Here is a 113,086-nt window from a genome sequence, read left to right as displayed (position 1 = left end):
AAGGCAAATGTGCGGAAGGTAACAAGATCATAACGGCGCCGGGGAGCCGTCCTCACGTGTACGGGGGTGTGGCGAATGCGTGAACCGCAACAGGACCGAAGCCGGCTGACGCGCCAGCGGCTGCTGGAGGCGACCATCGACTGCCTGGCAGAGCAGGGCTGGGCCGCGACGACGGTCGGGGTGGTCGCGACGCGCGCGGGTGTCTCCCGTGGCGCAGCCCAGCATCATTTCCCGACCCGTGAGGACCTGATCACGGCCGCACTCGAGTTCATGTTCGACAGTCGGATGGAGGCCGCCCGCCTGGAGGCCACCGGTCTGCCCGCCGGGCCGGGCCGCACCGAGGCGATCGTCACGCGCCTCGTCGAGTACTACACCGGCACCCTGTTCAAGGCGGCCCTGCAGGTGTGGACGGCCGCCGCCTCGGACCCCGCACTGCGGGAACGGGTGCTGCCGCTGGAGGAGAAGTTCGGCCGGGTCGCGCACCGGACGGCGGTCGCCATGCTCGGGGTGGAGGAGGGCGACGTCATCGCGCACCGGTGGGTTCAGCTCACCCTGGACCTGGCGCGCGGACTCGGCCTTGCGGACGTGCTCACCGACGACTCCAGGAGACGGGCCGAACTGATCAAGCAGTGGGCCTCGGACCTGGACTCGGTCCTGCATCGCCGGCGGTCGGACGACCCGGAGCCGGCGGCCCTGTCGTGACGCGGTGTGGAGCGTTACCACCGATCGGCTCGCTTTGACCTGACGGCGCGCCGCCGGGTATCGTTGTGGGTCGTGCCCGGCCTGCCCGGGTCGATTTGTGTGCCTAGCAAGGTAAGGCCGCGCGCGCGTTCTTCACGGAGACGAGCATTCGGCTGCCTGTGTGGGGGTATGCGACACGCCCGACCTCGGGGTCGAGGGACGGGTGAGGAGCAGCGATTTCTTGCTCCAACTGCTAGATCCCTAATTACACAACGGCCAGGCCTGCTCAGCGCAGGCCGGTCGACAGAAGAAAGCCGGTATATGCCAACCATCAACCAGCTGGTCCGAAAGGGGCGCCGCGACAAGGTCGCGAAGCTCAAGACCGCTGCCCTGAAGGGAAGCCCGCAGCGTCGTGGTGTGTGCACCCGCGTGTACACCACCACCCCGAAGAAGCCGAACTCCGCGCTCCGTAAGGTCGCGCGTGTCCGCCTGACCAGCTCGGTCGAGGTCACGGCGTACATCCCCGGTGAGGGCCACAACCTGCAGGAGCACTCGATGGTGCTCGTCCGCGGCGGTCGTGTGAAGGACCTCCCGGGTGTTCGCTACAAGATCATCCGCGGCTCCCTCGACACCCAGGGTGTCAAGGGTCGCAAGCAGGCACGCAGCCGCTACGGCGCCAAGAAGGAGAAGAGCTAATGCCACGTAAGGGCCCCGCTCCCAAGCGCCCGCTGATCAACGACCCCGTCTACGGGTCGCCGCTGGTCACGCAGCTCGTGAACAAGATCCTGCTGGACGGCAAGAAGTCCACCGCCGAGCGCATCGTCTACGAAGCCCTCGAGCAGGCGCGTGAGAAGACCGGCACCGATCCGGTCGTCACCCTCAAGCGCGCGCTGGACAACGTCAAGCCCGCCCTCGAGGTGCGCAGCCGCCGTGTCGGTGGCGCCACCTACCAGGTGCCGGTCGAGGTCCGCCCCGGCCGCTCCACCACGCTGGCCCTGCGCTGGCTGGTGACCTTCTCGCGTGCACGTCGTGAGAAGACCATGGTCGAGCGTCTCGCCAACGAGCTCATGGATGCCAGCAATGGCCTCGGTGCAGCCGTGAAGCGTCGCGAGGACACCCACAAGATGGCTGAGGCCAACAAGGCGTTCGCGCACTACCGCTGGTGATCTGGCGCCGGGGCGGCACTTCATGTGCCGCACCGGCGTTGCCACTATGTGTCGGTTCCTCACGGGCCGGCAGACAACACAAAAGACGTGGTCCGCGAGGGACCGACATCTGCTACGAGCGGGGAAGAATCCTGTGGCACAGGAAGTGCTGACCGACCTGAACAAGGTCCGCAACATCGGCATCATGGCGCACATCGATGCCGGCAAGACCACCACCACCGAGCGCATCCTGTTCTACACCGGTGTCAACTACAAGATCGGTGAGACGCACGACGGTGCGTCGACGACGGACTGGATGGAGCAGGAGAAGGAACGCGGCATCACGATCACGTCTGCCGCCGTGACCTGCTTCTGGAACAACAACCAGATCAACATCATCGACACCCCGGGCCACGTCGACTTCACGGTCGAGGTCGAGCGCTCGCTGCGCGTGCTCGATGGCGCCGTCGCCGTCTTCGACGGCAAGGAGGGCGTCGAGCCCCAGTCCGAGCAGGTCTGGCGTCAGGCCGCCAAGTACGACGTTCCGCGCATCTGTTTCGTCAACAAGATGGACAAGATGGGCGCGGACTTCTACTTCACGGTCCAGACCATCATCGATCGCCTCGGCGCGAAGCCGCTGGTTCTGCAGCTGCCGATCGGTGCCGAGGACGACTTCGACGGTGTCGTCGACCTGGTCGAGATGCGCGCCATCACCTGGCGTGGCGTGGTGCCGACCGGCGCCGAGCCGACCATCGAGGAGATCCCCGCGGATCTGGCCGACAAGGCCGCCGAGTACCGCGAGAAGCTGCTCGAGACCGTTGCCGAGTCCGACGAAGCTCTCATGGAGAAGTACTTCGGCGGCGAGGAGCTCACGGTCGAGGAGATCAAGGGCGCCATCCGCAAGATGACGGTCAACTCCGAGCTGTACCCGGTGCTGTGTGGCTCCGCGTTCAAGAACAAGGGCGTTCAGCCCATGCTCGACGCGGTCATCGACTACCTCCCGACTCCGCTGGACATCGGCGAGGTCGAGGGCCACGCGCTGAACAACGACGAGGAAATCCTCACGCGCAAGCCGAGCAAGGAAGAGCCGTTCTCGGCCCTGGCCTTCAAGATCGCGGCGCACCCGTTCTTCGGCAAGCTGACCTTCGTTCGCGTCTACTCCGGCCGGATCGATCCGGGCGCCCAGGTGCTCAACGCCACCAAGGGCAAGAAGGAGCGCATCGGAAAGCTCTTCCAGATGCACGCCAACAAGGAGAACCCGGTCGACGAGGCCGTGGCCGGCCACATCTACGCGATGATCGGTCTGAAGGACACCACCACCGGTGACACCCTCTGCGATCAGGCCAACCCGATCGTGCTCGAGTCGATGAGCTTCCCGGACCCGGTCATCCAGGTCTCGATCGAGCCCAAGACCAAGTCCGACCAGGAGAAGCTGGGCACCGCGATCCAGAAGCTGGCCGAAGAGGACCCGACCTTCTCCGTCGAGCTCGACGAGGAGACCGGCCAGACCGTCATCGGCGGCATGGGCGAGCTCCACCTCGACATCCTCGTCGACCGCATGCGTCGCGAGTTCAAGGTCGAGGCCAACGTCGGCAAGCCGCAGGTCGCGTACCGCGAGACCATCACCAAGGCGGTCGAGAAGCACGAGTTCACCCACAAGAAGCAGACCGGTGGTTCGGGTCAGTTCGCAAAGGTGATCATCGCGCTCGAGCCGTACATCGGCGAGGAGGGCGAGCCGTACACCTTCGAGAACAAGGTCTCCGGTGGCCGCGTTCCGCGTGAGTACATCCCCTCCGTGGACGCCGGTGCGCAGGACGCCATGCAGTACGGCGTGCTCGCCGGCTACCCGCTGGTGAACATGAAGCTGACGCTGCTCGACGGTGCCTACCACGACGTCGACTCGTCCGAAATGGCCTTCAAGGTTGCCGGTTCTCAGGCACTGAAGGAAGCCGCCCGCAAGGCCGGTCCGGTCATCCTCGAGCCGCTCATGGCTGTCGAGGTGACCACGCCCGAAGAGTACATGGGCGATGTGATCGGCGACCTGAACTCCCGCCGTGGCCAGATCCAGGCCATGGAGGAACGCAGTGGTGCCCGTGTCGTGAAGGCGCTGGTTCCGCTCTCGGAGATGTTCGGCTACATCGGTGACCTGCGGTCGAAGACCCAGGGCCGAGCGAACTTCTCCATGGTGTTTGACTCCTACGCAGAGGTTCCCGCGAACGTCTCGAAGGAAATCATCGCCAAGGCGACCGGCGAGTAATACCGGCTGGGAGCAAGACCGCTGGCGAGTTTTCACCAGCTGAGCACGACCGAATAACAACCAACCGCACTGCTGCATACCGCAAGCAAGACAACAGGAGGCCATCAAGTGGCGAAGGCGAAGTTCGAGCGGACGAAGCCGCACGTCAACATCGGGACCATCGGTCACGTTGACCACGGCAAGACCACGCTGACCGCAGCGATCACCAAGGTCCTGCACGACAAGTTCCCGGATCTGAACGAGGCCTCGGCCTTCGACCAGATCGACAAGGCGCCTGAGGAGAAGGCTCGTGGTATCACGATCAACATCTCCCACGTCGAGTACCAGACGGAGAAGCGCCACTACGCGCACGTCGACGCCCCGGGCCACGCCGACTACATCAAGAACATGATCACGGGTGCGGCGCAGATGGACGGCGCCATCCTCGTGGTTGCGGCCACCGACGGCCCGATGCCGCAGACCCGCGAGCACGTGCTCCTCGCCCGCCAGGTCGGTGTTCCCTACATCCTGGTCGCGCTCAACAAGTCCGACATGGTCGACGACGAGGAAATCCTCGAGCTCGTCGAGATGGAGGTCCGCGAGCTGCTGTCGTCGCAGGAGTTCGACGGCGACAACGCGCCCGTCGTGAAGGTCTCGGCGCTCAAGGCGCTCGAGGGCGACGCCAAGTGGGGCGAGAGCGTTCTCGAGCTCATGCAGGCCGTCGACGACTCGATCCCGGACCCCGTCCGTGAGACCGACAAGCCGTTCCTCATGCCCGTCGAGGACGTCTTCACCATCACCGGTCGTGGCACCGTTGTGACCGGTCGTATCGAGCGTGGCGTCATCAACGTGAACGAGGAGGTGGAGATCGTCGGCATCAAGGAGACCTCCACCAAGACCACCGTCACGGGCATCGAGATGTTCCGCAAGCTGCTCGACTCCGGCCAGGCGGGCGACAACGTCGGTCTGCTGGTTCGTGGCATCAAGCGCGAAGATGTCGAGCGTGGCCAGGTCGTCGTGAAGCCGGGCACCACCACCCCGCACACCGAGTTCGAGGGCAACGCCTACATCCTGTCCAAGGACGAGGGCGGCCGCCACACGCCGTTCTTCAACAACTACCGCCCGCAGTTCTACTTCCGTACCACGGACGTGACGGGCGTCGTGACCCTGCCCGAGGGCACCGAGATGGTCATGCCCGGTGACAACACCGAGATGTCCGTCAAGCTGATCCAGCCGGTCGCCATGGACGAGGGCCTGCGGTTCGCCATCCGTGAGGGTGGACGTACCGTCGGCGCCGGTCGCGTCACCAAGATCATCAAGTGATCTAGCTTCACCAGATGATCTAGCAGTACCCAAGCCGAATGGCGCTCACTCCCTCGGGAGTGGGCGCCATTCGGCGTTTCGGGGGAGTTGCGCGGTGCCCAGGGGGCGGTTGTCGATACCCGGATGCGCACAATGACCCGAGAACCGCCCCGTGGGTGGTGAGCCATGCATGATGGATGCCGTGGCGGATGCAATTGTCATCGGCAGGGAGCACGGCGAGCACATCGTGATCGAGCTCGTTCGACGCATGCATCCGGACGCTACGGACTACTGGGACGGCAACTGAGTCGTGTCGCCGATTGCGATTCGTGTTGGCGGGTTCACGGGCAGCGTGGTTGCTGCACTTCGTACGGACGAACTCGAGCGGTTCCGCGACGAGCTCCAGCGTCTGTACCGGGACCTCTGCCCGTCATCGCTGCGCTGGAATGATGCCTGGACGAGTATCCGGTGCGTGGCCGGCCTTAGTCGGTGCATGTCGCCGGTGTATCACTGTCGTCCCCGCCCTGTGCCCGCCACAACGGACGAACCGTCGGATCAACCCGGCTGGTCGGCGCGATCGAGGTGCAGCAGTACCTGCGTGGCGACCGGCGCATCGGGCAGTGCCGCGGCCATCGACCTGGCCAGGGCCTCCGCATCGCGGGTGAACTCGGCGAGGTCCACCGCCGGATCGGCGATCACCGTGACGCGCAGGGTCTGCAGCCCGCGATCGTCGACGGCCGCGGCCCGAACGGAACGGACCCCCTGCAGGGTGGACAGCTCCGAGGCCAGCCCGACGGACATCGGCCCGAGGTCGACCGACAGGTCGGAGTCGCCGAGAACGTCGCCGATCTGCACGGTCGAGGTCCGGCCACGCCGAAGGTTGATCACCAACAGCGTCACCCCGGCCACGAGGCCGGCGACGCAGGCGACGCCGAGGAGGGTCGGCCACCAGTCCCGCGTGGGGATCGCCTCGTACTCGGCCCGGTCGAACCGCCGCCAGAGCTCCTGCGCTGCGTCGAGCTCCATGTTCCAGGTCAGGGCCAGGGCGCCGGCCGCTACCAGGGCGAGGCCGACCCCGAGCGCGATCGACCGGTCGACGATCGAGGTGCGGCGCCTCACGGCCGGACCCTTCCGACCTTGATCCGCAGGGGCCGGGGCGCGGCGAGCGTGGCGAGGCCGGGCTCCACCACCTCGCGTATCGCCGACTCGAGCGCGGGCGCCGTGACCTCACCGTCCGGGGTGATGTGGACGGTGGTCCGCTTGCCGTCGACGATGGTCTGAACGGAACGGACGCCGGCGACCGTGCGTGCGCGAGCGCTGCACATCCTCGCGACATCGGTCGGGCGCACCCACACCACGGCCGAGCCCGCGTCGCCGAGCGGCAGGTGGGTGCGGATTCGCGGCTTCACCGCCACGAAGATCAGCGCCAGCCCGGCGAACACGGCCGCGACCGCCGCGGGCAGCATCCATGGCTGCCAGTGCAGGCGGGCGGACCACTCGATCGAGTTGCGTAGCCACGCGGCGGGCGCGATGACCTCGTGGGCGATCAGGAACTCGCGCCCGGTGAGCACCGCCAGCACCAGCAGGGCCCCGGCCACCAGCAGTGCCACCGGGGCGGCCGCGGGCCGGGTGAGCGGCGCCCGGGACGGCACCAGCCGCGCAGGCGGGGTGCCGGGCGCCGCGAGTTGCTGGCAGTCGACCTCGGCGCCGTCCTGCGCCGAAGCGGGCACCGCCGCGGCGACGACCACGTGCAGTCGGTCCATGGGCAGGCCGGTGAGCGCGGCGATGCGGTCGCCCACCTCGCGGTGCACCTCACGGGACAGCACGGCGATCGGGCAGGGCCAGGCCACCGCGATGTACAGCGTCACGGCCACCGACTCGGTGCCCATGCAGACCTCGGCACGCGGCAGATCGCGGCCGGTGAGCCGGGACAGGCCACCGCTCTGACGGACCACCCCCGGCACCTGGAGGGCCGCGGCGACGGCGATGCGGGAGATCGCGCGGTCCTTGATGACCAGCTGGCCCCTGGTGCCGCGTTCGTGGTCCAGGTCGGCGTCCTCGCCGAGTTGGGCGGTCGCTCCGCCGGTGTCGCTGCTGCTCTCAGCCACGGCCCCGGCTCCGCAACAGCGCGCCCAGGTCGACGTGGCCGTCGCGGTGGGCACCGATCGCCATGCCGAGGCCGCCCAACAGCAGTGCGAACACGAAACCACTGAAACCGCCGAGGATTCCGGCGATCGCGAGCAGCAGACCGGCGATCAGACCGACGACCGTGCTGTTCATGGCGCTGTCCTCTCCGTGAGTACGTCTTCGACGGTGACGTCGACCGGGACGTCGAGCATCGGGGCGAGCGCCGTGCGGACGCGTTCGGCCGTCTCGACGACGTTCGCCGGGTAGGCGACGCTGATGTGGACGGCGCAGCTTTCCTCGCCGAGCGCCACACCGAGCACCCGACGGCCCGGAAGGTATGTCGCGACCTCGCCGAACATGCCGCCGTGCAGACCGGCGACCCCGGGGACCGCGAGCACGACGTCGGCGATCAGCTCGGCGGGCTGGACCTCCGGGTCGCTGCGCAGGCTCCGCTCCTGTGCTGCCGGGTCGCTGCGCAGGCTCCGCTCCTGTGCTGCCGGGTCGCTGCGCAGGCTCCGCTCCTGTGTCACTGGACTCTCGGTCTGCCGTCGGTCTCGCCCGCCTGCTCGTTCTCGTCGAACAGAACGACGTCGTAGACGGTGATGTTGACCTCGGTCACCTCGAGGCCGGTCATCCGCTCCACGGCCGCGATGACGTTGCGCCGGATACCCGCCGCCAGCTCGTGCAGCGCGACGCCGTATTCGGCGACGATGCCGATGTCGATGGCGGCCTGCTTCTCGCCGACCTCCACGGCGACGCCCTGACCGTGGTTGACCCGGGCGCCGGGGATCCGGTCGCGGAGCGCGCCGACGACCCGGGCGGTGCCGCCGCCGACATCGAAGACACCGCTGATCTCGCGCGTGGCGATGCCTGCGATCTTCGCGACGACCGCGTCGGCGATGATCGTGCGCCCCTGCGAGCTCACCAGTTCGGTGGTGGCGGAGCCGTACTGCACCGGGGCGATGCCCCTGTTCGGGTCGGTGGTCACGTACCCAACTCTAGTGAGTGCGGGCGCACCGCGACGCCCGTGCGCCGATTCACCTAACGTGGAGCAGTCCACCGCACCGTCGACGAAGGATGTAACCCGATGGCACGAGTTCCGGGCACGCCGGACCCCGCGCGGGCCACCTCGCCCGCTGACGCGGCCGGATCCCGGCCGCGGGGAGCGCGCACCGCGGGAACTGCGCTGCTCGCCGTGGCCGCCGTGGTCTTGGCCACCGCGTGCGGAGTCATGCTCTGGCAACACCGTTCGGCGACGGAGCAGCAGTCCGAACGGGAGACGTATCTGCGAGTCGCCCGGGAGGGTGCGCTGAACCTGACCACGATCGACCACAACAACGCCGAGGCCGACGTGCAGCGGGTGCTCGACGGCGCGACGGGCGAGTTCTACGACGATTTCGAGCGGCGGTCGCAGGGTTTCATCACGGTGGTGCGGGAGGCAGAGGTGACCACGGTCGGTGAGTCCGCCGCCGCGGGCATCGAAACGGAGGCAGCGGATTCCGCCACGGTTCTGGTCCAGGTCACCTCGCGGGTGAGCAACGGGACCGGGGCGCAGGACCAGCAGCGGGTCCAGCGGCTCCGGGTGACCGTCGATGGGGAACGGTCGAAGATCTCGAGGGTGGAGTACCTGTCGTGAGCGCGCCGCGAAGGCTGATGGTCGGAATGACCGCGGGGGTCCTGGTGCTGGCGGCGCTGGCCGGGTTCCTGTACTTCGCCCAGTACCGGCCGGACCAGCGGGTGGACGATCGGGCCAGGGTCGAGGTCCAGCAGGCCGCGGCGGACGGTGCGAAGGCACTGCTGACCTACACACCGGAGACGGTTTTCGCGGACATGGTCGCCGCGCGCGAGCTGCTGACCGGGGAGTTCAAGGATTATCACGACCGGCTCGCGCAGGGGGTGATCGTGCCCGCGGCGACGGACAAGAAGATCACCGCGACCGCCACGGTCACCGCGACCGGGCTGACCTCCCTGACCGACGACAGCGCCGAGGTGCTGGTGTTCCTCGACCAGTCGACGACGTCCGCGGCGGAGCAGGCTCCGGTCGACACGACCGTCGGTGCCGAGGTGACGCTGCAGAAGGTGGACGGTCGCTGGCTGATCTCCGAGTTCGACGCACGGTGATCGGCGCACGAGATCCCGACCCCGACAACAACTCTGGAGGATGAGGAAGATGACCGAATCAGGACGGAGCGTGCTGCTCACCGGCGGCACCGGCGGGCTCGGGGTCGCGGTGACGAGGCGGCTGCTCGCGGACGGGTGGCGCGTGGTGGTTCCGTGGATCGCGGAGAAGGAACTCGAGCGCCTGGACCCGCACCCGCGGCTCACCCTCAGCCGCGCCGATCTCTTCGATCCGGCCGGTGTCGCCGAGGTGGCCACCCTGGCGGGTGGGGACGAGCGGGCGCCGCTGCGCGCGGTGGTGAATCTGGTCGGCGGCTTCGCCAGTGGCGCGCGGGTCCACGAGAGTCCGATCGAGGACTTCGAGGCCATGCTGCGGCTGAACCTGCGCCCGCTCTATCTGTCCACCCAGGCGGCGCTGCCGTTCCTGATCGAGGCGGGCGGCGGGTCGGTGGTCGCGATGTCCACCAAGGCGGCCTTCGCGCCCTTCTCGGGTGCGTCGGGCTACGTCACCTCCAAGGCCGCGGTCTGGGCCTTCATCAGCGCCCTTGCCGTCGAGTACCGCGCCGAGGGCATCCGGGCGAACGCGGTGTTGCCCTCGGTGATCGACACCCCCGGCAACAGGGCGAGTCAGCCGGAGTCGAGTCGTCAGGGCTGGGTCTCGCCCGACGCGATCGCGGAGGTCATCGCGTTCCTGGTGGGAGATTCCTCGGCCGCCATCACCGGCGCTCAGGTCCCGGTTCCCGGGGTCGGCTGACGCCCGGGTACCGGCGCGGCTCCCGATCGGCACGGGTGAGGGTGTGGCTTTCCCCCGTCCCTTAGGGCACGCTATCTAGAACACGTGTCAGTTTGGTATGAAGTGTGCGTGGCCCACGTGGGCGCACAACGATCCATCGGGTGAGAGGTTGAGCGGGATGAGCGTTGGACGGGTCGTCGTCGTCGGTGCCGGGCTGGCCGGTCTACGGACCGCGGAGGAGCTGCGGCGGGCGGGCTTCGACGGCGAACTGACGCTGATCGGCGCCGAACCGCACCTGCCCTACGACCGGCCCCCGCTGTCCAAGGAGGTCGTCCGCGGCGAGCGGGACGACGTCACCCTCAAGCCGGCCGAGTTCTTCGAGGAGCAGCGCATCGACCTGCGCCTGGGTGCTGCGGTCACCGCTGTCGACACCGGCACCCGCACGGTGACCCTCGCCGATGGATCGACCGTGGACTACGACCAGCTCGTGATCGCGACCGGGCTCGTCCCGCGCCGGATCCCCGGGCTGGCCGAGCTCGAAGGCGTGCACGTGCTGCGCTCGTTCGAGGACGCGATGGGCCTGCGCTCGGAGCTCGCCCCCGGCAAGACCGCCCTTGTCGTCGGTGCCGGCTTCATCGGGTGCGAACTCGCTGCCAGCATGCGCGCCTGCGGCATGAACGTGATCCTGGTCGAACCGCAGCCGGCCCCACTGGCCTCCGTTCTCGGCGAGCGGATCGGTGGCCTCGTGGCGAGGCTGCACCGCGAGGAGGGGGTCGACCTGCGTACGGGGGTCGGCCTCACCGCCCTGCTCGGGGAGGGCCGGGTCACCGGTGCCGTGCTCGGTGACGGTACCGAGGTCGCCGCCGACCTCGTGGTCATCGGCATCGGGTCTGTCCCGGTCACCGAGCTCCTGGACGGGTCGGGCGTGCAGGTCGCCGAGCCGCGCGCGGGCGGCGGGGTGCTCGCCGACGAGTGCGGCCGGACCAGCGACCCGAACGTGTGGGCGGTCGGTGACGTCGCCGCCTGGCGCCATCCCGAGGGCCATCGGCGGGTCGAACACTGGACCAATGCGGGCGACCAGGCCAAGGCGCTGGCGCTCGCGCTGGTCGGTGCCGAGGCGCCCGCGGGTCCCGGCCAGGTCCCGTACTTCTGGAGCGACCAGTACGACATCAAGATCCAGGCGCTCGGCGAGCCGTCCGCCACGGACACCGTGCACCTGGTCCGCGACGACGGCCGCAAGTTCCTCGCGTACTACGAGCGCGACGGCGTTCTCGTCGCCGTGGTCGGCGGCGGGCTCGCGGGAGCCGTGATGAAGACCAGGGCGAAGATCGCGAACGGCGTGCCGATCACCGAGGTGCTCGAGGCTGCGGGCGTCTAACGTGAATGCATGGTCCACGACCAGCGGGCGCTGCCGGAGCTGACGGATCTGACCGCCGCGCACTGGACGTCGGGTGCGTCCGGGCGATTGTCGGTGCGGCGGTGCGTGCACTGCCTGCGGTGGTCGTTCCCTCCGTCGCGGTGCTGCAGGCACTGCTGGTCCACGGACTTCACCATCGAGCAGGTCACCGGAAAGGGCGTGCTGCTCACCTGGACCGAGGTGCATGACCAGGCGTGGAGCCCGCGGAGCGACCCGGGAGGGCAGGAGCGGAGCCCGCGGAGCGACCCGGGAGTGCAGCCCCGCCCCTACTTCGTCGCGGTGGTCGAACTCGAGGAGGGCATCCGGCTGCTGCTGGGCCTGACCGGGGTGGAGCCGGGCGCCCTGCGGGTGGACACGCCGATCCGGCTGTACTTCGAGCACATCGGCGGCGACATCTGGCTTCCGCTGGCCGAGGTCGAGGAGCTGGAGCTGCCGGAGGACCGGCTCGAGGCCGTGTCGTGATCACGCGAGGGGCGGTGGTCAGTGGAATCGGGCGGGTGCCACGCGGTCCGGAGGTCGCCGATGTTGGTGTCGCCGCCCTGGCCGCGCGCGGCGCGCTGGCCGATGCGGGCCTGACCGGTGGCGCCGTGGATGGCCTCGTCGCCTGCGGACTGCCGGATGCTGCCGATCTCGGCGACGCTCTCGGCCTGGAACTCTCCTGGCGCACAGTGGAAACCGATCGACTCGGGGTGCTCGCGGCGGTGTCGGCCGCGGTGGCGGCGGTGATCTCCGGCCTGGCCACCCATGTGCTGTGTATCGAGGCGAGCGACTCGCCGGCGCCCGCGCGGACCGCCGCAGGGCGTTTCCCCGGCCGGTCGTCGGTGTCCGGGTGGGCACAGTGGCACGCACCTTACGGGGCCGGAACGGAGCTGGTGACGACCGCACTCGCGGCGCGCAGCTACATCGAGGCGTTCGGGCTGACCCGGGTCGAGTTGGCCCAGATCGCGCTGACCGCAGGCCGAAACGGTGGGCGGGGCATCGGGCTTCGGGAGTACCTCGACGCCCCGATGCTGGCCGACCCGCTCTGTGTGCACGATCGCGCGCTCCCCGCGGGAGGGGCGACGGCCGTGCTGATCAGCCCGGGCGACATGGCGGAGGATCTGCCCGGCCCCGCGGTCACGGTCGAGGCCGTCGCGTCGGCACGGAGCGCCAGCCCGCTCTGGGAACAGCGCGCCGACCTGACGGGAATGGCTATCCACGATGCGGGCGAAAGGCTTTGGGAAGGCACTGAGCTCGGCCCCGGGGATGTGGATGTCGCGCTGTTCGAGGACGAGTTCAGCTTCCTGGCGCTGATGTGGCTGGAGGCGCTCGGGTTCTGTGCGCCGGGGACGGCGGGCGCGTTCGTCGCCGGGGGGCAGCGGATCTCGCGAGCCGGCGCGTTGCCGCTCAACCCGCACGGCGGCCAACTGGGCCTGGGGCGGTCGGCCGCGCTGGAGCTGGTCGCGGAGGCGGTGTCCCAGCTGCGTGGCGAGTCGAGTGCCCAGCTCGACGGCCCGCCCGAGGTGGCCGTCGTCGGCATCGGCGGCGCGACCGTCGCCGGCTGCATGCTGCTGGTGCGTTGACGCGAGAAGAGCTGCTAGGAAAGGAAATCCGCGAGGATCGTGGTCAGCTGACCCGGTTCGTTGCCGGGCAGGCTGTGGTGACTGCTGTCCGGCAGGACCTCGATCCGGATGTCCGTGAGGGTTCCGTGTGCCGCCGCGGCCACCCGGTCGGTATCGATCGCCCGCGAATCCTCTGCGAGCGCAACGAGGGTCGGGACACGCAGCTCGCCGAGCGCGGTCCTGGACGGCTGCTTTGGGAGTACGACCCGCGGCCGAGGGGACCCCGCGGCGCCGAGCGCGTAAACGGTCAGCCAGTCCGGGTCGACCGCCCGTCCGCGCGTCTCCCAGTCGATGAATCGCCGGACCCGGCTCTCGTTGGGGCGCAGCAACATCGGGAGCGATCGCAGCACATAGCCGACCCGCAGTCCGGAGAAGCAGTTCGTCGGGTCCACCAGGGCCAGCCGGTCCACCGCGTCGGGGCGGCTGAGCGCGTAGGCGAGGGCCATCCACGCGCCGTAGGAGTGTCCGATCAGCGAGGCCCGCGGCAGGCCGAGTTCGGCCCGCACGGTATCGAGCCACGTGATCAGGTCCGCGGGGGTGCGCGGCCTCCGGTCGCCGGGGACGCTGCGTCCGGCGTCCCCGATCAGGTCCGGGGCGTATACCCGGTGCGTCCGGCCGAGCGCGGTCGCGACCGCGGACCAGGCGGTCGAGGTGGCGCCGCCGCCGTGGAGCAGCAGAACCGGCGGCGCGCCGGTCGGCCCGCAGGCGTGTACGCGGGTGACGCCGAATTCGGATGTGGTCTCCAGGACCGTCACCTCGTGCCAGCGGGCGAGGACCGCGTCGTAGGCGGCGTCGAACCGGCTTTTCGTGCGGATCTGCGTGTCGTCGTCCATGGACCGCCCCCGGATTCCCTCGGCATCAGATAATCTCGATGATAGAGATAATTGTTCATCGAGAGATACGAATCAAGGAGTTGATCGTGGGTCCAGGGCAGTGAGCGCGACCGATGACCCCGGCGCGGCACTGCAGCTCGTGCACGAGCTGCGCAGGCTGACCGTCGAGCTGGATCGGTTCGGTGCCGCGTTCGCGAGCCGCAACGGCCTGCACGCGACCGACCTCCGCGCGCTCATCGCGCTGCTCGACGCAGATCGGGCCGGGATCGCCGCGACGCCGGGCTGGCTGGGCGGGCAGCTGGGCCTGGGCTCGGCGGCGACCACCGCCCTGCTCGACCGACTGGAACGGGCGGGCCACATCGGCCGGACGCCGGACCCCGGTGACCGCCGCCGGGTGCTGCTGCGGGTGCAGGAGCAGGCCAAGTACCTGGGCTGGTCGTTCTTCGGGCCGTTGATCGGCCGGATGATCGCCTCGATCGGTGAGTTCGACGAGGCGGAGCTGGCCGCGGTGACGCGGTTCCTGGCCGCGATGAACGAGGCGGTCGGGTCCGCCGACGGGGGCGATGGTGGGCGTTGACTTCCGCTCCGTCGGCGGTGAAGGCTCGGGTGCATGGAACGGTTGCGAGGCCGCGTCGCCCTGGTGACGGGGGCGTCGGGCGGGCTCGGCCCCGTGCTCGTCCGCGCGCTTGCGGGCGAGGGCATGGACGTCGTGGTCTCCGGTCGGCGCGTGGACGCCCTCGCCGCCACGGCGGCGGACGCGCGGGCGCTCGGCGTCCGCGCGGAGTCCGTGCCCGCCGACCTCGCCGACCTCGGGGCGGTCGGGTCCCTCCTCACTCGCGCCGAGGAAGCCCTCGGGCCGATCGACGTTCTGGTCAACAACGCGGGCGTCGAGAACGTCGCCGCCTTCACCGACCTCACCCAGGCGGAGCTGACGGCGATGGTCGACGTCAACCTGACGGCCCCGATGCTGCTCACCCGCCACGTGCTGCCGGGCATGCTGCGCCGCGGGCGCGGGCACGTGGTGTTCGTCAGCTCGATGGCGGGCAAGGTCGGACCGGCGTTCTGCGAGCCCTACTCCGCGACCAAGGCCGCGCTGATCGGGCTCACCCAGTCGCTGCGGGCCGAGTACGGGCAGTCGCCGGTCGGCTTCTCCGTCGTGTGCCCCGGATTCATCGCCGGGGACGGCATGTACCAGCGGATGGTCGAGCGCGGGTTTCGGTCCAACCGCGTGATCGGCGAGACCACGACCACGACGGTGGCGAACAGGGTGGTGACGGCGATCCGGCGCGACCTGCCCGAGGTCATCGAGAGCGGGGCGCCGGTCCGGCCATTGCTGTCCGTGGCCGCGATGGCACCGCGCCTGGGCGAGCGCATCGTCGCGTGGACCGGTGTCAACGCGATGTTCCGGCGCCTGAGCGAGGACCGCGGCAGGGGCGGCTGACGCGGGTCGGTGGGATCGGCGGACGGACCGGAGAGGGCGTCGGGATAGATTTGTCGGGTGATTGTTGCGCTCATCGACTCCGGCCTGGGGCTGCTGCCGACGTCGGCCTGGCTGCGGCGCCTGCGTCCCGACCTGGATCTGCTGCTCTCACTCGACCCGGACGGCGCACACTGGGGGCCCAAGCCAGAGCAGTGGGTGATCGACCGGGTGCTCGGGGCCGCCGAGCACGCGGTGGACCTGGGTGCCGAGGTCGTCGTGTTGCCGTGCAACACGGCCAGCGTGACCGCGCTCGACCATGTCCGGGCACGGCTGGGTGATGCGGTCCCCGTGATCGGGACCGTGCCCGCGATCAAGCCCGCGGCCGCGGCCAGTCGGTCGGTCGCGATCTGGGCCACCGCGGCCACCACCGCCAGTCGATACCAGGCGGACCTGATCGAGCGGTTCGCCAACGGCACCGCCGTGGTCGGGGTCGCGTGTCACGGGCTGGCCGAGGCGATCGACCTGGGCGACACCGACCTGGCCAAGCGTGCCATCGCGGACGCCGTCGCACGCACCCCGGCCGACTGTGACGGCGTGGTGCTCGGCTGCACCCACTACCCGCTGATGGCACAGGAGATCGCGGACCAGTTGCCCGCTGGCGTCACCCTGTTCGACAGCGCGGAGGCGGTCGCCGCCCAGACGATCCGGCGCATCGACGCGCTCGGCACGGACGCGGGCGGAAGCGGCACGGTGTCGGTGCTGCTCAGTGGGCGACCGGGTGCGCTGCCCGCCGGCGCCGCGGCGTTCGAGGCCGGCCGCCTGCTCGGCTAGTTCGCGGCCGCGCCGCCCGCGCGTCAGGGCGTGCTGAGCTGTGCGAGTCCCGCGGCCACCACCCGGGCGACGCCGCCCAGGTCCTCTCGGTGCTCGAGTGAGCCGTCGAGGTCGCGGAGCCGGTCGATGCTGGCGACGGAGAACATCGCGGCAACCCAGGTGGTCGCGCAGGAATCGAGCACCCGCGCGGACACCGCGACCGGTGAGCTGGCCCGCAGCACCTCGACCGTCGCGTCGTGCAGGTACTTGCGAAAACGTCGCAGGTGCGCGCGGACGGCGGGGTGGGTCTCCGCCTCGCGCCAGATGATCACCCGCATCACCGAGGAGTGGTGGTCCCTGAGGTTGAGCGCGGCCTCGAGGTTGACCAACGTCGACTCCGGTTCGCCGGTGACCACCAGACCGGCGACGTCGGCCAGCGGTTCCGCGGGCAGGCGCTCGGCGATGAGCGTGGTGAGGATCGCCGACTTGGTCGGGAAATAGTAGAAGACCAGGCCCTTCGGTACGCCCGCCTTCTTCGCGATGGCCGCCGTCGAGGTCGCGTCGAAACCCGACTCGGCGATGAGCTCCTCGGCGGCATCGAGGATCAACTCCCTCGCGTCACCGTCCACGCTGGCCGTCCGGCGCTGGCGCGGACCTGGCATTCGGTTGCCTCCAAACGGGTCTCGCCAGACGAGGTCGTCCGACCGCGCCCGGATATCCGATGACCGGGGCGAGGCAGTCGGCGCTCGCCCCAGCTCGGGGATTGTCGTTTCGATTGTGTCAGTGATCGACGATCTGTCAGTGATGTGTCGCCAATCCGCCGCCGTGCCCGATGTGCAGCCTCGAACCCTCCGGCATCGCGGCCATCGCCGTGAGAACCGTCAGCACTCCGCCGATCCATGAGGTCCAGGCGGCGCCTGCCATGTCGGCGAAGCCCATCACCCACGGAGAGAGGAACATCAGCACGCCGAGAACGCCCATCGCCCACGGGAGCGCCGGCATCTCTGCCGACATCATGTGCGCCAACCCGGCGACCGCCACCAGTGCACCCAGCACGATCATCGACCACATCGCGGCGTCGTTCGTGTCCATCCACAGCGGGGATAGCGCGACGACCACGCCGATCACCACGGCGGCCCAATCCTGCCACCGAGCCATTGATGCCTTCATTTCCTGCCTCCTCGAAGAGGGAACCCGCTACCTCAGGTATAACCCTGATTGACCGGCCGATCAATAGCGCTGTCGGACCGGTTCGGATTCGCTCGGCCCGGCCTTCTGGCAGGGTCGGGTCATGGATGATGCAGCGACGGTGACCAGGGCGTTGGCGCAGGTGGCGAGCCCGGCCGACGCCGCGGGACTGCAGCGGTTCTTCAAGACCGGCCCGGGGGAGTACGGCGAGGGCGACGTGTTCATCGGCGTCCGGGTGCCGGCAACCCGAAAGGTGGCGAAGCGGTTCGCGGACCTGCCGCTGCCCGAGGTCGACGCGCTGCTCGACAGCGCGGTGCACGAGCACCGCCTGGCCGCGCTGGTGATTCTGGGCGGCCGGTTCACGAGGGCCTCGAAGCCGCGGACGCGGGACGATGCCGAGCGCGAGCGGATCGCCGACTTCTATCTGGCCGCGGTGCTGCGCGGCCGGGTGAACAACTGGGACCTCGTCGACAGTTCCGCGGAGATCGTGCTCGGCGGCTGGCTGTTCGACCGCCCGCGGGACCTGGTCTATGAGCTCGGCGCCGACCCCGACCTGTGGCGGCGCAGGGTGGCGCTCCTGACCACGTTCGGCTTCATCCGCCGCGGAGACGCCACCACGACGCTCGACCTGGCGGCCCGGCTCCTCGACGACCGCCGCGACCTCACGCAGAAGGCACTCGGCTGGATGCTGCGTGAGGTCGGCAAACGGGTGGACCGGGCGCTGCTGACGGGATTCCTCGACGACCACGCCGCCGGGATGGGCGCGACCGCACTCAGCTACGCCACCGAGCACCTGGACGCGGACGCCCGGGCGCGATACAGGCGGCTACGCCGCCCGTGAGCGCTCGACGAGTGTGGGGACTCGGTCAACGCGCACGGGCGGCGCCAGCCGCCTAGAACTCGATCTTGAGGCTGTCGGTGACCGGTCGCGCCTGGCAACCCAGGATGTAGCCCGCGGCGATGTCCTCGGGGTCGAGGATCTCGCTGTTCTCCATCTCGACCTTGCCCTCGAGGACGGTGCAGGCGCAGGACCCGCACTCGCCCTCCTGGCAGGAGTAGGGCACGTCCAGGCCCTTGGCCAGCATGATGTCGACCAGGGTCTGCTTGCGGGGCCAGGTCAGCTCGTGGGTCTCGCCGTCCAGGGTGACCGCGACGCTCGCGGCATCCGCGGCCTCCTCCTCGGTGACCTCTTCGAGCTCGACGTCCTGGAAGGGGTCGCCGGCCAGCGAGTTGAACACCTCGGCGTGCACCGAGGTGCGCGGGACGCCCGCCTCGGCGAGCGCCTTGTGCACGGTGTCCATGAACGGCCCGGGGCCGCACATGAAGGACTCGTAGCCGCCGAACGGCTTGGCGAGGGTGGCGAACTGGTCGGGCGTCGGCAGTCCCTGCAGGGTTTCGAGCCAGTGCACGATCGTCAGGCGGGTCGGGTACTGGGCGGCGAGGGTGCGCAGCTCGTCGGCGAAGATGACCGACTTCTCGTCGCGGTTGGCGTAGATCAGCACCACCTTGCCGGTGCCCTCGGTCAGCGCGGACTTGAGGATCGAGATCACCGGGGTGATCCCGCTGCCCGCGCCCCACAACAGGAAGTCGTGGTCGAGCGACTTGGGGGTGAACACGCCCGAGGGCGGCAGCACCTCGATGGTGTCCCCGGCCTTGACGTTGTCGCAGAGCCAGTTGGAGCCGTACCCATCGACGGTCCGCTTGACCGTGACCTTCGGCTCGGAGTCGCTGAACGGGGAGCTGGCCAGCGAGTAGCAGCGGGCCACGGACCCGGTCTGGTCGCTGGGAATGCGCAGCGTGAGGAACTGGCCGGGCTTGTAGTCGAACTTGCCGCGATGCTCGTCCGGGACCGCGAACACCAGCGACCGGGCGTCGGAGGTCTCCTCGACGACCCCGGACACGGTGAGGACAACCGACCTGGAGCTGTGCGGCATGTCAACGGTGGTCATTGCGTCGGATCCTCTCGGGGGTGCATCAAAAGTTGGAACGTGTTCTAGTTTCGAATGTAGCAGGAAATCATGCAACCAGGTGGATCGTAAATTGCAGAGGGGCGATCCCGATAATCGGGATGAGGCAGCTCAGGGATGGTCGGCCGAGCCACCCCGGGGCGGCGATCGGGCTGGTCAGTCGCATCCGGCCACGGAGGCGCCGAGCCCGTGCGAGAGGACCTCGCTGCCGGCCCGGAGCAGATCCGGTAGCTCCAGGGTGTCGTCGGTGAGCCACTGCTCATAGGCGGAGAGCGCGATGCCGAGGACCATCCAGCCGATCGTGCGCGGCAGGTGGTCGCCGGGTCGGCAGTCCATCCGGTCCGCCACGTAGTCGGCGATCACGCCACGCCAGCCGTCGTACATCACCATCGAATACGCCTGCAGCGCCGGGGCTTGCAGGATGATCTCCATCCGCTTGCGATGCAGTGCTGCCACCGCGGGAGGGAAGCTGTTGAACTCGAGCAGGGCCGAGGCGAGCCCCTCGGCCAGCGGGATGTCGCGGGGGAGTTCGGCGAGCTGTTCGCGCATGTTCGCCAGGTGCAGGTCGAAGTCGCCCCACGGCACCGCGTTCTTGGAGGGGAAGTAGCGGAAGAAGGTGCGCCTGGCGATGCCGGCGGCCTCCGCGATCTGATCGACGCTGGTCTCCTCGAAACCGTGCTCGGCGAACAGTTCGATGCCGATATTGCTGATCCGATCGCGCGTCGTCGACGGTCGACGACCGATGCGACCTGCGGGTTTACTGCCGGCCTGCGTCAATTTCCCCTCCGGACCTTTCATTGTGCACTCGATGCCATTAGTGTGGTGAGCCGAGTCACAGCGAACAGATCGCCGTGACTGACGCCAACCCTGACATAGGAGGTATGTAGATGTCCGAGCATCGCGAAAGCGTCGTCGCCGGGACCGAGCTCGTCGAGGAGGCCTTGGTGGAAGAGGTCTCGATCGACGGCATGTGCGGCGTGTACTGACCGTGGATCTCGACACCGGGTGGAAGCTTCACCCGCAGGTGGCGCTGCGCCCCGAACCTTTCGGGGCGTTGCTCTACCACTTCGGGACCAGGAAGCTCTCGTTCCTGAAGAACCGCACCATCGTCGAGATCGTGCGGGCCCTGCCCGACCATCCCGACGCCAGGACGGCCATCCGCGCGGCGGGTATCGCCGAGGCGCAGGTGGACACCTACGCCCGGGCGCTCGCGACCTTGGCCGATTCGAAGATGATCGTGCCCGGGACGACCGCGGCCTGAGCCCGCCCGATCCGCCACCCCACACCTCGAGGACACAGCCCATGACCTCCATGCTCGATCGCCCGGCCCCGGTCGGTCGGCTCGTCGACCAGTTCGAACTCGGACTCGACGCGCCCATCTGCCTCACCTGGGAGCTCACCTACGCCTGCAATCTCTCCTGCGTGCACTGCCTGTCGTCGTCCGGCAGGCGGGACCCGCGCGAGCTGAGCACCGAGCAGTGCAAGTCCATCATCGACGAACTGCAGCGGATGCAGGTGTTCTACGTGAACATCGGCGGCGGCGAGCCGACCGTCCGCTCGGACTTCTGGGAGCTCGTGGACTACGCCACCGAGCACCAGGTCGGCGTCAAGTTCTCCACCAACGGTGTGAAGATCGACAAGAAGGTCGCCGCGCGACTCGCGGCCAGCGACTACGTCGACGTGCAGATCTCCATCGACGGTGCCACCGCCGAGGTCAACGACGCGGTCCGCGGCCCCGGATCGTTCGCGATGGCGGTCCGCGCGCTCGAGAACCTCGCCGAGGCGGGTTTCAAGGACGCCAAGATCTCCGTCGTCGTCACCCGCCACAACGTCGGCCAGCTCGACGAGTTCAAGGCGCTCGCCGACAAGTACGGTGCGACGCTGCGGATCACGCGACTGCGCCCGTCCGGTCGCGGCGCCGATGTCTGGGACGAGCTGCACCCCACGCAGCCGCAGCAGCGCGAGCTGTACAACTGGCTGGTCGCGAACGGCGAGGGGGTCCTGACCGGCGACTCGTTCTTCCACCTGTCCGCCTACGGCGATGCGCTGCCGGGCCTGAACCTGTGTGGTGCCGGGCGTGTGGTGTGCCTGATCGACCCGGTCGGCGACGTGTACGCCTGCCCGTTCGCGATCCACGAGCAGTTCCTGGCGGGGAACATCGTGGCCGACGGCGGCTTCCAGCACGTGTGGCAGCACTCGGACCTGTTCGCCGAGCTGCGTTCCCCGCAGACCGGCGGCGCGTGCAGCAAGTGCGACCACTACGACTCCTGCCGCGGCGGCTGCATGGCGGCCAAGTTCTTCACCGGTCTGCCGATGGACGGCCCCGACCCCGAGTGCGTGCAGGGTTACGGCGAGACCGCCCTCGCGGGCACCCGCGGCGAGATCCCCAAGTCCAGCGTCGACCACTCCCGTACCGGGAACCGCCGCACCCCCCGCGCGCCCGTCCCCCTGCAGCTGATGGTGCGCCCGCCGGCCAAGGTCTGCGACGAGAACCCGCTTGCGGGAATGAAATAGACGAGACGTGTTCACCTCAGTAGAGAAGGTTCAGTGATGGCCAAGAATGCCTGGTTCGAAACCGTTGCCGAGGCGCAGCGGCGGGCCAAGAAGCGGCTGCCGAAGTCGGTGTACGGCGCGTTGATCGCCGGTTCGGAGCAGGGCCTGACCCTCGACGACAACACCTCCGCCTTCGGTGAGCTCGGTTTCGCCCCGCACGTCGCGGGACTGTCGGACAAGCGCGACCTGTCGACCACCGTGATGGGCCAGCCGATCTCGATGCCGGTGCTGATCTCGCCGACCGGCGTGCAGGCCGTGCACCCCGACGGCGAGGTCGCGGTCGCCAGGGCCGCCGCCGCCCGCGGCATCGCGATGGGGCTGAGCTCGTTCGCGAGCAAGTCGATCGAAGAGGTGACGGCGGCCAACCCGCAGACCTTCTTCCAGATGTACTGGGTCGGCAGCCGGGAGGTGCTGCTGCAGCGCATGGAGCGGGCGCGCGCGGCCGGGGCGACCGGGCTGATCATGACCCTGGACTGGTCCTTCTCGCACGGACGCGACTGGGGCAGCCCGGCGATCCCGGAGAAGATGGACCTCAAGGCCATGGTCCGGTTCGCGCCCGAGGCGATCACCCGGCCGAAGTGGTTGTGGGAGTTCGCGAAGACCGGCCGGGTGCCGGACCTGACCACCCCGAACCTGGCCGCGCCCGGCGAGCAGGCCCCGACCTTCTTCGGCGCGTACGGCGAGTGGATGGGCACGCCGCTCCCGTCGTGGGAGGACGTCGCGTGGCTGCGCGAGCAGTGGGGCGGGCCGTTCATGCTCAAGGGCGTCATGCGGGTCGACGACGCCAAGCGCGCGGTCGACGCGGGCGTCACCGCGATCTCGGTGTCGAACCACGGCGGCAACAACCTCGACGGCACCCCGGCACCGATCCGGGCGCTGCCCGCGATCGCGGAGGCGGTCGGAAGCGAGATCGAGGTGCTGCTCGACGGTGGCATCCGGCGCGGCAGCGACGTCGTCAAGGCGGTCGCCCTCGGTGCCCGCGCGGTGATGATCGGCCGTGGCTACCTGTGGGGCCTGTCGGCCAATGGCCAGGCGGGTGTCGAGAACGTGCTCGACATCCTCCGCGGTGGAATCGATTCCGCGCTACTGGGTCTCGGGCATTCGTCCGTGCAGGACCTGACCGCCGCGGACATCGTGATCCCGCCGGGATTCGCCCGCCCGCTCGGCCTCTGAGCCAGGTGTAGGCGTCGCAGGTCGTGGCGCAGCGGTTGACCGAACGACTCACCCTGGCCGGGCGCACCGCCCGGTCCAGGGTGCTGTTCGGACCCCACGAGACGAACCTGGGCAGCGACCGCTCCCTGTCCGAGCGTCACGTCGCGTATTACGAGCGGCGCGCGCGGGGCGGCACGGGCATCCTCGTGACCGAGGTCGCCTCGGTACACGCCGACGACTGGCCGTACGAGCGGGCACCGCTGGCCGCGCAGTGCGAGGCGGGCTGGCGCGATATCGCGGCCGCGTGTCGCCCGCACGGGACGCTGGTACTGGCCGGGCTCGGCCATACCGGCCTGCAGGGCTCGAGCGCGTACTCGCAGTCGGCGCTGTGGGCCCCCTCGCGCGTCGCGGACGTCGTCACCCGCGAGCTGCCGATGGAGATGGAGCTGGCCGAGATCGACTCGCTCATCGACGGATTCCGGTCCGCGGCCGCGGCGGCCCGTGCCGCCGGCCTGGACGGAGTCGAGCTCGATGCGGGCCCGCGGTCGCTGTTGCGGCAGTTCCACTCGGGTCTGACCAACCTGCGCGGCGACCGGTACGGCGCGGACCGGCTCCGGCTCACCCGCGAGGTGATCGACGCCGTCCGCGGCGAACTCGGTGGCGACCGGGTGCTGTCGCTGCGACTGAGCTGCGACGAGCTCGCGCCCTGGGCGGGGATCACGCCGGAGATCGCCGCGGGGCACGCCGGTGAACTGGCGGAGTCGCTCGATCTGCTCGTGGTCGTCCGTGGCGGTCCGATGTCGGCCCAGGCGTACCGGCCGGACTCACACACGGCCCCGGTGTTCAACGTGAAACTGTGCTCGATGATCCGCGACGCGGTCGCCGGTGCGGTGCCGGTCGTGTTGCAGGGCAGCGTGATCGAGTGGGGGCAGGCCGAGCGCGCGCTCGACGAGGGCGTCGCCGACGCGGTGGAGATGACCCGTGCGCAGATCGCCGATCCGGACCTCGTCGTCACGGCCCGCCCCGGCGGCGGGCCCCGGCGGCCGGCTCAGGCCGCACCGCGGCCATGCGTGCTCTGCAACCAGACCTGTCAGGTCCGTGACCCGCGGAACCCCATCGTCACCTGCGTCGGGAATCCGTCGGCGGGACACGAGAGCATCGATCCCGACGAGACGCTGCCGGCGCGGGAGCCGCGCGACGTCCTGGTCGTCGGGGGCGGGCCCGCCGGGCTCGAGGCCGCGCGGGTGCTGGCGATGCGCGGGCACCGGGTCACCCTCGCCGAGCGTGGTCCCCGGCTCGGCGGCATGCTGCGGGTGGCCGCGGTCGGCTCGGGCCGCGACTCGCTCGCGAACCTGGTGGACTGGCAGGAGTCCGAATGCCGCCGGCTGGGCGTCCGGGTCGAGACCGGCCGCGCCGTGGATTCCGGGGAGATCGACGCGGCGATGTCGTCCGGTGGGGTGGTGATCGTGGCGACCGGAAGCGTGGCCGGACCCTGGCCCGGAGACCGGCACGACGGCACCGAGATCGTGGGTGCCCCAGAGGTACTGGCCGGACATCCGTTGCCGGACGGCCCGATCCTGGTCTTCGACCCGGTCGGAGGTCCGGTCGGCATCGCGGTCGCGGAAAGGCTCGCGGCCCGCGGGCACGAGGTGTCCATCGCGACACCGGACCAGGTTGTCGGCGTCCAGCTCGGCATGACCGGCGACCTCTCGTCCGCCGATGTCCGGCTGCAGCGGGCGGGCATCACGCGCCATCTGAGCGTGACCGTGCGCGCGATCGGGGCGGACGGTGTCGTACTGGAGAACGTCTACACCGGCGAGCGGCGGGCGCAGGCCGCGGCCGCCCTGATCGACTGCTCGCATCGGATCCCCGACGAGTCCCTCTTCCTGCAACGGCCCACCGCGATCCGCATCGGGGACTGTGTGGCGCCGCGGACGGCCGCCGAGGCGATCCGGGAGGGCCGGGCGGCCGCGGTCGCGATCTCGTCCGGGGCGGTCGCGATCTCGTCCGGGGTGCGGCCATGACCTACCGGCACCTGCTCACCCCGCTGGCGCTGGGCCGGCTGACCCTGCGCAACCGGGTGGTGTTCTCGGCGCACCTGACCAACAGTGCACGCGGAGGGCTCCCCACCGAACAGCACGTCGCCTACTACGAGGCGCGCGCCAAGGGCGGTGCGGGCCTGATCATCACCGAGGAACACAGCACGCACCCGTCCGACTGGCCGTACGAGAAGCTGATCCAGGGGTACCGACCCGAGGTCGTTCCGCACTATCGGAAGATCACCGACGCGGTCCACGCCCACGGCGCGGTGATCCTGGCCCAGCTCAATCACAACGGCGGGCAGGGCTCCGGGATGTACTCGCGGCAACCGGTCCTGGCGCCGAGTCCCGTGCCGGACCCACTCTTCCGGGAGGTCCCGAAGGCCGTCGACGCGGCCGAGATCCGGGAGCTCGTCGCGGGCTTCGCGGCGGTCGCCGGGCACTGCAGGCTCGGCGGCTTCGACGGGGTCGAGGTCCAGTGTTCGCAGGCCTCGATCGTGCGGGCCTTCCTCTCGCCCGACACCAACCGGCGCACCGACCGGTATGGCGGAGCCCTGGCGAACCGGGCGCGCTTCCTGCTCGAGGTCGTCGAATCGGTACGCGCGGCGCTCGGACCCGAACCCGTGCTGGGCGTGCGGCTGACGGGGGAGGAGCTGATCGAGAACGGCATCCACCTGGAGGAGGCGGTGGAGGTCGCCGCGATGGTCGAGGCCTGCGGGCACGTCGACTACATCAACACCTCGATCGGCATGGCCACGCAGACCCTGCACCTGATCGAGGGATCGATGGCGGTCCCGCGCGGGTACGCGTTGTTCATCCCGAGCGCGATCCGCAAGCGGGTGGCGCTGCCGGTGATCGGGGTCGGGCGGTTCACGGACCCCGAGCACGCGGATCGCGCGATCGAGGAGGGCCACTGCGACCTGATCGGAGTCGTTCGAGGCCAGATCGCGGATCCCGATTTCGCCGCCAAGGCCGCGGACGGTCGCCCCGAACAGATCCGGACCTGTCTGTCCTGCAATCAGGAGTGCATCGGCCGGGTCGGATTGGGGCGCTGGCTCGGCTGCATCGAGAACCCCAGGGCCGGAAGAGAATCGGTTCCACTGCCGATGCCGCGACGGCCCGGTCTGCGCGTGTGCGTGGTGGGCGCCGGACCGGCGGGCCTGCAGGCCGCGTCCACCGCCGCGCAGCGCGGTCACCGGGTGACGCTGTTCGAGCGGGCGGACCGCACCGGCGGCCAGGTCCGGGTCGCCGCCGGTGTGACGGGCCGGGTCGAGTTCGGGGAGTTGGTCGCGAATCTCGAGGCGGAGTGCGTGCGGTACGGGGTGGAGATCAGGACCGGTGTCGACGTGGATGCGGACCTGCTGCGGTCGTGGGCGCCCGACGCGGTCGTCGTCGCGACCGGGGCCCGGCCCCTCCGGCCGCGATGGGCGGGGGAGTCGACCAGGGTGGTGGACGTGCGGGACGTGCTCGAGGGCCGGGCCGAACCCGACGGCCGGGTGCTCGTGATCGACGAGCTGGGCTTCCACCAGGCGACGTCCGTCGCCGAACTGCTCGCCGACCGCGGCTGCTCGGTGACCGTCGCGACCAACGGCATGATCGTCGGCCAGGACCTGGGCATCACGCTCGACATGGAGGGCTGGCAGAGCCGGGCGTACCGCAAGGGCATCGCCCAGCGCACCGACCTGGTGCCGATGGGCGCCGTCGCGGTGCCGGGGCCTGCGGTGCGGGTCGCGTTGCTGCACCATCCGACCGGGGCCACCACCGAGCCGGAGTTCGACTGGGTGGTGTGCGCGGTGCACCAGCAGCCCGAGGACGGGCTCTGGAAGCAGTTGTCCGGCAGCGAGTTCGCGGTGCACAGGGTGGGCGACGCGGTGACCCCGCGGCGCGCGGACGCGGCGGTGACCGAGGGCCACCGGGCGGCCGTGGCGCTCTGAACGCCTAGAGGCCGGTGGCGCGGTCGCCGGGGAGCAGGCGTTGGGGCAATTGTTCGAACGCCCAGCCCGTCGGGTCGCGTCGGGTGAGCAGCCAGATCACGTCGAACCGGTCCTCGGGCCACGGGTCGGGCGGCGTCGAATCGACCTCGCCCAGTGCGTCGACGATCTCGGGGAGGTACTCGCGCTGCCAGGAGATCAGGATCGGGCCCGGCGTGCGCAGCACCCGTTTCGCGAGGGCCTCGACCTCCGATCGCCCGATGTCGGTGTCCACCTCGACTCCGAGTTTGTCGGCCAGCGGCGAGATGGTCTGCAGCGAACGCTTGCTGCCGTCCTTCTTGCTCGGTGTGGAGGCGAACAGGGACCGAGGGCGCTCCAGTCCGGCGGGTGGCTCGCCTCGTCCTTGGCCATGGGGCCATCCTTCCCTTCGGCCGCTCAGTCTGTCTGATGGTTGCCGTCATCCACGGCCGCGGCGGACTGGAGCAGACCCCAGGAGAACTGCGCCTCGCAGGCTGTGCCGTCCGGAGTTGCGAACGCGGCGGCCGCATGGCTGGCGACGGAACCGGCGGACATGCGGTAGCGGACGGGGGAGCAGGTCGATTCCAGGTCGTCGATGACCAGCTGCCAGGGCCGAAGATCGGCCGCCGAGGTGATGGCGGGCGCCGCCTGGTCGGACATTCTGGCCAGCCGCTCGTCGACGACGTCCCCACCCGGCCCGAAGGTGACCTGGAACTGCAGGCCGGGCCACAGCGGCATCGGCCAGGCCTCGACGGCCAGCTCGCCGATCGCGGGAACCCGGCGCGAGCTCACCACTGCAGGCTTGCCCAATGCGAGTCGATACCGCGACGCGCCGCCGGGGAAGCCGCCCCGCAGGCCGCGCTGCCACTGGGCGTGCGCCGCGCGCAGGTCGGCGGCGCTCTTGCCGAGATTCTTGAGGGCGGCCCCGACCAGCGTCGGCTGATGGTCGTGCATTCGGCGCAGCAGCATCAGCTCGAAGTTCACGGTGCCGAAGCCTCGCAGCGGCATTCGGTCCTGTCCCACATGCCGATCGTAGGCCGCCGATTCCGTTGGCCCGCGGATCCTCGACCACCAGGCGGGGTAGGGGTGAGTGATTCCCCTCCGAGGGGGGACGAATTCCGGCCAGGTGAGGATCAGGATATTGAGTGCCACACCAACATCCCCTCGCCACCTGGGAGTACCCCCATGCACGAGAACGAGCTCCACGCCAAACCGGACACCACCGATGTGGATGTCCTGATCGTCGGTGCGGGCGTGTCCGGGGTGAGCGTGTTGATCAAGCTGGCCGAACGCGGCGTCACCAATGCCCTGATCCTGGACAAGGCCGAGCGAATCGGTGGCACATGGGTGGCCAATGACTACCCGGGTCTGCGCTGCGACGTGCCGAGCGAGCTGTACTCGCTGGGTTTCGCACCCAATCCGGGCTGGGCCCGTACGTACTCGTCGCAGGACGAGATCCGCGACTACATCGAGTCGGTGGCACACTCGTTCGGCGTCGTCGACCGCATCCGACTCCGGACGGAGATGGTGAGCGCGGTCTGGGACGAGCCTGCCCGTCGGTGGCGAATCACCACCGCCGACGGCACCGAGATCACGGCGAAGGTCTTCGTTCCCGCTGCCGGCATCATCGGGGAGGCGAAGATGCCGCGGCTTCCCGGCCAAGAGACGTTCCGCGGCACCGTCTTTCATTCCGGAAATTGGAATCATGAGCACGACCTCACCGGTGAGCGGGTCGCGGTGGTCGGCGCGGGAGCCTCGGCGATTCAGTTCCTGCCCGCGATCCAGCCCGCGGTCGGCAAGCTCTACAGTTTCCAGCGCGCGCCGTCGTGGGTGCTGTCGAAGCCCGACTTCGCCATGCCGCGACTCGTGTCCCGTGTCTTCACACGATTTCCGTTCGTGCAGAGGATGATTCGCGAGGCCGGGTTCCGCGGGTTGGAGGTGATGTATCCGCTCATGCTGCACCCCCGGTTGTTGACCACGATCGTGCGGCCGATGCAGCGATCGAACATGCGACGCGCCATCGAGGACCCGGAACTGCGCCGCAGGCTCATGCCTGACCACCCGTTCGCCTGCAAGCGACCGATGTTGTCGAACGACTGGTATCCGGCCCTCGCGAAGCCCAACGTCCAGGTGGTGTTCCAGGGGGTGGAGCGACTGACCGAACGCGGACTGGTCACGACAGACGGCAGCGAGTACGAGGTCGACACCGTCATCTTCGGAACCGGATACACCGCAGGCGATCTTGCGGTCACCCACATCATCAGGAACGGTGCAGGCGCGACGATCAACGAGGTGTGGAACGGGAGCCCGCGGTCCTACCTCGGCCTGGCCGTGCACGGCTTCCCGAACATGTTCATGATGCTGGCCCCCAACTCGCAATGCCACGTCCAGTCCGTCATGTGGACTTCGGAGCTCCAGGCGGGCTACGTGGCGAGGGCGGTCAAGGCGCTGCTCGACGGGCGGGTGGACCGCTTCGAGGTGAAGAAGTCGGTGCACGACGGTTTCGTTGCCGCGATCGACAAGCGGCTGGAGCGAATGCCGAGTCAGCCGAAGTACTGCACGACCTACTTCTCCGATTCGACCGGGCGCAATCACGTCGTCTGGCCCGAATGGGCCTTCAAGATCAAGCGGGTGCTCAGTCGCTTCGCGATCACCGACTACGACATCGGAGCGACGACATGACGGCAACCGGAGCCACGACGGGTCGTGGAGCGCCGCTCATCATCGACGCCGCAGCCGGAACCAACGGTCGCGCGCGGGCGAGCGATCCCGTCATCAGGGTCGAGGATCTGGCCTGGGTCGAGATGGAGAAGCCGGACCTCGACGCAGCGGAGCGGTTCACGCACGCTTTCGGATTCGCCACCGCTGTCCGCACGCCGCAGGAGTTGCACCTGCGCGGAACGTTGCCGGGTCCTGCGTGCCTGATCATCCGACGAGGAAGGAGGGCTCGGTTTGTTGCCCCGGTGTACCGCGCCTCGAGTCGAACGGACCTCGAACGCCTCGCACGCGCGCTGGACGGCGCCGTGCGGCCGCTCGCCGGTCCGGGCGGCGGATACGGAATCGACGTGCACGATCCGTCCGGCTCGCTGGTCCGAGTGGTCGCGGAGGTGGAGGAGTTGCCGGCCCTTGCCGAGCAGCAGGCCCTGACACTCAACGTGGGCACCCGGGCGGACCGCATCAACGCCGTCCAGCGCCCGCCCCACGAGGCCGCCCGGGTGCAGCGTCTCGGCCACGTCGAGCTCGAGACCACGAGGTTCCGGCGGACACTGGACTGGTACCTCGAGAACCTCGGGCTCATCGTCAGCGACTACCTCTTCCTCCGTGGCCAGCGGGATCGGGGCCCCGTCATGGCGTTCGCCCGCTGTGACCGTGGTCGCATTGCCACCGACCATCACACCCTCGCGTTGTATCTCGGTCCGCGCGAGCGCCTGGCCCACACCGCCTATCAAGTGTCTGACCTGGATGCGATCGCGATGGGCGCCGGATATCTCGCCGGGAGCGGCGGTGCGCACGTCTGGGGGATCGGTCGACACGTCGAAGGGAGCGCAGTCTTCAACTTCTGGCGGGATCCGGACGGCTTCCTGTTCGAGCACTATTCCGACGGCGACAGGTTCGACGACACGGTCCGACCCGACTGGGCCCCGATGCAGGCCAGTCGTCTGACCCAATGGGGTCCGCCGCCAACCGCCGGCTACCTGGGTTCGCGCCCATCGTTGAGTCTGTTTCGTGCCGTGCTGGCGGCCCTGCGCGAGAAGGACAACGACATCGACCTGCGCAGGCTCCTCGGCCTGGCGCGGGTAACCATCTCGTAGGTGCGGCCTAACCTTGGGGCATGCCCGAATCCCTTGCCGTCACAACCTGGCCGGAGATCGCCGCGGCCGTCCCGGCCGTCGCGGTGCCGGTCGGCTCGCTCGAGCAGCACGGACCGCACCTCCCGCTGGACACCGACACCCGGATCGCGGTCGCGGTGGCGCGGTCGCTGCCCGGCATGACGGTCGCGCCCGCCATCGCCTACGGGGCCAGCGGGGAGCACGAGGGGTTCGCGGGAACCGTCTCCCTCGGTGCGTCCGCGCTCGAGGCCGTGGTCGTCGAATACGGGCGTTCGGCGTGTCGCTGGTCCCCGCGCGTGTTGCTGGTGAACGGGCACGGCGGCAACGCACCCACCCTCGCCAAGGCGGTCGCGCTGCTGCGTTACGAGGGCCGGGACGTCGCCTGGCTGCCCTGTGCGGTGCCCGGTGCCGATGCTCACGCGGGGCACACAGAAACGTCCCTGCTGCTGCACCTTTCGCCAGGTGACGTGCGAATGGACCGCGCGGAACCGGGTGCCACCCAGCCGATCGGTGAGCTGATGGACCGGCTCCGGGCCGGCGGGATCGCGTCCGTGAGTGCGAACGGGGTGCTGGGCGACCCGACCGGGGCGAGTGCCATCGAGGGTGAACGGATGTTCGAGCAGATGCGGGCGCGTTGTGTTGCCGCCGTGTTGCGATGGCAACCGGATGGCAAAGGCATGTTGCGGTGAGAGCAGATCCGAATACGATCACCTGATGCGCCAAGCTCGACTGCCCGACGGGTTCGGGGTGAGAATCGATCCGAAGGTGCGCACATACTCGGGCGGACGGGTGCTGATCGGCGGTTCCCCGACCCGGATGCTCAAGCTCGCACCGACGGCGGCGGCGATGATCGGCGACGGCTACCTGAAGGTCGTCGACACCCAGTCCGCACAGGTCGCCCGGCACCTGCTCGATTCCGGGGTCGCGAATCCCCGGCCGATGAGTTCGCCGTCCCATCAGGACGTCACGGTCGTCATCCCGCTCCACAACAACATCGCCGGACTCAATCGGCTGCTGCCCGCACTGCGCGGGCTCTCGGTCATCGTCGTCGACGACGGCTCCGACGAGCCTGTGACGACTCCGCCGTGCTGCGACGGGCGGGCGGAGGTACGGATTCTCCGGCACGAGACGGCCCTCGGCCCCGCTGCCGCACGCAACACCGGAATGGCCGCTGCGACAACGGAGTACGTCGCCTTCCTGGATTCCGACGTGGTACCCAGGCTCGGTTGGCTCGAGGCGATGCTGGGCCACTTCAGCGACCCGGCCGTCGCGATGGCCGCGCCTCGGATCGTCGCGCTCGAACCGGAGGCGGGTGCGATCGCCCGCTACGAACATGCCCGATCCTCCCTCGATCTGGGCCGTAAGGAGGGCGCGGTGCGGGCGGGTAGCCCGGTCTCCTACGTGCCGAGTGCGGCCATGCTGGTGCGCAGGCGCGCACTCGAGGAGTGCGGCGGCTTCGATGCGGAGATGCATGTGGCCGAGGATGTCGATCTGTGCTGGCGGCTGCACGCGGCCGGCTGGCGATTGCGCTACGAGCCGATCGCCAATGTTGCCCACGATCACCGCGTCTCGTTTCGGAAGTGGTTCGGCCGCAAGCTCTTCTATGGAACGGGTGCGGCTCCGCTTGCGCTTCGGCACGAGGGTCTGGTGCCGCCGGTCGCGATGTCGCCGTGGACCCTGCTCGCCGTCGTGCTCGCCGCCACCTGTACCCGGCTCGGCCTGGCCGGGTCCCTGGTCGCCCAGATCGTCACCGTCATCCGACTCCGCCGGACGTTCCGGGAGCTCGACCAGCCGACCAGGATCTCGGTTGTCCTCGCCGCGCAGGGCTTTGCGGGCGGAGCCTGGCAGCTCGCGTCCGCGATGTGCAGGCACTATTGGCCGGTGACGCTGCTGGCCGCCCTGCTGTCGCCACGCGTCCGTCGGGCCTGGCTGGCGGTGGCCGTGGCCGAGGGTCTCGCGGACTGGTTCACACATCGGGAGCCGGGCGGGCTGGGACCGTTGCGGCACACCGTGTTCAAGCGGATGGATGACATCGCCTACGGCACCGGTCTCTGGCGTGGGGCGATGGCCGAGCGCAGTCTCGCCGCGCTGAAGCCCCGGCTGCGGGGCTGAACGATGGCGGCCCCCGATCCGGTGGCCGATGTGATCGTGGTGGGCGGTGGGTCCAGCGGATGCGTCGTGGCCTCGCGGCTGAGCGCGAACCCCGATCGCACGGTACTGTTGATCGAGGCCGGCGTCGGATCGGGCGGTCCCGGCCCGCTCGGGCTGCTGCCGATCGGTCCGGGCAGCGACATCGTCTCCCGCTACCCGGTCGAGTTGCGGCCGGGACGGCAGGCGACCATCGCCCGTGGCCGGGTGCTCGGTGGCTCCGGGGCGGTCAACGGTGGTTACTTCATCCGGGGGACCCCCTCGGACTTCGCGAGCTGGCCGGTGGCGTGGTCGTATTCCGAAGTGCTGCCGTACTTTCGGAAGCTCGAGACCGACCTGTCGGGTGACCGGCGCTGGCACGGGGTCGACGGTCCGATGCCGGTGACGCGTATCGGTCGCGATCGCATGCACCCTGTCAGCGCCGCGTTCCTCGAGGCCTGCGCGACCGAGGGGTTCGGGTACTCCGCGGACCTCAACGATCCGAACGCGGAGGGTGCGGGTCCGGTGCCGCTCAATGCCTCGGCGGGGCGCCGGATCAGCACCGCATCGGCGTACCTGGAGCCGATTCTCGACCGGCCGAACCTGTTGGTGCGGACCGGCGTGGTGGCCCGCCGGGTGGAGTTCGACGGCGTCCGTGCGGTCGGTGTAGAGGCGGAGATCGCGGGCGTGCGGCGCCTTTTGCGGGCCCGTCAGGTGGTGCTGTGCGGGGGTGCGATCGGTACGGCCCACCTACTCATGCACTCCGGAATCGGTTCGGCGCAGCACCTTTCGGATCTGGGGCTGCCGGTGATCGCGGATCGCCCCGGTGTGGGACGCGACTTCGGTGACCATCCCGAGGTGACGCTCGAGTACCGGCCTCACCGCGGCGTTCCGAGGGACCCACACACCGCGGTCCTGGAAGCGGTGCTGGAGGCGGACGGCATCGAGATCCGCCCGTACACGGCGCCGTTCTCGGAGATCATCCCCGGCGCGGACGACACGGCCGCACGCGTCGGGGTGGCGCTGATGCGCCCGGACAGCAGGGGGCAGCTCACCCTGCGGTCCTCCGATCCTCGGGATCCGCCGGTCGTGCGGTACCGGTACCTGGCGTCCGCCGCCGACCGCGCGGCGATGCGGGCCGGCCTCGATCTGGCGCGGGGGCTGCTGGCCTCGGCGGCGTTCGGGAGGGTGGCCGAGGTGGCGGACGGCGCGCGGTCGTCCATCGGGACGTTCGAGAACCTCGGCACCTCGCTGCACCTGTCCGGAACCTGCCGGATGGGGTCGGAGTCCGACCACGGCGCCGTCGTCGACGAGCGGTGCCGGGTGATCGGCGTGGACGCGGTGACGGTGGCCGACACATCGGTGATGCCGGCGGTGACCTCGCGCGGCCCGCACGCGACCGCGGTGATGATCGCCGAACGGGTGTCCGCGCTGATCGACGGCGACACAGGGCCCGCTCGCGGCGCCCCGGGAAGCGGCGGAGTGTGACCGGCGTTACAGTTGGTGGGACGTCACGGAGGAACTCGATTGACCAGAGCAACGCACGGCAACCCCTGGATTGCCGTACGGCCGGGCGATGATGTCGCGCAGTTGGCGCGATTGATGTCGTCTGCCCATCGATCCTTCGTCGACGGCGGGACCGGGGAGGCCGCCGACCCGGTCCGGTCCGTGGTCCTCGATTCGTGGCTGCGCAGCCGCAACAAGGGCGTGAATCCCGACGGGGTCGGTGACGGTGTCGATCTCGACGGGATCGAACTGGAGCGGTACCGCTCCGCGCACCCGATGGCCTTGATCCGACCCGTGGTGCGCAAGCTCCTGGTCGACGACGCGGCCGACACCGGTCTGCTCGTCGCGATCAGCGACGCGGAGGGACGCCTGCTCTGGGTGGAGGGCGACACCCAGGCGAAGGACCGTGCGCTGGCGATGAATTTCGTCGAGGGCGCCGATTGGAGCGAGGACCGCGTCGGCACCAACGCCCCGGGCACCGCGCTCGCCCTCGACCACTGCGTCCAGATCTTCGAGGCCGAGCATTTCAGCCGCACGGTGCACGACTGGAGTTGCTCCGCGGCGCCCGTACACGACCCGATGAGCGGCCAGATCCTCGGTGCCATCGACATCACCGGCGGTCCGCGGGTCGCGGTGCCCGAGGTGCTCTCGCTGATCAGGGCCACCGTCGCGGCCGCCGAGTCCGAGCTCCGCCTGCACCTGCTGAACTCGCCCCGGCTGCTCGGCGACGCCTCCCCGCGGCTTCAGGTCCTCGGATCCGAGCGGCCGACGCTCGTGCGGGACGGTGACCGGGTGAGCCTCTCTCAGCGGCACGCCGAGATCCTGCTGCTGCTGGCCGAGCACCCGGAGGGCCTGGGCTCCGATCACCTCGCGGTGCTGCTCGACGAGTCGGAACTGGACTCGGTGACGATCCGGGCGGAGATGTCGCGCCTGCGCAAGGTGTTCGGCGCCGACGGCCTCGGATCCCGCCCCTATCGGTTGCTGACGGACCTCGGTTCGGACGTCGACGAGGTGCGCCGCGCGCTCGACCGCGGCGACGCGGCCGCCGCGCTGCGGGCCTATCGCGGCCCGGTGCTGCCGGGCTCGGTCGCGCCCGGGGTCGAGGACATCAGGAACGACCTGCGCGGCCGCATGCGTGCGGCGTTGCTGCGGGCGGGGGACCAGGGCCTGCTGGCGAAGTGGACGAGCACGGTCGAGGGCCGCGAGGACACCGGCGCCTGGGCCGCCTACCTGTCCTCGATGGACCGCCGATCGCCGATGTATGACCAGGTCAAGTCGAGGATCGAGATGCTCGACCGGCGGCTGGGCGTCTGATCTCGCGCGACGCAACGTTGTTGCAACCCCCGGGCTCCTAGTGTTCTGAATCACACCCCACGGCGACACTCGCGTCGTCGGCAGGGGAGAGACAGCACACCACGAGGAGCCTTCGATGACCGTGTACGCCCGTCCGGGTTCACCCGATTCCGTCATGTCCTTCCAGTCCCGCTACGACAACTGGATCGGTGGACAGTGGGTGCCGCCCGTCAAGGGGCAGTACTTCGAGAACCCGACCCCGGTCACCGGTCAGCCGTTCTGCGAGATCGCCCGCGGCACCGCCGAGGACATCGAGCTCGCCCTCGACGCCGCGCACGCCGCCGCCCCCGCCTGGGGCAAGACCTCGGTCGCCGAGCGCGCCGTGATCCTCAACAAGATCGCGGACCGGATGGAGCAGAACCTCGAGGCCATCGCCCTCGCCGAGTCCTGGGACAACGGCAAGCCGATCCGCGAGACCCTGAACGCCGACATCCCGCTCGCCATCGACCACTTCCGCTACTTCGCGGGTGCCATCCGGGCACAGGAGGGTTCGCTCTCGGAGATCAACTCCGACACCGTCGCCTATCACTTCCACGAGCCGCTCGGGGTGGTCGGTCAGATCATCCCGTGGAACTTCCCGATCCTGATGGCGGTGTGGAAGCTGGCGCCCGCGCTGGCCGCGGGCAATGCGGTCGTGCTCAAGCCCGCCGAGCAGACCCCCGCCTCGATCCTGTTCCTGATGAGCGTGATCGGCGACCTGCTGCCCGCAGGTGTCGTGAACGTCGTCAACGGCTTCGGCACCGAGGCGGGCAAGCCGCTCGCCTCGAGCCCGCGGATCAAGAAGATCGCCTTCACCGGCGAGACCACCACCGGCCGGCTGATCATGCAGTACGCGTCTCAGAACCTGATCCCGGTCACCCTGGAACTCGGCGGCAAGAGCCCGAACATCTTCTTCTCCGATGTGCTCGCCGCCAACGACGACTATCAGGACAAGGCGCTCGAGGGCTTCACCATGTTCGCGCTCAACCAGGGCGAGGTGTGCACCTGCCCGTCCCGCGCGCTCATCCAGGGCGAGATCTTCGACGAGTTCCTCGCGATGGCGGCCGTCCGCACCAAGGCGGTGCGGCAGGGCGACCCGCTCGACACCGAGACCATGATCGGTGCGCAGGCCAGCAACGACCAGCTGGAAAAGATCCTGTCCTACATCGAGATCGGCAAGGCCGAGGGCGCCCAGCTGGTGACCGGTGGTGAGCGCGCCGAGCTCGGTGGCGACCTGTCCGGCGGCTTCTACGTGCAGCCGACGGTGTTCACCGGCAACAACAAGATGCGGATCTTCCAGGAGGAGATCTTCGGGCCGGTGGTGTCGGTGACGTCCTTCAAGGACTACGACGAGGCCATCGAGATCGCCAACGACACCCTGTACGGCCTCGGCGCCGGTGTCTGGTCCCGCGACGGTGGGGTGGCCTACCGCGCCGGTCGCGACATCCAGGCCGGCCGGGTGTGGACGAACACGTATCACCAGTACCCCGCGCACGCGGCGTTCGGCGGCTACAAGCAGTCCGGCATCGGGCGCGAAAACCACCACATGATGCTCGACCACTACCAGCAGACCAAGAACCTCTTGGTCAGCTACGCCCCGAAGGCACAGGGCTTCTTCTGAGCCAGAGGCTCAGGGCTTCTCCTGACCTGAGTCCCCCCGATCCACGGCGCCCGCCAATGCCCCCCTGCGGCGGGCGCCGTGACCATGGCGCGGCGCCCGCTCATCCCCCCGAGGCGGGCGCCGTGTCTCCACTTCTCGCCGAACGGAGTTCTCCATGGCCGACCCGATGACGATGCCGGGACGGATCGTCGCGACCGCGGCGGCGATGGATCTGCTCCGACGCCTAGGCGGTATGCACGGCCCCCTGATGATGCACCAGTCCGGCGGGTGCTGCGACGGCTCGGCGCCGATGTGTTATCCCGCAGGCGAATTCATCGTCGGCGACCGTGACGTCCTGGTCGGGCTGCTCGACCTGCGGCTCGGTGTCGGCGAGGTGTCCGGTTCCCTTCCCGACGGTGATGACGCTGTACCCGTGTGGATCTCGGGATCGCAGTTCGAGGCCTGGCAACACACACAGTTGGTGCTGGACGTGGTCCCCGGTCGAGGTTCGGGCTTCAGTCTCGAGGCGCCGGAGGGAGTGCGCTTCCTGAGCCGGGCCCGCGCGTTCTCGCCCGAGGAGAACGTCGCGCTCGCCCAGACCGAACCGGTCACCGGGCAGAGCTGGGAGGAAGGGCGGCGGCCCGAGCTGCCCGCCGAACCCCAGGTGGTCGCCGAGGCCGCCGATGCCTGCCCCGTCCCGGGCCGACCGGGGAACTGATCAGTTGTAACCGCGTGGACATCAATCCCTGACGTAGAGCTTCGACACTGTGCGCAGCCCCGCCGCCCTGGTGGCGCCGCCGGTGTCGTGTGATCATTCACTAGGAGAAGGAGGTCGCCATGGCGATCACCACCAAGAAGGCCTCACACGAGGACTTCCACAACGAGGACAGCGAATACCTCGCGAAGCGCACGCTCAAGTCGGGCTCCGCCGGGTGGTTGCTGCTGGCCGGGCTGGGCGTGAGCTACGTGATCTCCGGTGACTACGCCGGGTGGAACAACGGGCTGGCCGAGGGCGGCTTCGGCGGTCTGCTCATCGCGGGCGTCGTCATCGCGGGCATGTACCTGGCGATGGTGCTCGGCATGGCCGAGATGTCCTCCGCGTTGCCCGCCGCGGGCGGCGGTTACACCTTTGCCCGCCGGGCGCTCGGACCCTGGGGTGGATTCGCCACCGGCACAGCAATTCTCATCGAGTACGCGATCGCGCCCGCCGCGATCGCCACCTTCATCGGCGGCTACGTCGAGTCACTGAACCTGTTCGGGATCACCGACGGCTGGTGGGTCTATCTCGCGGTCTACGCCATCTTCATCGGAATCCACCTGACCGGCGCGGGTGAGGCACTGAAGGCGATGTTCGTGATCACCGCGATCGCGCTGGTCGGCCTGATCGTGTTCGCGGTGTCCGCGTGGGGCCTGTTCGACGCGAGCAACCTGACCGATATCGCGGCGGACCCCGGCGCGGCAGGCAGTTCCAGCTTCCTGCCCTTCGGTTGGTTCGGGATCTGGGCCGCGGTGCCGTTCGCCATCTGGTTCTTCCTGGCGGTCGAGGGTGTTCCGCTCGCTGCGGAGGAGGCCCGCGAGCCCGAGAAGAACGTGCCGAAGGGCATCATCATCAGCATGCTGCTCCTGATCATCACCGGGGCATCCGTTCTCTTCCTCGCCACCGGCGCGCTCGGAGCCGAGGCCCTGTCGACCTCGGGCAATCCGCTGGTGCAGGCGCTCGGCGACGGCGGAGCGGCGAAGGCCGTCAACTACATCGGCCTGGCGGGCCTGGTCGCGAGCTTCTTCTCGATCATGTACGCGTACTCCCGCCAGACCTTCGCGCTCTCGCGCGCCGGGTACCTGCCGACCAGGCTCTCGGTGACCAACTCCCGCAAGGCCCCGACGCTCGCGCTGATCGTCCCCGGTGTCATCGGCTTCATCCTCTCGCTCACCGGCGAGGGCGCGATGCTGCTCAACATGGCGGTGCTGGGCGCGGCGGTCAGCTACGTGCTGATGATGATCAGCCACATCGTGCTCCGTAAGCGCGAACCCGGCATGCCGCGCCCGTACCGCACCCCGGGTGGCATCGTCACCACGTCCTTCGCGCTGGTGATCGCCATCGCGGCGGTGATCGCCACCTTCCTGGTCGATCCGACGGCGGCGATGTGGACCGTGGTCGCGTTCGGCGCCTTCATGGCCTACTTCGGCTTCTACAGCCGGCACCACCTGGTGGCCAACTCGCCCGATGAGGAGTTCGCGATTCTCGCCAAGGCGGAAGAAGAATTGGAATGACGCGCTACAGCCAGCAGATCGGCGGCACCAGCCACACCTTCGACGGGCTCGTCGAGCTGATGGCGAAGGCGACCCCGCTGCGCAGCGGCGACGAGCTCGCCGGATGCGCGGCGTCCTCGGATGCCGAGCGCGCGGCCGCGCAGTGGGCACTCGCCGATGTCCAGCTCGAGACGTTCCTGCACGAATTGCTGGTGCCGTACGAGACCGACGAGGTCACCAGGCTGATCATCGACTCGCACGATCGCGCTGCGTTCCAGGCGATCTCGCACCTGACGGTCGGTGGTCTGCGGGACTGGCTGCTGGAGGTGGCCGCGGGTGACGACGCGGCCGCCACCCTGCGGTCGGTCGTGCCAGGTCTGACGCCGGAGATGGTGGCGGCGGTCAGCAAGATCATGCGGAACCAGGACCTCATCGCGGTGGCACGGGCGGCCGTGGTCACCGCGGGTTTCCGGACCACGGTCGGGCTGCCCGGCAGGCTGAGCACCCGGCTGCAGCCCAACCATCCGACCGACGACCCGCGCGGCATCGCGGCCGCCACGCTGGACGGGCTGCTGCTCGGCTGCGGAGACGCGGTGATCGGGATCAACCCGGCGACCGACTCTCCACACGCCACCTCCGATCTGCTCCACCTGCTCGACGAGATCCGGCAGCGGTTCGAGATCCCCACCCAGTCCTGCGTGCTCTCCCACGTCACCACCACGATGGACCTGATCGAGGCGGGCGTCCCGGTGGACCTGGTGTTCCAGTCCATCGCGGGCACCGAGGGTGCGAACGCGAGTTTCGGTGTCACCGTGCCGCTGTTGCGGGAGGCCAACGCCGCGGGCCGCTCGCTCGGGAGGGGCACCGTCGGCAACAACGTCATGTACCTGGAGACCGGCCAGGGCTCGGCGCTGAGCGCGGGCGCCCACCTCGGCACCGGCGGCCGTCCCGTGGACCAGCAGACGCTGGAGACGCGCGCGTACGCGGTGGCCCGCGACCTCGAACCGCTCCTGGTCAACACGGTGGTCGGCTTCATCGGTCCGGAGTACCTGTACGACGGCAAGCAGATCATCAGGGCCGGGCTGGAGGACCACTTCTGCGGGAAGCTGCTCGGGCTGCCGATGGGCGTCGACGTCTGCTACACCAACCACGCCGAGGCCGATCAGGACGACATGGACACCCTGCTCACCCTCCTGGGGGCGGCGGGGGCGGCGTTCGTCATCGCGGTCCCAGGAGCGGACGACGTGATGCTCGGCTACCAGAGCCTGAGCTTCCATGATGCGCTGTATGTCCGGCAGGTGCTGGGGCTGCGTCCGGCCCCGGAGTTCGAGGCCTGGCTGCACCGGCTCGGCATGACCGACGCGGCGGGCCGGGTGCTTCCGGTGGATGCGGCGGCCTCACCGCTGCGCGCCCTGACGGGGGCGCTGTGAACCTCGAGAAGCGTACGGGCACGGCACGGGCCGACGCGGATCCACAGGACTTCTGGGAGGAGCTGCGGCTCAGCACGCAGTCGCGGATCGGGCTCGGCCGGGCCGGGGACTCGCTGCCCACCGACCGGGTGCTCGAGTTCCGCGCCGCGCATGCCGCGGCCCGCGATGCGGTGCACCTACCGTTGGACGCCGACGCGCTGTCCCGACAGGTCGAGGCGCTGGGGCTCGGCAGCCCCGCCCTGGTGACGAGCCGGGCAGGCAACCGCGCCGAGTACCTGCGCAGGCCCGACCTCGGCCGGCTGCCCGCCGATCTGGCGGGTGTCCCACGCAGCGGAGCGGACCTGGGATTCGTTCTCGGGGATGGTCTTTCGCCCCGCGCGCTGATGGATCACGGTGCCGCGCTGCTGGGGGCGCTGGCCGAAGAGCTCTCGGACAGGTATTCGCTCGCGCCGCCGGTGATCGCGACGGAGGCGCGGGTGGCGCTCGGAGACCACATCGCCGAGGCGATGGGTGTACGGACCCTGATCGTGTTGATCGGGGAGCGGCCGGGATTGTCGGTGGCGGACAGCCTCGGCATCTACCTGACGCATCTACCCCGTCCCGGTCGCACCGATGCCGACCGGAACTGCGTCTCCAACATCCACCCGCCGGAGGGACTCGGCTACGCCCAGGCCGCAAAGGTGGTGGCGGGCTTGGTGTCCGGCGCCCGAAAGCTGGGACGCTCAGGAGTCGACCTCAAGGACACCTCGCGCTCCGACGCGCTGTCCTCCGGAGAGATCCTGACCCTCGACTGACCCGCTCGGCCGCCCGCCGAGATTCTTCTCCCACATCGCCACATGTGTGTCGGTGTGCTCCCGCGCGCCCACACACCTCACGAAAGAGGTTTCATGGTGAAGTCGATCCCCACCCGAACTGTCTGGATGTGTGCCCTGTCCGGTGCACTCTTGCTGACGGCATCGTGTTCGTCGAGTGGCGATGATGCCGCAGCCGCCACCCCAGACGTCGCGGTGAGCAGCTGTGGCGCCCTCGATCCGGCGCTGGAATGGTACGGCGACAACCGGCAGCGATTGGACCGGATGATCGCGGAGAAGGGCACCTGTGGCGTCGACGGTGATGTCGCCGACGGCGCCCCGCTCGCGCTGTTCGACTGGGACAACACCGTGGTCAAGAACGACATCGGCAGCGCGACCGCGTACTGGATGATCAAGAACGACAAGATCCTTCAGCCCGAGGGCGCGGATTGGGCGACGACGAGCCGATTCCTGACCCCGGATGCGGTCGCGGCACTCGGGGCGGCGTGCGGCGCCGAGATGGCGCCGGGCTCGCCGCTGCCGACCGGCTCCGATCTCGACTGTGCCGACGAGATGGTTGCCGTGCTGGACGACGAGACCACGTCGGGGAAGCCGGCCTTCGCCGGGTACGACCATCGGCGGACGAAGCCCGCGTACGCCTGGGCGGCCGCGCTGATGGGTGGGCATTCGGTCGACGAGGTGACGGAGTACGCCCGGGCGGCCAGAGCGGAGAACCTCGCCGCACCCGAGGGTGCCGCACAGACCGTGGGAACCACCGAGGTCGACGGGTACGTGAGGTATTACCCGCAGATCGTCGACCTCGTGAAGGTACTGCGTACCAACGGTTTCGATGTTCGCATCATCTCCGCATCGGCGGAACCCGTGGTGCGGGTGTGGTCGGAGGAGCTGGGCCTGGCGCCCGAACGGGCGATGGGTGTCCGTCCGGTCGTCGAGAACGGTGTCCTCACGAGGCACCTCGTGGGCTGCGGCGGCGTGGCCGACGGCGACGACTCGGTCATCCCGTACATCGACGGCAAACGGTGCCAGGTCAACGAGGTCGTGTTCGGGGTGAGCGGCCCCGCGGCGTTCGATCAGTTGCCCGCGGACCGGCGCCAGGTGTTCGCGGCCGGCGACTCCGTCACCGACGTGACGTTCCTCGGTGACGCCACCGGTGCGCGCCTGGTGATCAACCGCAACAACGCCGAGCTCATGTGCAATGCCTACGACAACAGCGACGATCGGTGGCTGGTCAATCCGATGTTCCTCGATCCGAAGAACCGGGCGGAGGAGCCCTACCCGTGCTCGACCAAGGCCTACACCGCCGCCGACGGTGGCAAGGGAGCGGTCCACCGGGTCGACGGGTCGGTGATCGGGGACCAGGTCGACTCCGTCTACTGACGTGTGAACGCCGCGAGTGGGGTTGGTTCGGTGAACCAACCCCACTCGCGGCGGTCAGGCCGCCGCGGCGGCGCTCTGTGCCGCGAGCTTCCGGAGCCCGGCGGGGTAGAGGCGTTTGCCTGCGACAAGGGCGACGATCGCGAGGACGTACACCAGGGGCGACAGTTGCAGGGCCTCGAGCAGGCCGAGACGATCGGCAAGGATGCCGATGACGAACGGACCCAATGCCAGGCCGAGGACATTATTGGCGACGGTGAGGGTGCCGAGCGCGGACGACCGCACCGACGGGTGGGTCAGGCTGGCCACCATGGCCGCGGAGGGGCCCGAGGATCCCGCGGCGAAGAAGGCGCCGATCCCCAGCAGGACCAGTTGCGGCGCCCCGGTGTCCAGGCGAAGTCCCAGTCCCAGAGCGAGGAGCGAGATCAGGCAGAAGGCGATCGCGCTCGACCACTTTCCGGCCGGGTCGTTCCTGCTCACCCGGTCAGTGATGATGCCGCACACGATCATGCCGGTTCCGACGAGCAACACGAACACCGATGCGATCGCGCCCGCCTTGTCGGGGGCCATGCCGTAGTACCGGTTGAAGAAGCTGGGGGTCCAGGAGAGCAGGACCGCGGCGGTGAACATCTGCAGACCGCCTCCCAGATACGCGCACCACACCGCGGGGTTGGTGAACAGGCTCGACACCGGGACCCGAATGGTGCTCCCGGTGCTTCCCACCGTTTCGACGTCCTGGTCGGCGGCGTGCTCCGCCAAGCGGCGTTCGGTGACGAGGGCCCGGAACAGGGCGACGAGCAGGAGGCCGAGCACCGCCATCGCGGCGAAGGACCAGCGCCAGCTCAGATGCACGGCGATGACACCGCCGAGCGACACACCGACGACGGAGCCGAAGGAACCCCCGGCCATGAAGGCGCCGCTCAGCGTCGAGTGCACGCGGGGCGCGAAAACACCGAGCACAACGGCGATCCCGACGCTGCCGTAGGCGGCTTCGCCGACACCGACGAGGAAGCGGGCGGCCAGCATCTGCTCGTAGTTGGACGCGATCGCGCACAGGAGCGTCGCGACGCTCCACAGCGTGGCCATCAGCACCAGGCTCTTCACCCGGCCCCATCGGTCGGCCAGGAGTGAGAGCGGGAGCGTCAGCAGGCCGACCATCAGCGCGACGATGCTGGTGAGCGAGGCGAGCTGGGAATCCGACAGGGCCCAGTCGGCTTTGAGGAACGGGAAAACCGCGCTGAGGACCTGCCGCGACATGTAGTCGGACAACAGCAAGGCGAAGGTGAGGGCGAAGACGAGCCAGGGGTAGTACGAGGAGCGCCGGGTGCGGCGGTCGGCGGTCGTCGGGGAACTCGGCGGCTCGACGGCTGCGATCTCGAGTTCGGGGGTGGTGGATGTCAGTCCCATGGATGCTCCTGGGGTGCGGCTGGTGGGGGAAGGTGTGGGAGCGGCGCTCAGGGTGTCGCGCGCCGGGACTCGTACGCCTCGAGTTCCTCCGCGAGGATCGGCACGCCGAGATTGCAGGCGTGGATCCCGAGGACGCTCACCATCTCGAGAACGGTGAGGATCTCCTCCCTGGACACACCGAGCTCGAGGGCCGCCCGGATGTGCCGGCGAACGCCAGGCGCGTACAGGTGGGTGGCGGCGGCATCGATGGCGATGCTCAGCAGTTCGACGAACTCGGGTGTGAACACCCCGCGCCGCACGGGCGTGGCGTTCATCGCCATGAACTGCTCGGTCCACTCCGGGTCCCACTGGGACAAGGTGTCCCACAGTGGATTCCAGCTTCCGTCGTGCTTCATTCGGTCGAGCGTCGGGGTGGGTGTCGGCTCAGCGGTCATGGCGGCTCGTTTCACGGAGAACGAATCGGGTGTGATGTGGGCGATGGCCCGGCCCGATAGTGGCCTGCATCACGTTACGTCGCCCGTGAGCCGAATAATTGCCCGTGTGGGACAGGATTCTTTGCATTTCGGGACATTGTCCCGGGTGGGGCCGCATGTGGACGCGGTCGCGACCTAACCCTCGGTTTGTTTGCGCCACTCGCGGGGGCTCATGCCGAACTGCTGATGGAACCACCGGGAGAAGCTGCTCGGTGTCGAGAAGGCGAGCAGCTCGGAGATCTCCGTGAACGAGTAGCGCCGGCCTGCGACCATGCGTTTCGCGAGTTCGGCGCGGGTGGAGTCGACGACCGAGGTGAATGTCTCGCCCGACTTCGCGAGGTGCCGATGCACAGTTCGGCGGTCGACGCCGAGGCTGCGGGCGACCTGCTCGATCGAGCAGCGTCCGCTCGGCAGCAGGAGTTCGACGAGCTCGCGAACGCGTTTGGTGAGCGTGGGTTCCTCCGGCGTGGTGAGCGTGTCGAGGAGTTGTTGTGCATAGGACCGCAGCAGCGGGTCGGACAGCCTGTTCGGTTCGTCCAGATCGCCTGTGTAGGTGATGATTCCGGAGAACTCGCTGTTGAAGTGCAGTGGCGCGTCGAAGACCTGGCGGTGCGTCGAATCGTCGGCGGGCCGGTCGTGTTCGAAGCTGACGGACACCGGATGCCACCGATCGCCCAGTAGGTGTCGCAGCAGCTGGTGGGTCACCGCGACCGCCAGCTCGACGGACTGCCGGACCGGGACGGGGTCCCCGGGATCGATGCTGATGCGGATCGTGGCCAGGCCGTCGCGCTCGGACAGCCGGATGTGCAGCGACTCGTTGTAGGTGTGCTGGTACCGGATCAGCATCCGGAGTGCGCTTCGGGCGTCCGGCTCGTCCCGGATGCTCACGCTCAGGGGGCCGAGGGTGGACAGGCGCCGCCGCTCGGCCAGCTTCAGGGCGAAGTCCTGGCGACCCGATGCCGCCGCGGACAACTCCAGGAGGCGCGCGACCGAGGACGCGGGCACCCAGCGGTCCTGCAGGTCCAGGCCGGCCGGGTCGAGGCCGACGCTCCTGAGCAGCTGCACCGGATCGAGCGAGAGGGTGCGGCTCAGTTCGATGTAGCCGGTCAGCGCGGCATATCGAGCGAGGGGCTTTGCCATTCGCATCACCTTCCGTCGCGTGTGTCCCGCTCGGCGCCTCGGTTCAGGTGTCCCGAACGGGAAACAAATATGTCCCCTGAGGATAAGTGTGAACCCCATCGCATGGCTACCGTTGTGTCAGCTGAATCACACCGGATGCGCGATCGCTTCCGGTGGCGGACCCCGCGAAGGGCACATCGGACCGCTCCGCCGGCAGCGCAGCGACATGGCCGCCCAGGGGTGGAACCACGATCAAGGAGAAGGCAATGGCAAAGGCGATCCGCTTCTACGAAACCGGTGGCCCGGAGGTCCTGCGATGGGAATCCGTGGAGGTCGGCGACCCGGGTCCGGGTGAGGTCCGGGTCCGCCACGGAGCGGTCGGCCTGAACTTCGCCGACACCTACTTCCGTACGGGCATGTATCCCGCACCCCTGCCCGCGGGCATGGGTGTCGAGGGTGCCGGCGTCGTGGAGGCGGTCGGTGCCGGGGTCACCGATTTCCGGGAGGGTGACCGCGTCACCTACACCGGGAGCCCGCTCGGTGCGTACAGCACCGAGCGCGTGATGCCCGCCGCACACCTCATCGCACTTCCGGACGGGATCGAGTTCGAGACCGCGGCCGCGATGACCATGCGGGGCCTCACCACCTCGTACCTGCTCCGCCGGATCCATCCCCTCCAGGCCGGCGACACGGTGTTGCTGCACGCGGCCGCGGGTGGCGTCGGGCTGATCTTCTGCCAGTGGGCGAAGTTGCTGGGCATCAACGTGATCGGCACGGTGTCGACCGACGAGAAGGCGGCGGTCGCGCGCGCTCACGGGTGCGGAGAGGTCATCGTCTACACGAGGGAGAACGTCGCCGAGCGGGTGCGCGAGCTCACCGGCGGGGCGGGCGTGCCGGTGGTCTACGACAGCATCGGGGCGTCCACGTTCCAGACCTCGATCGACTCGCTCGCCCGGCGGGGCCTGCTGGTGGCCTTCGGCACCGCATCCGGCCCGATCCCGCCGATCGATGCCATGCAGCTCGCGGTCAAGGGGTCGCTCTTCGTGACCAGGCCCGCGCTCGCCGACTACATCGCCGATCCTGCCGAGCGGGCGGAGCTCGCGGGTGAGCTGTTCGGTCATGTCGCGGCCGGCCGCATCTCCATCGAGATCAACCAGCGTTACGGACTCGAGGACGCCGAGAAGGCCCACCGCGACCTGGAGTCCGGCATCAGCATCGGCTCCTCGGTCTTCTCAGTCTGAATCCGAATCACCCGTTCGTACAGGAGAGCGTCATGACCACAACCATCGACCGAGGGGCCGATCGAACCGCAGGTGCCGCGGTGCCTGCCATGGATGCACGACCGCTGACCTGCAGCATCGGCGCGGAGGTCCGGGGCGTCGATCTCGCCGACGTCTCGCGCGACGACCGGAGTTTCGCGGAGCTGAAGTCGCTGCTGCTCGAGCACAAGGTGCTGTTCTTCCGGGACCAGAACATGAGCCGGGCCGAGCACGTGGCCCTCGCCGAGCGATTCGGGCCACTCGAGGACCACCCCGTGCTCGGCAGCGACCCGGAACACCCCGGCCTCGTTCGGATCTACAAGGATCTCGACAGCCCGCCCGAGCAGTTCGAGAACGCCTTCCACTGCGACGCGACGTGGCGGGAGAACCCGCCGATGGGGTCCGTGCTGCGCTGCGTCGAGGGACCCGAGGTGGGCGGCGACACCATGTGGGTGAACATGGCGCTGGCCTATGAGAAGTTGCCCGAGCGGGTCAAGGAGCAGATCGAGGGGCTGCGGGCGCGGCACAGCATCGAGGCGTCGTTCGGGGCGCGGATGCCGATCGAGCAGCGCCTCGAGCTCAAGGAGCGTTTCCCCGACGCCGAGCATCCGGTGGTGCGCACCCACCCGGAAACGGGGGAGAAGATCCTGTTCGTCAACTCGTTCACCACCCACCTGACGAACTTCCACACCGCCGAGAACATCCGCTGCGGTATCGACTACGCGCCCGGGGCCGGGGAACTGCTGCGTTATCTGCAGAGCCAGGCCACCATCCCCGAGTTCCAGGTGCGGTGGCGGTGGACGCGCAACAGCGTGGCGATCTGGGACAACCGGTCGACCCAGCACTACGCGGTCCAGGACTACTGGCCCGCGGTCCGAAAGATGGAACGCGCAGGCATCGTCGGCGACCGTCCCTTCTGATCCAGACGAATTCTCTTCCACTCCAGACTTTTCCAGCCCAATCGACAGGAGATCGACATGCACTTTCACGACGACGCGCTGTTCCCGGAGAACCAGGACAAGCTGGTCATCACCGTTGCGCCGTACGGCCCGGAGTGGGCGGTCGAGGATTTCCCCGAGGACCTGCCCCTGACGATGGACGAGCACGTCCAGCAGGCCGTCGACTGCTTCGAGGCCGGCGCCACCGTGCTGCACATCCACGTCCGTGAGGAGGACGGCAAGGGCTCCAAGCGGCTGTCGAAGTTCAACGAGCTCCTCGGCCGCCTCCGCGAGGCCGTGCCGGAGATGATCCTGCAGGTCGGCGGCTCGATCTCCTTCGCCCCCGAGGGCGACGGCGCGGACGCGAAGTGGCTCTCCGACGACGTGCGCCACATGCTCGCCGAGCTGGACCCGAAGCCGGACCAGGTCACCATCGCGATCAACACCAGCCAGATGAACATCATGGAGCTGATGACCCCGGGCGACATCAAGGGCACCTCTCTGGAGAACGCCGAGCTGTCTGCGACCTACCGCGAGATGACCGTGCCCGCGGGCCCGGAGTGGGTCGAGGAGCACCTGCGTCGCCTGCAGGCCGCCGGCATCCAGCCGCACTTCCAGCTCTCGTCCATCCCGCAGCTCGAGACCGTGGAGCGGCTGATCCGCCGCGGCGTCTACACCGGGCCGCTGAACCTGACCTGGGTCGCGATCGGCGGCGGCTTCGACGGCCCCAACCCGTACAACATGATGCAGTTCATCAACCGGGTCCCGGACGGCGCCTGCCTGACGCTGGAGACGCTGATGCGCAGCGTGCTGCCGGTGAACACGATGGCCATCGCGATGGGCCTGCACCCGCGCTGTGGCAACGAGGACAACCTGTGGGCGCCGAGCGGCGAGGTCAAGATCACCTCCGCCGAGCAGGTCCGCCAGCTGGTGCGCGTCGCCAACGAGCTCGGCCGCGAGGTCGCGACCGCCAAGGAGGCCCGCGACATCTACCGGATCGGAGAGACCTACGCCGATGCCGACGAGACCCTCGCCCGGCTCGGGTACGCGCCGAACCGCAAGCCCGGCCAGGTCGGCTTCACCCAGCACGCCTGAGCAGGTCACCCACCCGATCGTCGAGCCGACGCGGCAGCGGCGGCTCGACGATCGCCCGACGGGTCGGGGCGCGGCACCTGCTTGTGCCGCGCCCCGACCCGACAGGGATCCGATCCGGATCCCGATCTCATTGTGAAACAGCAGCTTCGGGAGTCCACATGAACAGCATCGCCGATCCGACCGTGGTGATCGTGCCCGGTCTGCGCGACCACGTCGCCGACCACTGGCAGACCCTCCTCGCAGACAAGCTCGATCGAGTGCGCACGGTGCCGCCGCTCGAACACGACAAGCTCAGCCTGACGGCGCGCGTCGGGGCGCTCGACGCCGTGCTCGGCGAGATCGACGGACCGGTGGTGCTCGTCGCGCACAGCGCGGGCTGCATGATCACGGTGCACTGGGCGCAGCGGCCGACCCGGCCGATCCAGGGTGCCCTGCTGGCCACCCCCGCGGACCTGGAGCAGCCGCTGCCAGCGGGCTACCCGGTGATCGAGGACCTCGAGCGCAATGGCTGGAACCCCATCCCGCGGGGCCGGCTTCCGTTCCCCAGCATCGTCGCGGCCAGCAGCAATGACCCGCTCGGGAGTCACCGACGGATCGCCGGCATGGCGGAGACCTGGGGCAGTCGACTGGTCGACCTGGGCGACGTCGGACATCTCAATCCCGCTGCCGGCTACGGGTCTTGGCCGCAGGCGGAGGAACTCCTGCTCGAGCTGACGCGTGCGAAGCAGGTCGCCTCGTGACCCGGGTGTTCGTCTCGGCCGCTGAGGCGGTCGCCGACATCGGCAGTGGTGCCTCGTTGGCGGTGGGCGGATTCGGTCTGTGCGGGATCCCCGACGCGTTGATCGCCGCGATCGCGGACGGATCGGCGACCGACCTGGAGGTCGCCTCGAACAATTGCGGAACAGACGGCCACGGTCTCGGTCTGCTGTTGGAGCAGAAGAGAATTCGCCGCGTCATCGCCTCGTACGTCGGCGAGAACAAGGAGTTCGCCCGGCAGTACCTGTCCGGGGAACTGGAGGTCGAGCTGTCGCCGCAGGGCACGCTGGCCGAGCGGCTCCGCGCCGGTGGTGCCGGCATTCCGGCGTTCTTCACACCCGCAGGGGTCGGTACCCCGGTGTCGGAGGGTGGGCTGCCGTGGCGCTACGCGGGCGACGGATCGGTCGCCCTGGCGTCCCCGCCCAAGGAGGTCCGCGAATACGCGGGCAAGCGGTACGTGCTCGAGGAATCGATCACCACCGACTTCGCGCTGGTGCACGCGGCGATCGGGGACACCGAGGGGAACCTGGTGTTCAACCTGGCGGCACGCAACTTCAACCCACTCGCCGCGATGGCGGGCCGGGTGTGCATCGCGCAGGTGGAGACCCTGGTGCGGCCGGGCGTGCTGGATCCGGCACAGGTGCATCTGCCGGGGATCTTCGTCGACCGCCTCGTCGCCACGGGCGTACAGGACAAGCAGATCGAGAAGCGCACGGTGACGGCGCGGAAGGACCTTCCCTCATGACCTCCACATTGACAGCGATCGGCTGGACCCGCGAGCAGATGGCGGCCCGGGCCGCCGCGGAGCTCTCGGCGGGCGAGTACGTCAACCTCGGTATCGGGCTGCCGACCCTGATCCCGAACCACCTCCCGCCGGGGCTCGAGGTGGTCCTGCACAGCGAGAACGGGATCCTCGGCACCGGGGCGTACCCGGACGAGGACGGTGTGGACGCGGATCTGATCAACGCGGGCAAAGAAACAGTGACCGTGACGCCAGGTGCCTCGTTCTTCGACTCCGCACTCTCGTTCGGGATGATCCGGGGTGGGCACATCGACACCGCGGTACTCGGCGGGATGCAGGTCTCGGAGTCCGGCGATCTGGCGAACTGGATGGTGCCCGGCGCGATGGTCAAGGGCATGGGCGGGGCGATGGACCTCGTCCACGGCGCCCGCAGGGTCCTGGTGCTGATGGAACACACCGACCGGTCCGGGGCATCGAAGATCGTGCGCGAGTGCACCCTGCCGCTCACCGGTCAGGGTGTGGTGCACCGGATCATCACCAACCTCGCCGTCCTCGACGTCACCGAGACGGGGCTGGTCCTGCGCGAGTGCGCACCCGGCGCGAGCGAGGAGTCCGTGCGCGCGGCCACCGACGCGCCGCTCACGTCGGCCACCGAGACCGACCACCTCCACCACGGCAACCGAAAGTGAGCTCAGCGTGCTGAACCTGTCCATGCTCCTCGAGGACTCCGCCCGCCGCTATCCCGATCGGGACGCACTGGTCCTCGACGGCGAGCGGATGACCTACGCGCAGCTGAACGCCCAAGCCGATCGGGTGGCGAACCTGCTCATCTCGCACGGCATCGGGCCGGGTGACAGGGTGGCGTTGTCCTGCCCGAATCTGCCGCAGTTCCCGATCGTCTATTACGGGATCCTCAAGGCCGGTGCGGTCGTCGTCCCGCTCAACGTCATGCTCAAGGGCCGCGAGATCGCCTACCACCTAGCCGATTCGGCGGCCAGCGCGTACTTCTGCTTCGAGGGCAGCGCGGAGCTGCCGATGGGCGAGTTCGGCCGGGCCGGGTTCGACGCGACGGACGGGTGCCGGGAGATGTTCCTGATCACCGCGGACCCCGGCGCGGTGGCACCGGTCGACGGTGTCACCACCCTGACCGCCGCGCTGGCGGGCGTGGCTACCGAGGCGGTGGCGGAGTCGGTGGTCCGTGAGGCGGGCGACGCCGCGGTGATCCTGTACACCAGCGGGACCACCGGCAAGCCCAAGGGCGCCGTACTCACCCACTCCAACATGGTGATGAACGCGGCGTCGGCGAACCGGCTGTTCGACAGCAACCCGATCCGGCGCGACACCTTCCTGGTCACCCTCCCGCTGTTCCACTCGTTCGGCCAGACCGTCGTCATGAACGCGGGCCTGTCGGTCGGGGCCACCCTGGTGATGCTGCCCCGATTCGAGGCCGCGGCGGCGTTGCGGCTGATGGTCGACGAGGCGGTGACCGTGTTCGCCGGGGTGCCGACGATGTACTGGGCGCTGCTCGGCGCCCTCGATGCAGCGACCGACGCCGGTGTCGATGTCGGCCGCATCGCGGGGACCATTCGCCGGGCCATCTCCGGCGGTGCGGCGCTGCCGGTGGAGATCCTGACTCGGTTCGCCGAGCGGTTCGGGGTGCAGATCCTCGAGGGGTACGGCCTGTCCGAGACCTCCCCGCTGGCACTCTTCAGCGACCCCGAGCGGGACCCTCGCCCGGGATCGATCGGCGTGCCGGTCTGGGGCGTCGAGGCGCGGTTGGTCGACGAGGATTGGAACACCGTGCCGGGTGCCGACGAGGTCGGGGAGATCGCGCTGCGCGGGCACAACGTCATGGCGGGCTACCTGGGCAGGCCCGAGGCCACCGCCGAGGTGATGCGCGACGGATGGTTGCGCACCGGTGATCTCGCCCGCCGCGACGACGACGGCTTCTACTACATCGTCGACCGCGCGAAGGACCTCATCGTGCGTGGCGGGTTCAACGTCTACCCGCGCGAGATCGAAGAGGTCCTGCTGACCCATGAGGCCGTCTCTCTGGCCGCCGTCATCGGCGTACCGCACGAGAGCCACGGCGAGGAGATCAAGGCGTTCGTCATCCTCGAACCCAACGCGCAGATCGCCGAGGGCGAACTGATCACCTGGTGCAAGGAACAGATGGCGAACTACAAGTACCCCCGTCTGGTCGAGTTCGCCACCGTCCTGCCCATGACCGCCACCGGCAAGATCCTCAAGCGCGAACTCGCCGGGACGCCCTGACGGATCCGGTGAATCGGCTTCGGCATGCAGGCCGGGGCCGATTCACCGGGAACCGCGTCGCACCAGCCTGACGAGGTCGCCTGCGGGTCCCTCGAGCTGCCGGGGCGGGCGCCACACGGCGCGCAGGGTGCGATCGAGGTCGAGTCCGTCCACCTCCACCGCCTTCACGTCGCCTGCCGCCAGCTGGTCCGCCACCGCCAGCGTGCTCAACACCGCGGGGCCGACGCCGCCGAGCACGCTGGTCCGGATGGCGGCCGCGCTGCCGAGCTCGAGAAGCGGTGCCGCACGGGTGTATTCGTGCAGCGCGACGTCGAGGGTGGTGCGGGTTCCGGAGCCGGGTTCGCGGACGACGAGAGGGGTGCCCGCGAGCTCGGCGATGGACAGCGGCCGCCTGCGCCGCGCCCACGGGTGGTCGGGGTGGACGACGACGATCAGCCGGTCCCGCGCGACGGCGACGCTGTGCAGCGGGCGCGGAACGGTCGGGGACTCGACGAAGCCGATGTCGCAGGACCCCGCCCTCACGTCGTCGAACACCTGGGTGGAGTTCCGGACCTGCAGGTGAATGGTCACATTCGGATCCATCCGCCGGAACTGCCCGAGCCAGCCGGGCATGAGGTGCTCCGCGACCGTCATGCTCGCGCTGATCGTCAGTTCGGCCGCACGTTTCTCGCGCATGCCCTCGGCGACGTGCAGCAGCTGGCGGGCGTCGGCGAGCACCTTCCGTGACCAGTGCGCGATCACGGTGCCCTCCGGCGTCAGCGTCGACCCGGTGGGCTTGCGCTGCAACAGCGCGGTTCCGATCTGTGCCTCGAGCCGCTTGATCGCGCGGCTCGCGTTCGGCTGTGCGATCCCGGCGATTCTGCTGGCGGCACTGAGGCTTCCGTGATCGTCGACCCCCACGAGGAGGTCCAGCGCGTCGAGGTCCGGCCATCGGAAAGTCATTCGAATATCATATGCCTATCTCGATAGGCATATCAGTTTGATATGTGGAGATGGTGGATTGGGGGCTACCCGAGGGCGATGCCATGACGCACTGTTGAGTCATGTCCCACGGAGTCGATACACCCGCCTGTACACAGCATCCCGCCGCCGGTGCGGAGTCCGGCGAGCGGTCGCGCTCGCGGGCGGCCGGCCTCGCCACGGGGTTGGGCCTGTGCGTCGTCGGGGCGGCGACGGCGATGGGCATCGGACGACTGCTCCCGGCGGTGAGCCCACTGCTGATCGCCATCGTGCTCGGTGCGCTGGTGGCCAATCTCGTGACGGTTCCGGGCTGGATCCGGCCGGGACTGGACTTCTCCTCCAAGCGGCTACTCCGGGTGGGCATCGCACTGCTCGGGCTGCAGTTGATGTTCAGTGACGTTCTCGCCCTCGGGTGGGGAGTGATCGCCGTCGTCGTGGCGATCGTGGTCCTCGGCATGGCCGGGACCATGTACGCGGGCAAGCTGCTCGGGCTGTCCTGGACGCAGCGGGTGCTCATCGCCTGTGGATTCTCGATCTGCGGAGCGGCCGCCGTGGCGGCCGCAGACGGTGTCGTCGACGCGAAGGAGGAGGAACTGCTCACCGCGGTCGCGCTGGTCGTCGTGTTCGGAACCCTGATGATCCCGACGATCCCGCTGCTCGCCGGCGCCCTGGGGCTCACCGATCGGCAGGCGGGGATGTGGGCAGGCGGTTCCATCCACGAGGTCGCCCAGGTCGTCGCGGCGGGCGGCGTCATCGGAGGGGGCGCGCTGGCGGTGGCAACGGTCGTCAAACTGGCGCGAGTGCTGATGCTGGCGCCGGTGATGGCGTACCTCGGTGCCCACGAGCGGCGAATCGCCAAGGACAGCCGGATGGACGTCACCCGGCCGCCCCTGATCCCGGTGTTCGTCCTGGCCTTCATCGGCTGCGTGGCGCTGCGCTCCGCTGGAGTGTTGCCCGCCGGCGTGATCATGCAGGCCCAGGTGGTGCAGACCGCGCTGCTGACCGCGGCGATGTTCGCGCTGGGTATCGGTGTGCGGGTGGCGCTGCTGCGCTCGGTCGGCGCTCGCCCGTTCGTACTCGCCGCCATCGGGACGGGTTGGGTCGCGGTCATCTCGTTGGCGGGCGTCTGGTTGGTGTCCTGAAGCGAGTCCTCTCCGCGGAGCTGAGCCCCGGCAGAGACCGAATATGGTGTCGGGCGTGAACGCGAACCGTGAGACCGTCTAACTCCGTGGCGGTGCAGGCGTCATCGCCGGCGACCGGTGGACGCCGGCCACCGAAACGGCGTACCGGGGTCCGATCCTGATGCTGCACGGCGGCGGGCAGACCCGGCACTCCTGGAATCGAGCGGCGGCGGGGCTGGCCGTCGACGGATGGACCGTGTACACACTCGACGCGCGCGGTCACGGGGACAGCGACTGGGCGCCGGACGGCGACTACCGGCTGGACGGACTCGTCGGCGACCTGCGGGGCGTCATCGAGCAGCTCGACGAGCAGCCGGTGCTGTTCGGGGCCTCCCTGGGCGGGATGACCGGGTTGACCGCGGAGGGCGAGAATCCGGGACTGTTGCGGGCTCTGGTCCTGGTCGACATCACGCCCAAGGTGGAACCGGAGGGGGTCAAGCGGATCGCCGACTTCATGCGGGGCAACCCGGACGGGTTCGCGAACCTCGAGGAGGTCGCCGATGCCGTGGCTGCCTATCAGCCGCACCGGACCAGGCCGACGAACATCGAGGGCCTGCGGCGCAACGTCCGGGAGCGATCGAACGGGCGCCTGTATTGGCATTGGGATCCCGCGTTCACCCGGCCTCGGACTCTCGTGGACACCCCGACCGCGGATCACGGGCGCATGGTGGCCGCGGCGCGTGCGGTCGAGGTCCCCACGCTGCTGGTTCACGGCGGCCGATCGGACATCGTCAGTTCGGACGGGGTCGAGGAGCTGCTCGGCCTGATCCCGCACGCTTCCGCGGTCAACGTGTCGGCCGCCGGTCACATGGTCGCGGGGGACGACAATGCCGTTTTCGTTGCGGAGGTCGGCGGCTTCCTGGACACCCTCGTGTAGTTGTATGGAGCTTCGTCCCGGCGACAGGCCGGTGGCTACCGACTCATCGAGGAGATTCCCCATGGCATTCGCCGGCAACGTCGACGAGCTCGCCCTGCTGCAGACGGTGCGTCTGAAGGGGTCCGTCACACCCGCGGTACTCGCGACGCAGCTCGGGGTCGCGGATGCGTCCGCGCAGGCCGCGCTCGATGCGCTGGTGGCGGCCGGGCGCGCGGCCGCCGACGCGGGCGGCGCGGTCGCGCTGACCGAATCGGGCCTGGCCGAGCTCGAGGACCAGCTCGACGCCGAGCGGGTGTCCATCGACGAGGACCTGTTCGCCGAGGTCGTCGAGCGGTTCGAGCCGCTGGACGCGGAGTTCGCGGACGCGGCGGGCGACGCGGGCAAGGTCGCCGACCTGGATCGTCGCGCAGCGGACGTTTTCGACGACGTGTCGGCCTACGTGCCGAGGCTGGCGCGATACCAGGAGCTGCTCGCCGACTCGGTCGCGGATGCCGACGCCTACGCGGTGGTGTGGTCGGAGCTGCGCCGGGAGATCCTCAGCGCGGCCGGCCGGTAGGAACCGCGCGCGGCGCAGCTCGCGTGATCCCCTGCTGGGCGGTCACGCGAGGTGCGCCGGTCAGGCCCGGGCGCGGAACCCGTCGACGAACACGGCGACCACCTCTCGGGCCATCGTCTCCGCGGGGCGTTCGGCCGACGGGTGGTACCAGTGCGAGGTCATCCAGACCGCGTTGCGCAACAGCATGTGGAACAGGTGCGGGTCCATGTCGTCGCGGAAGGCGCCCGTCGCGATCCCGGCCGAGATGGTGTCGGTCCAGAACGCCTCCAACTCGACGGCGACGGGCCCGAGGTTGGCCTCGCGCATCTGCTCCTGCATGTAGTCGAGTTCGTTCTGCCAGATCCGGGTGGCGTGCGGGTGTGCCTCGGCGGATTCGATCGCGGTGTGGACCAACACCTCGAGCCGCGAGATCGGATCCTGGTCGTCGGCCACGGCCGCGCGGAAGCGCACCAGTAGGTCCAGCAGGTACTCGCGGATCACCTCGAAGACGATCGCTTCCTTGGCCGGGAAATAGTGGTAGAGGGTGCCCGAGTAGACGCCAACCGCGTCAGCGATCTGCCGGACGGTGGTGGACGCAACGCCTTTGGCCGCAAAGACTTCCGCTGCGCAGTCGAGAATCTGGCGCTTGCGTTCCTGTGGATCCATGAGCTCACCCTATCGGCTTTCCACTCAGCTGATCGAGCGCTTGATCAATGACGTGATGGGGCACACACTGTCGGCTGCGGTCCGGCGCCGCCGGATCGGAACCGGTGAAGGGTGGAACATGGGCGTGTTGGACGGCAGGGTGGCATTGGTGACCGGCGCCGGGCAGGGGGTCGGCCGCGGTTTATCCCGGGCGCTCGCCAACGCGGGCGCCCGCGTCGCGGTGGCGGGTCGAACGCTGGGCAAGGTCGAGGACACGGCGGCTCAGATCAGGGCAAGCGGCGGGGACGCGCATGCGTTCGCCTGTGACGTCATGGAAGCGGATCAGCTCGAGCGCCTGGTCGGGGACGTCGTGGGGCGTTTCGGCGGGCTGTCGATCCTGGTCAACAATGCGCAGACGACCGTGCACGGGCATCTGCTCGAATTGTCCGAGGACGTCTACCGCGACGGCATGGACTCCGGGCCGCTGGCGACGCTGCGCCTGATGCGGGCCTGCCATCCCCATCTCAAGGGGCACGGGTCGATCGTCAATCTCGGATCGGCGGCCGGGGTGCGCTGGGACCCCTCCGGGTACGGGGGATACGCGGCCGCGAAGGAGGCCATCCGGGTTCTGACCCGGACGGCGGCGTGCGAGTGGGGTGCGGACGGGATCCGGGTCAACGCGATCCTGCCGCTGGCCTCGTCGCCGGCGCTCGACGACTGGGCCAAAGAGCGGCCGTACGAGGCGGAGGAGTACCTGCGCACCGTGCCGCTGGGGCGCCTCGGCGACCCAGAGACGGATATCGGCCCGGCGGTCGTGTTCCTGTGCAGTTCGGCCGCCCGATACATCACGGGCCACTCGCTGCCGGTCGACGGCGGCCAGGCGTTGATGCGCTGATCCGCCGAAAAGGTTACAGCTGGGCGGAATTTCGATCTCGGACGTGCGCCGGCCCTCCCTAGGCTCGGCCTGAGCCACAACCGGAAGGATCGCACCATGCAACAGCTCGACTGTGAATCATGCGGAAATCGAGTGCTTGTCGAGAAGTACAGCCAGAGCCACACCAGCATCCAGTGGCTGGACGATGCCGAGCGCCGCTGTCCCGAGTTCCGGGGGCGCGCCGAGCGGGGCGAGCACAGCATGTTCGTCACTTCGTGCGGGGCGTTGCAGGACACGGTCAGGCAGGCGGTTCGCGAGGGGCGACTGAGTGAATCGCCGCGCTCCACGCCCGTTCCGGGGCGGCTCAGGTGACGCCCGATGTGCTCGCGCCGGCGCGCCTCGGACCAATTCGGCTACGGAACCGGGTGATCAAGGCCGCGACTGCCGAGGGGATGACGCCCGAGGGCGTGGTGACCGATGATCTCATCGCCTTCCATCGCTCGCTGGCCGAGGGTGGCGTCGGGATCAGCACGCTGGCCGGCTGCGCAGTCGCGCCGGACGGGGTGACGGCGGCGGGCCAGATCGTCGTGCGTCCCGAGGTGGTGGCGGGTTTGCGGAGGCTGACGGACGCGATCCATGACGGCGGCGCGGCGGCATCGGTGCAGCTGAACCACGCCGGTCCTGTGGGCGATGTGCGGGCCAGTGGGCGGCCCGCGGTTGCCCCGGGCAAGCTGTTCAGCCTGATCAGCCTCCGCAACAGTCGGCCCGCGACCGAGGGCGACATCGAGCGGATCACACAGGGTTTCGTGGACTCCGCGCGGCTGTCGGTGGAGGCGGGCTTCGATGTGGTCGAGCTGCATATGGGTCACAACTACTTCATCAGCTCCTTCCTCAGTCCGAAGTTGAACAAGCGGAACGATCGTCGCGGGGGATCGCTGGAGAACCGCGCGAGCATCGCGCGCGAGATCGCGCGTCGGGTTCGCGACGCGGTGCAGGATCGGGCGGCCGTGATCGCCAAACTGAGCATGGACGACGGCGTGCCGGGCGGGACCTGGCTGGACGAGTCGCTGCAGACCGCGCAGTGGCTCAGCGAGGACGGCGCTCTCGATGCCATCGAGTTGACGGTCGGCAGTTCCCTGTACAACCCGATGTATCTGTTCAAGGGCGACACACCGATTGCCGAGTTCGCCGCGGTCATGCCGCAACCGGTGAAGCTCGGCGTGCAGGTGTTCGGGAAGCTGGCGCTCAAGGAGTACCCGTACCGCGACCTCTTCCTGCTCGACCAGGCGAGGCAGTTCCTACCGGTGGTGAAGACGCCGCTTATCCTGCTCGGCGGGGTGACCGATCGGGCCGGCATGGACACCGCGATGGACGCGGGGTTCGAGTTCGTGGCGATCGGGCGCGCGCTGCTGCGAGAGCCGGACCTGATCAATCGGATCGCCGCCGATGCGGGCAAGCGCTCGCTGTGCATCCACTGCAACAAGTGCATGCCCACCATCTACACCGGCACCCACTGCGTATTGGCCTGAGTGCGATGCAAGTCCGCTCCGTGATCGCCGTGTAAAGGCTGTGCCATTGGGCGGAAAAGTGGTGTCGGAGAGACGATCTGCGCCGACATAGTGAATCCGCGCAAACCGGATTCTCGGATAGCACCGAACTGAACTGGAGGAATCATGACCGTGGACACGAGTACCGAACCCGAAGTGCGGACCATCGAAACGGGTAGCGATCCGACTCGCTACGCGCGCGGCTGGCACTGCATCGGTCTGGCGAAGTCGTTTCGCAACGGCAAGCCGCATCAGGTGCAGATCTTCGGCACCGACCTGGTCGTGTGGGAGGACAGCAAGGGACAGCTGAACGTTCTCGATGCGTTCTGCCGTCACATGGGCGGCAATCTCGCCATGGGCGAGGTCAAGGGCGACGACATCGCCTGCCCGTTCCACGACTGGCGCTGGGGTGGCAACGGCAAGTGCACCGGCATCCCGTATGCGCGCCGCGTGCCGCCGATCGCCAAGACGCGCAGCTGGATCAGCATGGAGCGCAACGGCCTGTTCTTCGTCTGGAACGACCCGCAGGGCAACCCGCCGCCGCCGGAGGTCACCATCCCGGAGATCGAGGGCTACGGCACCGACCAGTGGAGCGAGTGGTCCTGGAACACCTACCTGGTGGAGGGTTCGAACTGTCGCGAGATCGTCGACAACGTCGTCGACATGGCGCACTTCTTCTACGTGCACTTCCAGATGCCGGAGTTCTTCAAGAACGTCTTCGAGGGCCACATCGCCGCGCAGCACATGCGCTCGTCGGGCCGCGACGACGTCCAGACCGGCGTGCAGCTCGATATGCCGGACGCCGAAACCGTGTCCGACGCGTTTTACTACGGTCCGTCCTTCATGCTCGACACCGTCTACACGATCGCCGGTGACAGCAAGGTCGAGGTCAAGCTGGTCAACTGCCACTACCCGATCACGCAGAACTCCTTCCTGCTGCAGTACGGCACCGTTGTGAAGCGGATGGACGGCGTCTCGGATGAGGAGGCCTCGGCGATGGCGACGATGTTCACAGAGGGCGTCGAGACCCAGTTCAAGCAGGACGTCGAGATCTGGAAACACAAGTCCCGGATCGAGAACCCGCTGCTGACCGAGGAGGACGGCCCGGTATACCAGCTACGCCGTTGGTACAGCCAGTTCTACGTGGACGTCGAGGACGTCACCTCGGACATGACCAAGCGCTTCGAGTTCGAGGTCGACACCACCCGCGCCCTGGAGAACTGGGCCGAAGAAGTGAAGGCGAACGTCGCCCAGCTGGCCGACAGCTCGAAGTAGCCGGGAACCGGTCACGAAACAGATTGTGCCCCCTACGTGTTCACGTAGGGGGCACATCTGTTTCTGTATCTGGGATGCCCTTGTGTGGACCGAGTTGCGGCCGTGTCAGGCCGGGATCTCGCGTGGCACACGCTGCTCGGTGATCCTCCGCGAGGTCGCGAGGGCACCCATCCGCACCGGTGCCACCAGCGCCGAGGTGTTGATCTTGTCGGTCGGCCCGCACACCGAGATCGCGCCGACCGTCGTCTGCCCGTCCCCGATGGCGGCGGCCACGCAGGACACACCGAGGACGGCCTCGTCGCGGTCGTGTGCGACGCTGCGCTCCCGGATACCGGCCAGCTCGCGGCGGAGCTGCTCGGGATCCGAGATGCTATGCGACGTTGGCGATCCGGCGCGGGCGGAGATCGACGCCACGGGGTCGGCCCCGGTACTGGCGAGCATTGCCTTGCCGATTGCGGTGCAGGTGGCCGGCTGCCGCCCGCCGACGCGGGACGGCAGAGCCATGGTGAAGCGGCTACCGATCTTCTCCAGATAGAGCACATCGTCGCCCACGAGGACACCGAGGTGCACGACCAGACCTGTGGTCGCGTGCAACTGGTGCATGATCGGCAGCGCGGCGCGGTGCAGGCCGTCGTGATGCAGCGCGAGTGAACCGAGCTCGAACATCTTCCTGCCGAGCTCGTAGGCCTGGCCGCACCGCCGGATCCACTGCAGGCGCACGAGTTGCACGAGCATCCGGTGGGTGGACGAGCGCGGGAAGCCGGTGCGCCGCGACAGCTCCGACAGGGTGAGGCGCTCGGAGTCGCTGAAGGCTTCTAGCAGGATCGAGACGCGGTCGATCACCGCGACCGGAGAGTTTTCATCGCCCGACATCTTCTTGTCCTCCACGGGTCCGAGTCGTTCCAGGGGGATTGCCCCTGAACATCCATTGAGCAAGCGATCAATCAATTGTTCGGCGACTATATCAGCGATGGTGACGGTGGTCACGTTGTGGAGTGGGCCGCGTCATCACCCCAGGTCGGATGGTGTGTGTGGCTCGAACGCGAGAACGCCAGGCTGCGAACCTCGCAGCCTGGCGTCCTCTCGTGCGGCTCGGATCAGGCATTGACCGCCACTGCCGGCGTGGTCGGCGCGTGCCCGTCCGTCGTTTCTCGAGTTCGCCGTCGCAGCAGGCCCGCGACGACGAGGATCGACAGCGCCGAACCGGCCGCCGCGATGAGGAACGACAGCGAGATGCCGCCGCCCGTGTAGAAGGCGTAACCGTCGACGACGGTGGCGACGTAGGAATTGAGGATTGCGAACGCTGCCACCGGGAAGATCGATGCTATGAGGGTCTGCGAGGTCTGGACCATGCTCGACATCGACGCCTGCACCGTCGCCGGGACCGACGCGATGACGAGGTTGGGAATCGAGGCGGTGAAGGCGCCCATGCCCAGCCCGAAGAGGAGCACCCAGATGACCAGCAGTGCCTTATCTGTGTGGGAGAACGCGGTGAGCGCGGAGCCGGCGAGCATCAGTCCCATGCCGATGATCATCGTGGCCGATGGGCGCATCGTACGGATTGCCCGGCCGACACCTAGTCCGCCGATGACGCTCCCGAGGCCGATCGGGGCCTGCAGGATGGCGAATTGCTTTGCGTCGACGCCGAAACCATAGCCGAGCGCGAGCGCGGCGGGCGTCATGCACATGATCGGCAGCATGATGGTGTACAGCGACATCGTGCCGTAGCCGAGTCCGGCCCCCAGGCAGATGCGGAACATCGGCCCGTGGCGGAAGAAGCGCAGATCGATGAGGGGTTCCTTGGCGCGCAGGCTCGTCGCGACCCACGCAGCGAGGAGGGCGACACCGCCGATGAGGTAGCCCAGCGTGCTGGTTTCACCCCATCCCCAGGTGGGGCCGAAGCTGACGCCGATGAGCACCGAGGCGAGACCGCCGCCGAGCAGGATCGCGCCGAGCACGTCGACCCGGGCGGGAGTGCGCACCGGGGATTCAGGCGTGGTGGTGACGATGATGGGGATCATGGCGACGAGAACGATCGCGAAGAACCAGAAGATCGCCCGGAACGACCAGGTGTCGAGGAGCCATCCCGTCAGGAATGGTGCCGGCACGGACATCAATCCCATGCCGGCCGCCGTGATGGAAACCGACAGCCCCAGGGTCGACGGTGGGAAGACGTCGCGCATCAGCGAGTAGGCGAGGAACATGCACGCGATGAGGCAACCGAAGAGCGCGCGCCCGACGAGGAACAGCGCGAAGCTGGGGGCGACCGCCGAGAGAACCGCACCGGCGATGCCCAATCCGAGCGAGATGAGGAACAGTTTGCGTTTGCCGTATATGTCAGCAAGTTTGCCGGCCAACGGGCACGCGATCGCGGCCACCAGCAGCCATGTAGACATCACCCAGGCGAGTTGATCGGTCTGGAAATGCTCGCCGATCGGTTTGAACGCGGTGGTGACCAGGAAGAAACTGATCGACATGATCTCGAGTACCAGCGCCATCGAGATCAACGACATGACCAGCCTGGGTGACCAGCCGTCGTCGCTCGCCTCGGTGGCTTCGGCCTGTATGTGCACTGACATCTGTGTGCCTCCCTGAGCGCCATGAATCGGTGAAATGTGACGCTCATTACAGACGTGTGCGGAAGTGGTCCGTATGCGTTGTCCAGCTCATCGGAACACGGATCCGTTTGGGTCTCGCAATACGAGACAATCCGAAATCAAAAGTGGCCCACCCTGATTCAGGGTGGGCCACCGGGCCGGCGTGGTTGGGTTCTAACGGACGTTCGCCGCCGCGATGCCCACGGCCAGTACGTCTCGCCCCTCCTCGGTGCCGTCGAGGAGACGATTGGTTCGCATCGTCACCCGCCAGCCGTTGCCGGTCCTGGCGAGTTCCCAGCGGTTCGCGCTCAGCCGACTGACGGTGAATCCCTCCGCGCTCGGATGTTTGGTGATCAGCTGTGAATAGAGCGTGGCCACGGCGGCGTCACCGGTGATGTGGATGTGTGCGGGCCCGCTCACGTGCCCGCAGCCGCCGCGGACGAAGCCAGTGTGCATGTCCGAGTCGACCATGGCCTCGATCTCCGCGTGCCCCTCCAGTCGGCCGGTATCCACGTCGTACACACCGTCGTCGGTCCAGATCCCGGACACCGCCTCCGCGCTGCAGGTGTCCACGGCCGGGCCGTAGGAGTAGATCAGCTGCATGATCTCGATGTGGTCGGTGAGGAATCCGACGTGCTTTTCGAGTGCGAGGAGTCGCTGCTCCACCTCGGTCATGGTCTGGGCAGTCACGGTGCCCTCTCTGTTCGCGGGGGGTGCGGCCGGACCTGCCCGGCCGCACAGGTCGAGGTCATTGGTAGCCGCGGCGCACCCGCGCGCACATCGGGTTTCCCGCCCAGCCGGAGTCGGATTCGATTCCCGACACTGCCGTTTCGGGGCCCGGCGGAGAAGGTGATCACAGGATTTCCGTTGACCGGGAGGGTCCTGTCGACACGTATCGCCGCTGGTTACCGTTCGCGGGTACGGCGGGTTCGACGCCGACAGGCAACCTGAGGCGGACGAATGATTGACGTGAACTACGAGGAATCCCAGCGCGAACTGGCCACAGATCGGGGCGTGCTGCGCTACCACGAGGTCGGCGACGGTCCGCCGCTGCTGTTGCTGCACGGGTCGGGACCCGGCGTGACCGGCTGGCGCAACTACCGCGGCGTGCTCGGCGAGTTCGCCGAGCACTTCCGTTGCTTGGTACTGGAATTCCCCGGATTCGGCGTCAGCGATCCGGGCGACGGGCACCCGGTGGCTGACCTGGGGTCGCGACGACAGGGTCACTCCCGTCGACATGGCGATGCTGCCGATGCGCGACATTCCGAACGCCGAACTGAACGTTTTTCCCAACTGCGGGCACTGGACCATGATCGAAGCCCGGGACGCATGGGTCAGCGCAGTCCTCGCCTTTCTGACGCGCACGTAAACCGTCGAAAACTGTTCGGACCACAAGAGTTTTTCAGTACAGGAATGTGAGGAATCAATGGGACAGGTACTCGACCACATCATGGCGCACGCGGAGGAGATCCGCGCGCAGGGCCCCGAGGGTGACCAGCTCATGCGGCTGTCGGACACCTCGGCCAAGATCCTGCAGGACTCCGGCGTGATCCGGATGCTGCAGCCCAAGGAGTACGGCGGACTTGAGGTGCATCCGCGCGAATTCGCCGAAACCACGATGGCCATCGGCGCCCTCGACGGAGCCGCCGGCTGGGTCGCCGGCATCGTCGGCGTGCACCCGTGGGAGCTCGCGTTCTTCGACAAGAAGGCCCAGGACGAGATCTGGGGCGAGGACAACGACATGTGGATGGCGTCGCCGTACGCGCCGATGGGTGTCGCCAAGCCCGTCGACGGCGGCTACATCCTCAACGGGAAGTGGTCCTTCTCATCCGGCACCGACCACTGCGGCTGGATCATGATCGGTGCCGCGCTCGGTGATCAGGACGGCAACGCGCTCAACCCGCCGCAGGTTCTGCACGTGCTGCTGCCGCGGTCGGACTACGAGATCGACCCGGATTCGTGGAACGTCGTCGGGCTGCGCGGCACGGGTTCGAAGGACCTGATCATCAAGGACGCGTTCATCCCGACCTACCGCACCATCGACGCGGACATCGTGCTCGGTGGCAACGCGTGGCAGCACGCCGGGCGCACTGAAACGCTGTACAAGTTCCCGTTCTCGTGCATCTTCCCGCTCGGCATCACCTCCTCCCTGATCGGCATGGCGGAGGGCGCGCTGGCCTGCCACATCGCCGCGCAGAAGGAACGGGTCGCCGTCACCGGCATCCCGATCAAGGACGACCCCTACGTCCTCTACGCGATCGGTGAGGCCGCGGCGGAGATCGCGGCCTCGCGGGCGGCGCTGCTGGAGACCGTCGACAGGTTCTGGGACAAGACGGAGAAGGGCCAGGAGGTCACGTTCGAGGAGCGGGCCATCGGCCGTCGCACGCAGACCGCGGCGGCGTGGCGCGCGGTCCGCGCGGTGGACGAGATCTTCGCCCGGTCCGGCGGTGGCGCGATGCACCTGAACACCCCACTGCAGCGCTTCTGGCGCGACGCGCACGTCGGCCTGTCGCACGCGATCCATGTGCCGGGCTCGATCTTCCACGCGTCGGCGCTGACCCAGCTCGGCGGCGAGCCGCAGGGCGTCCACCGCTCGATGATCTAGCCGAAGATTCGGCACGACAAAGGATTGGTAGAGGACATGACGGAAATTCGGGGTCTCGGTTATCTCAGGATTCAGACTCAGGATCTGGCTCGATGGCGCGAACTCGTCGTCGACGGCCTCGGCATGGCGGTCGGCTCGGGGCCGGAACCGGACGGCCTGTACCTGCGGGTGGACGAGCGGCGCGCCCGCCTGATCGTCCTGCCGGGGGAGTCCGACAAGGCACTGGCCGTCGGGTGGGAGGTGCGGGACCAGTTCGCCGTGCAGCGGGTCCGTGAGGCCGTCGAGAAGGCGGGCATCGCGGTCGAGGTGCTCTCCGACGAGGAGTCCTCCTACCGCGACGCCGAGCAGGTGATCGCGTTCGACGATCCGGCCGGTACCCACGTCGAGGTGTTCTTCGGGCCGGTGCTTGACCACAGCCCGGTCGTCACCCCGCACGGCGGGCACTGGGTGACCGGCGACCAGGGGCTCGGTCACGTCGTGCTCCCGACGGCGACGTTCGACGAGTCGTACGCCTTCTATACCGAGGTGCTCGGCTTCCTGCCGCGCGGCGCGATCCGGCTCGAGGGTCCCGGTCCCGCCCGCCGGGTCCGGTTCATGGGCGTCAACCGGCGCCACCACAGCCTTGCGCTGTGCCCGGCGCCGCCGACCGACGAGCCCGGCATGGTGCACCTGATGACGGAGGTCGACACCCTGGACTCCGTCGGCCAGGCACTGGATCGTGTTCGGGGACTCGGCTTCTCGATTTCCTCGACCCTGGGCCGGCACACGAACGACAAGATGGTCTCGTTCTATGTGCGGGCGCCCGGTGGCTGGGACCTCGAGTTCGGTACCGAGGGCATGCCGGTCGACGAGGCCTACTACACCGCGGAGGAGATCACCGCGGACAGCTACTGGGGCCACGACTGGTCCGGCAGCGAACCGCTGGCGGCCTTCACCTCGTAGCCCTCTTCGAGTGAACGGAAGCGTTCAGTCGATCCAATCGAACGAACGGCACATTCACCCGTGTGCCGGGCCCCGCGCCCGGAACCGGGCGGATGTGCCGTTTGTCGTCCGCCGGTCGGCAGCACAGGACCGGCGTGTCCGCTGGACGGGAACCGGCTTCCCGGCAGGTGTAGCGACGGTTACCTTCGGTGAATTCGACCACGCTGCAGTGGTTTTCGTCTCTGAAGGTGGTGACCGACTTTGTCCACGTCCGTCCGTACCGCGGGGTTCCCGACGACCGAGCGCACGACCCGGCACTGGGTCGGTGTTCTCGTCATCCTGCTGCTGCTCACCGAGCAGGCGGCACTGGCATTCGCGCTGTTCACTCCCGCGCTACCGAAGATCGCCGAGAAGTACCAGACCGCGCAGGTCGTCTGGGTGATGACCGCCCTGACCCTGGCCGCGGCCATCTCCTCGCCGATCCTCGGCAAGCTCGCCGACCTATACGGCAAGAAGCGGATCCTGGTCGTGACCGCAGCCATCGCGAGCCTCGGTGCCCTCATCTCGGCGATGGCACCGACCTTCCCAATCCTGATCATCGGGCGGTTCCTGTCCGGTGTTGGATTCGCCTTCGCGGCGCTCGGGTACTCGCTCATCCGTGACGTCTTTCCGGCGCGGATGCAGCCGATGGCGATCAGCCTGGCCAACACCGGGGTCGGGGTCGTCACGGTCATCGCGCCGCTGGTGTCGGGTCTGCTCATCGACCACACCGGCGTCGGGGCGGTCTTCTGGTTCTCGTTCGCGCTCTGCGCGCTCGGCGGGATCCTGACCCTGCTGTTCGTGCCCGAGACCCCGATCCGGGCGTCGGGGTCGGTGGACTGGCCGGGTGCGGCACTGCTCACCCTCGGCCTGTTCCTGCTCATGCTCGGGCTGTCGCAGGGCGGCGGCTGGGGCTGGGCCGATCCGCGTACGGTGGGCTGCTTCGGCATCGCGGCGGCTGCGCTGGTCGCATGGGTGTGCTGGGAGCGGCGCACCGCTGATCCGCTGATCGGCATCGACACCATCGCGAACCGCAAGGTCGGCATGGTGCTGTTGGCCGGTGGAATCGCCTACGGCGCAACGACATTGATCGCCAGCATGCTGCCGATGCTGCTGCAGGCCCCACCCGGCGTCACGGGCTACGGTTTCGGCCTGTCGGTCACCGAGATGGCGTGGTGGCTGTTGCCGGGAGGCACACTGATCGTGCTCGGCGGCGTGTTCGTCGGTGCCACCGCCACCAGCATCGGTTTCCGCCGGCAGCTGATCATCGGTGCCGTGCTGATCGGGGTCGGGGCCCTGCTGCTGGCGACGGTGCCCAGTGCGGCCTCGACGGTGGTGCTCGCATACGCGATCATCGGCTTCGGGTCGATGATCTACGCCGCGATCCCGAACCTGGTCATGCGCGGGCTCCCCGAGGAGCAGCGGGCCGTCGGTGCCAACTTCACCGGCATGGCGCAGGCGCTGTCGGGTGGCCTGCTCTCCACGATCGGCTTCGCCGTGCTCGGGCAACACCTGCTGTCCATGGGAGAGTTCGGCCCGGTGTACAGCTCGTCCGGCTTCACCGTCGCGTTTGCGGTGGCGGGAGGTGCGGCCCTGCTCGGCGCGGTGCTCGCGATCGCGATCCCGAAGGACTGAGGGCGGGTGGGGTGACCCAGGTCGCCCCACCCCCTTTCGGGAGTCGTCTGCGCGGTGGTGTGGTCGGAGCTGCGCCGGGAGATCCTCAGCGCTGCAGGCCGCTAGCAGCCCCAACGCGCACCGGATCTGTTCTGCACGCCCCGCGAGCGCGCGGGTGCGGGGCGTGCAGTTCGAGCAGTCGAGTCGATCCGGCGGTGTGCGTCGCCGCCGATGGTCAGGCGTTGGTGCCGCTGTCGACGGTGAAGATCGAGCCGGTGATGCTGCGGCCCGTATCGCCGGCGAGGAACGCCACCGTGGCGGCGACGTCGTCGACACTGCCGAATCGGCCGAGTGCGGTGAGGTCGACCTGCATGGCCGCGTTGGAGTCGTCGGCCGGGTTCATCTCCGTGTCCGTAGACCCCGGCTGTACCAGGTTCACCGTGATGCCGCGCGGCCCCAGTTCGCGCGCCAGGGCTTTGGTGAATCCGTTGAGGGCGGACTTGCTCAGGTTGTACAGCGACAGTCCACCGAACGGTGCGTGCTCGGACAGGTTCGTGCCGATGCTGATGATCCGCCCGCCGTCGCTCATGTGCGCGACCGCCGCCTGTGCGCCGACGAACGCCGCGCGCGCGTGCACGTTCAGCGCCCGGTCGACCTCCTCGACGGTGAACTCCTCGAACGGCTTGGCGGGGAAGATGCCCGCGTTGTTCACCAGCACATCCAGTCCGCCCAGTTCGGCCGCGGTTCGATCCACGGCCGCGATCACCGCTTCGGCATCCGCGCTGTCGGCCTGGATGGCGATCGCCCGGACCCCGAGTGCCTCGAGCTCGGCGACCACGGACTTCGCGTGTACCTCGGCGCTCCGGTAGGTGATCGCGACATCCGCCCCGGCCGCGGCCAGGTGTCGGGCGATTCCCGCTCCGATCCCTCGGCTCGCCCCGGTCACCAGCGCCACCTTGCCCGTCAAACCCGACATCGGCCCTCCTCGCCTTTCTGTGTCAATCGATACATAAATAGCTAAGACCATCGGGCTCGCCGCGTCAAGGGGTATATTTAACGATCGACACAGAAAGGGGCCGCGATGGCCGAGCGGGGCCGCCCCCGAGCCTTCGATCGATCGCTCGCGCTGCGCCGTGCGATGGAGGTCTTCTGGGAGCACGGTTACGAAGGTGCGTCCATGAGTGACCTCACGGGCGCGATGGGCATCAACTCGCCGAGCCTGTACGCCGCGTTCGGAGGCAAGGAGGCCCTGTTCCGGGCGGCTGTCGGGCTGTACGGGCAGACCGACGGCGGGCACACCGAACGCGCTCTGCGTGAGGGGGAGACGGCTCGCGCGAGCATCGAGGCCATGCTGCGCGACAACGCCGAGGCCTATACCGCCGCGGGCACGCCGCACGGCTGCATGGTGGTGCTGGCCGGTTCCACGTACGCCAACCGCAACGTCGGCATCCGCGACTTCCTGATCGAGATGCGCCGTGAGACCGCAGAGGCCATCCGCGGCCGCCTCGATCGCGGTGTGGCCGAAGGCGACCTACCCGCGGGAGTCGACACGGTCGCCCTGGCCGGCTTCTTCACCACGGTCCTCTACGGCCTGTCCGTCCAGGCTCGTGACGGCGTGCCGCTCGAGCAGTTGGCCAGGTCCATCGACTGCGCCATGGTGGCCATGCCCGGGTGACCCAGGTCACCCCACCCCCCTTTCGGGGGTAGTCGTCACGTGAGCCGCATCACTACCTTTCCTCGCAGTCACTGGCGCCCGACCCGGGCGTCATACGGCGCGAGAAGAGGAACCCATGACGACAGTGTCGCCGCCCGCCGACGCCGCGATCGCCCCGCCGCCGACCCGCACGAGCGTGCGCCGAGTGGCCACCGCGAGTTGCATCGGCACCACCATCGAGTTCTACGACTTCTTCATCTACGGGACGGCCGCGGCGCTGGTGTTCCCGAAGGTGTTCTTCCCCGCGTTGGGATCGACGGCAGGCACCGTCGCGTCCTTCGCGACCTTCGCCGTCGCGTTCATCGCCCGCCCCGTGGGCGCGATGCTCTTCGGCCACTACGGTGACCGGATCGGGCGCAAGAAGACCCTGATCTCGACGCTGCTCCTGATGGGCATCTCGACGCTGCTCATCGGATTGCTGCCGAGCGCCTCCACGATCGGGGTCGCGGCCCCCTTGATCCTCGTGCTGCTCCGCTTCGGGCAGGGCTTCGCGGTCGGCGGCGAATGGGCGGGCGCGACCCTGTTGACGGCCGAATACGCACCGCCGGGCAAACGCGGCCTGTACGCGATGTTCCCGCAGCTCGGCCCCGCCATCGCCTTCGTCCTCTCCAGCAGCACCTTTCTCATCACCGGCGCGGTGCTCGGCGACTCGAACGAGACCTTCCTCAACTGGGGCTGGCGCGTGCCGTTCCTGTTCTCCATCGTCCTGGTCGGCATCGGCCTGTACATGCGCCTCGCCATCGAGGAGACCCCGGTGTTCCGCGCCAACCAGGCGCAGCGCGCACTCGACGGGCCGGACGCCGCGCCCCGGACCCTGCCGTTCCTCGACGCCTGGCGTTACCAGCGCAAGGAGATCCTGCTCTCCGCGGGCGCCCTGGCCACCCTGTTCGCCTTCTTCTACCTCGGCACCGCCTTCCTCACCAGCTACGGGACCAAGACGCTCGGCTTCAGCCGGCCGTTCGTGTTGATGGTCGGCATCGCCTCCGCCGTCGTCTTCGGCATCGCGATCATCGTCTCCGCGCTCTACTCGGACCGGATCGGCCGCCGCAAGGTGATCATGGCGTCCTGCGTCGCCGCGCTGGTCTGGGCGCTGGCCCTGTTCCCGATCCTCGACACCGGGTCGCCCGTCGCGTTCGTGATCGGGATGTTCGGCACGCTCGCCATCTTCGGAATCGCGTACGGGCCCTGCGGTGCGCTGCTGCCCGAGATGTTCCAGACGCAGTACCGCTACACCGGAGCGGGCCTGGGCTACAACCTGGCGGGTGTGCTCGGTGGCGCGATCCCGCCGCTGATCGCCGCGCCGCTCGCCTCCACCTACGGCAGCTTCGCGATCGGGCTCATGCTGGCCGGACTGTCGGTGCTGAGCTTCTTCTGCACCAAGGCCCTGGTCGAGACCAAGGACCACGCGCTCTAGGCACCCGCGGGCGGGGTGTCCGGACCTTGGACAGTTACGGCCACCCCGGACCATTGACTATGTCGTAGGTCACATCGGTACGAGTAGGTTCGACCACGGGAGGGCTCGCCACGGCGAGTCCTCCCGGAGGCGCTCACCGGCGCCAAGGAGAGGAAACACATGAGCACCGCACTGCCCAGCTACGCCTCGGGAGTCTGGGACGCCCCCATGCTGGGCGACACCATCGGGGACAACTTCGATCGGACGGTCGCGGCCCACGGCGGCCGCGACGCGCTGGTGGACCGGCCCTCGGGCAGGCGATGGACCTATGCCGAGCTCGCCGCCGACGTGAACGGTGTCGCGGCGGGTCTGCTGCGGCGCGGGATCGGGCTGGGCGACCGGGTGGGCATCTGGGCGCCGAACTGTCCGGAGTGGACTTTGATCCAGTTCGCGACCGCGAAGATCGGGGCGATCCTGGTCAACATCAACCCCGCCTACCGCTCGCACGAATTGCAGTACGTGCTCGAGCAGGCGGGCATCCGGATGCTGGTGGCCGCGCCGAGCTTCAAGTCCTCGGACTATGCGGCGATGATCGAGGAGGTCCGGCCGCGGTGCGCCGACCTGGAATCGGTGATCCTGCTCGGCGGTGCCGACTGGCAGGCGCTGGTCGCGGATGGGACCGCGGCCCAGTCGGCGGACCCGTCGGTGCTGGCGACGGCGCAATCGAAGCTCTCGGCGGACGACCCGATCAACATCCAGTACACCTCGGGCACAACGGGTTTCCCGAAGGGGGCGACGCTCAGTCACCACAACATCCTCAACAACGGGTACTTCGTCGGCGAGTTGTGCCATTACACCGAGCAGGATCGGGTGTGCATCCCGGTGCCGTTCTACCACTGCTTCGGGATGGTGATGGGCAACCTCGCGTGCACCAGCCACGGCGCGACCATGGTGATCCCGGGCCCCGCGTTCGATCCGAAGGCCACCCTCGAGGCCGTGCAGGCCGAGCGGTGCACCTCGCTGTACGGGGTGCCGACGATGTTCATCGCCGAGCTCGCCGACCCGGACTTCGACAGCTACGACCTCTCCAGCCTGCGGACCGGGATCATGGCCGGCTCGCCGTGCCCGGTGGAGGTGATGAAGCAGGTGATCGAGCGGATGGGGATGGCGGAGGTGTCGATCTGTTACGGCATGACCGAGACCTCGCCGGTGTCGCTGCAGACGCGCTCCGACGACAGCATCGAGCAGCGGGTGTCCACCGTCGGGCGGGTGGGCCCGCATCTCGAGGTGAAGATCGTCGACCCGGCGACCGGGCTGACGGTGCCGCGCGGGGAGCCGGGCGAGCTGTGCACGCGCGGGTACTCGGTGATGTTGGGGTATTGGGAGAACCCGGAGAAGACGTCCGAGGCGATCGACACGGCGCGGTGGATGCACACCGGCGACATCGGGGTGATGGACGCGGACGGGTACGTCGCGATCACGGGCCGGATCAAGGACATGGTGATTCGCGGCGGGGAGAACATCTACCCGCGGGAGATCGAGGAGTTCCTCTACTCGCACCCCGACATCCTCGACGCGCAGGTGATCGGTGTGCCGGATGCGAAGTACGGGGAGGAGCTGATGGTGTGGATCCGGATGCGCGAGGGCGCGCCGGAACTGGACGCGGACTCGGTGCGGGCCTACTGCACGGGCAAGCTGGCGCACTACAAGATCCCGAAGTACGTCCATGTGGTGGACGAGTTCCCGATGACGGTGACCGGCAAGGTGCGCAAGATCGAGATGCGCGAGCAGTCCGTCGAGCTGATCGGGCAGGGCTAGGCGGGCAGGCCGATGAACCCCGGCGAGACGAGTGGGCGCGAGCCGGTCCGGCCCGAGATCGCGCTGTCCTGGAAGCGATCCGCGTTGAGTGGCGTCGGCCCGGGGGACGGGTTCGACGCGGACCCGGCCACCGACCTGGACCTCTCCAGCCGGTTGCTGCGGGCCGCGCGCCCGATCCTCGACGAGGTCGCCATCCAGATCGCCGGCACCGGACTGTGTCTCCTGCTCGCCGACCGGGACTGCCGGATCGTGGCCCGGGTGTTCGACAACCAACAGGTCGAGCGGCACATGGAGAAGCTCGGCGCGGTGATCGGCTCGCGGTTCGGAGAGGACACCGCCGGTACCAATGCGATCGGTACCCCGGTCGAGGTGCGTCGCGGGATCGTCGTCAACGGCGAGGAACACTATCTGGAGCGCTTCAAGGGGTTGAGCTGCTACGGGCATCCGATCCTGCATCCGGTGACGCACCGGGTCGAGGGGATCCTGGACATGACCTGCATTGCCCCGCAGGCAAACTCGCTGTTCGCGCCCTTTCTGCAGCGTGCTGCGGCGGACATCGAGCGACGACTGCTCGAGGGTTCGCGAGCATCCGAGCAGCGGTTGGTGGACGCTTTTCAGCGGGTCTCGCCGCAGCGTCATGTCGCCGTCGCCGCGATCGGCGAGGACATCCTGCTCAGCAACCGCACCGCGCTGGACCTCCTCGATGTGGCCGACCATGCCGCCCTGCGCGGGCTCGCGGCGGATCTCCTGCCGGACCAGTCGCGCACGGTGAACCTCGAGTTGGCGTCCGGGCAGCTGGCCACGGTGCAGGCCGACCGGATCGCCGGAACAAACGGCGGCACACTCTTTCTGGTCGAGCACGTGCATCGACCGAATGTGCCGATCCGGCGCCGCGCCGCCGGTGCGGGCGTCGCGGACCGGGCGCGCGCAGAGCTTCGCCGGGTGCGTGAGAACGCCGAGTCCGTTGCGATCGTCGGCGAATCCGGTTCGGGGCGCACCACGGCCGTGCGCGATCTCGCCGGCGCCGACCCCGTGCACTGGACGGATGCCTCGCGGATACCGATCGTCGGGCTCGACCGATGGTTGTCGGTGCTGCTCGAGCAGGCGTCGACCTCCGGTGGTGTGCTGGCCGTCGAACACGCGCACCTGCTGCCGGCGTCGGCACTGCCCGTGGTCACCGACCTCCTGATCGCCGACGGGGGACCTCGAATGGTGCTGACGAGCAGCCCCATCGCGGAACTATCCCCGGCGGCGGCGGCGATGATCGCGCGGTGCCCCGAACGCATCGCCGTGCCGCCGCTGCGCCAGCGGCTCGGCGAGCTGCCGGAGATCGCCCAGGCGATGCTCGACGAGATCGAGCCGGGGCTGAGCCTGACCTCGACCGCGCTCGAGGCCCTGGTGGCGGGGGAGTGGCCGGGCAACCTGACCGAGCTGCGGGTGGTGCTGACCAGAACGGCGCGGGACCGGACGAGCACCAGGCTTGGCCTCGCCGATCTGCCCGATGCGTACCGGACCAGCTCGCGGGTCTCCCGCCTCGCGGGCCGCGAGCGTGCGGAGCGGCAGGCGATCGTCGATGCGCTGCAGGAGTGTGGCGGCAACAAGGTGCATGCCGCCGCCAAACTCGGAATCAGCCGCAGCACATTGTATTCGAGAATCCGTGCCCTCGACGTGACGTCCTAGGGCTGTCCGGAAGTCGCACAGTTATCCGCACCGGAACCGGCGAAGTATGGCGTGCATCACACACCTACTCTCTCGCAGGAGGAACCGATGACGGCGATCGCCGACTTCCCGCTCAAGTCCGAGGTACAGGGTTTCCTGGCCGGCGGCCCGAAGAAGCTGCTGATCGGTGGCGAATGGACCCCGGCCGCCTCGGGCCGCACCTTCCCGACCTACGACCCCGCGACCGGGAACGCGTTGACCGAGGTCGCGCACGGTCAGGCCGAGGACGTCGACCGGGCGGTTCGCGCGGCGCGGATCGCGTTCGACGACGGCCCGTGGCCGGGCATGAAGCCGAACGAGCGCGAGCGGCTGCTCTGGCGCGTCGGTGACATCCTCAGCGAGCGGGCCGAGGAGTTCGGCCAGCTCGAGGCCCTCGACAACGGCAAGTCGGCGGGCATCGCATCCGCGGTCGACGTGGCCTGGGCGGCAGACGTTTTCCGCTACTACGCCGGTTGGGCGACCAAGATCGAGGGCAGCACGGTCAACGTGTCGATGCCCTTTGCGCCCGGCGCCCAGTTCCACGCCTACACGCTGCGCGAGCCGGTGGGTGTGTGCGGGCTGATCGTGCCGTGGAACTTCCCGCTGCTGATGGCCTCGTGGAAGCTGGCGCCTGCCCTCGCCGCAGGCAACACCGTCATCCTCAAGCCCGCGGAGCAGACGCCGTTGACGGCACTGTTGCTCGGGGAGGTGTTCCAGGAGGCCGGCTTCCCGCCCGGCGTCGTGAACATCATCAGCGGATTCGGCGACGCCGGTGCCACGCTGTCCGCGCACGACGACGTCGACAAGATCGCGTTCACCGGCTCCACCGAGGTCGGGAAGAAGATCGTCGAGGCGGCCAAGGGCAACCTGAAGAAGGTCTCGCTCGAGCTCGGCGGCAAGAGCCCCAACATCGTCTTCGCGGACGCCGATTTCGATGCCGCCGTGGAGGGTTCGCTCAATGCCTGGCTGTTCAACCACGGTCAGTGCTGCGTCGCCGGGACCCGGCTGTTCGTCGAGGACAAGATCTTCGACGAGTTCACCCAGGCGGTCGCGCACGCCGCGAGCCAGGTGAAGATCGGCCCCGGCCTCGACCCGGCCACCCAGCTAGGCCCGCTCGTCTCGCAGGAGCAGTTCGACAAGGTGACCGGGTACCTGCGCGAGGGTCTCGCGGACGGCGCCCGGGCGCTGACCGGGGGCAATCGGTGGGGCGAGACCGGTTACTTCGTCGAGCCGACCGTGTTCGTGGACGTCAAGCCGGAGTTCAGCATCGTCCGCGAGGAGATCTTCGGCCCGGTGGTCGCGGCGCTGCCGTTCGACGCCGAGGCGGGCGTCGCCGCGGCCGCGAACGACTCGATCTACGGCCTCGCCGCGGGCATCTGGACCCGCGACATCTCCAAGGCGCACCGCACGGCACGGCAGATCAAGGCCGGCTCCGTGTGGATCAACCAGTACAACGGCTTCGACACCGCGATGCCCTTCGGCGGTTACAAGCAGTCCGGTTGGGGCCGCGAGTTGGGCGCGGCGGGACTCGATGCCTACACCATCACCAAATCCGTCAACGTCGCACTCTGACCCGGCCCACCCCCCCCCAGAAGGAGAATCACACATGAAGACCACCGCCGCAGTCCTGCTCGAGGCCGGAAAGCCGTTCGAACTGATGGAGCTCGAGCTCGACGGCCCCGGGCCGGGGGAAGTGCTGATCAAGTACACGGCCGCGGGCCTGTGTCATTCGGATCTGCACCTGACCGACGGTGACCTGCCGCCGCGCTATCCGATCGTCGGCGGGCACGAGGGGTCGGGAATCATCGAGGAGGTCGGGCCGGGCGTCACGAAGGTCAAGCCGGGCGACCACGTGGTGTGCAGCTTCATCCCGAACTGCGGTACCTGCCGATACTGCTCGACGGGCAGGCAGAACCTCTGTGACATGGGTGCCACCATCCTGGAGGGGTCGATGCCGGACGGGACCTTCCGGTTCCATTCCAAGGGAACCGATTTCGGTGCCATGTGCATGCTCGGCACGTTCGCCGAGCGGGCCACCATCTCGCAGCACTCGGTGGTCAAGGTCGACGACTGGCTGCCGTTGGAGACCGCCGTGCTGGTCGGCTGCGGGGTGCCCTCGGGCTGGGGAACCGCGGTCAACGCGGGCAACCTGCACGCGGGTGACACCGCCGTCATCTACGGCATCGGCGGCCTGGGCATCAACGCGGTACAGGGCGCGGTCAGCGCGGGCTGCAAATACGTGGTCGTCGTCGATCCCGTTGCGCTCAAGCGCGAGACGGCGTTGAAGCTCGGCGCCACCCATGCCTTCGCCGACGCGGCGAGCGCCGCGGAGAAGGTCAACGAACTGACCTGGGGTCAGGGCGCCGACGCCGCTCTCATCCTGGTCGGCACCGTGGACGAGGAGGTCGTCTCGGCGGCCACCGCGGTGATCGGCAAGGGCGGCACCGTCGTCATCACGGGGTTGGCCGACCCGGCCAAGCTGACCGTGCACGTCTCCGGATGCGACCTGACGCTGAACCAGAAGACCATCAAGGGTTCGCTGTTCGGCTCGATGAACCCGCAGTACGACATCGTCAAGCTGCTCCGCCTGTACGACGCAGGCCAGCTCAGGCTCGACGAGCTGGTCACCACCCGCTACCGACTCGAGGACGTCAACCAGGGCTACGAGGATCTGCGCAGCGGCAAGAACATCCGCGGCGTGATCGTGCACGCCTGACCCGCGGGGCCGGTTCCTCGATCGGCCCCGCCCCGGTGCCCCGCCCTCCGGTTCCCTCGATCGGAGGGCGGGGCACCGCCGGGTCGGGGCCCGGTGAGGGTTCCTCCGGCGGCATCGCCGTGCCACTATCAAGATCGACAACCCCGCACACAGTCGCGCGCGACTGAGGTGGCACGAGAGGAGCCCGCAATGATCGGGGACATCATCGGCACGATCATCTTCGGCGCGGTCATCGGCGTGCTCGCACGGCTGGTGATCCCCGGCAAGCAGGCGATGGGATGGGTCATCACCGTCGTGCTCGGCATCGCCGGTGCGCTCATCGGGTACTGGATCTGGGGGATGATCAGTGACACCGGCGACACGAAGGGCATCGACTGGTGGCGTTGGATCATCAGCATCGCGGCGGCGGCCGCGCTGACCCTCGGCTACACCGCGATGACGAGGAAGGAGTAACCGCGACCGGCGTGCTGTCGTGACGTCGGCGACCGGTCCGGTCCGGGTAGGGACTCAGTGGTAGTCGACGTCGGCCGCCGGACGTTTGTCTTCGCGGTGCTGCTCGCGGCCCTGGCGGGCTACGTCGATGCCATGGGGTACATCACCCTGGGCGGGTTCTTCGTCTCGTTCATGAGCGGGAACTCCACCCGCATGGCAGTCGGTGCGGTCGACGGCCACTGGCATGTCGCGGCGGTCGGCGCGGCGGTCATCGGGCTGTTCGTGCTCGGCGTCGTGCTGGGTTCGGTGCTGGGGCGGATTGCTTGCGCGCACCGCAGTTCGGTCGTGATGTGCCTCGTCGCGGGCCTGCTTGTGGCGGCGGTGACGGCCTCGGCCCTCGGCTCGCGGCAGGTCGTGATCGCCGCGCTGGCACTGGCGATGGGGGCCGAGAACACGGTGTTCGAGCGGACCGGCGAGTCGTCGATCAGCCTCACCTACATGACCGGCACGCTGGTCAGGCTCGGGCAACGCCTCGCCGCGGCGCTGACCGGCGGGCCGCGGTGGGCGTGGGTGCGGTTCGCGGGGCTGTGGCTCGGCCTGGTGCTCGGGGTGGCAGCGGGCGCGGCGGTGCACCGCGGGGTCGGGCTGGCCGGCCTGTGGGCCGCGGCCGCGATGGCGCTGCTGCTCGCGGCGCTGTTCGCGCGGGATCGGCTCAGCGCGGCGCGTACATGATGACGGCCACGCCTGCGAGGCAGATCAGCGCCCCCGTGACATCCCATCGGTCGGGTCGGAAGCCGTCCATCGCCATGCCCCAGATCAGTGAGCCGGCGACGAAGACGCCGCCGTACGCGGCCAGGATCCGGCCGAAGTGGGCATCGGGCTGCATGGTCGCGACGAATCCGTAGGCGCCGAGCGCGATGACGCCGAGGCCGACCCAGATCCACCCGCGGTGTTCCCGCACGCCCTGCCACACCAGCCAGGCGCCGCCGATCTCCAGCAGGGCGGCCACGACGAACAGGGCGACGGATTTCGCGACGGTCATGCGCGGGGGCTCTCAGACACGCTGTCGACCATAGCGTCGGCCGCGCACTGTTTTTGTCGAGAACGCACGGGGATTGGCAACCCAAAGGGGGTGCGATCTTGTGAATGGGTGTGCGACGGCGAGGGCGGCCGCCGGGCTCAGACTCCCGGCGCCAGCGCGGCGGCCGTCATCGCGCGCAGCACCGCGCGGGTGTGGGCGGGGGCGGAGGGGTTCACGCTGTGCGGGGTGGAGTTGATCAGGCCGAACGTCGCGTGTGCCTTGATCCGGGCGTCCGACTCCGCCAGCTCCGCGTCGACCTTCCGGAGGACCTCGACCCACACCTCGACGTAGCGGCGCTGGAACTGCCGGACCTGCCTGCGCTCGGCGACCGGCAGCGACTCGAGGTCGCGGTCCTGCACGCGAATGAGGTCGGGCTCGCCGAGCGCGAAGTCGAGGTGGAACTCGATCAGGCCCGCGAGCGCCTCGTCTGGCGTCGAGGCCCCGTCGGCGACCGCGATACCGCCCTCGAGCAGGCGACGGCTGATGTCGACCAGCAGCTCCACCAGCAGCGCCTCCTTGTTGGGGAAGTGCCGGTAGACGGCGGGGCCGCTGATCCCGACCGCGGATCCGAGATCCTCGAGCCGAACGCCCGCGAAGCCTCGCTCGGCGATCAAACGGGCGGCGGCCTGTAGGAGCTGCCTGCGGCGGTCGGCCTTGGCGCGGCCACGTTTGGTCAGCACCGAATCGTCGGGTGTCACGTCGGCACCTCCCTTCAACCTGTGGGTCTGGACAACTCAGTTAATCATAGTTATCTTAGATTCGGTTATTGGCAATTAACTGACCGCGAAATGATCCGAGCAGACAGGGCGACGACATGACCATGGTTGAGGAGCGCAACCGGACCGAGCACGTCCGCTTGGTCGGTGAGCTGCGCGAGCGGCTCGCCACCGCGGCGCTCGGCGGCAGCGAGCAGTCCCGACAGCGGCACGTGAACAGGGGCAAGCTGCTGCCGCGTGAGCGGGTGGACACCCTGCTGGACCCGGGCAGCCCGTTCCTCGAGTTCTCCCCGCTCGCCGCGAACGGCATGTACGACGACGAGTGCCCCGGCGCGGGTGTGATCGCCGGTATCGGCCGGGTCTCCGGCCGCGAGTGCGTGATCGTGGCCAACGACGCCACCGTCAAGGGCGGCACCTACTACCCGATGAGCGTGAAGAAGCACCTGCGCGCGCAGGAGATCGCGCTGCAGAACAATCTGCCGTGCCTCTACCTGGTCGACTCGGGCGGCGCCTTCCTGCCCCGTCAGGACGAGGTCTTCCCCGACCGCGAGCACTTCGGTCGCATCTTCTTCAACCAGGCCAACCTGAGTGCCAAGGGCATCCCGCAGATCGCGGCGGTGATGGGATCCTGCACCGCGGGCGGCGCCTACGTCCCGGCGATGAGCGACGAGGCCGTCATCGTGCGCAACCAGGGCACCATCTTCCTCGGTGGCCCGCCGCTGGTGAAGGCCGCGACCGGCGAGGTCGTCACGGCCGAGGACCTGGGCGGCGGCGACCTGCACTCGAAGGTCTCCGGCGTCACCGACCACCTCGCCGAGGACGATCAGGACGCGCTGCGCATCGTGCGCCGGATCGTCGCGACCTTCGGTCCGCGCACGGACCGGCCCTGGGACGTGATCCCGGCGGTGGAGCCCATCGCGCCGCAGGAGGAGCTCTACGACGTCGTCCCGACGGACCCGCGCACCCCGTACGACGTGCACGAGGTGATCACCCGCATCGTGGACGGGGGAGAGTTCCAGGAGTTCAAGGCAGAGTACGGCAAGACCCTGGTCACCGGCTTCGCCCACATCCACGGGCACCCGGTCGGCATCGTCGCCAACAACGGCGTGCTCTTCGCCGAGTCCGCGATGAAGGGCGCCCACTTCATCGAGCTGTGCGACAAGCGCAGCGTGCCGCTGCTGTTCCTGCAGAACATCGCCGGCTTCATGGTCGGCCGCGATTACGAGGCGGGCGGCATCGCCAAGCACGGCGCCAAGATGGTGACCGCGGTGGCCTGCGCGCGGGTCCCCAAGCTCACCGTTGTGATCGGCGGCTCGTACGGCGCGGGCAACTACTCGATGTGCGGGCGCGCCTACTCGCCCCGGTTCCTGTGGATGTGGCCGAACGCGCGGATCTCGGTCATGGGCGGTGAGCAGGCGGCCTCGGTGCTGGCCACCGTCCGCAGCGATCAGTTGGACGCCTCGGGCAAGCCCTGGTCGGCGGAGGACGAGGAGTCCTTCAAGGCGCCGATTCGCGCGCAGTACGAGGCGCAGGGCAACCCCTACTATTCGACCGCCCGACTGTGGGACGATGGAATCATCGACCCCGCGGACACCAGAACTGTTCTAGGACTGGCACTTTCGGTGTGCGCTCAGGCGCCGCTCGAGCCGGTCTCCTACGGCGTCTTCAGGATGTGAGTGAGATGACTGAATTTTCCACCGTTCTCGTCGCCAACCGCGGCGAGATCGCGGTCCGCGTCATCCGCACCCTGCGTGCCATGGGCATCCGCTCGGTGGCGGTGTACAGCGAGGCGGACGCGGGCGCGCGGCACGTGCGCGAGGCCGACACGGCCGTCCTGCTCGGCCCCGCGGCGGCGCGCGAGAGCTACCTCGACATCGCGAAGGTGGTCGCCGCGGCGAAGCGGACGGGCGCCCAGGCGGTGCACCCCGGCTACGGATTCCTCTCCGAGAACGCGGCCTTCGCGGCGGCCCTCGAGGACGCAGGCATCGCCTTCCTCGGGCCCTCAGCCCGGGCCATCGAGGTGATGGGCGACAAGATCACCGCCAAGAACGCGGTGGCCGAGTTCGACGTCCCGGTGGTGCCCGGCATCGCCCGCCCCGGGCTGACCGACGCCGAGCTGATCGCCGCGGCCGAGGACATCGGCTACCCGGTGCTGGTGAAGCCGTCCGCCGGCGGCGGCGGCAAGGGCATGCGCCTGGTCGAGGAGCCGGACAAGCTCGCCGAGGCGCTGGCCAGCGCGCGCCGCGAGGCCGCCTCGGCCTTCGGTGACGACACCCTGTTCCTGGAGCGGTTCGTGTTGCGCCCCCGGCACATCGAGGTGCAGGTCCTCGCCGACAGTCACGGCAACGTCGTGCACCTCGGCGAGCGCGAGTGCAGCCTCCAGCGCCGGCACCAGAAGGTCATCGAGGAGGCGCCCTCGCCGCTGCTCGACGAGCGGACCCGCGCCCGGATCGGCGAGGCGGCCTGCAACACCGCGCGCAGCGTCGACTATTCCGGCGCCGGCACGGTCGAGTTCATCGTCTCCGCGGACCGACCGGACGAGTTCTTCTTCATGGAGATGAACACGCGGCTGCAGGTGGAGCACCCGGTCACCGAGATGGTCACCGGACTCGACCTGGTCGAGTGGCAGGTCCGGGTGGCCGCGGGCGAGAAGCTCGCCATCGCCCAGGACGAGATCACCATGACCGGTCACGCCATCGAGGCCCGCGTCTACGCCGAGGACCCCGCCCGCGGCTTCCTGCCCACGGGCGGACTCGTCCTCGACGTGGTGGAGCCGGCCGGCCCCGGGATCCGGGTCGACTCGGGACTGCGGGCGGGCACCGAGGTCGGCAGCGACTACGACCCGATGCTGTCGAAGGTGATCGCACACGGCGTCGACCGCGCCGCGGCACTGCGCAAGCTCGACCGGGCCCTGGCCGACACCGCGGTCCTCGGCGTGGTCACCAACATCGACTTCGCGCGGTTCCTGCTCGCGGACCCCGACGTCGTCGCCGGCCGCCTCGACACCGGCCTGCTCGACCGCAGGCTCGAGGACTACGTCGCGGCCGATGCCTCGGACGCGCAGTTCATCGCGGCGGGCGCGTACCGGTGGCTGACGCGCTGGCCGCAGGGCGTCGGCGCGGATCCGTGGGAGCGGCCGACCGGCTGGCGAGCCGGCACCCCGGCACCGACCAGCATCCGGCTGTCCTCGCCCGCCCGCACCGACCACGTGCGGATCGTCGGTGCGCCCGGCGACGCGCTGGTGTCGATGGAGGACGGCGAAACACGCACGCTGACAGCATCGTTGGACGGTTCGACGCTGTCCGTCGCGGTGGACGGTCTGAGGGCGAGCTACCTGGTGGCCGCCCACGACGGACACATCTGGCTCTCGGGCACCGACGGGACCGCGGTCCTGCGCGAGGTCCGGGAGGTCAGCGTCCGCACGGGCGACGCACACGCGGGGGAGGCCGAGATCACGAGCCCGATGCCGGGCGCGGTCATCGCGGTCGGCGTGCAGCACGGCGCGGCCGTCACCGCGGGCACGGCCGTGGTCGTGGTCGAGGCGATGAAGATGGAGCACTCGCTGACCTCGCCCATCGACGGCACGGTCGAGCTTCTCGTCGCGGCGGGGGATCAGGTGAAGGTCGATCAGGTCCTCGCTCGCGTGATCCCGCACGCACCCGAAACATCCGACAGCTCAGGACAACCCGAACTCGCAGAGACGACCACGAAGGGCGCCGCGTCATGACCGATTACCTCTCCACCGGATCACTGCCCGACGAGTACCAGCAGCTCGCGAAGGCGGTCCGCGACTTCGCGCAGACCGTCGTCGCGCCGGTCGCCGCCGAGCACGATGCCAACCACACCTTCCCGTACGAGGTCGTCGCGGGGATGGCCGAGCTGGGCCTGTTCGGCCTGCCGTTCCCCGAGGAGTACGGCGGACAGGGCGGCGACTACTTCGCGCTGTGCCTGGCCCTCGAGGAGCTGGGCAAGGTGGACCAGTCCGTCGCGATCACCCTGGAGGCAGGCGTCTCGCTCGGTGCGATGCCGATCTACCGCTTCGGTAACGAGGCGCAGAAGCAGGAGTGGCTGCCGCAGCTGACGAGCGGCAAGGCGCTGGCCGCGTTCGGCCTCACCGAGCCGGGTGCGGGCAGCGACGCAGGCGGAACCAGGACCACCGCGAAGGAGGACGGCGGCGACTGGATCATCAACGGCAACAAGCAGTTCATCACCAACTCCGGGACCGACATCACCCGGCTGGTCACCGTCACCGCGGTCACCGGCGAGATGGACAACGGCAAGAAGGAGATCTCCACCATCCTCGTGCCGACCTCCACGCCGGGGTTCACCGCGGAGCCGGCGTACAACAAGGTCGGCTGGAACGCCTCCGACACCCACCCGCTGACCTTCCAGGACGTTCGGGTGCCGCAGGAGAACCTGCTCGGTGAGCGCGGCCGCGGCTACGCGAATTTCCTGCGCATCCTCGACGAGGGCCGGATCGCGATCGCCGCGCTGAGCGTCGGTGCGGCGCAGGGCTGCGTGGACGAGTCGGTGAAGTACGCCAAGGAGCGCGAGGCATTCGGCAAGCCGATCGGTGCCAACCAGGCCATCGCCTTCAAGATCGCGCGGATGGAGGTGCGTGCGCACGTCGCCCGCACCGCCTACTACGACGCGGCCGCGCTCATGCTGGCGGGCAAGCCGTTCAAGAAGCAGGCCTCCATCGCCAAGCTGATCGCCAGCGAGGCCGCGATGGACAACGCCCGTGACGCCACCCAGATCTTCGGCGGCTACGGCTTCATGAACGAGTACCCGGTCGCCCGCCACTACCGGGACAGCAAGATCCTCGAGATCGGCGAGGGCACCACCGAGGTGCAGCTGATGCTGATCGCGCGCGAGGCCGGACTGTGAGCGAGCAGGCGCAGCCGCGCCGGGTGGTCCAGCGGGGGCTCTGGTTCGAGGAGTTCGAGACCGACGTGGTCTACGAGCACCGGCCCGGCCGCACCGTCACCGAGGCGGACAACGTCCTGTTCACCACCCTGACGATGAACACGCAGGCCCTGCACCTCGACGCCGCGTTCAGCGAGCAGTTGCCGCCGTTCAACCAGCGGCTGGTGAACTCGATGTTCACGCTGTCCACCCTGGTCGGGCTGTCGGTCGCGCAGCTCACCCAGGGGACCATCGTCGCCAACCTCGGGTTCTCGGAGATCTCGTTCCCCAAGCCGCTCTTCCACGGCGACACCATGTACGCCGAGACGGTCATCACCGACAAGCGGGAGTCGAAGAGCAGGCCGGGCGAGGGCATCATCACTCTGGCGCACACCGCCCGGAACCAGCACGGCGACGTGGTGGCGACGGCGGTGCGCAAGACGCTGGTTCGAAAGAGGCCGTCATGACTGCGAATTCCGGTCACTCCTCGGGGTGGGCCCCGCCCGGTCCCGCCTGGCTCTTCTGCCCGGCGGATCGGCCGGAGCGCTACGCGAAGGCCGCGGCCGCCGCGGACGTCGTCATCCTCGACCTCGAGGACGGCGTCGCCCCCGCGGACAAGGCGGCCGCCCGTCGCGCGCTGATCGACACCCCGCTCGACCCCGAGCGCACCGTGGTGCGGATCAACGCGGCGGGCACCGAGGACCAGGCGCTCGACCTGGAGGCGCTGCTGCAGACCCGCTACCCGAGGGTGATGCTGCCCAAGTGCGAGTCGGCGGAACAGGTGCGCTCACTCGCCCCGCGCGAGGTGATCGCCCTGATCGAGTCTCCGCTCGGCGCCCTGACGGTTGCCGAGTCCGCACAGGTCGCGAACGCGATCGGGGTGATGTGGGGCGCGGAGGACCTGGTCGCAGCGCTCGGCGGGAACGCCAGCCGCCACACCGACGGCTCCTATCGCGATGTGGCCCGGCACGTGCGCTCCGGATCGCTGCTCGCGGCCAAGGCACACGGCCGGTTCGCGCTGGACTCGGTCTACCTGGACATCAAGGACCTCGATGGTCTGCGCGCCGAATCCCTCGACGCGGTCGCGGTCGGGTTCGACGCCAAGGTGGCGATCCATCCGAGCCAGGTCGCCGTGATCCGGGCCGCCTACGAACCCAGCGCGGAGGACCTCGCCTGGGCGCGCAGGGTGCTGGCCGCGGTGTCCGAGGAGCGCGGGGTCTTCGCGTTCGAGGGGAAGATGGTGGACGCGCCGGTGCTTCGGCACGCGGAGGCGATCGTCCGCCGGAGTGAATCGTTGTGAACAGTTCGGTGGCCGGGAAATCCGAAGGCACTGAGAAATCTGAAGGGAACAGCAAGCTGATGTCCGAGTCCACTGTCATCGTCGCCGGAGCCCGCACCCCGATGGGGCGGCTCCTCGGTTCGCTGAAGGGTTTCTCCGGGTCCGATCTCGGCGGCATCGCCATCAGGGGCGCGCTGGAGAAGGCGGGCGTCGCGCCCGAGAGCGTCGAATACGTGATCATGGGCCAGGTGCTCACCGCGGGCGCCGGCCAGATGCCCGCGCGGCAGGCGGCCGTGGCCGCCGGCATCCCGATGGACGTGCCGGCCCTGTCGATCAACAAGGTGTGCCTCTCGGGCATCGACGCGATCGCGCTGGCCGACCAGCTGATCCGCGCGGGCGAGTTCGACATCGTGGTCGCCGGTGGCCAGGAGTCGATGAGCCGCGCACCGCACATGCTCGAGAAGAGCCGCGAGGGCTTCAAGTACGGCGACGTGACCATGCGCGACCACATGGCCTACGACGGTCTGCACGACATCTTCACGGACCAGGCGATGGGGCTGCTGACCGAGCAGGTCAACCAGCAGGAGGCCACCCACATCACCCGCGCGGAGCAGGACGCCTTCGCGGCCGCCTCGCACCAGAACGCCGCGCGCGCCTGGAAGAACGGCCTGTTCGACAACGAGGTAGTGCCGGTCGAGATCCCGCAGCGCAAGGGCGATCCGATCGTCTTCGCCGAGGACGAGGGCATCCGCGCCGACACCACCGTCGAGTCCCTGAGCGCGCTGCGTCCTGCCTTCAGCAAGGACGGCACCATCACCGCCGGCTCGGCCTCGCCGATCTCCGACGGCGCCGCCGCGGTGGTCGTGATGAGCAAGGCCAAGGCGCAGGAGCTCGGGCTGACCTGGATCGCCGAGATCGGCGCGCACGGTGTCGTCGCCGGACCCGACTCCACGCTGCAGTCGCAGCCCGCACGCGCGATCGCCAAGGCCTGCGCGAAGGAGGGCATCGACCCCACCGATCTCGACCTCGTCGAGATCAACGAGGCCTTCGCGGCCGTCGGCATCGCGTCCACCCGCGAGCTCGGACTGGACCCGGCCAAGGTCAACGTCAACGGCGGCGCGATCGCCGTCGGGCACCCGCTCGGCATGTCCGGCGCGCGGATCGCGCTGCACCTGGCGCTGGAACTGGAGCGCCGCGGCGGCGGCGTCGGCGCGGCCGCGCTGTGTGGCGGCGGCGGTCAGGGTGATGCCCTGATCATCCGGGTCCCGAAGAAGTGACAGGCCAGGGCGAGGGCGACGGCCGGTTCGACGCCGGCCTCGCCGTCCGGCGTGAGGTGATGGGCGACGACTTCGTCGACCGCGCACTGGCCCGTGACCTCGGCACCGACAGCGAGGCGATGCAGCGGCACATCACCGAGACGGTGTGGGGTTCGGTCTGGACCCGCGACGGGCTGAGCGGGCGGGACCGCAGCCTGCTGAACCTGGGCATGCTGACGGCGCTGCGCGCGGAATCGGAGCTGCGCGGGCACGTCCGCGGGGCACTCCGGAACGGCCTGAGCCGCGAGGAGATCACCGAGGCGATCATCCACACCAGCGGGTACTGCGGCGCGCCTGCCGCGCTCGCCGCGATGCGGGTGGTGCAGGAGGTCCTCACCGAGGACCTGGGGCCGAAGCAAACCGACTGAGAGGACGAACCGCATGGAATCGCTTCAGCCGCAGTGGGAACCGACACGCGACGACGTGCGGAACGCCCGGATCACCGACTACGCCTCGTGGGTGGAGCGGGAGTACTCGGTGTCGCTGCCCGACTACCACTCGCTGTGGCGGTGGTCGGTCGACCATCTCGACGATTTCTGGCGGTCGGTCTGGGACTACTTCGGGATCAGGTCCGCGACGCCGGTCGGCGAGGTGCTCGCGCAGGACCGGATGCCCGGTGCGGTGTGGTTCCCCGGGGTCCGGCTCAACTACGTGGACCAGGTGCTGCGCAACGAGCGCTCGGACCGGCCCGCCATCGTCTACTCCGGTGAGACGGCATCCGAGGACGTCACCGTGTCGTGGGCGGAGCTGCGCAGGCAGGTGGGTGCGCTGGCCGCGACCCTGCGGGCGAACGGCGTGGGTCCGGGCGACCGGGTGGTCGGGTACCTGCCGAACATCCCGGAGGCCGTCGTGGCCTTCCTCGCGACGGCGAGCCTCGGCGCGATCTGGGCGGCCTGCGGCCAGGACTACTCGGCCCCGGCCGCGCTGGACCGGCTGGGTCAGCTCGAACCGTCGGTGCTGATCACCGCGGACGGCTACCGCTTCGGCGGCAAGCAGCACGACCGCCTCGACTCGATCGCCGAACTGCGGGCCGGGATGCCGAGCCTGACGACGACCGTGCTGGTGCCGCGGCTCGGTGCGGCCGCCGACCCCGAGGGCGGTGCGCCCGAGGGCGTCGTGTCGTGGGTGGCGGCGACCGCGGGCGAGGCGCCGCTCGAACCGGTGGACGTCGACTTCGACCATCCGCTCTGGGTGGTGTTCTCCTCGGGCACCACCGGGCTGCCGAAGGGCATCGTGCACGGGCACGGCGGCGTGGTCCTCGAGCACCTGAAATCGGTTGCCCTGCAGATGGACATCGGGCCCGCGGACACCTTCTTCTGGTACACCAGCCCGAGCTGGATGATGTGGAACTTCCAGGTCGCCGGGCTGCTGGTCGGCGCCACCATCGTCTGCTTCGACGGCAACCCGGGCTACCCGGACGTCGATTCGCTGTGGGCGCTCACCGCGCGGCACCGGGCCACCGTGCTCGGCACCAGTCCGGGTTACGTGCTCGCCTGCGCGAAGGCCGGTGTGGTCCCGCGCCGCGACCACGACCTGAGCGCGCTTCGCACGGTGGGGATCACCGGGTCGACCCTGCCGGCGTCGTCCTCGCTGTGGATCGCCGAGAACGTCGGGGTTCCAGTGGCTTCCATCACAGGCGGCACCGACGTGGTCTCCGCATTCATCGGCGGCGCGCGCACCGTCCCGGTCTGGCCGGGCGAACTCTCGGCGCCCTTCCTCGGGGTCGCGCTCGAGGCCTACGACGAGGGTGGCGTGCCCATCCGCGGCGACGTCGGGGAACTGGTCATCACCAAGCCGATGCCGTCGATGCCGATCCGATTCTGGAACGACCCCGACGGAAAGCGTTATCACGACGCGTATTTCGACGACTTCCCCGGGGTGTGGCGGCACGGCGACTGGATCACCATCACCGAGCGGGGCAGCGTGCTGATGCACGGTCGCTCGGACTCGACGCTCAACCGCAACGGAATCCGGATGGGCAGCGCCGACATCTACCAGGCCGTCGAGCGACTGCCCGAGATCACCGAGGCGCTCGTCATCGGGGCCGAGCAGCCGGATGGCGGGTACTGGATGCCGCTGTTCGTGGTGCTCGCGGACGGGGCCGTGCTCGATGCCGCGCTCGAGGACCGGATCAAGTCGACCATCCGTGAGCAGGCCTCACCGCGCCACGTTCCCGACGAGATCATCGTGGCGCCCGGCGTCCCGCACACCCGCACCGGCAAGAAGCTGGAGGTGCCGATCAAGCGGATGTTCCAGGGCGCCGACGCGGACCGGATCGTGGACCGCAGCGCGATCGACGCCCCCGAGCTCATCGATTGGTATCTCCGGCAGAAGCGCTGACCCCGCGTCGGGTGTGCGGCTCGACCCGAGGGTGAAGACTGGGGGCATGGCCCCTGGTGCGTGGGTCGTCCGGACCGCGCTCGTCGCGGTGGTCGTGGTCGCCCTGATCCTCGTCGTTCTGTGGGTGTGTCAGCGTCGGCTGATCTACCTCCCGGACGGCGCCGCGCCGGGGCCGGCGGAGCAGGTGCTCGACGGCGCCGAGGACGTCTGGTTGACCACCTCCGACGGTCTCCGGCTCGGCGCGTGGTACGTGCCTCCGACCGGCGCGGACCGCGGCGTGACGGTTCTCGTCGCGAACGGCAATGCGGGGAACCGGGCGGATCGTGCCCCGCTCGCCCGCGCGTTGGCCGGGGCCGGGTTCGCGACGCTGCTCTTCGACTACCGCGGGTACGGGGGCAACCCCGGGCGTCCCAGCGAGGACGGGCTGGCTCGCGATGTCCGGGCCGCCCGCCACCACCTCGTCGACGAGAGGGCGGTGCCGCCGGATCGGCTCCTGTACTTCGGCGAGAGTCTGGGCACGGGCGTCGTCACCGAGCTCGCGGCCGAACACCGCCCGGCGGGCCTGCTGCTGCGCTCGCCGTTCGTCGACCTTGCCACGCTCGGTCAGCGGCACTACCCGTTTCTGCCGGTCCGGCTCCTGTTGTGGGACAGCTTCCCGGTCGCGGAGTCCGTCGCACGGATCGATGCGCCCACGACCGTCGTCTACGGGACCGCCGACACCATCGTCCCGCCCGACCACAGTGAGCGGGTGGCCGACAGCGTCGCGGGACCTGTCGTTCGGGTCGCACTGCCAGGGGCGGGGCACAACGATGCCGAACTGGTCGGCGGTGTGGAGGTGGTCGGGGCCCTTGTGGAACTGGCCAGGCGGGCCGTCGGGCCGTGACGCGCCCGATCCGGTGATCACCGGGTGGGAACAGGGCTGGACAGAAATCCGTCGCAGGGTGCAACGAAAAACCCCGTTCGCCGGAAATTGCCCGGCGCATTCCCATACGCTCCTGCCAACTCGCTGCCTACCTCGAAGGACGCACTGTGAAATTGAAGAGACTTGCCCCCGCACTCGCCTCACTCGCCGCAGTCAGCCTCGTTGCAGCAGGTTGTGGCGGGGACAGCGGCGCCGAATCGACGGAGGGTGCCGCCACCGGTCAGCCGATCAAGGTCGGGCAGATCGTTCCCATCGAATCCGCCGGACTGTCCGTCGCCACCCAGGCCGCGGGCATGACCGCCTCCATCGACGCGCTGAACTCCCGCGGCGGCGTCGGCGGCCGCCCGCTCGAACTGATCCAATGCGACTCGGCGGGTGATCCCAACAAGGAAGTCGACTGCGCGAACAAGATGGTCTCGGAGGGGGTGGTCGCCACCCTCGCGGACTTCACGCCCACCTCCGCGGAGTCGGTGTCGCAGATCCTCCAGACCGCGGGGATCCCGCGCATCGGCCTGAACCCGATGAACATCGCCGACTTCACCGCGCCCAACGTGTTCACCCCGTTCTCCGGCTCGCTGCTGACGCTCTACGGGCTCGTGGACACCCTTGTCGCCGAGGGCAAGACGAAGCTCTCGCTGATGCGCCCCGACGTCCCGGTCGCGGCGATGCTCATCCAGTTGCTCGGGCCGGCCGTGCAGGCCAAGGGCGCCGAGATCGTGAACGAGGTCGCGGTCGGCGCCGGTGCCACCGACTACACCCAGTTCGTCGTCGCCGCCGAACGCAACGACGCGCAGGGCGTGATCATGGCCCTGACCGCCAACGAGTCCAACCAGATCGCGGAGTCCTTCGACCAGCTCGGCTCCAAGCTGAGCTTCGGCAACGCGGCCACCTCGTTCACTCAGGCCGATCTGCAGAATCTGGGTGCCTTCGCCACCAGTGCGGTGTACACGAGCCCGATCCCCGCGCCATCGTCGAGCACCGACGATTTCCCCGGGCTCGAGCCGTTCCTCGCTGACATGGAGGCCTCGGGTGAGCAGGGCCTCGAACGGGAGAATCTCGCCGGCACGGAACTGTTCTCGTGGCTCTCGGTGCGCGCGTTCAGTCAGGTGGCCGAGGGGCTCGGTTCCGTGAACGCCAACACCGTGCTGCAGGGTTTCGAGACCGCCAAGGACCTCGACATGCTGGGCCTGGTTCCGAACTGGACCCCGGGTGCGGTGGAACCGTTCGGGATCTTCCAGCGGGTGTCGAACTCGATGATGTACCGGATGAAGTTCGACGGTGACACGGTGATCACCGATCCCAAGCAGTACGACCTGCGCGGTCAGTAGTACGGCAGGCGCGGTCCCGGCGGTGACGCCGGGACCGCGCCCGAGTCCACGGAGAGAGTCCAATGACTGAATTCCTGCAGTTCGCCATCCTCGGCCTCGGCGCGGGCTCGGCGTACGCACTGTTGGCGCACGGCGTGGTGTTGGTCTATCGCGGATCCGGGGTGGTCAACTTCGCCCAGGGTGCCATCGCGATGGTCGCCGCCTATCTGTGTCTGGAAACTCTTCGGGGAGAATACGACTGGTCGTTACCCGCGGCCTTCGCGGTCGCCGTGCTGGTGGCCGGACTCATCGGGCTGCTGTTCCAGGTGCTGGTCCTGCGGTGGCTGGCGGGTGCCGCACCGATCGTCCGGCTGGCCGCCACCCTGGGTCTGCTCGTCATCTTGCAGGCGGCGGTGCAGCAGTACTACGGGACCAAATCCATTCGCGTGCGGGCGTTCCTGCCGAATGACGCCTACCACTGGGGCGATGTCGTGGTGCAGCAGGATCGGCTCATCCTGCTGGGTATCGCGGTCGGTATGACCGCCGTTCTCTGGGGGCTGACGCGATACACCCGGGTCGGCCTGGCGATCACGGCGGCGGCAGAGAACGAGCGGGCCGCGGCCGCGCTCGGGTGGTCACCCCAGCGATTGGCCGCACTGACCTGGACCGTGGGCGGCGCGCTGGCGGGTACGGCCGGAATCCTGGTGGCTCCGCTCACCGGTCTCACCCCCACCGCCTTCATCATCATCGTCACGGTGTCCGCGCTGGCCGCCGCCCTGCTCGGCGGCTTCAAGTCGTTCCCGCTGACCCTGCTGGGAGGACTGCTCCTCGGCGTGGGGGAGAGCCTGGTCGTGCTGTACCAGGATCGCATCCGCGACCTGTTCGGGTTGGAGACGCTGACGGGCATCAACCGCGCGGTGCCCTTCCTGGTCATCCTCGTGGTGCTCGTCGTACGCGGGAAGGGTCTGCCGCTGCGCAGTCACATCTCGGAACGGATGCCGCGGCTGGGTTCAGGTCAGATCCATTGGCGCACACTGGCCGTGGTGGTCGGAACGCTCGCCGTCGTGGTCATCGCCTTCAGCGGCGACTGGCTGCGCTCGCTGACGCTGACCCTCGCGGCGGCGGTGATCCTGCTGTCGGTGGTCGTGCTCACCGGATTCGCCGGGCAGCTCTCACTCGCCCAGTACACGGTCGGCGGGCTCGGCGCCCTGTTCACCGCGAGGCTCGTCGGTCAGGCCGGCTGGCCGCTCATCCCGGCCGCGGTCGTCGGCGTCGCGTCGGTGATCGCGATCGGCGTCCTCTTCGCGCTACCCGCACTGCGCACCCGCGGGGTGAACCTGGCGGTGGTCACCCTCGGGCTCGGGTTCACGATCCAGGAGATGGTCTTCAACAATCCGACCTTCACCGGCGACAAGATCGACGGGGCGGTGCGGATCCGGGAGCTGAGCCTGTTCGGATTCGAGGTGACGGCCACCGAGTACCCGGAGCGGTGGGCCCTGCTGTGCCTGGTGGTGCTGGTCCTGTGCGGGCTGATGGTGGCGAACCTGCGGCGGTCGCGGACCGGCAGGCGGTTGATCGCGGTCCGCACCAACGAACGCGCGGCGGCCTCCCTCGGCATCAGCGTGTTCGCGGTGAAGATCTACGCGTTCGCGCTCGCGGCGGGGCTGGCGGGCGTCGGCGGCATCCTGCTGGGCCTGCGCAACACCGCGGTCACCTACCTGGAGTTCAACGTGTTCGCGTCGATCAACGCCGTGGTGCAGGCCGTGACCGGCGGACTCGGATTCGTTCTCGGTGGCGTCATCGGGGCGTTGATGGCCCCCGGCGCCCTGTTCAGCCGATTGGTGGAGAGCAGCTCCGCCACCGGCGCGATCTCGACGCTGATCGGTGGGATCGTGCTCATCGTCATCCTGCTGACCAATCAGAACGGCATCGCCGACATGGCGTCCCGGGTGGGTGCGGCGATCAGGAGGCTGCCCTGGATGCGGTCGCTGCCACGGCGCGTGCCCGTTCGGGCACCCGAGCTCTCGGCCGAAACCACCTTGGGGACCGCCGCGCCGACGCCGCTCTCCGTGCGGGGCCTGACCGTGCGGTTCGGTGGGGTCACCGCCGTCGACGGGGTCGACCTCGCGGTGGAACCGGGTCAGGTGGTGGGCCTGATCGGGCCGAACGGCGCGGGCAAGACGACGGTGATCGACGCGATCACCGGATTCGTCAGCCCCGCGGCGGGGCAGGTGACGCTGGGTGACCAGGACATCACCGGATGGTCGACCGCGAAGCGGTCGAAGGGTGGACTGCGTCGCTCCTTCCAGTCCCTCGAACTGTTCGAGGACATCACCGTCGCCGAGAACATCCACGCGGGCGCCGACGAATCGACGTGGCGCACCTGGCTGACGGACCTGATCCGGCCGGGGCGTCATCCGCTCTCGCCGAGCGCCTCCACCGCGGTGCGCGATTTCGAGCTGGAGGGGGACCTGGGCTCGCTTCCCGGTGAACTGTCATACGGCAGGCGGCGATTGGTGGGTATCGCCAGGGCCGTCGCCTCCGGGCCGTCGGCCGTGTTGCTCGACGAGCCGGCCGCGGGGTTGGACGATGCGGAGAGCCGTGAGTTGGCGCTGTGCATCAGGCAGTTGGCGGTCGAGCGGAACGCCGCGGTGCTGCTGGTCGAACACGACATGGGGCTGGTGATGTCCACCTGCGATCGAATTGTGGTGCTCGAGGCGGGCCGGGTGATCGCGGCAGGCACGCCGGACGAGATCGCCGCCAGCCCGGCGGTCCGCGACGCCTACCTGGGTACCGACGACGAGACGACGGAGGCAGCGCGATGACCATCACCCAGGAAAGGGCGGTGCCGTCCACGGCGGTGCTCGAATGCCAGGGGCTCAGCGCCGGGTACGGCGGGACCGTCGTGTGCCGCGGCCTCGACATCACCGTGCGTTCAGGGGAGGTGGTGGCGCTCATCGGAGCCAACGGCGCGGGCAAGTCCACCACCATGCTGACGGTGGCGGGCGAGTTGGCGCCGATCTCGGGCCGCGTGTCCGTGCTCGGCTCCGACAAGCGGGCGCCGCTCGCCACCCTGGCGAGGCGCGGCCTCAGCTACGTCACCGAGGAGCGGTCGGTGATCATGGGGCTGACGACCGCGGACAACCTGCGGTTGGCCGGTGTCAGCGCCGACGCCGCATGCGCGATGTTCCCGGAGTTGCGGGCACTGCTCGGGCGCCCGGCCGGACTGTTGTCCGGCGGCGAACAGCAGATGCTCACCCTGGCCAGGGCGCTGGCCAGGAACCCGCGGCTGCTGCTGGCGGACGAACTCTCGCTCGGGCTGGCACCACAGATCGTCGCACGCCTTCTCGGCGTGGTGCGGGCTGCCGCGGACACCCAGAACCTCGGGGTCCTGCTGGTCGAGCAGCACGTTCGTCAGGTCCTGCGGGTCGCGGACCGGGTGTACGTGATGCGTCGCGGTCAGGTGATGTTGGAGGGGACGGCCGCCGAGATCGGCGCGGACCTGGACGCGGTGCAGCGTGCCTATCTCTCGTCGGGCGAGCAGGAGGAGAGCGGGTAACAAGCAATTCGGTCAACTCTTGTACCCTTGATCGGTCATCCGTCCTGGTCAGCGCGGGGCGTGACCCAAAAGGAGCGAGGGGTGAGAGTGACGTCCGGAATGAAGTCGACGGTGGTCCGGGTGCCGAAGGCCGGTGAGTTGGTCGCCGCCAATCTGCGGCGGCGGATCATCATCGGGGAACTCGAAGTCGGCGACCCGCTGCCCAACGAGGCCGTGCTCATGGAGCAGTTCGGGGTGTCGCGGCCGACGTTGCGCGAGGCATTCCGAATTCTCGAATCCGAGTCGATCATCACGGTCCTGCGCGGCGCGCACGGTGGCGCCCGGGTGCTCGCGCCCGACGCATCGGTGGCCGCGCGGTACACCGGCCTGTTGCTCCAGTACCAGGGCACGCCGCTGGTCGACGTGTACCGGGCGCGGGCGTCGCTGGAGGTGTCCGCGGTGGGCATGCTCGCCGACGGCAATCACGGCGATGCGCTCGTCACGTTCGCGGAACTGATCGAGGCGGGCGCCGACCTCGTGGAGGACTCGGCGGGGTTCGCGCGCCACGACGTCGATGTGCACCAGGCGCTCATCGACCTCGCCGGGAACCAGACGCTGGCCGTGCTCGGCGGCATGCTGGTGCACATCATCGACGCGCACAACGCCCTGTTCATCGCCGCGCACGGCGGCGGCAACGAGCGGCCCGCCGCTCTCGCCGCCCACCGTGCCTATCTCAAGCTGCTCGGGCTCCTGCGTCAGGGCGACGCCGCCGCAGCTCAGGAATTCTGGCGCAAGCACCTCGACGCGATCGAGAAGTACATGATCGGCGACACCGAGACCACCCTCGTCGAGGTGTTGTCCTAGCACCGAAGGCCCGCGGTCATCCGGTATCCGGTCCGTGGGAATCGGGACCGCCGGGCATCAGGGGATCGGGATCACCAGCGGCGGCAGGCCCGGTATCTGTACCTGGATCTGCGGCGGTGGTGGCGGCGGGGCCACCGGAACGGGTGCGGGTGGTGGCGGCGGTTCGGGCGCCGGGGGCGGTTCCGGTGGTGGCGGCGGCTCGGGCGCCTGGCGTTGGACGGGAGGCGGTGCCACCGCGAGCGGCTCGAGTTGCGGCGCCGGCACCGGAGGCGGGGGCGGGGGCGGGGGCATCGGAGGCGGCGCGCCGGGTCGGTCCGCGGGCTGCTGTGGTCCCGCCCCGATCGGGACGGCCACCAGACCACCCGTCATCAGGTCCACGACCGTCACCTGCGCCATCGGCTGCTGTGCGGGTTGCACGACCATCAGTCGATCGGCGTCGAATCCGGACCACGGGTCCTCCGCGGCCGGCTCCGACCCCGGGTAGGGATCGATCAGCGGGCTTCCCCGCGCGCACCGCACCCTCGGTGTCCCGCGGTCGTCGATCAAGACGATGGTCCCGGCCTCGAGCACCGACTGGTAGGACGTGGCGCGGCGTCCGCTGTAACCGTGATTGGTCACTCTCGTGTCCCCGCGCAGGAGCACGGGCGTGAGGGTGCGTACGTAACTTCGCACGTCGTCGACGTCGAGGACCGCCGACCAGGCCGCGACCTTGGTGGGATCGCCCTCGAGGTCGTCGACGAGGCGCTGCCGGTCGCACAGGACGCGGTCGGGGCTCCCGCCGTACAGCCCGACCCGGTCCCCTGGGACGTGGAGGCTCGCACCCGCGCGCGGCAGGTCGGCACCGGGCGGACCGGGTGGGACCACGGTGGGGATCTGCGGAGGTAGCAGCCGATCGGTCCAGGGGAGCTGGCCGTCGGCGACGACCCGATCCAGCGCAATGGGCCTGTGCTGCGTTTCCGTGCCGTTCGAACACCCGGCGGCGAACACCGCACACGCGACCACGAGCCAGCAACCCGCCGCGTGCCGTGCACGCGGACCGGTGCTTGCGACAGTGCTTCGTCGGGCAAACCGTGCGGCCGGCCCGGCGATGACGGTGGCCACCCGCACATCGTAAGCACAGTGGCAGGTCATCAGTGCTCTATTGCGGACGTCGACCGACGCGCCGCGGTCGATGTCTCCCCGTGGAGGGGGAGGCATCGACCACGGCGCGGGGCGTACGTCAGTTCGGGCGGAATCCGAAATCGGTGCCCGCGACGCTGTCCCAGCGGGAGGTGACGTACTTCGGCCGGGTGTAGAAGCTCCACGACGCGTTGTTCAGCCCGGTGTCGCCGTACGCGGAATCCTTCCAACCCTGGACGGCGTACGCGGCGACGGGGACCGGGATGGCGACGTTGACGCCGATCATTCCGGCCGACGCGCGGCGCTCGAACTCGTTCGCCGCGGCGCCGTCCCGCGTGAAGATCGAGGCGCCGTTGCCATAGCGGTGGTTCTTGATCAGCTCGAGGCCCTCGTTCAGCGAGTCGACGCGCATCACGACCAAGATGGGACCGAACAGTTCCTCCTGGTAGGCGGCCGAGGCGACCTCGACGTCGGCGAGGACGGTCGGCCCGACGAAGTAGCCGCTCTCGAACCCCGGGACGGCCTCGGCGCTACGGTCCACCACGGCGCGGGCACCGCCCGCGATGGCCTCCTTGACCGCCGCCTGGATACGCTCCTGCGACTGCCGGTTGATCACCGGACCGACCTCGGTGCCATTGGCCTCACCCGCGCCGAGGCGCACCTGCCCGGCTCGGACCTGCAACTTCTCCAGCAGCGGCTCGGCGCTCTCGCCGACCACCACTGCGACCGAGATCGCCATGCAGCGCTGGCCCGCCGCGCCGAAGCAGGCGGAGGTGAGCTGGTCGGCCACCACGTCGAGGTCGGCGTCGGGCATCACGATCATGTGGTTCTTGGCACCGCCGAACGCCTGCACCCGCTTGCCCGCCGCCGCGGCGCGGGAGTACACGATGTGCGCGACCTTGCTGGAGCCGACGAATGCGACGGCCTCGGTGTCCTTGTCGTCGATGAGGTGTTCGACGGTGTCCTGGCGGCCGTGCACGACATTCAGCACGCCGTCGGGGAGCCCCGCCTCGGTGAACAGCTCGGCGATCCGGACGCAGACGCCGGGGTCCTGCTCACTGGGCTTCCAGATGAAGGTGTTTCCCGAGGCCAGCGCGACCGAGACCATCATCATGCCCATCATCGCGGGGAAGTTGAAGGGGGTGATGCCGACGCACACGCCGAGTGGGTGCAGGACCGACTTGGTGTCGATGTTCGGCCCGGTCTGCAGGGAGGTGCCGCCGCGCACGAGTGCCGGTCCGCCACAGGCCAGTTCGATCGAATCCGCGGCGCGAGAGATCTCTCCCGCTGCATCGTCGAGGGTCTTGCCGTGCTCGGCGGTGATCAGCGCGGCCAGGTCGGTGCGGTTCTCCAGCAACAGGTCACGGAATCGGAAGAGCACCTGCGCGCGCCGCGACAGCGGGGTCTGCGACCATCCGTCGAACGCGGCGACGCCAGCGGCGATCGCGGCGGCAACGGTGGCGCTGTCGGCCATCGGCACGGTCGCGATCGGCTGGTCGGTGGCGGGGTTGGTCACGTCGATGGTGTCGGAGCCGCCCGCGACGGGGGAGCCGTTGATCCAATGGGGAATGGTGCGCATGAGAATTACCTTTCGAAATGTGTTGTGGGGAATCAGAGGGAGGTGCCGAAGCGGGCGCGGTGTTCGTCGTCCAGCACGGTGAGCGAGGAGCCCTTGGTCTCGCGCATGAACAGGACCGCGACGATCGAGATGAGGCCGGCGATCGCGACGTAGACGGCGATCGGAACCCAGCTGCCGTAGGCGCGCAGCAGCATCGTGGAGATGACCGGGGCGAGCGAGCCGGCGAAGATCGCCGTGACCTGGGCGCCCAGCGAGACCCCGATGTAGCGCATGTGGGTCGGGAACATCTCGGCCATCATCGCCGGCTGCGGGGCGTACATGATGGCGTGGATGATCAGCCCGATGGTGATGGCGCACAGGATGAGTGCGTTGGATCCGGAGTCCATCAGCGGGAAGGCGACGAAGCAGTAGCCGGTGGCGAGCATCGCGCCGACCAGGTACACGGGCCGACGGCCGACCTTGTCGGACATCCACCCGAACAGCAGGATCATGCCCGCGTGCACGATGTGCGAGAGCAGCATCAGCGTCAGGATCGTCGAGGTGTCCACCTTCAGGTGCACGCTCAGGTAGGTCAGCGAGAACGTGACCACCATGTAGTAGAGGATGTTCTCGATCACCCGGGCACCCATCGCGGTCAGCACCTCGCGGGGGCGCGCCCGGAAGACGCGTTTGATTGCCTTCCACGTGTTCTCGGCCTGGGGCTGTTCGTGTGAGATCTCCCGGAAGATCGGAGAATCCTCCACCTTGGTGCGAATGAACCAGCCGATCAGCACGATGAACGCGGAGAAGAAGAAGGCCAGGCGCCAGCCCCACGACAGGAACGCCTCCTCGGGCAGCGCGAACGACAGCACGAGCAGGACCACGGTGGCCAGGACGTTGCCGAGCGGGGCCCCGACCTGCGGGAAGCTGGACCAGAATCCGCGGCGGTTGTCGGGGCTCTGCTCTGCGACGAGCAAGACCGCGCCGCCCCATTCGCCGCCGATGGCGATGCCCTGCGCGAAGCGGAGCAGGACGAGGATCGCCGGTGCTGCGTAACCGATCTGGTCGAAGCTGGGGATGGTGCCGATGAGGAAGGTGGAGACGCCGATCATCAGCAGCGAGACCTGGAGCAGCTTCTTGCGGCCGAACTTGTCGCCGTAGTGCCCGAAGAGGATGCCGCCGATCGGGCGGGCGACGAACCCGATGGCGTAGGTGAGCAGGGCGGCGATGACGCCGTCGAGCGGGTTGCCTGTCGACTTGAAGAACACGTCGCCGAAGACGAGCGCGGCGGCCATGCCGTAGAGGAAGAACTCGTACCACTCGGCGACCGTGCCCGCCATGGACGCGGCGACGATCCGGTGGAAGCCGCGCGGCGTCTGCTGCCGGGGCGCGGCCTCGTCCGTGGGGCTCAGCTGCGTGGTCATCGGGCACCACCCGCGCCGACCGTGCCGTCGACCAGCTGGATCAACGCCGAGAAGTCGAGACTGCCGCGGCCCTCGTCGATGAGGCGCTCGAGCCTGCGGGCCACCTCGGCCGTGGCGGTGGCGTCGATGCCGTGCACGGCGGCGGCGTCGAGCGCGAGCCCGAGGTCCTTGCGCATCAGGGTGACAGCGAAACCGCCGGCGAAGTCGCGACTCGACGGCGCGGCGTCGACGGCGCCGGCGACGGGGTAGTAGTTGCGCAGCGCCCAGCTGTCGCCGGTGGACACCCCGGCGATGTCGATCACGGTCTGCGGGTCGATGCCGAGTCGCTGCGCGAGGACCGCGGCCTCACACGTGCTCTGCATGTTCATCGCGAGCATCATGTTGTTCACCATCTTGGCGCTCTGGCCCGCGCCGAGCTCGCCCGCGTGGAACAGCCTCGCGCCCATGGCCTCGAGCAGAGGCCGGGCCGCCTCGAGATCCGCCCGGGCGCCGCCGACCATGAAGGTGAGGGTTCCGTTCTGTGCGCCCGTGGTGCCGCCCGACACGGGGGCGTCGAGGAATCGGCGCCCGGTCGCGGCGACCGCCGAGCCGATGTCGCGGGCGTCGGTGGCACTGATCGTGGAGCAGTCGATGACCAGCGCTTCGGGGTTCGAGATGTCGAGGACGCCGGAATCGAGCAATGCGGCGCGGACATGCTCCCCCTTGGGCAGCATCGTGCACACGACGTCGGCACCGTCGGCCGCAGTCTCCACGGAATCTGCCGTCGGCACGCCCGCCGCCGAAGCGGCGGACCTGGCGCCGGGGGACAGGTCGAAGCCGACGATGTCGTGGCCTGCATCGCGCAGGTGTCCGGCCATCGGCAACCCCATGTTGCCCAGACCTATCCAACAGACCTTCATGCTGGTGCCTTCCGTCTCGAGTGCCCCGGCGAGAAACCTCGGTGGGCCGTGCGGACAAGAGTGAGCTAGGTTACAAATCCAGAAAAGGCCCTTTTCGGCACACAAGCTGTGCAGGTCTGCACAGCTGCGGACGTGATGGGAGCGGACCGTGCGCGCTGACGACCTCGTGGTGCTGCTGGAGATCGCTCGATGCGGCTCACTCGTCGGCGCCGCGTCGGCCCTCGGGCTCAACCACGCGACGGTCTCGCGCCGGATGTCGGCGCTCGAAGCCGAGCTGCACGCTCCCGTCATCGTCAGAGGTGTTCAGGGGTGTGAGCTGACCGATCTCGGCCACAGCCTGCTCAAGTCGTGCGAGCAGATCGAGTCGGCGCTGACCGAGGTGCGGGATCTGGCCAGCACCACGCCACGGGAACGGGAGCTGTCCGGCCTGGTGCGGATCGCGACGACCGACGCCTTCGGCTCGTACTTCGTTGCACCACTGTTGGCAGAACTGCACAGGATCAACTCGGATCTGCTCGTCGAGATCGTCACGCAGACGCGGCTGAGCGCGTACGGGGTCGGAGCCGACATCGAGATCGGGGTCGGGGAGCCGGTCTTCGGTCGACCGGGGGCGGAGAAGCTCACCGACTACCGGCTGGGGCTGTATGCATCCGAGGAATACCGGGACGAACGGGGGCTGCCGGATTCGCTCGAACAGCTGTCGGGCCACTCGCTGGTCTACTACATCGAAGGACTCCTGCGGGTGGAGGATCTCGATGTCCTGACCCGACTCACCGGCAGCCACCAGGTCAGCTTCGGGTCCACGAGCGTGCAGGCGCAGACGGCCGCGACGCTGGCCGGCGCGGGCATCGGGTTGCTACCCGCATTCGTTGCCGAGCGCGAACCCACCCTGCACCGGGTGCTGCAGTCCGACGTGGCGATCACCCTCGAGTTCACCGCGTGCCTGGCGCCCCGGCGTCTGCGCAGACCGGCGGCCGTGACCGTGATGCAGGCGATCCGCGAGATGGTCGCCGAGCGGCAACACGAACTCATGCCCGAGTGGTGAGTGACGCCGCGAGTGCCGGAGCCGTCAGCGGGCCGGTTCGGGCTCCAACTCGACGGTCGACGCGGAGCCGACGACGGCCGCCGGAACCCGTCGCGGGATGAAGGCCGCGATGAGCAGCGCCAGCAGTGCGGCCGCGGCGCCGATCAGGAACGTCGCCACGAACGCCCGGTGTGTCGGCACCACGGTCGGTCCGAACGGCATCGTCATGTTCGCCAGCACGACGGTCATCACGGCACTCGCGAACGAGGTGCCGACCATGCGCATCAGCGAGTTCAGGCCGTTCGCCGCCGCCGTCTCGTGCAGCGGGACCGAGCGCATGATCAGCGCGGGCATGGCCGCGTACGAGATACCGATTCCCGCGCCGATGATGGTCGAGACGAGCGCGATCTGCCAGACCTCGTTCATCAGCGCGGCCCCGATCAGGTAGCCGCCCGCGATGACGACGGTGCCGACCATCAGCGTGGTCCGCGGGCCGTACCGGTTGGTGATGCGGGCGGAGACCGGGGAGAGCAGCATCATCACGATTCCGGCGGGCGCCATGCACAACCCGGCCATGACCATCGACTGGCCGAGTCCGTATCCAGTCTCCGGAGGTGACTGCAGCAATTGCGGAACCGTCAACGACGTTGCGTACATTGCGAATCCGGTCATGATCGACGCGATGTTGGTCAGCAGGATCGGGCGGGAGGCGGACACGCGGAGGTTGACGAGGGGTTCTGCGATACGCAGCTCGGCGGCACCCCATGCCAGGAACACGATCAGCGCCACACCGAGCAGGCCGAGGGTGGTGGTGCTGGTCCAGCCCCACTCGCCGCCCTTCGTGATCGCCAGCAGGAGCGAGACGAGCCCGGCCGCGAGTCCCGCAGCGCCGACGTAGTCGAACCGTCCCGGATTGCGGACGGGCGATTCGGGGACCAGGACCGCGACCGCGACCGCGACGAGTGTGCCCAGCGCGGCGGAGGCCCAGAACAGTATGTGCCAGTTGAAGTTCTGTGCGGTCGCGGCGGCCAGGGGCATGCCGATCGCGCCGCCGACACCCATCGTGGAGCTCATCACCGAGATCGCGCCGCCGACCTTCTGCGCGGGTAGTTCATCGCGCAGGATGCTGATGCCGAGCGGGATCGCGCCGGTGGCCGCGCCCTGCAGGATGCGCCCGATGATCACCAGCGGAACCGTCTCGCTCAGGGCGCACACCACCGATCCGGCGACCAGGAAAGCCATGCTGATGAGGATCATCCGCCGCTTGCCGAACATGTCGCCGAGGCGGCCGGCCACCGGCGTGACGACCGCAGCGGCCAACAGGGTGGACGTGATGACCCACGAAGCGGTGGAGGCCGAGGTGTTCAGCAGTTCGGGCAGCACGTGGATCAGTGGGACGACCAGCGTCTGCATGAGCGAGACCACGATGCCGGAGAACGCCAGCGTGGCGAGGATCCGGGTGTGGGAACGGGTGCGCCGTGCCGTGCTGGTGGCCGCATTGGTCACGACGGACCTCATCTCTATGTGTTCTATTCGTTGATCGAGTTCGAAGAAGGCAACGAATGTGTACGGTACACATGGTATGTATCGTGCACAACAGGCGGGAGTATGCGGCGTGATGCGAGGATGACCGCGATGGAATCCGAGGAGATCGACCCGGGGCGTGGGCTGGAGCGTGAGATCACCCTCATGGCCCGCCACACGACGCTGGTGACCAAGCGCTGGCTGGAGCAGCAGGCGCTCGACCGATCCGCGTACCTGCTGCTGTACCGGCTCGAGATCAGCGAGCCGATGACGCTGAAGGAACTCGCTGATTCGTTCGGCCTCGACGTCTCCACCGTCAATCGCCAGACCGCCGCGCTCGTCCGCCAGGGGCTGGCCGAGCGGATTCCCGACCCGCTCGGCGGCACGGCCCGCAGGCTCCGGCCGACGGACGCGGGACTTCGCGCATTGCGCTCGGACCGGGAACGCAACGTCGAGGGCATCAACTCTCTCGTCGCGGATTGGGACGAGAGGGATCGGCGGGATCTGGTTACCTTGTTGCGGCGGCTGAACGAACAGATCGAGGAACGACAGGGCCTCAGCTGGCCGCGGGACTGACCGACAAGCTGCGAGGGAGTTGCACGGATGGGCATCAACGAGGGACGCGTCGTGATCGTGACCGGCGCCGCGGGTGGCATCGGACGCGAGCATGCGCTCGAGTTCGCTCGGCAGGGAGCCAAGGTGGTCGTCAACGACCTCGGGCCCGCCGAGGCGGTCGTCGAGGAGATCAAGGCTCTCGGCGGTGAGGCCGTCGCGAACAAGGACGACATCTCGGACTTCGACGGTGCGGGCCGATTGGTGCGCACCGCGATCGACACCTTCGGCACGCTCAACGTGCTCGTCAACAACGCGGGGATCCTGCGCGACAAGATGTTCGTGAACATGACCGTCGACCAGTGGGACGACATCATGCGGGTGCACCTGCGAGGGACGTTCGCACCCTCGCAGCACGCCGCCGCCTACTGGCGCGAGCAGCACAAGGCGGGCACCCCGGTCGCGCACCCGCGCATCATCAACACCTCCTCGCCGTCGGGGCTGTACGGCAACATCGGCCAGGCGAACTACGGCGCGGCAAAGGCGGGCATCGCGGCCTTCACCGTGATCCTCGCCGACGAGCTCGCCCGGCTGGGCGTCACCGTCAACGCGATCGCGCCCACGGCCCTCACCCAGATGACCGCCGGGCTAGAGGGATTCGTCGCGGCGATGGAGGCCGAGAAGGAGCGCACCGGCTTCGATGCCGCCGCCCCCGCCAACATCTCGCCCACCGTGGTCTGGCTCGGGTCGCCGGAATCCGACGGCATCACCGGCCGGGTCTTCAACGTGCACGGCGGCTCGATCAGCGTCGCGGAGACCTGGGTGGCCGGACCCGGGGTGTCGAAGAACGCCCGCTGGGATCCGGCGGAGCTCGGCGAGGTCATCCCCGCCCTGGTCGCCGAGGCGCGGCCCAACTCGGACATGGCCGGCCAGCCGCGCAACGAGCATTCACGGCAGGGTCTCTAACCCTCCCCGTGGTCTCGCCCGAGCAGGTCGAGTGCGAAGCCCGCGTACTCCGCGGCGATCTGCTCGGGCGAGGACGGCCCGTCGATCCGGAACCACTGGGGCAGTGAGGTGCACATCGTCGAGATGGCCCGTCCGGCGTCCCGCGCGTATCGGGTCGTGAGGCTCCCCTCCGCGATCGCGGCATCGATCTCGGCGTCGAGAAGATACTGGATCTGATTGCGGGAGTCCGTGATCCGCGCGCGGTTCGCCGGTTCGAGGCTGCGCATCTCGCTGGCCCCGATGAACGCGAGTTCCCGGCGGTGCGTGTGATACAGCGCGAGTGCCTCGACTATGAGGCCGACGCGTTCGATTCCGTGGGCACCCTCGTCCCTGGCCGCGCGCACCCGCCAGTGCAGCTCGTCCATCGTGAGATCGAGCGCCCGCACCAGTAGCTCCTGTTTGTCCCGGTAGTGGTGGTAGACGCCGGGCACGCTCATGCCGGCCCGTGCCGCGATCGACCGCATCGTCGCGCCGTGATATCCGGTCTCGACGAACGAGTCGATCGCCGCTCCGAGCACCGGATCGATGTTCAGTGCGGGAAACACGCGCCAGTCGCCCGTCGAGTGTGCAGCTGTCGTCGCCGTTCCTGGGGATTCGCGCCGGGACGTGCGCACTCGGCGGTCCGCGGCGGAGGTTCCTCGGGCGGAGGTGGGGCCGGGCTCGCCCATCAGCTGTGCGGTGGTGGTGCCGAGCGCCTCGGCCACGGCATGGAGCCGGCCGACCGAGATGCCGGTCTTGCCGTTCTCGATGGCGCTCACGGTGGCCGGACTGACCTCGAGCAGTCGCGCGAGCTCGCGCAACGTCAGGCCCGCCGACCGGCGGGCCCGCCTGATCGCCGCGGGCAGGGATTCCGGTGTGGTCAACTCACTCCATTCGGTTCAGTAATTCTGAACATGCTAGCAGGACTCATCAGTCGAACTCCGTTGACAGACAGTTGGGCCTGTGCAATTGTGCAGTGGCCACCAGCCGAGCGATCGCTCGGCCACGTGTTCGCAGGAGGAGCGAGTGTGTCGATCGATCTGACCTATTCCGCCGACGTGCAGGCTCTGATCGAGCGCACCAGGGCCTTCACCCGCGACGTCATCCTCCCCATCGAGGACGAGCACGCGGGCGACATCACGGCCGCGGGTGGTGACGCGCTGCGGATCGGCATGCAGCGGGCCGCCAAGGATGCCGGTGTGTTCGCCCCCCATGCCCCGATCGAGTTCGGTGGGCACGGGCTGAACATGTCGGATCGTGCGCCGGTGTTCGAGGAGGCCGGCTACTCGTTGTTCGGCCCCACCGCGCTGAACATCGCGGCGCCCGATGAGGGCAACGTCCACATGCTGGCGCACATCGCCAACCCGGAGCAGAAGCAGCGGTTCCTCGCACCGCTGGCGCACGGGGACGTCCGGTCGGCCTTCGCGATGACGGAGCCGGCACCCGGGGCCGGGTCGGACCCGTCGGCGCTCACCACCCGAGCGGTCCGCGCGGACGGCGGCTGGCGGATCAACGGGCACAAGTGGTTCATCACGGGCGCCGACGGCGCCGGCTTCTTCATCATCATGGCGCGCACCTCGGGGGAACCCGGTCAGCGCGGCGGGGCCACGATGTTCCTGGCGCCTGCCGACAGTCCCGGGATCCGGGTCGGACGGCACATCGACACGCTGGACCGCGCGATGATCGGCGGACACTGTGAGGTCTTCTTCGAGGATCTCCTCGTGGCCGACGACGCGGTGCTCGGCGAGGTCGACCGCGGATTCGAGTACGCCCAGGTGCGGCTCGGCCCGGCCCGGATGACGCACGTCATGCGGTGGCTGGGCGCCGCGCGCCGGGGGCATGACGTCGCGGTCGCCCGGGTGGCGCAGCGGGAGGGTTTCGGATCCAGGCTGGGAGACCTCGGCATGATCCAGAAGATGGTGGCGGACAACGAGATCGATATCGCGGCAACCCGAGCGCTACTGGTGCGGGCGTGCTGGGAACTCGACCGCGGCGAGTCGGCATCGAACGCGACGTCGATCGCGAAGACCTACGCGGCCGAGGCCATCTTCCGGATCGTGGACCGCAGCATGCAGATGTGTGGCGGCATGGGAGTGTCCGGCGACCTGCCGCTGGCCCGGCTCTCGCGTGAGGTCCGACCGTTCCGGGTCTACGACGGTCCCTCCGAGGTGCACCGCTGGGCCATCGCCAAGCGCGTCGTCGGGTCGGCCAAGCGAGAGATGAGGGACGCACGGTGAGCCTTCCCGGAATGGACATCGCTGCGCTGCAGAAGTTCCTGAACGACAATGGGATCGAGCTGTCCGGCGAACTGCAGGTCGAGCTGATCAGCGGGGGCCGATCCAACCTGACCTTCAAGGCCTGGGACGACCGGTCGTCGTGGGTGGTCCGCAGACCCCCGACCAGTGGGTTGACCCCGTCCGCGCACGACATGGCTCGCGAGTACGCCGTGACCTCGGCGCTGCAGGGCACGGCGGTACCGGTGGCTCGGACCGTCGCCTTCGATGCGGACGGTTCGACGCTGGGGGCGCCGATGACCGTGGTCGAGTTCGTCGAGGGCACGGTGATCCGGGACCAGTCCGATCTCGCGGCGCTGTCCGACGATCAGGTCGACGCGAGCGTGGGCGCGCTGGTGCGGGTGTTGGCCGACCTGCACGCGGTGGACCATCGCGCGGTCGGCCTCGGCGACTTCGGGCGGCCGGACGGTTTCGTCGCCCGGCAGGTGAAGCTGTGGGCCGGGCAATGGGAGCGCGTCAAGACGAGGGAACTGCCCGACGTGGCGGTCCTACATGCTGCGCTGGCCGATGCCATGCCCGCGACCTCGGCAGCCTCGATCGTGCACGGAGACTTCAGGATCGACAACACGATCCTGGATTCGCGTGACCCCGGGCAGGTCCGGGCGGTGGTGGATTGGGAGATGTCGACACTGGGTGATCCCCTGACCGACGTCGCCCTGATGTGTGTCTACCGAGATCCGGTCTTCGACCTGGTGCTCGGGTCGCAGGCGGCCTGGACCAGCGATCGGCTGCCGTCGGCGGATGCGCTGGCGCAGAGCTACGCCGTCGCGTCGGGCCGCGACCTCGGCGACTGGAGTTTCTACCTCGCACTCGCCAACTTCAAGTTGGGCGTGATCGGTGAGGGGATCACCCATCGCGCGCTGCAGGGTTCGGACTCCGGCGCCGGCGCGGTGCGGGCCGCCGAGGCGACACCCGAGTTCATCGCGGCGGGGCTGCGGGCACTGAAGGGAGCGACGTTGTGAGCGGCGGAGGGAACCGGACCGCGCTGATCACCGGTGCGTCGCGGGGAATCGGGCTCGGCATCGCGAATCGTCTTGCCCAGCTCGGGTACTCGCTGACGATCACCGCTCGGGATGCGGAGCGGCTGGGCGTCGTCGAACGTGACCTCAGGGCGGCGGGGGCGGCCGAGGTCGTGTCGATCGCCGGCGACATGGCCGACGAGGCCGACATCGCGGAGGTCACCTCCGTCCACGCGGAGCGGTTCGGTGCGATGACCGCGCTGATCATCAACGCCGGCGTCGGAACCGCCGGTGCGATCGGGGATTTCCCGCTGCGCCGATTCGACAAGACCCTGGCGGTGAACCTCCGCGCGCCCTTCCAGCTGATCCAGCAGTCGCTACCGATGCTGCGGGCGGGTGCAGCCACGGACCCCGGACGCGGTGCCAAGATCGTCGCGCTCGCATCCATCACCGGGGTGTACGCAGAGCAGGGCCTCGCGGCCTACGGTGCGACAAAAGCGGCGCTGATCTCGCTGGTTGCCACCCTGAACGCCGAGGAATCCGGCAACGGCGTCTGCGCCACGACCATCTCGCCCGCGTTCGTGAACACCGACATGAGCGCCTGGACCCACGAGCAGGTACCGCCGGGGGCGATGCTCGAGGTCGACGATGTCGTCGAGATGGTGGACGCGCTGCTCCGGCTCTCGTCGCGGGCCGTCGTCCCGAATCTCGTCATGGCCAGGGCGGGCACCGACGGATACCGCGCCTGAGTCTCGCGCGGCCCGCCCCGACCGCGTAACCTCCCGCGGATGACGACTCTGGCCGATCCCGCGGTTCGCGAATTCCTCACCGCGGGTACCCGGACGGGCAAGCTCGGATTCACCGCGTCCGACGGCCGCCCACTGGTTTGTCCGGTGTGGTTCGTCGTCGACGGTGACGATCTGGTGTTCAACACCGGCGCCACCTCCGCCAAGGGGCGCGCGGTGGTGCGCGACGGCCGAGTGGTGATCTGCGTCGACCTCGAACAACCCCCGTATGCCTTCGTTCAGGTGCAGGGGGTGGCGTCCGTGACCGAGGATCCCGAGGAACTGATCCGGATCGCGACGGCGATCGGTGGCCGGTACATGGGGCGGGACCGGGCGCAGGAGTTCGGCCGCCGGAACGGCGTGCCGGGGGAGTTGGTGGTGCGGGTCCGTCCGACCAAGGTGATCGCCGTTCTGGATGTGACGGGATGACCAGATCGTGCGCCAAGGTCACGGTCTGTGACCGAATCACAATCCCGCTGTGACCACCGCACAAGGCGAGTTCCCGGTCGGCGAATAGCTCCTGACCTGGGTCGATGTATCCGTCAGCGTCCCGTGGGTGCGCCGTCGAGGCTCGAGAGAGGCGGCATTCGGGGCGAAGTCTTGGACGCTTGTTAGAAGAAAGTCCAAAAGCGCGTAACCGGTGTTGATTGAGATGTAGATTACATCCTGCGGCGCGGGCAGATCTCGCCGCGATTTCGGGACGTTGTCGCTTTGTGACGGCGTGATTGTTCCTCGGGAGGGCGATCAATGAGCGCAGGGTGGATCCATGTACTCGGTGCGCAGGGGGCTACTTCGGTGACCTTCACGATGAGGTTGAGACCTCGTCGCAGTTCGGCGATTGCGCGGACCGCGGGAAGTTGTGTGACCACATGACAGGTCGCATGACCAGACGTTAGTTCTCTGTGCGCACACTGCGCACCCGTACCCGCTCGCGCTTCTCGGCGATGCGGTTCCTTCCTTGTCGAATCTGACTTGCGTCCTCGTATGTCCTTCGTCTGCCGTTGAAGGCTCATGGGCTCGGACTGACGGACTCAAGTGGTTGTTTGGGACTCCGCGGCGTTCCGGAAAATGAGGTATCAGTTGAAGCCGAACATGCATGACGGAGTCGACAACGAGGGCACGGATCCGCGTCGGGAACAACCCACCATCGAGGTGGGCGCAGTAGCGAGCGGCGGCGGTCCCCTGGGCGGCGCAACGGACACGTCGGACACCTTTCCGCTCTCTCCGGCCCAGCTCGGTATGTGGTACGCCCAGCACGTCGACCCGGACGTTCCGATCAACATCGCGCAGTACGTCGACGTGCACGGTCACCTGGACGCGGCCCTTCTGGAGCGCGCCATGGAGATCGGCTCGCGCGAGATCGAAACGGGCTACCTTCGTCTCACCGAGATCGACGGGCGGCCCTATCAGGTCGTCGACTTCTCGATCGAGGATCACCTGGTCCTGATCGACTTCCGTGGAAGCAACAACCCGGAGCTGGCTGCTCACGAGTGGATGCGGGCCGAGTACAGCAGGCCGATCGACCTGCTCGTGGATCGACTGATCACCGCGGCGGTGCTCCAGATCGAGGACGAGCGGTACCTCTGGTACTCACGGGTCCACCACATCGCCCTGGACGGATTCGGTGCGATGGCCTACATGACGAGGACCGCCGAGCTGTATTCGGCGTTGTTGGAGGGGCGTGAGCTGCCGACGGCGAAGGCCAGCACCCTGCGCAGCATCTATGAGTCAGAGGTCGCCTACCGGGACAGCACCCGTTTCGTGAGCGACAGCGAGTACTGGGCCGAGCGCATCGCAGGAATGGAGGAGGGCACCAGCCTCAGCGGCCGTACCGCGGCGCCCGCCTCGGTGAACGGAGTGGCCAGCGCGGCCCTGTCGGACTCCTCGGCCTTGCATCTCGATAACGCTGTGGCGCAACAGAATTCATCTCCGGCGGCCATGCTGATCGCGGCCTTTGCCGGCTACCTGGCCCAGATGACGGATTCCGAGGAGGTCATCCTCAGCCTGCCCGTCACTGCCCGGACCACTGCGCTCATGCGCCATTCGGGTGGAATGCTCTCCAATGTGGTTCCGCTGCGGCTGCGCGTCGGAGTCGACACCACGGTTGCCGACCTGCTGAAGTCCGTGCAGATCGCGGTCTCGGGTGCGCTACGGCACCAGCGCTACCGACACGAGGACATCCGCCGCGACTCCGCGTCCGGGAACATGCAGCGTGACCTGCTCGGCCCGCTCGTCAACATCATGCTCTTCCACAACGAGGTCACCCTCGGCTCGGTCACCGGTCAGTTCCACATCCTGTCCACCGGCACGGTCGAAGACCTGGCGGTCAACTTCTATCAGAGCGTTGCGGGCACTCGCACTCACATCGACTTCGAGACCAACCCGAACCTGTACACGGACGAGCAGGCCCAGGCGCACCACGCCCGGTTCCTCGCCTTCTTCGATCAGTTCCTCGCCGCGGACCCGACCGAGCGGGTGTGGGATCTGACCGTCACCACCGAGGCCGAGCGGGCGCTCTCGCTGTCGGGGTGGAATGCCACTGAGTGTGTGGTTGCGGATGGCACGTTGGTGTCGTTGTTCGATGCTCGGGTGGCGGTGTCGCCGGGAGCGGTGGCGTTGTCGTTTGAGGGTGAGTTGCTGTCGTATTCGGAGTTCGATGT

General features: G+C 68.9%; 108 protein-coding genes and 1 pseudogene. 80 read left to right on the top strand and 29 right to left on the bottom strand.

What is annotated here, in order from left to right; genetic code table 11:
* Positions 1 to 75: 75 nt before the first annotated feature.
* The 5 genes from ACFQS9_RS14640 (at position 76) to tuf (ending at position 5,385) form a co-directional block, all read left to right on the top strand.
* Complete coding sequence (locus ACFQS9_RS14640; protein WP_378405856.1) at positions 76 to 702, top strand: TetR/AcrR family transcriptional regulator; 627 nt, start codon at positions 76 to 78, stop codon at positions 700 to 702.
* 300 nt (positions 703 to 1,002) lie between these two features.
* Positions 1,003 to 1,377: a 30S ribosomal protein S12 gene (gene rpsL, locus ACFQS9_RS14635; protein WP_027500620.1), complete on the top strand. Its 375-nt coding sequence runs from the start codon at positions 1,003 to 1,005 to the stop codon at positions 1,375 to 1,377.
* On the top strand, positions 1,377 to 1,847 hold the full coding sequence (gene rpsG, locus ACFQS9_RS14630; RefSeq protein ID WP_027500619.1) for a 30S ribosomal protein S7: 471 nt from the start codon (positions 1,377 to 1,379) through the stop codon (positions 1,845 to 1,847). The genes rpsL and rpsG overlap by 1 nt, the downstream gene beginning before the upstream one ends.
* Before the next feature lie 133 nt (positions 1,848 to 1,980).
* Positions 1,981 to 4,083: an elongation factor G gene (gene fusA, locus ACFQS9_RS14625; protein WP_378405854.1), complete on the top strand. Its 2,103-nt coding sequence runs from the start codon at positions 1,981 to 1,983 to the stop codon at positions 4,081 to 4,083.
* A gap of 108 nt (positions 4,084 to 4,191) precedes the next feature.
* Complete coding sequence (tuf, locus tag ACFQS9_RS14620) at positions 4,192 to 5,385, top strand: elongation factor Tu (protein WP_027500617.1); 1,194 nt, start codon at positions 4,192 to 4,194, stop codon at positions 5,383 to 5,385.
* Between the two features lie 534 nt (positions 5,386 to 5,919).
* Here tuf and ACFQS9_RS14615 read toward each other — a convergent pair.
* From ACFQS9_RS14615 to ACFQS9_RS14595, 5 genes are all read right to left on the bottom strand, one after another.
* Entirely contained in the window at positions 5,920 to 6,483 is a 564-nt protein-coding gene (locus ACFQS9_RS14615) for an Asp23/Gls24 family envelope stress response protein (RefSeq protein ID WP_378405851.1), read from the bottom strand.
* Positions 6,480 to 7,472: a DUF6286 domain-containing protein gene (locus ACFQS9_RS14610; protein WP_378405849.1), complete on the bottom strand. Its 993-nt coding sequence runs from the start codon at positions 7,470 to 7,472 to the stop codon at positions 6,480 to 6,482. The genes ACFQS9_RS14615 and ACFQS9_RS14610 overlap by 4 nt, the downstream gene beginning before the upstream one ends.
* Positions 7,465 to 7,644, bottom strand: a complete 180-nt coding sequence (locus ACFQS9_RS14605; protein WP_378405847.1) for a DUF2273 domain-containing protein — start codon at positions 7,642 to 7,644, stop codon at positions 7,465 to 7,467. Before ACFQS9_RS14605 ends, ACFQS9_RS14610 begins: the two co-directional genes overlap by 8 nt.
* Positions 7,641 to 7,937 carry an Asp23/Gls24 family envelope stress response protein gene (locus ACFQS9_RS14600; protein WP_378406512.1) on the bottom strand — a complete coding sequence of 99 codons (297 nt, stop codon included), beginning with the start codon at positions 7,935 to 7,937 and terminating at the stop codon, positions 7,641 to 7,643. Before ACFQS9_RS14600 ends, ACFQS9_RS14605 begins: the two co-directional genes overlap by 4 nt.
* Before the next feature lie 80 nt (positions 7,938 to 8,017).
* On the bottom strand, positions 8,018 to 8,479 hold the full coding sequence (locus tag ACFQS9_RS14595) for an Asp23/Gls24 family envelope stress response protein (protein WP_378405845.1): 462 nt from the start codon (positions 8,477 to 8,479) through the stop codon (positions 8,018 to 8,020).
* Between the two features lie 99 nt (positions 8,480 to 8,578).
* Between ACFQS9_RS14595 and ACFQS9_RS14590 the strand changes: the two genes are divergently transcribed.
* The 6 genes from ACFQS9_RS14590 to ACFQS9_RS14565 all read left to right on the top strand — a co-directional run bounded on the left by ACFQS9_RS14590 (position 8,579) and on the right by ACFQS9_RS14565 (position 13,321).
* A complete protein-coding gene (locus tag ACFQS9_RS14590; RefSeq protein WP_378405843.1) occupies positions 8,579 to 9,127 on the top strand; it encodes a mammalian cell entry protein in 549 nt (182 codons plus the stop codon).
* Positions 9,124 to 9,612, top strand: coding sequence for a twin-arginine translocation pathway signal (locus tag ACFQS9_RS14585; RefSeq protein ID WP_378405841.1), 489 nt, complete (start codon positions 9,124 to 9,126; stop codon positions 9,610 to 9,612). The genes ACFQS9_RS14590 and ACFQS9_RS14585 overlap by 4 nt, the downstream gene beginning before the upstream one ends.
* Before the next feature lie 49 nt (positions 9,613 to 9,661).
* Positions 9,662 to 10,363, top strand: a complete 702-nt coding sequence (locus ACFQS9_RS14580; RefSeq protein WP_378405840.1) for an SDR family NAD(P)-dependent oxidoreductase — start codon at positions 9,662 to 9,664, stop codon at positions 10,361 to 10,363.
* A gap of 157 nt (positions 10,364 to 10,520) precedes the next feature.
* On the top strand, positions 10,521 to 11,720 hold the full coding sequence (locus ACFQS9_RS14575) for an NAD(P)/FAD-dependent oxidoreductase (RefSeq protein WP_378405838.1): 1,200 nt from the start codon (positions 10,521 to 10,523) through the stop codon (positions 11,718 to 11,720).
* Between the two features lie 9 nt (positions 11,721 to 11,729).
* On the top strand, positions 11,730 to 12,221 hold the full coding sequence (locus ACFQS9_RS14570) for a Zn-ribbon domain-containing OB-fold protein (RefSeq protein WP_378405836.1): 492 nt from the start codon (positions 11,730 to 11,732) through the stop codon (positions 12,219 to 12,221).
* Between the two features lie 35 nt (positions 12,222 to 12,256).
* Complete coding sequence (locus tag ACFQS9_RS14565; RefSeq protein WP_378405834.1) at positions 12,257 to 13,321, top strand: thiolase family protein; 1,065 nt, start codon at positions 12,257 to 12,259, stop codon at positions 13,319 to 13,321.
* 14 nt (positions 13,322 to 13,335) lie between these two features.
* Here ACFQS9_RS14565 and ACFQS9_RS14560 read toward each other — a convergent pair whose 3' ends face one another.
* On the bottom strand, positions 13,336 to 14,193 hold the full coding sequence (locus tag ACFQS9_RS14560) for an alpha/beta fold hydrolase (RefSeq protein WP_378405832.1): 858 nt from the start codon (positions 14,191 to 14,193) through the stop codon (positions 13,336 to 13,338).
* Between the two features lie 100 nt (positions 14,194 to 14,293).
* On the opposite strand from ACFQS9_RS14560, the gene ACFQS9_RS14555 reads away from it, so the two are divergent.
* The 3 genes from ACFQS9_RS14555 to ACFQS9_RS14545 are packed head-to-tail and all read left to right on the top strand — an operon-like array spanning position 14,294 to position 16,444.
* The gene (locus ACFQS9_RS14555) at positions 14,294 to 14,770 is read left to right on the top strand and encodes a MarR family winged helix-turn-helix transcriptional regulator (RefSeq protein ID WP_378405830.1); all 477 of its coding nucleotides are present in this window, start codon (positions 14,294 to 14,296) and stop codon (positions 14,768 to 14,770) included.
* Positions 14,771 to 14,803: 33 nt separating this feature from the next.
* Positions 14,804 to 15,634, top strand: coding sequence for an SDR family NAD(P)-dependent oxidoreductase (locus ACFQS9_RS14550; protein WP_378405828.1), 831 nt, complete (start codon positions 14,804 to 14,806; stop codon positions 15,632 to 15,634).
* A 57-nt stretch (positions 15,635 to 15,691) separates the two neighbouring features.
* Entirely contained in the window at positions 15,692 to 16,444 is a 753-nt protein-coding gene (locus ACFQS9_RS14545; protein WP_378405826.1) for a glutamate racemase, read from the top strand.
* Positions 16,445 to 16,467: 23 nt separating this feature from the next.
* Here ACFQS9_RS14545 and ACFQS9_RS14540 read toward each other — a convergent pair whose 3' ends face one another.
* The gene (locus ACFQS9_RS14540; RefSeq protein ID WP_378405824.1) at positions 16,468 to 17,085 is read right to left on the bottom strand and encodes a TetR/AcrR family transcriptional regulator; all 618 of its coding nucleotides are present in this window, start codon (positions 17,083 to 17,085) and stop codon (positions 16,468 to 16,470) included.
* Between the two features lie 136 nt (positions 17,086 to 17,221).
* Positions 17,222 to 17,593 carry an SPW repeat protein gene (locus ACFQS9_RS14535; RefSeq protein WP_378405822.1) on the bottom strand — a complete coding sequence of 124 codons (372 nt, stop codon included), beginning with the start codon at positions 17,591 to 17,593 and terminating at the stop codon, positions 17,222 to 17,224.
* 121 nt (positions 17,594 to 17,714) lie between these two features.
* Between ACFQS9_RS14535 and ACFQS9_RS14530 the strand changes: the two genes are divergently transcribed.
* Complete coding sequence (locus ACFQS9_RS14530; RefSeq protein ID WP_378405820.1) at positions 17,715 to 18,452, top strand: DNA alkylation repair protein; 738 nt, start codon at positions 17,715 to 17,717, stop codon at positions 18,450 to 18,452.
* A gap of 52 nt (positions 18,453 to 18,504) precedes the next feature.
* Here ACFQS9_RS14530 and ACFQS9_RS14525 read toward each other — a convergent pair whose 3' ends face one another.
* On the bottom strand, positions 18,505 to 19,560 hold the full coding sequence (locus tag ACFQS9_RS14525; RefSeq protein WP_378405818.1) for a 2Fe-2S iron-sulfur cluster-binding protein: 1,056 nt from the start codon (positions 19,558 to 19,560) through the stop codon (positions 18,505 to 18,507).
* A 174-nt stretch (positions 19,561 to 19,734) separates the two neighbouring features.
* Positions 19,735 to 20,376, bottom strand: coding sequence for a mycofactocin system transcriptional regulator (gene mftR / locus ACFQS9_RS14520; protein ID WP_378405816.1), 642 nt, complete (start codon positions 20,374 to 20,376; stop codon positions 19,735 to 19,737).
* 89 nt (positions 20,377 to 20,465) lie between these two features.
* Here mftR and mftA point away from each other — a divergent pair, with 89 nt between their 5' ends.
* From mftA to ACFQS9_RS14490, 6 genes are read left to right on the top strand one after another with little or no spacing between them, the layout of a single operon-like run.
* Entirely contained in the window at positions 20,466 to 20,564 is a 99-nt protein-coding gene (gene mftA / locus ACFQS9_RS14515; protein WP_072750957.1) for a mycofactocin precursor MftA, read from the top strand.
* Positions 20,549 to 20,839, top strand: a complete 291-nt coding sequence (gene mftB, locus ACFQS9_RS14510) for a mycofactocin biosynthesis chaperone MftB (RefSeq protein WP_378405814.1) — start codon at positions 20,549 to 20,551, stop codon at positions 20,837 to 20,839. Before mftA ends, mftB begins: the two co-directional genes overlap by 16 nt.
* A 41-nt stretch (positions 20,840 to 20,880) precedes the next feature.
* Entirely contained in the window at positions 20,881 to 22,092 is a 1,212-nt protein-coding gene (gene mftC / locus ACFQS9_RS14505) for a mycofactocin radical SAM maturase (protein WP_378405811.1), read from the top strand.
* A 36-nt stretch (positions 22,093 to 22,128) separates the two neighbouring features.
* The gene (gene mftD, locus ACFQS9_RS14500; protein WP_378405809.1) at positions 22,129 to 23,304 is read left to right on the top strand and encodes a pre-mycofactocin synthase MftD; all 1,176 of its coding nucleotides are present in this window, start codon (positions 22,129 to 22,131) and stop codon (positions 23,302 to 23,304) included.
* Between the two features lie 23 nt (positions 23,305 to 23,327).
* Positions 23,328 to 25,307 (top strand): mycofactocin system FadH/OYE family oxidoreductase 1, encoded by a 1,980-nt coding sequence (locus tag ACFQS9_RS14495; RefSeq protein WP_378405807.1) that lies wholly within the window; start codon positions 23,328 to 23,330, stop codon positions 25,305 to 25,307.
* Positions 25,304 to 27,256, top strand: coding sequence for a mycofactocin system FadH/OYE family oxidoreductase 2 (locus ACFQS9_RS14490; RefSeq protein ID WP_378405805.1), 1,953 nt, complete (start codon positions 25,304 to 25,306; stop codon positions 27,254 to 27,256). Before ACFQS9_RS14495 ends, ACFQS9_RS14490 begins: the two co-directional genes overlap by 4 nt.
* Before the next feature lie 4 nt (positions 27,257 to 27,260).
* On the opposite strand, the gene ACFQS9_RS14485 is transcribed toward ACFQS9_RS14490, so the two are convergent.
* Both ACFQS9_RS14485 and ACFQS9_RS14480 read right to left on the bottom strand, forming a co-directional pair.
* Entirely contained in the window at positions 27,261 to 27,527 is a 267-nt protein-coding gene (locus ACFQS9_RS14485) for a hypothetical protein (protein ID WP_378405803.1), read from the bottom strand.
* A 161-nt stretch (positions 27,528 to 27,688) separates the two neighbouring features.
* Positions 27,689 to 28,294: a hypothetical protein gene (locus ACFQS9_RS14480; protein ID WP_378405801.1), complete on the bottom strand. Its 606-nt coding sequence runs from the start codon at positions 28,292 to 28,294 to the stop codon at positions 27,689 to 27,691.
* Positions 28,295 to 28,456: 162 nt separating this feature from the next.
* On the opposite strand from ACFQS9_RS14480, the gene ACFQS9_RS14475 reads away from it, so the two are divergent.
* The 12 genes from ACFQS9_RS14475 (at position 28,457) to ACFQS9_RS14420 (ending at position 43,535) form a co-directional block, all read left to right on the top strand.
* Positions 28,457 to 29,953 (top strand): flavin-containing monooxygenase, encoded by a 1,497-nt coding sequence (locus ACFQS9_RS14475; protein ID WP_378405799.1) that lies wholly within the window; start codon positions 28,457 to 28,459, stop codon positions 29,951 to 29,953.
* The gene (locus ACFQS9_RS14470; protein ID WP_378405797.1) at positions 29,950 to 31,083 is read left to right on the top strand and encodes a VOC family protein; all 1,134 of its coding nucleotides are present in this window, start codon (positions 29,950 to 29,952) and stop codon (positions 31,081 to 31,083) included. The genes ACFQS9_RS14475 and ACFQS9_RS14470 overlap by 4 nt, the downstream gene beginning before the upstream one ends.
* A gap of 20 nt (positions 31,084 to 31,103) precedes the next feature.
* Complete coding sequence (gene mftE, locus ACFQS9_RS14465) at positions 31,104 to 31,790, top strand: mycofactocin biosynthesis peptidyl-dipeptidase MftE (protein WP_378405795.1); 687 nt, start codon at positions 31,104 to 31,106, stop codon at positions 31,788 to 31,790.
* 25 nt (positions 31,791 to 31,815) lie between these two features.
* Positions 31,816 to 33,213 (top strand): mycofactocin biosynthesis glycosyltransferase MftF, encoded by a 1,398-nt coding sequence (gene mftF, locus ACFQS9_RS14460; RefSeq protein WP_378405793.1) that lies wholly within the window; start codon positions 31,816 to 31,818, stop codon positions 33,211 to 33,213.
* Positions 33,214 to 33,216: 3 nt separating this feature from the next.
* Positions 33,217 to 34,716, top strand: coding sequence for a mycofactocin dehydrogenase MftG (gene mftG, locus ACFQS9_RS14455; protein ID WP_378405791.1), 1,500 nt, complete (start codon positions 33,217 to 33,219; stop codon positions 34,714 to 34,716).
* Between the two features lie 114 nt (positions 34,717 to 34,830).
* Positions 34,831 to 36,048 (top strand): sigma-54-dependent transcriptional regulator family protein, encoded by a 1,218-nt coding sequence (locus ACFQS9_RS14450; RefSeq protein ID WP_378406510.1) that lies wholly within the window; start codon positions 34,831 to 34,833, stop codon positions 36,046 to 36,048.
* 115 nt (positions 36,049 to 36,163) lie between these two features.
* Positions 36,164 to 37,687: an aldehyde dehydrogenase gene (adh, locus tag ACFQS9_RS14445; RefSeq protein ID WP_378405789.1), complete on the top strand. Its 1,524-nt coding sequence runs from the start codon at positions 36,164 to 36,166 to the stop codon at positions 37,685 to 37,687.
* Between the two features lie 154 nt (positions 37,688 to 37,841).
* Positions 37,842 to 38,384 carry a DUF779 domain-containing protein gene (locus ACFQS9_RS14440; protein WP_378405787.1) on the top strand — a complete coding sequence of 181 codons (543 nt, stop codon included), beginning with the start codon at positions 37,842 to 37,844 and terminating at the stop codon, positions 38,382 to 38,384.
* A 119-nt stretch (positions 38,385 to 38,503) separates the two neighbouring features.
* Complete coding sequence (eat, locus tag ACFQS9_RS14435; protein WP_378405785.1) at positions 38,504 to 39,937, top strand: ethanolamine permease; 1,434 nt, start codon at positions 38,504 to 38,506, stop codon at positions 39,935 to 39,937.
* Positions 39,934 to 41,346: an ethanolamine ammonia-lyase subunit EutB gene (locus ACFQS9_RS14430; RefSeq protein WP_378405783.1), complete on the top strand. Its 1,413-nt coding sequence runs from the start codon at positions 39,934 to 39,936 to the stop codon at positions 41,344 to 41,346. Before eat ends, ACFQS9_RS14430 begins: the two co-directional genes overlap by 4 nt.
* On the top strand, positions 41,343 to 42,140 hold the full coding sequence (gene eutC, locus ACFQS9_RS14425) for an ethanolamine ammonia-lyase subunit EutC (RefSeq protein ID WP_378405781.1): 798 nt from the start codon (positions 41,343 to 41,345) through the stop codon (positions 42,138 to 42,140). The genes ACFQS9_RS14430 and eutC overlap by 4 nt, the downstream gene beginning before the upstream one ends.
* A gap of 93 nt (positions 42,141 to 42,233) precedes the next feature.
* On the top strand, positions 42,234 to 43,535 hold the full coding sequence (locus ACFQS9_RS14420; protein ID WP_378405779.1) for a haloacid dehalogenase-like hydrolase: 1,302 nt from the start codon (positions 42,234 to 42,236) through the stop codon (positions 43,533 to 43,535).
* Positions 43,536 to 43,589: 54 nt separating this feature from the next.
* On the opposite strand, the gene ACFQS9_RS14415 is transcribed toward ACFQS9_RS14420, so the two are convergent.
* From ACFQS9_RS14415 to ACFQS9_RS14405, 3 genes are all read right to left on the bottom strand, one after another.
* Entirely contained in the window at positions 43,590 to 44,939 is a 1,350-nt protein-coding gene (locus ACFQS9_RS14415; RefSeq protein WP_378405777.1) for an MFS transporter, read from the bottom strand.
* A gap of 47 nt (positions 44,940 to 44,986) precedes the next feature.
* Positions 44,987 to 45,373 carry a carboxymuconolactone decarboxylase family protein gene (locus ACFQS9_RS14410; RefSeq protein ID WP_378405775.1) on the bottom strand — a complete coding sequence of 129 codons (387 nt, stop codon included), beginning with the start codon at positions 45,371 to 45,373 and terminating at the stop codon, positions 44,987 to 44,989.
* 174 nt (positions 45,374 to 45,547) lie between these two features.
* Entirely contained in the window at positions 45,548 to 46,552 is a 1,005-nt protein-coding gene (locus tag ACFQS9_RS14405; RefSeq protein WP_378405773.1) for an AraC family transcriptional regulator, read from the bottom strand.
* A 245-nt stretch (positions 46,553 to 46,797) separates the two neighbouring features.
* Between ACFQS9_RS14405 and ACFQS9_RS14400 the strand changes: the two genes are divergently transcribed.
* The 7 genes from ACFQS9_RS14400 to ACFQS9_RS14370 all read left to right on the top strand — a co-directional run bounded on the left by ACFQS9_RS14400 (position 46,798) and on the right by ACFQS9_RS14370 (position 53,595).
* Positions 46,798 to 47,772, top strand: coding sequence for a quinone oxidoreductase family protein (locus ACFQS9_RS14400; RefSeq protein ID WP_378405771.1), 975 nt, complete (start codon positions 46,798 to 46,800; stop codon positions 47,770 to 47,772).
* Positions 47,773 to 47,861: 89 nt separating this feature from the next.
* Positions 47,862 to 48,710, top strand: a complete 849-nt coding sequence (locus tag ACFQS9_RS14395; protein WP_378406508.1) for a TauD/TfdA dioxygenase family protein — start codon at positions 47,862 to 47,864, stop codon at positions 48,708 to 48,710.
* 57 nt (positions 48,711 to 48,767) lie between these two features.
* Positions 48,768 to 49,823, top strand: coding sequence for a beta-keto acid cleavage family enzyme (locus ACFQS9_RS14390; protein WP_027500576.1), 1,056 nt, complete (start codon positions 48,768 to 48,770; stop codon positions 49,821 to 49,823).
* A 158-nt stretch (positions 49,824 to 49,981) separates the two neighbouring features.
* The gene (locus ACFQS9_RS14385) at positions 49,982 to 50,563 is read left to right on the top strand and encodes an RBBP9/YdeN family alpha/beta hydrolase (RefSeq protein WP_378405769.1); all 582 of its coding nucleotides are present in this window, start codon (positions 49,982 to 49,984) and stop codon (positions 50,561 to 50,563) included.
* Entirely contained in the window at positions 50,560 to 51,324 is a 765-nt protein-coding gene (locus ACFQS9_RS14380; RefSeq protein WP_378405767.1) for a CoA transferase subunit A, read from the top strand. The genes ACFQS9_RS14385 and ACFQS9_RS14380 overlap by 4 nt, the downstream gene beginning before the upstream one ends.
* A complete protein-coding gene (locus tag ACFQS9_RS14375) occupies positions 51,321 to 52,010 on the top strand; it encodes a 3-oxoacid CoA-transferase subunit B (RefSeq protein ID WP_378405765.1) in 690 nt (229 codons plus the stop codon). Before ACFQS9_RS14380 ends, ACFQS9_RS14375 begins: the two co-directional genes overlap by 4 nt.
* A 7-nt stretch (positions 52,011 to 52,017) precedes the next feature.
* Positions 52,018 to 53,595, top strand: a complete 1,578-nt coding sequence (locus ACFQS9_RS14370) for a long-chain-fatty-acid--CoA ligase (protein ID WP_378405763.1) — start codon at positions 52,018 to 52,020, stop codon at positions 53,593 to 53,595.
* Between the two features lie 42 nt (positions 53,596 to 53,637).
* Here ACFQS9_RS14370 and ACFQS9_RS14365 read toward each other — a convergent pair whose 3' ends face one another.
* Entirely contained in the window at positions 53,638 to 54,537 is a 900-nt protein-coding gene (locus ACFQS9_RS14365) for a LysR family transcriptional regulator (protein ID WP_378405761.1), read from the bottom strand.
* A gap of 101 nt (positions 54,538 to 54,638) precedes the next feature.
* Here ACFQS9_RS14365 and ACFQS9_RS14360 point away from each other — a divergent pair, with 101 nt between their 5' ends.
* From ACFQS9_RS14360 to ACFQS9_RS14350, 3 genes are all read left to right on the top strand, one after another.
* Complete coding sequence (locus ACFQS9_RS14360) at positions 54,639 to 55,697, top strand: YeiH family protein (RefSeq protein ID WP_378405759.1); 1,059 nt, start codon at positions 54,639 to 54,641, stop codon at positions 55,695 to 55,697.
* 103 nt (positions 55,698 to 55,800) lie between these two features.
* Positions 55,801 to 56,613 carry an alpha/beta fold hydrolase gene (locus tag ACFQS9_RS14355; RefSeq protein ID WP_378406506.1) on the top strand — a complete coding sequence of 271 codons (813 nt, stop codon included), beginning with the start codon at positions 55,801 to 55,803 and terminating at the stop codon, positions 56,611 to 56,613.
* A 61-nt stretch (positions 56,614 to 56,674) separates the two neighbouring features.
* Complete coding sequence (locus ACFQS9_RS14350) at positions 56,675 to 57,169, top strand: hypothetical protein (RefSeq protein ID WP_378405757.1); 495 nt, start codon at positions 56,675 to 56,677, stop codon at positions 57,167 to 57,169.
* Positions 57,170 to 57,229: 60 nt separating this feature from the next.
* Here ACFQS9_RS14350 and ACFQS9_RS14345 read toward each other — a convergent pair whose 3' ends face one another.
* Entirely contained in the window at positions 57,230 to 57,814 is a 585-nt protein-coding gene (locus ACFQS9_RS14345) for a TetR/AcrR family transcriptional regulator (RefSeq protein WP_378405755.1), read from the bottom strand.
* A gap of 118 nt (positions 57,815 to 57,932) precedes the next feature.
* Here ACFQS9_RS14345 and ACFQS9_RS14340 point away from each other — a divergent pair, with 118 nt between their 5' ends.
* The 4 genes from ACFQS9_RS14340 to ACFQS9_RS14325 all read left to right on the top strand — a co-directional run bounded on the left by ACFQS9_RS14340 (position 57,933) and on the right by ACFQS9_RS14325 (position 61,489).
* Complete coding sequence (locus tag ACFQS9_RS14340) at positions 57,933 to 58,688, top strand: SDR family NAD(P)-dependent oxidoreductase (protein WP_378406504.1); 756 nt, start codon at positions 57,933 to 57,935, stop codon at positions 58,686 to 58,688.
* 96 nt (positions 58,689 to 58,784) lie between these two features.
* On the top strand, positions 58,785 to 59,039 hold the full coding sequence (locus ACFQS9_RS14335) for a hypothetical protein (RefSeq protein WP_378405753.1): 255 nt from the start codon (positions 58,785 to 58,787) through the stop codon (positions 59,037 to 59,039).
* On the top strand, positions 59,036 to 60,196 hold the full coding sequence (locus ACFQS9_RS14330; protein WP_378405751.1) for an oxidoreductase: 1,161 nt from the start codon (positions 59,036 to 59,038) through the stop codon (positions 60,194 to 60,196). The genes ACFQS9_RS14335 and ACFQS9_RS14330 overlap by 4 nt, the downstream gene beginning before the upstream one ends.
* 144 nt (positions 60,197 to 60,340) lie before the next feature.
* A complete protein-coding gene (locus tag ACFQS9_RS14325) occupies positions 60,341 to 61,489 on the top strand; it encodes a Rieske 2Fe-2S domain-containing protein (protein ID WP_378405749.1) in 1,149 nt (382 codons plus the stop codon).
* A 105-nt stretch (positions 61,490 to 61,594) separates the two neighbouring features.
* Here ACFQS9_RS14325 and ACFQS9_RS14320 read toward each other — a convergent pair whose 3' ends face one another.
* The 3 genes from ACFQS9_RS14320 to ACFQS9_RS14310 form a co-directional block, all read right to left on the bottom strand.
* Positions 61,595 to 62,362, bottom strand: a complete 768-nt coding sequence (locus ACFQS9_RS14320) for an IclR family transcriptional regulator (protein WP_378405747.1) — start codon at positions 62,360 to 62,362, stop codon at positions 61,595 to 61,597.
* 224 nt (positions 62,363 to 62,586) lie between these two features.
* Entirely contained in the window at positions 62,587 to 64,068 is a 1,482-nt protein-coding gene (locus ACFQS9_RS14315; RefSeq protein ID WP_378405745.1) for an MFS transporter, read from the bottom strand.
* Between the two features lie 192 nt (positions 64,069 to 64,260).
* Complete coding sequence (locus ACFQS9_RS14310) at positions 64,261 to 64,776, bottom strand: nuclear transport factor 2 family protein (RefSeq protein ID WP_378405743.1); 516 nt, start codon at positions 64,774 to 64,776, stop codon at positions 64,261 to 64,263.
* Between the two features lie 270 nt (positions 64,777 to 65,046).
* Here ACFQS9_RS14310 and ACFQS9_RS14305 point away from each other — a divergent pair.
* The 4 genes and pseudogenes from ACFQS9_RS14305 (at position 65,047) to ACFQS9_RS14290 (ending at position 69,286) form a co-directional block, all read left to right on the top strand.
* Positions 65,047 to 65,455, top strand: a pseudogene (locus tag ACFQS9_RS14305) (alpha/beta fold hydrolase).
* Positions 65,456 to 65,512: 57 nt separating this feature from the next.
* Positions 65,513 to 66,691, top strand: a complete 1,179-nt coding sequence (locus tag ACFQS9_RS14300; protein WP_378405741.1) for an acyl-CoA dehydrogenase family protein — start codon at positions 65,513 to 65,515, stop codon at positions 66,689 to 66,691.
* Positions 66,692 to 66,727: 36 nt separating this feature from the next.
* Entirely contained in the window at positions 66,728 to 67,633 is a 906-nt protein-coding gene (gene bphC, locus ACFQS9_RS14295) for a biphenyl-2,3-diol 1,2-dioxygenase (protein ID WP_378405739.1), read from the top strand.
* Between the two features lie 240 nt (positions 67,634 to 67,873).
* Positions 67,874 to 69,286, top strand: coding sequence for an MFS transporter (locus tag ACFQS9_RS14290; RefSeq protein WP_378405737.1), 1,413 nt, complete (start codon positions 67,874 to 67,876; stop codon positions 69,284 to 69,286).
* A gap of 214 nt (positions 69,287 to 69,500) precedes the next feature.
* On the opposite strand, the gene ACFQS9_RS14285 is transcribed toward ACFQS9_RS14290, so the two are convergent.
* The gene (locus tag ACFQS9_RS14285) at positions 69,501 to 70,241 is read right to left on the bottom strand and encodes an SDR family NAD(P)-dependent oxidoreductase (RefSeq protein ID WP_378405735.1); all 741 of its coding nucleotides are present in this window, start codon (positions 70,239 to 70,241) and stop codon (positions 69,501 to 69,503) included.
* Positions 70,242 to 70,346: 105 nt separating this feature from the next.
* On the opposite strand from ACFQS9_RS14285, the gene ACFQS9_RS14280 reads away from it, so the two are divergent.
* The 8 genes from ACFQS9_RS14280 (at position 70,347) to ACFQS9_RS14245 (ending at position 79,768) form a co-directional block, all read left to right on the top strand.
* Positions 70,347 to 70,940: a TetR/AcrR family transcriptional regulator gene (locus ACFQS9_RS14280; RefSeq protein ID WP_378405732.1), complete on the top strand. Its 594-nt coding sequence runs from the start codon at positions 70,347 to 70,349 to the stop codon at positions 70,938 to 70,940.
* Between the two features lie 115 nt (positions 70,941 to 71,055).
* A complete protein-coding gene (locus ACFQS9_RS14275) occupies positions 71,056 to 72,393 on the top strand; it encodes an MFS transporter (RefSeq protein WP_378405730.1) in 1,338 nt (445 codons plus the stop codon).
* 159 nt (positions 72,394 to 72,552) lie between these two features.
* Positions 72,553 to 74,190: an AMP-binding protein gene (locus ACFQS9_RS14270; protein WP_378405728.1), complete on the top strand. Its 1,638-nt coding sequence runs from the start codon at positions 72,553 to 72,555 to the stop codon at positions 74,188 to 74,190.
* A gap of 12 nt (positions 74,191 to 74,202) precedes the next feature.
* Positions 74,203 to 75,870: a sigma-54-dependent Fis family transcriptional regulator gene (locus ACFQS9_RS14265; protein ID WP_378405726.1), complete on the top strand. Its 1,668-nt coding sequence runs from the start codon at positions 74,203 to 74,205 to the stop codon at positions 75,868 to 75,870.
* An 87-nt stretch (positions 75,871 to 75,957) separates the two neighbouring features.
* On the top strand, positions 75,958 to 77,460 hold the full coding sequence (locus tag ACFQS9_RS14260; RefSeq protein ID WP_378405724.1) for an aldehyde dehydrogenase family protein: 1,503 nt from the start codon (positions 75,958 to 75,960) through the stop codon (positions 77,458 to 77,460).
* Between the two features lie 34 nt (positions 77,461 to 77,494).
* Positions 77,495 to 78,604, top strand: a complete 1,110-nt coding sequence (locus ACFQS9_RS14255; RefSeq protein WP_378405722.1) for an NDMA-dependent alcohol dehydrogenase — start codon at positions 77,495 to 77,497, stop codon at positions 78,602 to 78,604.
* A gap of 189 nt (positions 78,605 to 78,793) precedes the next feature.
* Positions 78,794 to 79,057 carry a GlsB/YeaQ/YmgE family stress response membrane protein gene (locus ACFQS9_RS14250; RefSeq protein WP_378405720.1) on the top strand — a complete coding sequence of 88 codons (264 nt, stop codon included), beginning with the start codon at positions 78,794 to 78,796 and terminating at the stop codon, positions 79,055 to 79,057.
* A 57-nt stretch (positions 79,058 to 79,114) separates the two neighbouring features.
* Positions 79,115 to 79,768 (top strand): YoaK family protein, encoded by a 654-nt coding sequence (locus ACFQS9_RS14245; protein WP_378405718.1) that lies wholly within the window; start codon positions 79,115 to 79,117, stop codon positions 79,766 to 79,768.
* On the opposite strand, the gene ACFQS9_RS14240 is transcribed toward ACFQS9_RS14245, so the two are convergent.
* On the bottom strand, positions 79,749 to 80,078 hold the full coding sequence (locus ACFQS9_RS14240) for a YnfA family protein (RefSeq protein WP_378405716.1): 330 nt from the start codon (positions 80,076 to 80,078) through the stop codon (positions 79,749 to 79,751). The two genes, ACFQS9_RS14245 and ACFQS9_RS14240, sit on opposite strands and share 20 nt — an antisense overlap.
* A 137-nt stretch (positions 80,079 to 80,215) precedes the next feature.
* Positions 80,216 to 80,815: an SACE_7040 family transcriptional regulator gene (locus ACFQS9_RS14235; RefSeq protein WP_378405714.1), complete on the bottom strand. Its 600-nt coding sequence runs from the start codon at positions 80,813 to 80,815 to the stop codon at positions 80,216 to 80,218.
* Positions 80,816 to 80,931: 116 nt separating this feature from the next.
* On the opposite strand from ACFQS9_RS14235, the gene ACFQS9_RS14230 reads away from it, so the two are divergent.
* The 13 genes from ACFQS9_RS14230 (at position 80,932) to ACFQS9_RS14170 (ending at position 97,304) form a co-directional block, all read left to right on the top strand.
* A complete protein-coding gene (locus ACFQS9_RS14230) occupies positions 80,932 to 82,509 on the top strand; it encodes a carboxyl transferase domain-containing protein (protein ID WP_378405712.1) in 1,578 nt (525 codons plus the stop codon).
* A 5-nt stretch (positions 82,510 to 82,514) separates the two neighbouring features.
* Complete coding sequence (locus ACFQS9_RS14225) at positions 82,515 to 84,560, top strand: acetyl/propionyl/methylcrotonyl-CoA carboxylase subunit alpha (RefSeq protein WP_378405710.1); 2,046 nt, start codon at positions 82,515 to 82,517, stop codon at positions 84,558 to 84,560.
* Positions 84,557 to 85,720: an acyl-CoA dehydrogenase family protein gene (locus ACFQS9_RS14220; RefSeq protein WP_378405708.1), complete on the top strand. Its 1,164-nt coding sequence runs from the start codon at positions 84,557 to 84,559 to the stop codon at positions 85,718 to 85,720. Before ACFQS9_RS14225 ends, ACFQS9_RS14220 begins: the two co-directional genes overlap by 4 nt.
* The gene (locus tag ACFQS9_RS14215; RefSeq protein ID WP_378405706.1) at positions 85,717 to 86,205 is read left to right on the top strand and encodes a MaoC family dehydratase; all 489 of its coding nucleotides are present in this window, start codon (positions 85,717 to 85,719) and stop codon (positions 86,203 to 86,205) included. The genes ACFQS9_RS14220 and ACFQS9_RS14215 overlap by 4 nt, the downstream gene beginning before the upstream one ends.
* Positions 86,202 to 87,038: an HpcH/HpaI aldolase/citrate lyase family protein gene (locus ACFQS9_RS14210; RefSeq protein WP_378405704.1), complete on the top strand. Its 837-nt coding sequence runs from the start codon at positions 86,202 to 86,204 to the stop codon at positions 87,036 to 87,038. Before ACFQS9_RS14215 ends, ACFQS9_RS14210 begins: the two co-directional genes overlap by 4 nt.
* Positions 87,039 to 87,097: 59 nt before the next feature.
* The gene (locus ACFQS9_RS14205) at positions 87,098 to 88,294 is read left to right on the top strand and encodes an acetyl-CoA C-acetyltransferase (RefSeq protein WP_378405702.1); all 1,197 of its coding nucleotides are present in this window, start codon (positions 87,098 to 87,100) and stop codon (positions 88,292 to 88,294) included.
* Between the two features lie 59 nt (positions 88,295 to 88,353).
* Complete coding sequence (locus ACFQS9_RS14200) at positions 88,354 to 88,701, top strand: carboxymuconolactone decarboxylase family protein (protein ID WP_378406502.1); 348 nt, start codon at positions 88,354 to 88,356, stop codon at positions 88,699 to 88,701.
* A 13-nt stretch (positions 88,702 to 88,714) separates the two neighbouring features.
* Positions 88,715 to 90,673: an acetoacetate--CoA ligase gene (locus tag ACFQS9_RS14195; protein WP_378405700.1), complete on the top strand. Its 1,959-nt coding sequence runs from the start codon at positions 88,715 to 88,717 to the stop codon at positions 90,671 to 90,673.
* 46 nt (positions 90,674 to 90,719) lie between these two features.
* Positions 90,720 to 91,556 carry an alpha/beta hydrolase gene (locus ACFQS9_RS14190; RefSeq protein ID WP_378405698.1) on the top strand — a complete coding sequence of 279 codons (837 nt, stop codon included), beginning with the start codon at positions 90,720 to 90,722 and terminating at the stop codon, positions 91,554 to 91,556.
* Between the two features lie 146 nt (positions 91,557 to 91,702).
* On the top strand, positions 91,703 to 92,923 hold the full coding sequence (locus tag ACFQS9_RS14185; RefSeq protein ID WP_378405696.1) for an ABC transporter substrate-binding protein: 1,221 nt from the start codon (positions 91,703 to 91,705) through the stop codon (positions 92,921 to 92,923).
* A gap of 62 nt (positions 92,924 to 92,985) precedes the next feature.
* Complete coding sequence (locus tag ACFQS9_RS14180; RefSeq protein WP_378405694.1) at positions 92,986 to 95,727, top strand: ABC transporter permease subunit; 2,742 nt, start codon at positions 92,986 to 92,988, stop codon at positions 95,725 to 95,727.
* Positions 95,724 to 96,461: an ABC transporter ATP-binding protein gene (locus tag ACFQS9_RS14175; RefSeq protein WP_378405692.1), complete on the top strand. Its 738-nt coding sequence runs from the start codon at positions 95,724 to 95,726 to the stop codon at positions 96,459 to 96,461. The genes ACFQS9_RS14180 and ACFQS9_RS14175 overlap by 4 nt, the downstream gene beginning before the upstream one ends.
* 99 nt (positions 96,462 to 96,560) lie before the next feature.
* Positions 96,561 to 97,304, top strand: a complete 744-nt coding sequence (locus ACFQS9_RS14170; protein WP_378406499.1) for a FadR/GntR family transcriptional regulator — start codon at positions 96,561 to 96,563, stop codon at positions 97,302 to 97,304.
* A 57-nt stretch (positions 97,305 to 97,361) separates the two neighbouring features.
* Here the strand turns inward: ACFQS9_RS14170 and ACFQS9_RS14165 are convergent, their stop codons facing one another.
* The 4 genes from ACFQS9_RS14165 to mmsB form a co-directional block, all read right to left on the bottom strand.
* Positions 97,362 to 98,405 carry a DUF6777 domain-containing protein gene (locus ACFQS9_RS14165; protein ID WP_378405690.1) on the bottom strand — a complete coding sequence of 348 codons (1,044 nt, stop codon included), beginning with the start codon at positions 98,403 to 98,405 and terminating at the stop codon, positions 97,362 to 97,364.
* 118 nt (positions 98,406 to 98,523) lie between these two features.
* Positions 98,524 to 100,002, bottom strand: a complete 1,479-nt coding sequence (gene mmsA / locus ACFQS9_RS14160) for a CoA-acylating methylmalonate-semialdehyde dehydrogenase (RefSeq protein ID WP_378405688.1) — start codon at positions 100,000 to 100,002, stop codon at positions 98,524 to 98,526.
* Between the two features lie 32 nt (positions 100,003 to 100,034).
* Positions 100,035 to 101,405 carry an MFS transporter gene (locus tag ACFQS9_RS14155; protein WP_378405686.1) on the bottom strand — a complete coding sequence of 457 codons (1,371 nt, stop codon included), beginning with the start codon at positions 101,403 to 101,405 and terminating at the stop codon, positions 100,035 to 100,037.
* The gene (gene mmsB, locus ACFQS9_RS14150) at positions 101,402 to 102,304 is read right to left on the bottom strand and encodes a 3-hydroxyisobutyrate dehydrogenase (RefSeq protein ID WP_378405684.1); all 903 of its coding nucleotides are present in this window, start codon (positions 102,302 to 102,304) and stop codon (positions 101,402 to 101,404) included. Before mmsB ends, ACFQS9_RS14155 begins: the two co-directional genes overlap by 4 nt.
* A gap of 148 nt (positions 102,305 to 102,452) precedes the next feature.
* On the opposite strand from mmsB, the gene ACFQS9_RS14145 reads away from it, so the two are divergent.
* Positions 102,453 to 103,349, top strand: a complete 897-nt coding sequence (locus ACFQS9_RS14145) for a LysR family transcriptional regulator (protein ID WP_378405682.1) — start codon at positions 102,453 to 102,455, stop codon at positions 103,347 to 103,349.
* A gap of 24 nt (positions 103,350 to 103,373) precedes the next feature.
* Here the strand turns inward: ACFQS9_RS14145 and ACFQS9_RS14140 are convergent, their stop codons facing one another.
* The gene (locus ACFQS9_RS14140; protein WP_378405680.1) at positions 103,374 to 104,846 is read right to left on the bottom strand and encodes an MFS transporter; all 1,473 of its coding nucleotides are present in this window, start codon (positions 104,844 to 104,846) and stop codon (positions 103,374 to 103,376) included.
* A 117-nt stretch (positions 104,847 to 104,963) separates the two neighbouring features.
* Between ACFQS9_RS14140 and ACFQS9_RS14135 the strand changes: the two genes are divergently transcribed.
* Both ACFQS9_RS14135 and ACFQS9_RS14130 read left to right on the top strand, forming a co-directional pair.
* Complete coding sequence (locus ACFQS9_RS14135; protein ID WP_378405678.1) at positions 104,964 to 105,428, top strand: MarR family winged helix-turn-helix transcriptional regulator; 465 nt, start codon at positions 104,964 to 104,966, stop codon at positions 105,426 to 105,428.
* A gap of 27 nt (positions 105,429 to 105,455) precedes the next feature.
* Entirely contained in the window at positions 105,456 to 106,370 is a 915-nt protein-coding gene (locus ACFQS9_RS14130; protein WP_378405677.1) for an SDR family oxidoreductase, read from the top strand.
* On the opposite strand, the gene ACFQS9_RS14125 is transcribed toward ACFQS9_RS14130, so the two are convergent.
* Positions 106,367 to 107,272, bottom strand: a complete 906-nt coding sequence (locus ACFQS9_RS14125; RefSeq protein ID WP_378405675.1) for a TetR-type transcription factor C-terminal domain-containing protein — start codon at positions 107,270 to 107,272, stop codon at positions 106,367 to 106,369. The two genes, ACFQS9_RS14130 and ACFQS9_RS14125, sit on opposite strands and share 4 nt — an antisense overlap.
* A 144-nt stretch (positions 107,273 to 107,416) precedes the next feature.
* On the opposite strand from ACFQS9_RS14125, the gene ACFQS9_RS14120 reads away from it, so the two are divergent.
* The 5 genes from ACFQS9_RS14120 to ACFQS9_RS14100 all read left to right on the top strand — a co-directional run.
* Positions 107,417 to 108,625 carry an acyl-CoA dehydrogenase family protein gene (locus tag ACFQS9_RS14120; protein ID WP_378405673.1) on the top strand — a complete coding sequence of 403 codons (1,209 nt, stop codon included), beginning with the start codon at positions 107,417 to 107,419 and terminating at the stop codon, positions 108,623 to 108,625.
* 11 nt (positions 108,626 to 108,636) lie between these two features.
* Positions 108,637 to 109,644 (top strand): phosphotransferase family protein, encoded by a 1,008-nt coding sequence (locus tag ACFQS9_RS14115; RefSeq protein WP_378406498.1) that lies wholly within the window; start codon positions 108,637 to 108,639, stop codon positions 109,642 to 109,644.
* Positions 109,641 to 110,390 carry an SDR family NAD(P)-dependent oxidoreductase gene (locus tag ACFQS9_RS14110; protein WP_378405671.1) on the top strand — a complete coding sequence of 250 codons (750 nt, stop codon included), beginning with the start codon at positions 109,641 to 109,643 and terminating at the stop codon, positions 110,388 to 110,390. The genes ACFQS9_RS14115 and ACFQS9_RS14110 overlap by 4 nt, the downstream gene beginning before the upstream one ends.
* Before the next feature lie 39 nt (positions 110,391 to 110,429).
* Complete coding sequence (locus ACFQS9_RS14105; protein WP_378405669.1) at positions 110,430 to 110,855, top strand: PPOX class F420-dependent oxidoreductase; 426 nt, start codon at positions 110,430 to 110,432, stop codon at positions 110,853 to 110,855.
* Between the two features lie 663 nt (positions 110,856 to 111,518).
* The coding region (locus ACFQS9_RS14100; protein ID WP_378405667.1) for a condensation domain-containing protein at positions 111,519 to 113,086 on the top strand (1,568 nt) is incomplete at its 3' end.

Origin of the sequence: Rhodococcus daqingensis (genome assembly GCF_042665615.1) — a bacterium.
Classification (GTDB): Bacteria; Actinomycetota; Actinomycetes; order Mycobacteriales; family Mycobacteriaceae; genus Rhodococcus_G; species Rhodococcus_G daqingensis.
This window is presented reverse-complemented; position numbering and strand designations above follow the sequence as displayed.

Bases quoted from the DNA above. Each gene is read 5' to 3' on its own strand.
- eat (WP_378405785.1), top strand. From the start codon at position 38,504: ATGGCGATCACCACCAAGAAGGCCTCACACGAGGACTTCCACAACGAG.
- ACFQS9_RS14225 (WP_378405710.1), top strand. From the start codon at position 82,515: ATGACTGAATTTTCCACCGTTCTCGTCGCCAACCGCGGCGAGATCGCG.
- ACFQS9_RS14105 (WP_378405669.1), top strand. From the start codon at position 110,430: ATGACGACTCTGGCCGATCCCGCGGTTCGCGAATTCCTCACCGCGGGT.
- ACFQS9_RS14230 (WP_378405712.1), top strand. From the start codon at position 80,932: ATGACCATGGTTGAGGAGCGCAACCGGACCGAGCACGTCCGCTTGGTC.
- ACFQS9_RS14180 (WP_378405694.1), top strand. From the start codon at position 92,986: ATGACTGAATTCCTGCAGTTCGCCATCCTCGGCCTCGGCGCGGGCTCG.
- ACFQS9_RS14300 (WP_378405741.1), top strand. From the start codon at position 65,513: ATGGGACAGGTACTCGACCACATCATGGCGCACGCGGAGGAGATCCGC.
- ACFQS9_RS14400 (WP_378405771.1), top strand. From the start codon at position 46,798: ATGGCAAAGGCGATCCGCTTCTACGAAACCGGTGGCCCGGAGGTCCTG.
- ACFQS9_RS14210 (WP_378405704.1), top strand. From the start codon at position 86,202: ATGACTGCGAATTCCGGTCACTCCTCGGGGTGGGCCCCGCCCGGTCCC.
- ACFQS9_RS14325 (WP_378405749.1), top strand. From the start codon at position 60,341: ATGACCGTGGACACGAGTACCGAACCCGAAGTGCGGACCATCGAAACG.
- ACFQS9_RS14200 (WP_378406502.1), top strand. From the start codon at position 88,354: ATGGGCGACGACTTCGTCGACCGCGCACTGGCCCGTGACCTCGGCACC.
- ACFQS9_RS14320 (WP_378405747.1), bottom strand. From the start codon at position 62,362: ATGTCGGGCGATGAAAACTCTCCGGTCGCGGTGATCGACCGCGTCTCG.
- bphC (WP_378405739.1), top strand. From the start codon at position 66,728: ATGACGGAAATTCGGGGTCTCGGTTATCTCAGGATTCAGACTCAGGAT.
- mftE (WP_378405795.1), top strand. From the start codon at position 31,104: ATGCCCGAATCCCTTGCCGTCACAACCTGGCCGGAGATCGCCGCGGCC.
- ACFQS9_RS14390 (WP_027500576.1), top strand. From the start codon at position 48,768: ATGCACTTTCACGACGACGCGCTGTTCCCGGAGAACCAGGACAAGCTG.
- mftF (WP_378405793.1), top strand. From the start codon at position 31,816: ATGCGCCAAGCTCGACTGCCCGACGGGTTCGGGGTGAGAATCGATCCG.
- mftC (WP_378405811.1), top strand. From the start codon at position 20,881: ATGACCTCCATGCTCGATCGCCCGGCCCCGGTCGGTCGGCTCGTCGAC.
- ACFQS9_RS14580 (WP_378405840.1), top strand. From the start codon at position 9,662: ATGACCGAATCAGGACGGAGCGTGCTGCTCACCGGCGGCACCGGCGGG.
- ACFQS9_RS14335 (WP_378405753.1), top strand. From the start codon at position 58,785: ATGCAACAGCTCGACTGTGAATCATGCGGAAATCGAGTGCTTGTCGAG.
- rpsG (WP_027500619.1), top strand. From the start codon at position 1,377: ATGCCACGTAAGGGCCCCGCTCCCAAGCGCCCGCTGATCAACGACCCC.
- ACFQS9_RS14115 (WP_378406498.1), top strand. From the start codon at position 108,637: ATGGACATCGCTGCGCTGCAGAAGTTCCTGAACGACAATGGGATCGAG.
- ACFQS9_RS14420 (WP_378405779.1), top strand. From the start codon at position 42,234: ATGGTGAAGTCGATCCCCACCCGAACTGTCTGGATGTGTGCCCTGTCC.
- mftG (WP_378405791.1), top strand. From the start codon at position 33,217: ATGGCGGCCCCCGATCCGGTGGCCGATGTGATCGTGGTGGGCGGTGGG.
- mmsB (WP_378405684.1), bottom strand. From the start codon at position 102,304: ATGAAGGTCTGTTGGATAGGTCTGGGCAACATGGGGTTGCCGATGGCC.
- ACFQS9_RS14365 (WP_378405761.1), bottom strand. From the start codon at position 54,537: ATGACTTTCCGATGGCCGGACCTCGACGCGCTGGACCTCCTCGTGGGG.
- adh (WP_378405789.1), top strand. From the start codon at position 36,164: ATGACCGTGTACGCCCGTCCGGGTTCACCCGATTCCGTCATGTCCTTC.
- ACFQS9_RS14190 (WP_378405698.1), top strand. From the start codon at position 90,720: ATGGCCCCTGGTGCGTGGGTCGTCCGGACCGCGCTCGTCGCGGTGGTC.
- ACFQS9_RS14440 (WP_378405787.1), top strand. From the start codon at position 37,842: ATGGCCGACCCGATGACGATGCCGGGACGGATCGTCGCGACCGCGGCG.
- ACFQS9_RS14415 (WP_378405777.1), bottom strand. From the start codon at position 44,939: ATGGGACTGACATCCACCACCCCCGAACTCGAGATCGCAGCCGTCGAG.
- ACFQS9_RS14475 (WP_378405799.1), top strand. From the start codon at position 28,457: ATGCACGAGAACGAGCTCCACGCCAAACCGGACACCACCGATGTGGAT.
- ACFQS9_RS14540 (WP_378405824.1), bottom strand. From the start codon at position 17,085: ATGCCAGGTCCGCGCCAGCGCCGGACGGCCAGCGTGGACGGTGACGCG.
- ACFQS9_RS14405 (WP_378405773.1), bottom strand. From the start codon at position 46,552: ATGGCAAAGCCCCTCGCTCGATATGCCGCGCTGACCGGCTACATCGAA.
- ACFQS9_RS14195 (WP_378405700.1), top strand. From the start codon at position 88,715: ATGGAATCGCTTCAGCCGCAGTGGGAACCGACACGCGACGACGTGCGG.
- ACFQS9_RS14270 (WP_378405728.1), top strand. From the start codon at position 72,553: ATGAGCACCGCACTGCCCAGCTACGCCTCGGGAGTCTGGGACGCCCCC.
- ACFQS9_RS14170 (WP_378406499.1), top strand. From the start codon at position 96,561: ATGAAGTCGACGGTGGTCCGGGTGCCGAAGGCCGGTGAGTTGGTCGCC.
- ACFQS9_RS14525 (WP_378405818.1), bottom strand. From the start codon at position 19,560: ATGACCACCGTTGACATGCCGCACAGCTCCAGGTCGGTTGTCCTCACC.
- ACFQS9_RS14255 (WP_378405722.1), top strand. From the start codon at position 77,495: ATGAAGACCACCGCCGCAGTCCTGCTCGAGGCCGGAAAGCCGTTCGAA.
- ACFQS9_RS14530 (WP_378405820.1), top strand. From the start codon at position 17,715: ATGGATGATGCAGCGACGGTGACCAGGGCGTTGGCGCAGGTGGCGAGC.
- ACFQS9_RS14130 (WP_378405677.1), top strand. From the start codon at position 105,456: ATGGGCATCAACGAGGGACGCGTCGTGATCGTGACCGGCGCCGCGGGT.
- ACFQS9_RS14535 (WP_378405822.1), bottom strand. From the start codon at position 17,593: ATGAAGGCATCAATGGCTCGGTGGCAGGATTGGGCCGCCGTGGTGATC.
- ACFQS9_RS14430 (WP_378405783.1), top strand. From the start codon at position 39,934: ATGACGCGCTACAGCCAGCAGATCGGCGGCACCAGCCACACCTTCGAC.
- ACFQS9_RS14135 (WP_378405678.1), top strand. From the start codon at position 104,964: ATGGAATCCGAGGAGATCGACCCGGGGCGTGGGCTGGAGCGTGAGATC.
- ACFQS9_RS14260 (WP_378405724.1), top strand. From the start codon at position 75,958: ATGACGGCGATCGCCGACTTCCCGCTCAAGTCCGAGGTACAGGGTTTC.
- ACFQS9_RS14175 (WP_378405692.1), top strand. From the start codon at position 95,724: ATGACCATCACCCAGGAAAGGGCGGTGCCGTCCACGGCGGTGCTCGAA.
- ACFQS9_RS14560 (WP_378405832.1), bottom strand. From the start codon at position 14,193: ATGGACGACGACACGCAGATCCGCACGAAAAGCCGGTTCGACGCCGCC.
- ACFQS9_RS14315 (WP_378405745.1), bottom strand. From the start codon at position 64,068: ATGTCAGTGCACATACAGGCCGAAGCCACCGAGGCGAGCGACGACGGC.
- ACFQS9_RS14345 (WP_378405755.1), bottom strand. From the start codon at position 57,814: ATGGATCCACAGGAACGCAAGCGCCAGATTCTCGACTGCGCAGCGGAA.
- ACFQS9_RS14280 (WP_378405732.1), top strand. From the start codon at position 70,347: ATGGCCGAGCGGGGCCGCCCCCGAGCCTTCGATCGATCGCTCGCGCTG.
- ACFQS9_RS14220 (WP_378405708.1), top strand. From the start codon at position 84,557: ATGACCGATTACCTCTCCACCGGATCACTGCCCGACGAGTACCAGCAG.
- mftA (WP_072750957.1), top strand. From the start codon at position 20,466: ATGTCCGAGCATCGCGAAAGCGTCGTCGCCGGGACCGAGCTCGTCGAG.
- ACFQS9_RS14275 (WP_378405730.1), top strand. From the start codon at position 71,056: ATGACGACAGTGTCGCCGCCCGCCGACGCCGCGATCGCCCCGCCGCCG.
- ACFQS9_RS14350 (WP_378405757.1), top strand. From the start codon at position 56,675: ATGGCATTCGCCGGCAACGTCGACGAGCTCGCCCTGCTGCAGACGGTG.
- ACFQS9_RS14550 (WP_378405828.1), top strand. From the start codon at position 14,804: ATGGAACGGTTGCGAGGCCGCGTCGCCCTGGTGACGGGGGCGTCGGGC.
- ACFQS9_RS14155 (WP_378405686.1), bottom strand. From the start codon at position 101,405: ATGACCACGCAGCTGAGCCCCACGGACGAGGCCGCGCCCCGGCAGCAG.
- ACFQS9_RS14640 (WP_378405856.1), top strand. From the start codon at position 76: ATGCGTGAACCGCAACAGGACCGAAGCCGGCTGACGCGCCAGCGGCTG.
- ACFQS9_RS14240 (WP_378405716.1), bottom strand. From the start codon at position 80,078: ATGACCGTCGCGAAATCCGTCGCCCTGTTCGTCGTGGCCGCCCTGCTG.
- ACFQS9_RS14285 (WP_378405735.1), bottom strand. From the start codon at position 70,241: ATGTCGGGTTTGACGGGCAAGGTGGCGCTGGTGACCGGGGCGAGCCGA.
- rpsL (WP_027500620.1), top strand. From the start codon at position 1,003: ATGCCAACCATCAACCAGCTGGTCCGAAAGGGGCGCCGCGACAAGGTC.
- mmsA (WP_378405688.1), bottom strand. From the start codon at position 100,002: ATGCGCACCATTCCCCATTGGATCAACGGCTCCCCCGTCGCGGGCGGC.
- ACFQS9_RS14470 (WP_378405797.1), top strand. From the start codon at position 29,950: ATGACGGCAACCGGAGCCACGACGGGTCGTGGAGCGCCGCTCATCATC.
- mftR (WP_378405816.1), bottom strand. From the start codon at position 20,376: ATGAAAGGTCCGGAGGGGAAATTGACGCAGGCCGGCAGTAAACCCGCA.
- ACFQS9_RS14360 (WP_378405759.1), top strand. From the start codon at position 54,639: ATGTCCCACGGAGTCGATACACCCGCCTGTACACAGCATCCCGCCGCC.
- ACFQS9_RS14605 (WP_378405847.1), bottom strand. From the start codon at position 7,644: ATGAACAGCACGGTCGTCGGTCTGATCGCCGGTCTGCTGCTCGCGATC.
- ACFQS9_RS14570 (WP_378405836.1), top strand. From the start codon at position 11,730: ATGGTCCACGACCAGCGGGCGCTGCCGGAGCTGACGGATCTGACCGCC.
- ACFQS9_RS14140 (WP_378405680.1), bottom strand. From the start codon at position 104,846: ATGAGGTCCGTCGTGACCAATGCGGCCACCAGCACGGCACGGCGCACC.
- ACFQS9_RS14340 (WP_378406504.1), top strand. From the start codon at position 57,933: ATGGGCGTGTTGGACGGCAGGGTGGCATTGGTGACCGGCGCCGGGCAG.
- ACFQS9_RS14265 (WP_378405726.1), top strand. From the start codon at position 74,203: ATGAACCCCGGCGAGACGAGTGGGCGCGAGCCGGTCCGGCCCGAGATC.
- ACFQS9_RS14410 (WP_378405775.1), bottom strand. From the start codon at position 45,373: ATGACCGCTGAGCCGACACCCACCCCGACGCTCGACCGAATGAAGCAC.
- ACFQS9_RS14205 (WP_378405702.1), top strand. From the start codon at position 87,098: ATGTCCGAGTCCACTGTCATCGTCGCCGGAGCCCGCACCCCGATGGGG.
- ACFQS9_RS14590 (WP_378405843.1), top strand. From the start codon at position 8,579: ATGGCACGAGTTCCGGGCACGCCGGACCCCGCGCGGGCCACCTCGCCC.
- ACFQS9_RS14450 (WP_378406510.1), top strand. From the start codon at position 34,831: ATGTCGTCTGCCCATCGATCCTTCGTCGACGGCGGGACCGGGGAGGCC.
- ACFQS9_RS14250 (WP_378405720.1), top strand. From the start codon at position 78,794: ATGATCGGGGACATCATCGGCACGATCATCTTCGGCGCGGTCATCGGC.
- ACFQS9_RS14395 (WP_378406508.1), top strand. From the start codon at position 47,862: ATGGATGCACGACCGCTGACCTGCAGCATCGGCGCGGAGGTCCGGGGC.
- ACFQS9_RS14575 (WP_378405838.1), top strand. From the start codon at position 10,521: ATGAGCGTTGGACGGGTCGTCGTCGTCGGTGCCGGGCTGGCCGGTCTA.
- ACFQS9_RS14375 (WP_378405765.1), top strand. From the start codon at position 51,321: ATGACCTCCACATTGACAGCGATCGGCTGGACCCGCGAGCAGATGGCG.
- mftD (WP_378405809.1), top strand. From the start codon at position 22,129: ATGGCCAAGAATGCCTGGTTCGAAACCGTTGCCGAGGCGCAGCGGCGG.
- ACFQS9_RS14385 (WP_378405769.1), top strand. From the start codon at position 49,982: ATGAACAGCATCGCCGATCCGACCGTGGTGATCGTGCCCGGTCTGCGC.
- ACFQS9_RS14490 (WP_378405805.1), top strand. From the start codon at position 25,304: ATGACCTACCGGCACCTGCTCACCCCGCTGGCGCTGGGCCGGCTGACC.